Origin of the sequence: Bacillus sp. FSL K6-2819, from assembly GCF_038008305.1 — a bacterium.
Lineage (GTDB): Bacteria > Bacillota > Bacilli > Bacillales > Bacillaceae > Bacillus > Bacillus amyloliquefaciens.
Genome location: NZ_JBBOYV010000001.1, coordinates 95,172 through 210,514 on the forward strand (window position 1 = coordinate 95,172; position 115,343 = coordinate 210,514).

Annotated in this window: 105 protein-coding genes, 19 tRNA genes, 11 rRNA genes, 2 pseudogenes and 2 other annotated features (2 of these 139 cut by a window edge); of the genes and pseudogenes, 120 read left to right on the forward strand and 17 right to left on the reverse strand. The window is 45.5% G+C overall.

Features of this window, described 5'->3' with window-relative positions:
- From MHH91_RS00495 to MHH91_RS00925, 87 genes and pseudogenes are all read left to right on the forward strand, one after another.
- Positions 1-591, forward strand: a 23S ribosomal RNA gene (locus MHH91_RS00495); it begins 2,339 nt to the left of the window's first position.
- Between the two features lie 51 nt (positions 592-642).
- Positions 643-758, forward strand: a 5S ribosomal RNA gene (gene rrf, locus MHH91_RS00500).
- A gap of 23 nt (positions 759-781) precedes the next feature.
- Positions 782-857, forward strand: a tRNA-Val gene (locus tag MHH91_RS00505).
- A 5-nt stretch (positions 858-862) separates the two neighbouring features.
- Positions 863-938: transfer RNA gene (locus tag MHH91_RS00510), tRNA-Thr, on the forward strand.
- A gap of 37 nt (positions 939-975) precedes the next feature.
- A tRNA-Lys gene (locus MHH91_RS00515) sits at positions 976-1,051 on the forward strand.
- Between the two features lie 7 nt (positions 1,052-1,058).
- Positions 1,059-1,140: transfer RNA gene (locus MHH91_RS00520), tRNA-Leu, on the forward strand.
- 24 nt (positions 1,141-1,164) lie between these two features.
- Positions 1,165-1,239, forward strand: a tRNA-Gly gene (locus MHH91_RS00525).
- A gap of 14 nt (positions 1,240-1,253) precedes the next feature.
- Positions 1,254-1,339 (forward strand) — tRNA-Leu (locus MHH91_RS00530).
- An 11-nt stretch (positions 1,340-1,350) separates the two neighbouring features.
- A tRNA-Arg gene (locus MHH91_RS00535) sits at positions 1,351-1,427 on the forward strand.
- A gap of 16 nt (positions 1,428-1,443) precedes the next feature.
- A tRNA-Pro gene (locus MHH91_RS00540) sits at positions 1,444-1,520 on the forward strand.
- A gap of 4 nt (positions 1,521-1,524) precedes the next feature.
- Positions 1,525-1,600: transfer RNA gene (locus MHH91_RS00545), tRNA-Ala, on the forward strand.
- 166 nt (positions 1,601-1,766) lie between these two features.
- Positions 1,767-3,316, forward strand: a 16S ribosomal RNA gene (locus MHH91_RS00550).
- A gap of 174 nt (positions 3,317-3,490) precedes the next feature.
- Positions 3,491-6,420, forward strand: a 23S ribosomal RNA gene (locus tag MHH91_RS00555).
- A 51-nt stretch (positions 6,421-6,471) separates the two neighbouring features.
- Positions 6,472-6,587: ribosomal RNA gene (gene rrf / locus MHH91_RS00560) — 5S ribosomal RNA — on the forward strand.
- Together the 16S, 23S and 5S rRNA genes with 9 tRNA genes alongside form the textbook arrangement of a ribosomal RNA operon.
- A 227-nt stretch (positions 6,588-6,814) precedes the next feature.
- Positions 6,815-7,279 (forward strand): transcriptional regulator CtsR, encoded by a 465-nt coding sequence (gene ctsR, locus MHH91_RS00565; RefSeq protein ID WP_003156396.1) that lies wholly within the window; start codon positions 6,815-6,817, stop codon positions 7,277-7,279.
- Positions 7,280-7,292: 13 nt separating this feature from the next.
- Complete coding sequence (locus MHH91_RS00570) at positions 7,293-7,850, forward strand: UvrB/UvrC motif-containing protein (protein WP_013350789.1); 558 nt, start codon at positions 7,293-7,295, stop codon at positions 7,848-7,850.
- A complete protein-coding gene (locus MHH91_RS00575) occupies positions 7,850-8,941 on the forward strand; it encodes a protein arginine kinase (protein ID WP_013350790.1) in 1,092 nt (363 codons plus the stop codon). Before MHH91_RS00570 ends, MHH91_RS00575 begins: the two co-directional genes overlap by 1 nt.
- The gene (gene clpC, locus MHH91_RS00580) at positions 8,938-11,373 is read left to right on the forward strand and encodes an ATP-dependent protease ATP-binding subunit ClpC (RefSeq protein WP_013350791.1); all 2,436 of its coding nucleotides are present in this window, start codon (positions 8,938-8,940) and stop codon (positions 11,371-11,373) included. Before MHH91_RS00575 ends, clpC begins: the two co-directional genes overlap by 4 nt.
- A gap of 93 nt (positions 11,374-11,466) precedes the next feature.
- Entirely contained in the window at positions 11,467-12,846 is a 1,380-nt protein-coding gene (gene radA / locus MHH91_RS00585; protein ID WP_013350792.1) for a DNA repair protein RadA, read from the forward strand.
- A gap of 3 nt (positions 12,847-12,849) precedes the next feature.
- The gene (disA, locus tag MHH91_RS00590) at positions 12,850-13,932 is read left to right on the forward strand and encodes a DNA integrity scanning diadenylate cyclase DisA (RefSeq protein WP_014469611.1); all 1,083 of its coding nucleotides are present in this window, start codon (positions 12,850-12,852) and stop codon (positions 13,930-13,932) included.
- Between the two features lie 113 nt (positions 13,933-14,045).
- Positions 14,046-15,146 carry a PIN/TRAM domain-containing protein gene (locus MHH91_RS00595; RefSeq protein WP_013350794.1) on the forward strand — a complete coding sequence of 367 codons (1,101 nt, stop codon included), beginning with the start codon at positions 14,046-14,048 and terminating at the stop codon, positions 15,144-15,146.
- Between the two features lie 13 nt (positions 15,147-15,159).
- Entirely contained in the window at positions 15,160-15,858 is a 699-nt protein-coding gene (gene ispD, locus MHH91_RS00600) for a 2-C-methyl-D-erythritol 4-phosphate cytidylyltransferase (RefSeq protein ID WP_038463178.1), read from the forward strand.
- Positions 15,851-16,327: a 2-C-methyl-D-erythritol 2,4-cyclodiphosphate synthase gene (gene ispF, locus MHH91_RS00605; protein WP_013350796.1), complete on the forward strand. Its 477-nt coding sequence runs from the start codon at positions 15,851-15,853 to the stop codon at positions 16,325-16,327. The genes ispD and ispF overlap by 8 nt, the downstream gene beginning before the upstream one ends.
- A gap of 91 nt (positions 16,328-16,418) precedes the next feature.
- Positions 16,419-17,870 carry a glutamate--tRNA ligase gene (gene gltX / locus MHH91_RS00610; RefSeq protein ID WP_014469613.1) on the forward strand — a complete coding sequence of 484 codons (1,452 nt, stop codon included), beginning with the start codon at positions 16,419-16,421 and terminating at the stop codon, positions 17,868-17,870.
- Between the two features lie 2 nt (positions 17,871-17,872).
- Positions 17,873-18,106, forward strand: a binding site (T-box leader).
- Positions 18,107-18,180: 74 nt separating this feature from the next.
- Positions 18,181-18,834: a serine O-acetyltransferase gene (gene cysE, locus MHH91_RS00615; RefSeq protein WP_003156410.1), complete on the forward strand. Its 654-nt coding sequence runs from the start codon at positions 18,181-18,183 to the stop codon at positions 18,832-18,834.
- Entirely contained in the window at positions 18,831-20,231 is a 1,401-nt protein-coding gene (gene cysS, locus MHH91_RS00620; RefSeq protein ID WP_013350799.1) for a cysteine--tRNA ligase, read from the forward strand. Before cysE ends, cysS begins: the two co-directional genes overlap by 4 nt.
- 4 nt (positions 20,232-20,235) lie before the next feature.
- Complete coding sequence (locus tag MHH91_RS00625) at positions 20,236-20,667, forward strand: Mini-ribonuclease 3 (protein WP_013350800.1); 432 nt, start codon at positions 20,236-20,238, stop codon at positions 20,665-20,667.
- Positions 20,651-21,400 (forward strand): 23S rRNA (guanosine(2251)-2'-O)-methyltransferase RlmB, encoded by a 750-nt coding sequence (gene rlmB / locus MHH91_RS00630; RefSeq protein ID WP_013350801.1) that lies wholly within the window; start codon positions 20,651-20,653, stop codon positions 21,398-21,400. Before MHH91_RS00625 ends, rlmB begins: the two co-directional genes overlap by 17 nt.
- 6 nt (positions 21,401-21,406) lie before the next feature.
- Positions 21,407-21,919, forward strand: coding sequence for a ribosome-dependent mRNA decay endonuclease Rae1/YacP (gene rae1 / locus MHH91_RS00635; protein WP_013350802.1), 513 nt, complete (start codon positions 21,407-21,409; stop codon positions 21,917-21,919).
- A 62-nt stretch (positions 21,920-21,981) separates the two neighbouring features.
- Positions 21,982-22,638 carry an RNA polymerase sporulation sigma factor SigH gene (gene sigH / locus MHH91_RS00640; protein WP_014469614.1) on the forward strand — a complete coding sequence of 219 codons (657 nt, stop codon included), beginning with the start codon at positions 21,982-21,984 and terminating at the stop codon, positions 22,636-22,638.
- 89 nt (positions 22,639-22,727) lie between these two features.
- Positions 22,728-22,877, forward strand: a complete 150-nt coding sequence (gene rpmG, locus MHH91_RS00645) for a 50S ribosomal protein L33 (protein ID WP_003156421.1) — start codon at positions 22,728-22,730, stop codon at positions 22,875-22,877.
- 32 nt (positions 22,878-22,909) lie between these two features.
- The gene (secE, locus tag MHH91_RS00650; RefSeq protein ID WP_003156422.1) at positions 22,910-23,089 is read left to right on the forward strand and encodes a preprotein translocase subunit SecE; all 180 of its coding nucleotides are present in this window, start codon (positions 22,910-22,912) and stop codon (positions 23,087-23,089) included.
- Positions 23,090-23,253: 164 nt separating this feature from the next.
- A complete protein-coding gene (nusG, locus tag MHH91_RS00655) occupies positions 23,254-23,787 on the forward strand; it encodes a transcription termination/antitermination protein NusG (RefSeq protein WP_013350804.1) in 534 nt (177 codons plus the stop codon).
- Between the two features lie 167 nt (positions 23,788-23,954).
- On the forward strand, positions 23,955-24,380 hold the full coding sequence (gene rplK, locus MHH91_RS00660; RefSeq protein WP_003156430.1) for a 50S ribosomal protein L11: 426 nt from the start codon (positions 23,955-23,957) through the stop codon (positions 24,378-24,380).
- A gap of 94 nt (positions 24,381-24,474) precedes the next feature.
- The gene (gene rplA, locus MHH91_RS00665; RefSeq protein ID WP_013350805.1) at positions 24,475-25,173 is read left to right on the forward strand and encodes a 50S ribosomal protein L1; all 699 of its coding nucleotides are present in this window, start codon (positions 24,475-24,477) and stop codon (positions 25,171-25,173) included.
- Between the two features lie 48 nt (positions 25,174-25,221).
- Positions 25,222-25,364, forward strand: a sequence feature (ribosomal protein L10 leader region).
- Between the two features lie 63 nt (positions 25,365-25,427).
- Positions 25,428-25,928 carry a 50S ribosomal protein L10 gene (rplJ, locus tag MHH91_RS00670; RefSeq protein ID WP_013350806.1) on the forward strand — a complete coding sequence of 167 codons (501 nt, stop codon included), beginning with the start codon at positions 25,428-25,430 and terminating at the stop codon, positions 25,926-25,928.
- A gap of 41 nt (positions 25,929-25,969) precedes the next feature.
- Positions 25,970-26,341, forward strand: a complete 372-nt coding sequence (rplL, locus tag MHH91_RS00675) for a 50S ribosomal protein L7/L12 (RefSeq protein WP_003156436.1) — start codon at positions 25,970-25,972, stop codon at positions 26,339-26,341.
- A 91-nt stretch (positions 26,342-26,432) separates the two neighbouring features.
- Positions 26,433-27,038 (forward strand): class I SAM-dependent methyltransferase, encoded by a 606-nt coding sequence (locus tag MHH91_RS00680; RefSeq protein WP_013350807.1) that lies wholly within the window; start codon positions 26,433-26,435, stop codon positions 27,036-27,038.
- A 243-nt stretch (positions 27,039-27,281) separates the two neighbouring features.
- Complete coding sequence (rpoB, locus tag MHH91_RS00685) at positions 27,282-30,863, forward strand: DNA-directed RNA polymerase subunit beta (RefSeq protein WP_013350808.1); 3,582 nt, start codon at positions 27,282-27,284, stop codon at positions 30,861-30,863.
- A gap of 62 nt (positions 30,864-30,925) precedes the next feature.
- The gene (rpoC, locus tag MHH91_RS00690) at positions 30,926-34,525 is read left to right on the forward strand and encodes a DNA-directed RNA polymerase subunit beta' (RefSeq protein WP_014471357.1); all 3,600 of its coding nucleotides are present in this window, start codon (positions 30,926-30,928) and stop codon (positions 34,523-34,525) included.
- A 167-nt stretch (positions 34,526-34,692) separates the two neighbouring features.
- Positions 34,693-34,941 (forward strand): 50S ribosomal protein L7ae-like protein, encoded by a 249-nt coding sequence (locus tag MHH91_RS00695; RefSeq protein WP_013350810.1) that lies wholly within the window; start codon positions 34,693-34,695, stop codon positions 34,939-34,941.
- A gap of 115 nt (positions 34,942-35,056) precedes the next feature.
- A complete protein-coding gene (gene rpsL, locus MHH91_RS00700) occupies positions 35,057-35,473 on the forward strand; it encodes a 30S ribosomal protein S12 (RefSeq protein WP_003156445.1) in 417 nt (138 codons plus the stop codon).
- 39 nt (positions 35,474-35,512) lie between these two features.
- Positions 35,513-35,983 (forward strand): 30S ribosomal protein S7, encoded by a 471-nt coding sequence (gene rpsG, locus MHH91_RS00705; protein ID WP_003156447.1) that lies wholly within the window; start codon positions 35,513-35,515, stop codon positions 35,981-35,983.
- A 52-nt stretch (positions 35,984-36,035) separates the two neighbouring features.
- Entirely contained in the window at positions 36,036-38,114 is a 2,079-nt protein-coding gene (gene fusA, locus MHH91_RS00710) for an elongation factor G (RefSeq protein WP_007410399.1), read from the forward strand.
- A 119-nt stretch (positions 38,115-38,233) separates the two neighbouring features.
- Positions 38,234-39,424, forward strand: coding sequence for an elongation factor Tu (gene tuf / locus MHH91_RS00715; protein ID WP_003156451.1), 1,191 nt, complete (start codon positions 38,234-38,236; stop codon positions 39,422-39,424).
- 103 nt (positions 39,425-39,527) lie between these two features.
- Positions 39,528-40,490: an alpha/beta fold hydrolase gene (locus MHH91_RS00720; protein ID WP_340976689.1), complete on the forward strand. Its 963-nt coding sequence runs from the start codon at positions 39,528-39,530 to the stop codon at positions 40,488-40,490.
- Positions 40,491-40,738: 248 nt separating this feature from the next.
- Entirely contained in the window at positions 40,739-41,047 is a 309-nt protein-coding gene (rpsJ, locus tag MHH91_RS00725; protein WP_003156464.1) for a 30S ribosomal protein S10, read from the forward strand.
- A gap of 39 nt (positions 41,048-41,086) precedes the next feature.
- Positions 41,087-41,716: a 50S ribosomal protein L3 gene (rplC, locus tag MHH91_RS00730; protein ID WP_003156465.1), complete on the forward strand. Its 630-nt coding sequence runs from the start codon at positions 41,087-41,089 to the stop codon at positions 41,714-41,716.
- A 27-nt stretch (positions 41,717-41,743) separates the two neighbouring features.
- Positions 41,744-42,367, forward strand: a complete 624-nt coding sequence (gene rplD / locus MHH91_RS00735) for a 50S ribosomal protein L4 (RefSeq protein ID WP_007615239.1) — start codon at positions 41,744-41,746, stop codon at positions 42,365-42,367.
- Positions 42,367-42,654, forward strand: a complete 288-nt coding sequence (gene rplW, locus MHH91_RS00740) for a 50S ribosomal protein L23 (protein WP_003156467.1) — start codon at positions 42,367-42,369, stop codon at positions 42,652-42,654. Before rplD ends, rplW begins: the two co-directional genes overlap by 1 nt.
- A 31-nt stretch (positions 42,655-42,685) precedes the next feature.
- Positions 42,686-43,519: a 50S ribosomal protein L2 gene (rplB, locus tag MHH91_RS00745; RefSeq protein ID WP_003156470.1), complete on the forward strand. Its 834-nt coding sequence runs from the start codon at positions 42,686-42,688 to the stop codon at positions 43,517-43,519.
- 57 nt (positions 43,520-43,576) lie between these two features.
- The gene (gene rpsS, locus MHH91_RS00750) at positions 43,577-43,855 is read left to right on the forward strand and encodes a 30S ribosomal protein S19 (protein ID WP_003156472.1); all 279 of its coding nucleotides are present in this window, start codon (positions 43,577-43,579) and stop codon (positions 43,853-43,855) included.
- Positions 43,856-43,871: 16 nt separating this feature from the next.
- Entirely contained in the window at positions 43,872-44,213 is a 342-nt protein-coding gene (gene rplV / locus MHH91_RS00755; RefSeq protein WP_003156475.1) for a 50S ribosomal protein L22, read from the forward strand.
- 3 nt (positions 44,214-44,216) lie between these two features.
- Complete coding sequence (gene rpsC / locus MHH91_RS00760) at positions 44,217-44,873, forward strand: 30S ribosomal protein S3 (RefSeq protein WP_003156476.1); 657 nt, start codon at positions 44,217-44,219, stop codon at positions 44,871-44,873.
- Position 44,874: 1 nt separating this feature from the next.
- Positions 44,875-45,309: a 50S ribosomal protein L16 gene (gene rplP, locus MHH91_RS00765; protein ID WP_003156478.1), complete on the forward strand. Its 435-nt coding sequence runs from the start codon at positions 44,875-44,877 to the stop codon at positions 45,307-45,309.
- A complete protein-coding gene (rpmC, locus tag MHH91_RS00770) occupies positions 45,299-45,499 on the forward strand; it encodes a 50S ribosomal protein L29 (RefSeq protein ID WP_003156482.1) in 201 nt (66 codons plus the stop codon). The genes rplP and rpmC overlap by 11 nt, the downstream gene beginning before the upstream one ends.
- 22 nt (positions 45,500-45,521) lie before the next feature.
- Positions 45,522-45,785 carry a 30S ribosomal protein S17 gene (gene rpsQ / locus MHH91_RS00775; protein ID WP_013350812.1) on the forward strand — a complete coding sequence of 88 codons (264 nt, stop codon included), beginning with the start codon at positions 45,522-45,524 and terminating at the stop codon, positions 45,783-45,785.
- A 41-nt stretch (positions 45,786-45,826) separates the two neighbouring features.
- Positions 45,827-46,195 carry a 50S ribosomal protein L14 gene (gene rplN, locus MHH91_RS00780; RefSeq protein WP_003156485.1) on the forward strand — a complete coding sequence of 123 codons (369 nt, stop codon included), beginning with the start codon at positions 45,827-45,829 and terminating at the stop codon, positions 46,193-46,195.
- 36 nt (positions 46,196-46,231) lie between these two features.
- Positions 46,232-46,543 carry a 50S ribosomal protein L24 gene (gene rplX, locus MHH91_RS00785; RefSeq protein WP_013350813.1) on the forward strand — a complete coding sequence of 104 codons (312 nt, stop codon included), beginning with the start codon at positions 46,232-46,234 and terminating at the stop codon, positions 46,541-46,543.
- Positions 46,544-46,569: 26 nt separating this feature from the next.
- Positions 46,570-47,109, forward strand: a complete 540-nt coding sequence (gene rplE / locus MHH91_RS00790) for a 50S ribosomal protein L5 (protein WP_013350814.1) — start codon at positions 46,570-46,572, stop codon at positions 47,107-47,109.
- 22 nt (positions 47,110-47,131) lie between these two features.
- Positions 47,132-47,317, forward strand: a complete 186-nt coding sequence (rpsN, locus tag MHH91_RS00795) for a 30S ribosomal protein S14 (RefSeq protein ID WP_003156488.1) — start codon at positions 47,132-47,134, stop codon at positions 47,315-47,317.
- A gap of 31 nt (positions 47,318-47,348) precedes the next feature.
- Positions 47,349-47,747, forward strand: a complete 399-nt coding sequence (gene rpsH / locus MHH91_RS00800) for a 30S ribosomal protein S8 (RefSeq protein WP_003156489.1) — start codon at positions 47,349-47,351, stop codon at positions 47,745-47,747.
- Between the two features lie 31 nt (positions 47,748-47,778).
- Positions 47,779-48,318, forward strand: coding sequence for a 50S ribosomal protein L6 (gene rplF / locus MHH91_RS00805; RefSeq protein WP_014469621.1), 540 nt, complete (start codon positions 47,779-47,781; stop codon positions 48,316-48,318).
- A gap of 33 nt (positions 48,319-48,351) precedes the next feature.
- On the forward strand, positions 48,352-48,714 hold the full coding sequence (gene rplR, locus MHH91_RS00810; RefSeq protein WP_013350816.1) for a 50S ribosomal protein L18: 363 nt from the start codon (positions 48,352-48,354) through the stop codon (positions 48,712-48,714).
- 24 nt (positions 48,715-48,738) lie between these two features.
- Positions 48,739-49,239, forward strand: a complete 501-nt coding sequence (gene rpsE, locus MHH91_RS00815; RefSeq protein WP_003156493.1) for a 30S ribosomal protein S5 — start codon at positions 48,739-48,741, stop codon at positions 49,237-49,239.
- 13 nt (positions 49,240-49,252) lie between these two features.
- Complete coding sequence (rpmD, locus tag MHH91_RS00820; protein ID WP_003156497.1) at positions 49,253-49,432, forward strand: 50S ribosomal protein L30; 180 nt, start codon at positions 49,253-49,255, stop codon at positions 49,430-49,432.
- Between the two features lie 30 nt (positions 49,433-49,462).
- Positions 49,463-49,903: a 50S ribosomal protein L15 gene (gene rplO, locus MHH91_RS00825; RefSeq protein ID WP_003156499.1), complete on the forward strand. Its 441-nt coding sequence runs from the start codon at positions 49,463-49,465 to the stop codon at positions 49,901-49,903.
- A gap of 1 nt (position 49,904) precedes the next feature.
- Complete coding sequence (secY, locus tag MHH91_RS00830; protein WP_013350817.1) at positions 49,905-51,200, forward strand: preprotein translocase subunit SecY; 1,296 nt, start codon at positions 49,905-49,907, stop codon at positions 51,198-51,200.
- A gap of 51 nt (positions 51,201-51,251) precedes the next feature.
- On the forward strand, positions 51,252-51,905 hold the full coding sequence (locus tag MHH91_RS00835) for an adenylate kinase (RefSeq protein WP_014469622.1): 654 nt from the start codon (positions 51,252-51,254) through the stop codon (positions 51,903-51,905).
- Positions 51,902-52,648 carry a type I methionyl aminopeptidase gene (map, locus tag MHH91_RS00840; RefSeq protein ID WP_013350819.1) on the forward strand — a complete coding sequence of 249 codons (747 nt, stop codon included), beginning with the start codon at positions 51,902-51,904 and terminating at the stop codon, positions 52,646-52,648. Before MHH91_RS00835 ends, map begins: the two co-directional genes overlap by 4 nt.
- A 64-nt stretch (positions 52,649-52,712) precedes the next feature.
- Positions 52,713-52,995: pseudogene (locus MHH91_RS00845) on the forward strand (KOW domain-containing RNA-binding protein).
- On the forward strand, positions 52,973-53,191 hold the full coding sequence (gene infA, locus MHH91_RS00850; protein WP_003156508.1) for a translation initiation factor IF-1: 219 nt from the start codon (positions 52,973-52,975) through the stop codon (positions 53,189-53,191). The pseudogene MHH91_RS00845 and the gene infA overlap by 23 nt, the downstream one beginning before the upstream one ends.
- Positions 53,192-53,224: 33 nt before the next feature.
- Positions 53,225-53,338 (forward strand): 50S ribosomal protein L36, encoded by a 114-nt coding sequence (gene rpmJ, locus MHH91_RS00855; protein WP_003156543.1) that lies wholly within the window; start codon positions 53,225-53,227, stop codon positions 53,336-53,338.
- 22 nt (positions 53,339-53,360) lie between these two features.
- The gene (rpsM, locus tag MHH91_RS00860) at positions 53,361-53,726 is read left to right on the forward strand and encodes a 30S ribosomal protein S13 (RefSeq protein ID WP_003156545.1); all 366 of its coding nucleotides are present in this window, start codon (positions 53,361-53,363) and stop codon (positions 53,724-53,726) included.
- A gap of 20 nt (positions 53,727-53,746) precedes the next feature.
- Positions 53,747-54,142 (forward strand): 30S ribosomal protein S11, encoded by a 396-nt coding sequence (gene rpsK / locus MHH91_RS00865; protein ID WP_003156547.1) that lies wholly within the window; start codon positions 53,747-53,749, stop codon positions 54,140-54,142.
- A gap of 176 nt (positions 54,143-54,318) precedes the next feature.
- The gene (locus MHH91_RS00870; protein WP_003156549.1) at positions 54,319-55,263 is read left to right on the forward strand and encodes a DNA-directed RNA polymerase subunit alpha; all 945 of its coding nucleotides are present in this window, start codon (positions 54,319-54,321) and stop codon (positions 55,261-55,263) included.
- 77 nt (positions 55,264-55,340) lie between these two features.
- Positions 55,341-55,703, forward strand: a complete 363-nt coding sequence (gene rplQ / locus MHH91_RS00875) for a 50S ribosomal protein L17 (protein ID WP_003156550.1) — start codon at positions 55,341-55,343, stop codon at positions 55,701-55,703.
- Positions 55,704-55,834: 131 nt separating this feature from the next.
- On the forward strand, positions 55,835-56,680 hold the full coding sequence (locus MHH91_RS00880; protein ID WP_013350820.1) for an energy-coupling factor ABC transporter ATP-binding protein: 846 nt from the start codon (positions 55,835-55,837) through the stop codon (positions 56,678-56,680).
- Positions 56,656-57,525: an energy-coupling factor ABC transporter ATP-binding protein gene (locus MHH91_RS00885; RefSeq protein ID WP_013350821.1), complete on the forward strand. Its 870-nt coding sequence runs from the start codon at positions 56,656-56,658 to the stop codon at positions 57,523-57,525. Before MHH91_RS00880 ends, MHH91_RS00885 begins: the two co-directional genes overlap by 25 nt.
- On the forward strand, positions 57,522-58,319 hold the full coding sequence (locus MHH91_RS00890) for an energy-coupling factor transporter transmembrane component T family protein (protein ID WP_013350822.1): 798 nt from the start codon (positions 57,522-57,524) through the stop codon (positions 58,317-58,319). Before MHH91_RS00885 ends, MHH91_RS00890 begins: the two co-directional genes overlap by 4 nt.
- 12 nt (positions 58,320-58,331) lie before the next feature.
- A complete protein-coding gene (gene truA / locus MHH91_RS00895) occupies positions 58,332-59,075 on the forward strand; it encodes a tRNA pseudouridine(38-40) synthase TruA (RefSeq protein ID WP_013350823.1) in 744 nt (247 codons plus the stop codon).
- A 159-nt stretch (positions 59,076-59,234) separates the two neighbouring features.
- A complete protein-coding gene (gene rplM / locus MHH91_RS00900; protein ID WP_013350824.1) occupies positions 59,235-59,672 on the forward strand; it encodes a 50S ribosomal protein L13 in 438 nt (145 codons plus the stop codon).
- Between the two features lie 20 nt (positions 59,673-59,692).
- Positions 59,693-60,085, forward strand: coding sequence for a 30S ribosomal protein S9 (rpsI, locus tag MHH91_RS00905; RefSeq protein WP_003225846.1), 393 nt, complete (start codon positions 59,693-59,695; stop codon positions 60,083-60,085).
- Between the two features lie 137 nt (positions 60,086-60,222).
- Complete coding sequence (locus MHH91_RS00910; RefSeq protein ID WP_013350825.1) at positions 60,223-60,990, forward strand: class I SAM-dependent methyltransferase; 768 nt, start codon at positions 60,223-60,225, stop codon at positions 60,988-60,990.
- Between the two features lie 227 nt (positions 60,991-61,217).
- Positions 61,218-61,661 carry a DUF2521 family protein gene (locus MHH91_RS00915; RefSeq protein WP_014469623.1) on the forward strand — a complete coding sequence of 148 codons (444 nt, stop codon included), beginning with the start codon at positions 61,218-61,220 and terminating at the stop codon, positions 61,659-61,661.
- A gap of 60 nt (positions 61,662-61,721) precedes the next feature.
- Positions 61,722-62,435 (forward strand): N-acetylmuramoyl-L-alanine amidase CwlD, encoded by a 714-nt coding sequence (gene cwlD, locus MHH91_RS00920; protein WP_013350827.1) that lies wholly within the window; start codon positions 61,722-61,724, stop codon positions 62,433-62,435.
- 79 nt (positions 62,436-62,514) lie between these two features.
- A complete protein-coding gene (locus MHH91_RS00925) occupies positions 62,515-63,567 on the forward strand; it encodes an Mrp/NBP35 family ATP-binding protein (RefSeq protein WP_013350828.1) in 1,053 nt (350 codons plus the stop codon).
- A 32-nt stretch (positions 63,568-63,599) separates the two neighbouring features.
- On the opposite strand, the gene gerD is transcribed toward MHH91_RS00925, so the two are convergent.
- Positions 63,600-64,157: a spore germination lipoprotein GerD gene (gerD, locus tag MHH91_RS00930; RefSeq protein ID WP_013350829.1), complete on the reverse strand. Its 558-nt coding sequence runs from the start codon at positions 64,155-64,157 to the stop codon at positions 63,600-63,602.
- A gap of 107 nt (positions 64,158-64,264) precedes the next feature.
- Between gerD and kbaA the strand changes: the two genes are divergently transcribed.
- Positions 64,265-64,861: a KinB-signaling pathway activation protein gene (gene kbaA / locus MHH91_RS00935; protein WP_013350830.1), complete on the forward strand. Its 597-nt coding sequence runs from the start codon at positions 64,265-64,267 to the stop codon at positions 64,859-64,861.
- Here kbaA and pdaB read toward each other — a convergent pair whose 3' ends face one another.
- A complete protein-coding gene (gene pdaB / locus MHH91_RS00940) occupies positions 64,862-65,626 on the reverse strand; it encodes a polysaccharide deacetylase family sporulation protein PdaB (protein WP_013350831.1) in 765 nt (254 codons plus the stop codon).
- A 340-nt stretch (positions 65,627-65,966) separates the two neighbouring features.
- On the opposite strand from pdaB, the gene MHH91_RS00945 reads away from it, so the two are divergent.
- The 11 genes from MHH91_RS00945 (at position 65,967) to rrf (MHH91_RS00995) (ending at position 76,697) form a co-directional block, all read left to right on the forward strand.
- Positions 65,967-67,516, forward strand: a 16S ribosomal RNA gene (locus MHH91_RS00945).
- A gap of 174 nt (positions 67,517-67,690) precedes the next feature.
- Positions 67,691-70,620 (forward strand): 23S ribosomal RNA (locus MHH91_RS00950).
- A gap of 51 nt (positions 70,621-70,671) precedes the next feature.
- Positions 70,672-70,787 (forward strand): 5S ribosomal RNA (gene rrf / locus MHH91_RS00955).
- A gap of 45 nt (positions 70,788-70,832) precedes the next feature.
- Positions 70,833-70,907: transfer RNA gene (locus MHH91_RS00960), tRNA-Asn, on the forward strand.
- 2 nt (positions 70,908-70,909) lie between these two features.
- Positions 70,910-70,982 (forward strand) — tRNA-Thr (locus MHH91_RS00965).
- A 342-nt stretch (positions 70,983-71,324) separates the two neighbouring features.
- Positions 71,325-71,399, forward strand: a tRNA-Gly gene (locus MHH91_RS00970).
- Between the two features lie 10 nt (positions 71,400-71,409).
- Positions 71,410-71,486, forward strand: a tRNA-Arg gene (locus MHH91_RS00975).
- A 16-nt stretch (positions 71,487-71,502) separates the two neighbouring features.
- Positions 71,503-71,579 (forward strand) — tRNA-Pro (locus MHH91_RS00980).
- Positions 71,580-71,876: 297 nt separating this feature from the next.
- Positions 71,877-73,426, forward strand: a 16S ribosomal RNA gene (locus MHH91_RS00985).
- A gap of 174 nt (positions 73,427-73,600) precedes the next feature.
- A 23S ribosomal RNA gene (locus MHH91_RS00990) occupies positions 73,601-76,530 on the forward strand.
- Between the two features lie 51 nt (positions 76,531-76,581).
- A 5S ribosomal RNA gene (gene rrf / locus MHH91_RS00995) occupies positions 76,582-76,697 on the forward strand.
- A gap of 95 nt (positions 76,698-76,792) precedes the next feature.
- Here rrf (MHH91_RS00995) and MHH91_RS01000 read toward each other — a convergent pair.
- On the reverse strand, positions 76,793-78,004 hold the full coding sequence (locus MHH91_RS01000; protein ID WP_172800831.1) for an MFS transporter: 1,212 nt from the start codon (positions 78,002-78,004) through the stop codon (positions 76,793-76,795).
- A 227-nt stretch (positions 78,005-78,231) separates the two neighbouring features.
- Here MHH91_RS01000 and MHH91_RS01005 point away from each other — a divergent pair, with 227 nt between their 5' ends.
- The 5 genes from MHH91_RS01005 to MHH91_RS01025 all read left to right on the forward strand — a co-directional run bounded on the left by MHH91_RS01005 (position 78,232) and on the right by MHH91_RS01025 (position 84,227).
- On the forward strand, positions 78,232-79,500 hold the full coding sequence (locus tag MHH91_RS01005; protein WP_013350833.1) for an aspartate aminotransferase family protein: 1,269 nt from the start codon (positions 78,232-78,234) through the stop codon (positions 79,498-79,500).
- Entirely contained in the window at positions 79,497-80,447 is a 951-nt protein-coding gene (locus tag MHH91_RS01010; protein WP_013350834.1) for an inositol monophosphatase family protein, read from the forward strand. Before MHH91_RS01005 ends, MHH91_RS01010 begins: the two co-directional genes overlap by 4 nt.
- On the forward strand, positions 80,422-81,468 hold the full coding sequence (locus MHH91_RS01015) for a zinc-dependent alcohol dehydrogenase (protein ID WP_013350835.1): 1,047 nt from the start codon (positions 80,422-80,424) through the stop codon (positions 81,466-81,468). Before MHH91_RS01010 ends, MHH91_RS01015 begins: the two co-directional genes overlap by 26 nt.
- Before the next feature lie 194 nt (positions 81,469-81,662).
- The gene (locus MHH91_RS01020) at positions 81,663-83,135 is read left to right on the forward strand and encodes a SulP family inorganic anion transporter (RefSeq protein ID WP_044051890.1); all 1,473 of its coding nucleotides are present in this window, start codon (positions 81,663-81,665) and stop codon (positions 83,133-83,135) included.
- Between the two features lie 150 nt (positions 83,136-83,285).
- Positions 83,286-84,227, forward strand: a complete 942-nt coding sequence (locus MHH91_RS01025) for a bile acid:sodium symporter family protein (RefSeq protein ID WP_088030666.1) — start codon at positions 83,286-83,288, stop codon at positions 84,225-84,227.
- Here the strand turns inward: MHH91_RS01025 and MHH91_RS01030 are convergent.
- The 12 genes from MHH91_RS01030 to MHH91_RS01085 all read right to left on the reverse strand — a co-directional run bounded on the left by MHH91_RS01030 (position 84,216) and on the right by MHH91_RS01085 (position 97,787).
- Complete coding sequence (locus tag MHH91_RS01030; protein ID WP_013350838.1) at positions 84,216-84,968, reverse strand: alpha/beta hydrolase; 753 nt, start codon at positions 84,966-84,968, stop codon at positions 84,216-84,218. The genes MHH91_RS01025 and MHH91_RS01030 overlap by 12 nt on opposite strands.
- A complete protein-coding gene (gene feuC, locus MHH91_RS01035; protein ID WP_041915526.1) occupies positions 84,965-85,975 on the reverse strand; it encodes an iron ABC transporter permease FeuC in 1,011 nt (336 codons plus the stop codon). The genes MHH91_RS01030 and feuC overlap by 4 nt, the downstream gene beginning before the upstream one ends.
- A gap of 1 nt (position 85,976) precedes the next feature.
- Positions 85,977-86,984 (reverse strand): FecCD family ABC transporter permease, encoded by a 1,008-nt coding sequence (locus tag MHH91_RS01040; RefSeq protein WP_014469629.1) that lies wholly within the window; start codon positions 86,982-86,984, stop codon positions 85,977-85,979.
- A 19-nt stretch (positions 86,985-87,003) separates the two neighbouring features.
- Positions 87,004-87,960, reverse strand: coding sequence for an iron-hydroxamate ABC transporter substrate-binding protein (locus tag MHH91_RS01045; RefSeq protein ID WP_014469630.1), 957 nt, complete (start codon positions 87,958-87,960; stop codon positions 87,004-87,006).
- Positions 87,961-88,047: 87 nt separating this feature from the next.
- Positions 88,048-89,643, reverse strand: coding sequence for a bacillibactin transport transcriptional regulator Btr (gene btr / locus MHH91_RS01050; protein ID WP_013350842.1), 1,596 nt, complete (start codon positions 89,641-89,643; stop codon positions 88,048-88,050).
- A 138-nt stretch (positions 89,644-89,781) separates the two neighbouring features.
- Complete coding sequence (locus MHH91_RS01055; RefSeq protein WP_013350843.1) at positions 89,782-91,026, reverse strand: exo-beta-N-acetylmuramidase NamZ family protein; 1,245 nt, start codon at positions 91,024-91,026, stop codon at positions 89,782-89,784.
- Positions 91,027-91,041: 15 nt separating this feature from the next.
- Positions 91,042-92,952, reverse strand: a complete 1,911-nt coding sequence (locus MHH91_RS01060) for a glycoside hydrolase family 3 protein (protein ID WP_014471373.1) — start codon at positions 92,950-92,952, stop codon at positions 91,042-91,044.
- 46 nt (positions 92,953-92,998) lie between these two features.
- Positions 92,999-94,282 carry a penicillin binding protein PBP4B gene (pbp4b, locus tag MHH91_RS01065; RefSeq protein WP_013350845.1) on the reverse strand — a complete coding sequence of 428 codons (1,284 nt, stop codon included), beginning with the start codon at positions 94,280-94,282 and terminating at the stop codon, positions 92,999-93,001.
- Between the two features lie 17 nt (positions 94,283-94,299).
- Positions 94,300-95,667 carry a PTS transporter subunit EIIC gene (locus MHH91_RS01070; RefSeq protein WP_013350846.1) on the reverse strand — a complete coding sequence of 456 codons (1,368 nt, stop codon included), beginning with the start codon at positions 95,665-95,667 and terminating at the stop codon, positions 94,300-94,302.
- A gap of 143 nt (positions 95,668-95,810) precedes the next feature.
- Positions 95,811-96,740: an N-acetylmuramic acid 6-phosphate etherase gene (murQ, locus tag MHH91_RS01075; protein ID WP_013350847.1), complete on the reverse strand. Its 930-nt coding sequence runs from the start codon at positions 96,738-96,740 to the stop codon at positions 95,811-95,813.
- A 99-nt stretch (positions 96,741-96,839) separates the two neighbouring features.
- Entirely contained in the window at positions 96,840-97,316 is a 477-nt protein-coding gene (locus MHH91_RS01080) for a GNAT family N-acetyltransferase (RefSeq protein WP_014471374.1), read from the reverse strand.
- Between the two features lie 18 nt (positions 97,317-97,334).
- Positions 97,335-97,787 (reverse strand): DUF523 domain-containing protein, encoded by a 453-nt coding sequence (locus MHH91_RS01085; protein ID WP_014471375.1) that lies wholly within the window; start codon positions 97,785-97,787, stop codon positions 97,335-97,337.
- Between the two features lie 181 nt (positions 97,788-97,968).
- On the opposite strand from MHH91_RS01085, the gene MHH91_RS01090 reads away from it, so the two are divergent.
- From MHH91_RS01090 to MHH91_RS01165, 15 genes and pseudogenes are all read left to right on the forward strand, one after another.
- A tRNA-Glu gene (locus MHH91_RS01090) sits at positions 97,969-98,040 on the forward strand.
- A 3-nt stretch (positions 98,041-98,043) separates the two neighbouring features.
- Positions 98,044-98,119: transfer RNA gene (locus MHH91_RS01095), tRNA-Val, on the forward strand.
- Positions 98,120-98,124: 5 nt separating this feature from the next.
- Positions 98,125-98,197: transfer RNA gene (locus tag MHH91_RS01100), tRNA-Thr, on the forward strand.
- A gap of 19 nt (positions 98,198-98,216) precedes the next feature.
- Positions 98,217-98,301 (forward strand) — tRNA-Tyr (locus MHH91_RS01105).
- 4 nt (positions 98,302-98,305) lie between these two features.
- A tRNA-Gln gene (locus MHH91_RS01110) sits at positions 98,306-98,377 on the forward strand.
- 228 nt (positions 98,378-98,605) lie between these two features.
- The gene (gene sigW, locus MHH91_RS01115; RefSeq protein ID WP_003156766.1) at positions 98,606-99,169 is read left to right on the forward strand and encodes an RNA polymerase sigma factor SigW; all 564 of its coding nucleotides are present in this window, start codon (positions 98,606-98,608) and stop codon (positions 99,167-99,169) included.
- A gap of 13 nt (positions 99,170-99,182) precedes the next feature.
- Complete coding sequence (gene rsiW, locus MHH91_RS01120) at positions 99,183-99,809, forward strand: anti-sigma-W factor RsiW (RefSeq protein WP_014469641.1); 627 nt, start codon at positions 99,183-99,185, stop codon at positions 99,807-99,809.
- A 165-nt stretch (positions 99,810-99,974) separates the two neighbouring features.
- Positions 99,975-100,796, forward strand: a complete 822-nt coding sequence (gene cdaA / locus MHH91_RS01125) for a diadenylate cyclase CdaA (RefSeq protein WP_014471376.1) — start codon at positions 99,975-99,977, stop codon at positions 100,794-100,796.
- On the forward strand, positions 100,789-102,219 hold the full coding sequence (locus MHH91_RS01130; protein ID WP_013350852.1) for a CdaR family protein: 1,431 nt from the start codon (positions 100,789-100,791) through the stop codon (positions 102,217-102,219). The genes cdaA and MHH91_RS01130 overlap by 8 nt, the downstream gene beginning before the upstream one ends.
- Positions 102,220-102,236: 17 nt before the next feature.
- Positions 102,237-103,583 (forward strand): phosphoglucosamine mutase, encoded by a 1,347-nt coding sequence (gene glmM, locus MHH91_RS01135; RefSeq protein ID WP_013350853.1) that lies wholly within the window; start codon positions 102,237-102,239, stop codon positions 103,581-103,583.
- Positions 103,584-104,013: 430 nt separating this feature from the next.
- Complete coding sequence (gene glmS, locus MHH91_RS01140) at positions 104,014-105,816, forward strand: glutamine--fructose-6-phosphate transaminase (isomerizing) (protein WP_013350854.1); 1,803 nt, start codon at positions 104,014-104,016, stop codon at positions 105,814-105,816.
- A 144-nt stretch (positions 105,817-105,960) separates the two neighbouring features.
- Positions 105,961-106,791 (forward strand): hypothetical protein, encoded by an 831-nt coding sequence (locus MHH91_RS01145; RefSeq protein ID WP_014469644.1) that lies wholly within the window; start codon positions 105,961-105,963, stop codon positions 106,789-106,791.
- Positions 106,792-107,300: 509 nt separating this feature from the next.
- Entirely contained in the window at positions 107,301-108,482 is a 1,182-nt protein-coding gene (locus tag MHH91_RS01155) for a hypothetical protein (RefSeq protein ID WP_237701441.1), read from the forward strand.
- A 216-nt stretch (positions 108,483-108,698) separates the two neighbouring features.
- Positions 108,699-112,001: a hypothetical protein gene (locus MHH91_RS01160; RefSeq protein WP_237701442.1), complete on the forward strand. Its 3,303-nt coding sequence runs from the start codon at positions 108,699-108,701 to the stop codon at positions 111,999-112,001.
- Between the two features lie 99 nt (positions 112,002-112,100).
- Positions 112,101-112,568: pseudogene (locus tag MHH91_RS01165) on the forward strand (ABC-2 transporter permease); the annotation flags it as partial.
- A gap of 76 nt (positions 112,569-112,644) precedes the next feature.
- Here MHH91_RS01165 and MHH91_RS01170 read toward each other — a convergent pair.
- Complete coding sequence (locus MHH91_RS01170; protein ID WP_014471378.1) at positions 112,645-113,526, reverse strand: hypothetical protein; 882 nt, start codon at positions 113,524-113,526, stop codon at positions 112,645-112,647.
- Positions 113,527-113,660: 134 nt separating this feature from the next.
- On the opposite strand from MHH91_RS01170, the gene MHH91_RS01175 reads away from it, so the two are divergent.
- Positions 113,661-114,827, forward strand: a complete 1,167-nt coding sequence (locus tag MHH91_RS01175) for a DUF4885 family protein (protein ID WP_014471379.1) — start codon at positions 113,661-113,663, stop codon at positions 114,825-114,827.
- A gap of 50 nt (positions 114,828-114,877) precedes the next feature.
- Here MHH91_RS01175 and MHH91_RS01180 read toward each other — a convergent pair whose 3' ends face one another.
- A protein-coding gene (locus tag MHH91_RS01180; protein ID WP_014471380.1) for an aldo/keto reductase crosses the window boundary here: on the reverse strand, positions 114,878-115,343 show its 3' portion. 380 nt of this gene lie beyond the right edge of the window; 466 of the gene's 846 nt are visible here — the last part of the coding sequence; its start codon lies beyond the right edge, outside the window; the stop codon is at positions 114,878-114,880.

Here is a 115,343-nt window from a genome sequence, read left to right on the forward strand (position 1 = left end):
AAATCATTCGCAGAGTGTAAAGGCACAAGGGAGCTTGACTGCGAGACCTACAAGTCGAGCAGGGACGAAAGTCGGGCTTAGTGATCCGGTGGTTCCGCATGGAAGGGCCATCGCTCAACGGATAAAAGCTACCCCGGGGATAACAGGCTTATCTCCCCCAAGAGTCCACATCGACGGGGAGGTTTGGCACCTCGATGTCGGCTCATCGCATCCTGGGGCTGTAGTCGGTCCCAAGGGTTGGGCTGTTCGCCCATTAAAGCGGTACGCGAGCTGGGTTCAGAACGTCGTGAGACAGTTCGGTCCCTATCCGTCGCGGGCGCAGGAAATTTGAGAGGAGCTGTCCTTAGTACGAGAGGACCGGGATGGACGCACCGCTGGTGTACCAGTTGTTCTGCCAAGGGCATCGCTGGGTAGCTATGTGCGGACGGGATAAGTGCTGAAAGCATCTAAGCATGAAGCCCCCCTCAAGATGAGATTTCCCATTCCGCAAGGAAGTAAGATCCCTGAAAGATGATCAGGTTGATAGGTCTGAGGTGGAAGTGTGGCGACACATGGAGCTGACAGATACTAATCGATCGAGGACTTAACCAATTTTGAATGTATGCTTCCTGTTATCTAGTTTTGAGAGAACACTCTCAATGGTTTGGTGGCGATAGCGAAGAGGTCACACCCGTTCCCATGCCGAACACGGAAGTTAAGCTCTTCAGCGCCGATGGTAGTCGGGGGTTTCCCCCTGTGAGAGTAGGACGCCGCCAAGCTATTACACGTAAGTGTAATATACGGAGGATTAGCTCAGCTGGGAGAGCATCTGCCTTACAAGCAGAGGGTCGGCGGTTCGAGCCCGTCATCCTCCACCATATTTGCCGGCCTAGCTCAATTGGTAGAGCAACTGACTTGTAATCAGTAGGTTGGGGGTTCAAGTCCTCTGGCCGGCACCATTTTTGGACAAGATAATAATATAAGTCTTTTTAAAAAGAGCCATTAGCTCAGTTGGTAGAGCATCTGACTTTTAATCAGAGGGTCGAAGGTTCGAGTCCTTCATGGCTCACCATGTTTACGCGGGTGTGGCGGAATTGGCAGACGCGCTAGACTTAGGATCTAGTGTCTTATGACGTGGGGGTTCAAGTCCCTTCACCCGCATTATACAGGATAGTTGTCCTGTATGCGGAAGTAGTTCAGTGGTAGAACACCACCTTGCCAAGGTGGGGGTCGCGGGTTCGAATCCCGTCTTCCGCTCCAACTATACCATCCACGCCGGGGTGGTGGAATTGGCAGACACACAGGACTTAAAATCCTGCGGTAGGTGACTACCGTGCCGGTTCAAGTCCGGCCCTCGGCATTCATTATTATGCGCCCGTAGCTCAATTGGATAGAGCGTTTGACTACGGATCAAAAGGTTAGGGGTTCGACTCCTCTCGGGCGCGCCATAATAAAATATATAATCGGGAAGTAGCTCAGCTTGGTAGAGCACATGGTTTGGGACCATGGGGTCGCAGGTTCGAATCCTGTCTTCCCGACCACTTTGGGGCCTTAGCTCAGCTGGGAGAGCGCCTGCTTTGCACGCAGGAGGTCAGCGGTTCGATCCCGCTAGGCTCCACCATTTATAAAAAAATATGTTGACTTTAAAAGAAACTTATTATATACTTAAAAAGTTGCTTGGAAAAGTGAACAAAATGATCTTTGAAAACTAAACAAGACAAAACGTACCTGTTAATTCAAAGTTTTAAATAAATCGCACAGCGATGTGCGTAGTCAGTCAAACTACTTTATCGGAGAGTTTGATCCTGGCTCAGGACGAACGCTGGCGGCGTGCCTAATACATGCAAGTCGAGCGGACAGATGGGAGCTTGCTCCCTGATGTTAGCGGCGGACGGGTGAGTAACACGTGGGTAACCTGCCTGTAAGACTGGGATAACTCCGGGAAACCGGGGCTAATACCGGATGCTTGTTTGAACCGCATGGTTCAAACATAAAAGGTGGCTTCGGCTACCACTTACAGATGGACCCGCGGCGCATTAGCTAGTTGGTGAGGTAACGGCTCACCAAGGCGACGATGCGTAGCCGACCTGAGAGGGTGATCGGCCACACTGGGACTGAGACACGGCCCAGACTCCTACGGGAGGCAGCAGTAGGGAATCTTCCGCAATGGACGAAAGTCTGACGGAGCAACGCCGCGTGAGTGATGAAGGTTTTCGGATCGTAAAGCTCTGTTGTTAGGGAAGAACAAGTGCCGTTCAAATAGGGCGGCACCTTGACGGTACCTAACCAGAAAGCCACGGCTAACTACGTGCCAGCAGCCGCGGTAATACGTAGGTGGCAAGCGTTGTCCGGAATTATTGGGCGTAAAGGGCTCGCAGGCGGTTTCTTAAGTCTGATGTGAAAGCCCCCGGCTCAACCGGGGAGGGTCATTGGAAACTGGGGAACTTGAGTGCAGAAGAGGAGAGTGGAATTCCACGTGTAGCGGTGAAATGCGTAGAGATGTGGAGGAACACCAGTGGCGAAGGCGACTCTCTGGTCTGTAACTGACGCTGAGGAGCGAAAGCGTGGGGAGCGAACAGGATTAGATACCCTGGTAGTCCACGCCGTAAACGATGAGTGCTAAGTGTTAGGGGGTTTCCGCCCCTTAGTGCTGCAGCTAACGCATTAAGCACTCCGCCTGGGGAGTACGGTCGCAAGACTGAAACTCAAAGGAATTGACGGGGGCCCGCACAAGCGGTGGAGCATGTGGTTTAATTCGAAGCAACGCGAAGAACCTTACCAGGTCTTGACATCCTCTGACAATCCTAGAGATAGGACGTCCCCTTCGGGGGCAGAGTGACAGGTGGTGCATGGTTGTCGTCAGCTCGTGTCGTGAGATGTTGGGTTAAGTCCCGCAACGAGCGCAACCCTTGATCTTAGTTGCCAGCATTCAGTTGGGCACTCTAAGGTGACTGCCGGTGACAAACCGGAGGAAGGTGGGGATGACGTCAAATCATCATGCCCCTTATGACCTGGGCTACACACGTGCTACAATGGGCAGAACAAAGGGCAGCGAAACCGCGAGGTTAAGCCAATCCCACAAATCTGTTCTCAGTTCGGATCGCAGTCTGCAACTCGACTGCGTGAAGCTGGAATCGCTAGTAATCGCGGATCAGCATGCCGCGGTGAATACGTTCCCGGGCCTTGTACACACCGCCCGTCACACCACGAGAGTTTGTAACACCCGAAGTCGGTGAGGTAACCTTTTTGGAGCCAGCCGCCGAAGGTGGGACAGATGATTGGGGTGAAGTCGTAACAAGGTAGCCGTATCGGAAGGTGCGGCTGGATCACCTCCTTTCTAAGGATTTTAACGGAATATAAGACCTTGGGTCTTATAAACAGAACGTTCCCTGTCTTGTTTAGTTTTGAAGGATCATTCGATTCTTCGAGATGTTGTTCTTTGAAAACTAGATAACAGAAGTAATTCACATTCAATTGTAATGCAAGATATCACGTAGTGATTCTTTTTAACGGTTAAGTTAGAAAGGGCGCACGGTGGATGCCTTGGCACTAGGAGCCGATGAAGGACGGGACGAACACCGATATGCTTCGGGGAGCTGTAAGCAAGCTTTGATCCGGAGATTTCCGAATGGGGAAACCCACCACTCGTAATGGAGTGGTATCCATATCTGAATACATAGGATATGAGAAGGCAGACCCGGGGAACTGAAACATCTAAGTACCCGGAGGAAGAGAAAGCAAATGCGATTCCCTGAGTAGCGGCGAGCGAAACGGGACCAGCCCAAACCAAGAGGCTTGCCTCTTGGGGTTGTAGGACACTCTGTACGGAGTTACAAAGGAACGAGGTAGATGAAGAGGTCTGGAAAGGCCCGCCATAGGAGGTAACAGCCCTGTAGTCAAAACTTCGTTCTCTCCTGAGTGGATCCTGAGTACGGCGGAACACGTGAAATTCCGTCGGAATCCGGGAGGACCATCTCCCAAGGCTAAATACTCCCTAGTGACCGATAGTGAACCAGTACCGTGAGGGAAAGGTGAAAAGCACCCCGGAAGGGGAGTGAAAGAGATCCTGAAACCGTGTGCCTACAAGTAGTCAGAGCCCGTTAACGGGTGATGGCGTGCCTTTTGTAGAATGAACCGGCGAGTTACGATCCCGTGCAAGGTTAAGCAGAAGATGCGGAGCCGCAGCGAAAGCGAGTCTGAATAGGGCGAATTGAGTACGTGGTCGTAGACCCGAAACCAGGTGATCTACCCATGTCCAGGGTGAAGTTCAGGTAACACTGAATGGAGGCCCGAACCCACGCACGTTGAAAAGTGCGGGGATGAGGTGTGGGTAGGGGTGAAATGCCAATCGAACCTGGAGATAGCTGGTTCTCTCCGAAATAGCTTTAGGGCTAGCCTCAAGGTAAGAGTCTCGGAGGTAGAGCACTGATTGGACTAGGGGCCCCTACCGGGTTACCGAATTCAGTCAAACTCCGAATGCCGATGACTTATCCTTGGGAGTCAGACTGCGAGTGATAAGATCCGTAGTCGAAAGGGAAACAGCCCAGACCGCCAGCTAAGGTCCCAAAGTATACGTTAAGTGGAAAAGGATGTGGAGTTGCTTAGACAACCAGGATGTTGGCTTAGAAGCAGCCACCATTTAAAGAGTGCGTAATAGCTCACTGGTCGAGTGACTCTGCGCCGAAAATGTACCGGGGCTAAACGTATCACCGAAGCTGCGGACTGTTCTTCGAACAGTGGTAGGAGAGCGTTCTAAGGGCTGTGAAGCAAGACCGGAAGGACTTGTGGAGCGCTTAGAAGTGAGAATGCCGGTATGAGTAGCGAAAGAGGGGTGAGAATCCCCTCCACCGAATGCCTAAGGTTTCCTGAGGAAGGCTCGTCCGCTCAGGGTTAGTCGGGACCTAAGCCGAGGCCGAAAGGCGTAGGCGATGGATAACAGGTTGATATTCCTGTACCACCTCCTCACCATTTGAGCAATGGGGGGACGCAGGAGGATAGGGTAAGCGCGGTATTGGATATCCGCGTCCAAGCAGTTAGGCTGGGAAATAGGCAAATCCGTTTCCCGTGAAGGCTGAGCTGTGATGGCGAGCGAATTATAGTAGCGAAGTTCCTGATTCCACACTGCCAAGAAAAGCCTCTAGCGAGGTGAGAGGTGCCCGTACCGCAAACCGACACAGGTAGGCGAGGAGAGAATCCTAAGGTGATCGAGAGAACTCTCGTTAAGGAACTCGGCAAAATGACCCCGTAACTTCGGGAGAAGGGGTGCTCTGTTAGGGTGCAAGCCCGAGAGAGCCGCAGTGAATAGGCCCAGGCGACTGTTTAGCAAAAACACAGGTCTCTGCGAAGCCGTAAGGCGAAGTATAGGGGCTGACGCCTGCCCGGTGCTGGAAGGTTAAGAGGAGCGCTTAGCGTAAGCGAAGGTGCGAATTGAAGCCCCAGTAAACGGCGGCCGTAACTATAACGGTCCTAAGGTAGCGAAATTCCTTGTCGGGTAAGTTCCGACCCGCACGAAAGGCGCAACGATCTGGGCACTGTCTCAACGAGAGACTCGGTGAAATTATAGTACCTGTGAAGATGCAGGTTACCCGCGACAGGACGGAAAGACCCCGTGGAGCTTTACTGCAGCCTGATATTGAATGTTGGTACAGCTTGTACAGGATAGGTAGGAGCCTTGGAAACCGGAGCGCCAGCTTCGGTGGAGGCATCGGTGGGATACTACCCTGGCTGTATTGACCTTCTAACCCGCCGCCCTTATCGGGCGGGGAGACAGTGTCAGGTGGGCAGTTTGACTGGGGCGGTCGCCTCCTAAAAGGTAACGGAGGCGCCCAAAGGTTCCCTCAGAATGGTTGGAAATCATTCGCAGAGTGTAAAGGCACAAGGGAGCTTGACTGCGAGACCTACAAGTCGAGCAGGGACGAAAGTCGGGCTTAGTGATCCGGTGGTTCCGCATGGAAGGGCCATCGCTCAACGGATAAAAGCTACCCCGGGGATAACAGGCTTATCTCCCCCAAGAGTCCACATCGACGGGGAGGTTTGGCACCTCGATGTCGGCTCATCGCATCCTGGGGCTGTAGTCGGTCCCAAGGGTTGGGCTGTTCGCCCATTAAAGCGGTACGCGAGCTGGGTTCAGAACGTCGTGAGACAGTTCGGTCCCTATCCGTCGCGGGCGCAGGAAATTTGAGAGGAGCTGTCCTTAGTACGAGAGGACCGGGATGGACGCACCGCTGGTGTACCAGTTGTTCTGCCAAGGGCATCGCTGGGTAGCTATGTGCGGACGGGATAAGTGCTGAAAGCATCTAAGCATGAAGCCCCCCTCAAGATGAGATTTCCCATTCCGCAAGGAAGTAAGATCCCTGAAAGATGATCAGGTTGATAGGTCTGAGGTGGAAGTGTGGCGACACATGGAGCTGACAGATACTAATCGATCGAGGACTTAACCAATTTTGAATGTATGCTCACTGTTATCTAGTTTTGAGAGAACACTCTCAATGGTTTGGTGGCGATAGCGAAGAGGTCACACCCGTTCCCATGCCGAACACGGAAGTTAAGCTCTTCAGCGCCGATGGTAGTCGGGGGTTTCCCCCTGTGAGAGTAGGACGCCGCCAAGCTATCTTAACGGTAAAGGCAGCTCATCATGAGCTGCCTTTTTTGTGTTTTTCTGCATACGTTATATAATACGAGAAAAGTAACGATATGCCTTTTTGCAAAAGCAGGTTTTATGCTTGTGTAAAGTGGAAATAATAGAGATAGAGCGCTACAGTTGAAAAATTTTGCGAAACACCTTATAGTAAGATTAAAGTCAAATATAGTCAAAGTCAATAAAGGAGGGGGTTGAGTGGGACATAATATTTCTGACATCATTGAACAGTACTTAAAACAAGTATTAGATCAAAATGGCAAAGAAATTTTAGAGATCAAGCGCAGTGAAATTGCTGATAAATTTCAGTGTGTTCCTTCTCAAATAAATTATGTCATCAACACCAGATTCACAAGCGAAAGAGGATATATTGTTGAAAGTAAACGGGGAGGCGGCGGTTATATTCGTATTATCAAAATTAAAATGAATAACGAAGTCGTCCTTATCAATAATATTATTTCGCAAATTCATACCCACTTGTCTCAGGCAGCCTCTGATGATATTATTCTCAGACTGTTAGAGGACGGGGTTATTTCGGAAAGAGAAGCTAAAATGATGGTGAGTGTAATGGATCGCTCAGTTCTATATATTGATTTGCCCGAACGGGATGAGCTAAGAGCCAGAATGATGAAAGCAATGCTCACATCTTTAAAACTAAAGTAAGCGGGTGAAAAGATTGATTTGTCAAGAGTGCAATGAGAGACCGGCCACTTTTCACTTTACGAAAGTTGTTAATGGAGAAAAGCAAGAAGTTCATATATGTGAACAATGCGCAAAAGAAAACAGTGACTCATACGGTATAAGTGGAAACCAAGGGTTCTCGATTCATAATTTATTATCAGGGCTGCTGAATATGGAGTCTTCATTTCAAAACACGGGTTCTCAAATGTTCGGCTACCCAGAGCAAGGCACAGCTTGTAAGAAATGCGGCATGACGTTTCAGCAACTGAGGAAAACTGGGCGGTTCGGCTGTGCGGAGTGTTACGATACGTTCTATAGCCAAATTACGCCGATCTTGCGGAAAGTCCACAGCGGGAATACGGTGCACGCCGGGAAAATTCCAAAACGTATAGGCGGAAACCTGCATGTAAGGCGGCAAATGGAAATGTTAAAAAAGGAGCTAGAATCTTTAATACACCAGGAAGAGTTTGAAAAAGCAGCGCAGGTCAGGGATCAGATCCGATCGTTGGAGCAGGAATTAAAAAGCACAGACAGTGAGGAGGAACAAGGGTAATGTCGCTCAAGCATTTTATTCAGGACGCATTAAGCAATTGGATGAAGCAAGAGGGACCTGAAAGTGACATTGTACTCAGCAGCCGTATACGGTTGGCCCGTAACTTTGAAAATATAAAGTTTCCTGCCCGGTATACGAATGAAGAAGCCTCATCCATTATTCAGCAATTCGAAGATCATTTTTCAGGGAAAAAACTTCCTGATATCGGTCAATTTCATTTAATCAGAATGAGTGAAGCTCAGCCTCTGGAAAAACGGGTGCTGATGGAGAAACATCTGATCAGCCCGAATTTAACGGAATCGCCGTTTGGCGGCTGTCTGCTTTCTGAAAATGAGGAAGTCAGCATTATGTTAAATGAAGAAGATCATATCAGAATTCAATGCCTCTTCCCCGGCTTCCAGCTTCTCAATGCGATAAAAGCTGCAAACCAGGTTGATGACTGGATTGAGGAGAAAGTGGATTACGCCTTTGGTGAGAAGAGAGGGTACTTAACAAGCTGTCCTACAAATGTAGGGACGGGGCTAAGGGCTTCGGTCATGATGCATTTGCCGGGTCTCGTATTAACTAGGCAAATGAATCGAATTATACCGGCAATTAACCAATTAGGTCTGGTTGTTAGAGGAATTTACGGTGAAGGCAGCGAAGCATTAGGAAATATCTTTCAAATTTCAAATCAAATCACACTTGGAAAGTCAGAACAGGACATCGTCGATGATTTGAACAGTGTGGCTGCCCAGCTGATTGAGCAGGAACGCTCAGCCCGAGAAGCGCTTTATCAAACCTCGAAAATTGAATTAGAGGACCGGGTATTCAGATCTTACGGAGTTTTATCCAACTGCCGTATGATTGAATCGAAGGAAACGGCGAAATGCCTTTCTGACGTTCGGCTGGGGATAGACCTGGGGATCATTAAAGGGCTATCAAGCAATATACTTAATGAACTGATGATTTTGACACAGCCGGGTTTTCTCCAGCAATATTCGGGCGGTGCATTACGGCCGAACGAAAGAGACGTGAGAAGAGCGGCTCTTATCAGGGAAAGGCTGCATTTAGAAATGAGTGCAAATAGACAGGAGGATGATTCGATATGATGTTTGGAAGATTTACAGAGCGAGCTCAAAAGGTATTGGCACTGGCACAGGAAGAAGCACTGCGCTTAGGCCATACAAATATCGGAACTGAACATATATTATTGGGGTTAGTCCGTGAAGGTGAAGGGATAGCATTTAAAGCCTTAGAAGCGCTGGGCCTCAATTCAGATAAAATGCAAAAAGAAGTGGAAAGTTTGATTGGCCGAGGACAGGAAAGCACCACATCTGTCCCTCATTACACGCCTCGAGCAAAAAAGGTAATAGAACTCTCAATGGATGAAGCCAGAAAGCTGGGACATTCTTATGTAGGAACAGAACACATACTTCTCGGGCTGATTCGTGAAGGTGAGGGAGTCGCCGCGAGAGTTCTGAATAATCTGGGTGTCAGTCTCAATAAGGCGAGACAGCAGGTTCTTCAGCTTCTCGGAAGCAATGAAACAGGGACATCTGGAGCCGGAACAAATAGCAGCGCAAACACTCCGACGCTTGACAGTCTGGCGCGTGATTTAACCGCGATTGCGAGGGAAGACAGCCTTGATCCGGTTATCGGCCGAAGCAAAGAAATTCAGCGTGTTATTGAGGTATTAAGCCGCAGAACAAAGAATAACCCCGTTCTTATTGGAGAACCGGGTGTAGGTAAAACTGCGATTGCCGAAGGCCTCGCACAGCAGATCATCAACAATGAAGTGCCGGAAATTTTACGTGATAAACGCGTAATGACGTTAGATATGGGGACGGTTGTAGCCGGCACGAAATACCGCGGAGAATTTGAAGACCGCTTGAAAAAGGTAATGGATGAAATACGTCAGGCCGGCAATATCATTTTATTCATTGATGAACTGCACACACTGATCGGAGCGGGAGGAGCAGAAGGTGCGATTGACGCGTCGAATATTTTAAAACCTTCATTGGCGCGCGGAGAGCTTCAGTGCATCGGTGCGACAACGCTTGATGAATACCGCAAATATATCGAAAAAGACGCAGCCCTGGAGCGCCGTTTCCAGCCGATTCAGGTGGATGAGCCGTCAGTCGATGAAAGCATTCAAATTTTAAAAGGACTCCGTGACCGCTATGAAGCGCATCACCGCGTATCCATTACTGATGAAGCGATCGAAGCGGCAGTTAAATTGTCCGACCGTTATATATCTGACCGCTTCCTTCCGGATAAAGCGATCGATTTAATTGACGAAGCCGGTTCAAAAGTGCGTCTCCGTTCTTTCACAACGCCTCCGAACTTAAAAGAGCTTGAGCAGAAGCTTGATGAAGTTCGCAAGGAAAAAGACGCTGCCGTTCAAAGCCAGGAATTTGAAAAAGCGGCTTCTCTTCGTGATACGGAGCAGCGCCTGAGAGAACAGGTGGAAGATACGAAAAAAACGTGGAAAGAAAAACAAGGCCAAGAGAACTCCGAAGTTTCTGTAGAGGATATCGCGATGGTTGTATCCAGCTGGACCGGGGTGCCTGTATCTAAAATTGCGCAAACGGAAACAGATAAGCTTCTCAATATGGAAAGCATTCTGCACTCTCGTGTCATTGGCCAGGATGAAGCCGTTGTAGCCGTTGCAAAGGCTGTGAGACGTGCAAGAGCCGGTCTGAAGGATCCGAAACGTCCGATTGGTTCATTCATCTTCTTAGGTCCTACAGGCGTAGGGAAGACAGAGCTGGCAAGAGCACTGGCGGAATCCATTTTCGGTGATGAGGAAGCGATGATCAGAGTGGATATGTCCGAATACATGGAGAAACATTCGACTTCACGCCTTGTCGGTTCTCCTCCGGGATATGTCGGCTATGATGAAGGCGGCCAGCTGACAGAAAAAGTGAGAAGAAAACCTTACTCTGTCGTACTGCTTGATGAAATTGAAAAAGCGCATCCTGATGTGTTTAACATTCTCTTGCAAGTGCTTGAAGACGGACGCTTGACTGATTCAAAAGGACGCACTGTTGATTTCCGCAACACGATCCTGATTATGACGTCAAACGTCGGAGCGAGCGAGCTGAAACGCAACAAATATGTCGGCTTCAATGTTCAGGATGAATCACAAAACCATAAAGACATGAAAGACAAAGTGATGGGAGAGCTGAAGCGTGCCTTCAGGCCTGAGTTTATCAACCGGATTGACGAAATTATCGTCTTCCACTCCCTTGAGAAAAAACATCTTACAGACATCGTGTCGCTTATGTCTGACCAGTTAACAAAACGTCTGAAAGAACAAGATCTCTCTATAGAGCTGACAGAAGCTGCAAAAGCAAAAGTAGCAGACGAGGGCGTCGATTTGGAATACGGCGCACGTCCGTTAAGAAGAGCGATCCAAAAGCATGTGGAGGACCGTTTATCAGAAGAGCTCCTCAGAGGCAATATTGATAAAGGGCAGCACATCGTTCTTGATGTAGAGGACGGCGAATTTGTCGTAAAAACGACTGCTAAAACGAACTAATATAGTGACAAACATGAGGCATACGTAAGCAAGTGTATGCCTCACTTTGTTATATAGAGAAATATTCGATAAGGAAGAGGTCTTACAGCGTATATGGCTAAATCAAAAACAAAATTCATCTGCCACTCATGCGGTTATGAATCCGCAAAATGGATGGGAAAGTGCCCGGGCTGCGGGGCTTGGAATACAATGGTGGAAGAAACCATAAAAAAAGCGCCGGCGAATCGGCGGGCGGCTTTCTCCCATTCCGTTCAAACCGTCCAGAAACCATCACCCATTACATCAATTGAAACATCAGAAGAACCCCGCGTTCAAACCAAGCTCGAAGAATTCAACAGAGTGCTTGGCGGCGGAGTTGTGAAGGGCTCGTTAGTATTAATCGGCGGCGATCCCGGCATCGGTAAATCAACGCTCCTTCTTCAAGTATCCGCACAATTAGCAGACACGGCCGGCAGCGTGCTTTACATTTCTGGGGAAGAATCTGTGAAGCAAACGAAGCTGCGCGCCGACAGACTTGGAATCAACAGCCAATTGTTACATGTTTTATCTGAAACCGATATGGAGTATATTTCGTCTGCTATACAAGAGATGAAACCCGCATTTGTTGTGGTAGACTCCATTCAGACCGTTTACCAAAGTGATATCACCTCAGCTCCCGGCAGTGTATCACAAGTAAGAGAGTGTACGGCCGAATTGATGAAAATCGCGAAAACAAACGGCATACCTATTTTTATCGTCGGACACGTTACAAAAGAAGGATCGATCGCAGGACCGAGATTGCTTGAGCATATGGTCGATACCGTTCTATACTTTGAAGGAGAGCGGCACCATACATTCCGTATTTTGCGGGCTGTAAAAAACCGTTTCGGCTCAACAAATGAAATGGGCATCTTTGAAATGCGGGAAGAAGGGCTTACAGAAGTGCTGAACCCTTCTGAAATTTTCTTAGAAGAGCGTTCTGCCGGGGCTTCGGGTTCGAGTATCGTTGCGTCAATGGAAGGCACGAGACCGATCTTAGTTGAAATCCAGGCGCTCATATCACCGACCAGCTTCGGAAATCCGCGCCGCATGGCTACAGGAATTGACCACAACAGGGTGTCGTTAATCATGGCTGTGCTTGAGAAGCGGGTGGGGCTGTTGCTTCAAAATCAAGATGCGTATTTAAAAGTCGCCGGCGGGGTCAAACTGGATGAACCAGCGATTGATTTGGCAGTAGCCGTCAGCATTGCTTCAAGCTTCAGAGATACACCGCCAAATCCTGCAGATTGCTTTATCGGTGAAGTGGGTCTGACAGGAGAAGTCCGCAGGGTGTCAAGAATCGAACAGCGCGTAAAAGAAGCGGCGAAGCTCGGCTTCAAGCGTATGGTCATACCTGAGGCAAATTCAGACGGATGGACAATACCAAAAGGGATTGAGGTTGTCGGAGTAGCAAATGTTGCAGAAGCGCTTCGTACTTCATTAGGAGGATCATAATAGATGGAAAAAGAGAAAAAAGGGGCGAAACAAGAGCTTGACCTGTCTGCAATCCTGCAGTTCGTTGCACCGGGAACCCCGCTCAGAGCCGGGATAGAAAATGTACTTCGGGCAAATACAGGCGGCCTGATTGTTGTCGGATACAACGATAAGGTAAAACAAGTCGTGGATGGCGGTTTTCATATTAATACATCATTTGCGCCCGCTCACTTATACGAGCTGGCCAAAATGGACGGAGCCATTATTTTAAGTGATTCCGGCCAGAAAATTCTTTATGCGAATACGCAGCTTATGCCGGAGGCGACCATTTCTTCTTCAGAAACGGGAATGAGGCACCGTACAGCGGAACGGGTGGCAAAGCAGACCGGCTGTCTCGTCATAGCCATTTCTGAACGCAGAAATGTCATTACGTTATACCAGGACAGCATGAAGTACACACTAAAGGACATAGGCTTTATTTTAACAAAGGCTAACCAGGCCATTCAAACGCTTGAGAAGTATAAAACCATTCTAGACAAAACGATTACAGCTTTAAACGCCTTAGAATTTGAGGAGCTTGTGACATTCAGTGACGTGCTGTCCGTCATGCACCGGTATGAAATGGTGCTCCGTATAAAAAATGAAATCAACATGTATATTAAAGAACTCGGAACGGAAGGCCACTTAATCCGTCTGCAGGTGATTGAACTGATTACGGATATGGAAGAAGAAGCGGCTCTTTTCATCAAAGACTATGTAAAAGAAAAAATCAAAGATCCGTTCGTGCTGTTAAAAGAGCTTCAGGATATGTCCAGCTATGATCTGCTTGATGATTCCATTTTGTTTAAGCTGCTTGGATATCCCGCTTCTACCAATCTCGATGATTATGTTCTGCCGAGAGGATACAGGCTGCTGAACAAAATTCCGCGTCTGCCGATGCCGATTGTTGAAAATGTGGTTGAGGCATTCGGATTTTTGCCAAGCATAACGGAAGCGACAGCCGAAGAACTGGATGATGTTGAAGGTATCGGCGAGGTGCGCGCCCAAAAAATCAAAAAAGGCTTAAAACGCCTCCAAGAAAAACACTATATAGATAGACAGCTTTAAGTATCGCTTAAACCTGTGGGAATCCGGGTATATTATTGTTAGTTTTTGTTTATTCTGATATTTGTAGGCTTTGACAGTCTGCTGAAAAATGCTACTTAAAAGGAGGTGGGGGTATGTTAAAACGAATAGTTCAGGCGTTCTTCATTATTGTGGGTTGCGTTGTCGGTATCTTTTTAATACCTGAATTGTTTGTACTGTCAAATATACAGGACATACCTTTAATAACAAACGCATATACGTCTGCTGCAATTGGTGCTATTATCTTTTTTCTCATCAGTATATGGACGACAGAATATGTGATTAATTGGGTAAAATGGATTGAAGATTCTTTGCTGAGAGCCCCGGTGCCGGATCTGTTATTCGGAAGTCTCGGATTGGTTTTTGGACTTATCATCGCATATCTCATTGTAAACGTGATTCCGCTGGACAATATTCCGTACCGTATATTCAGCACCATCATCCCGGTCTTTCTGGCTTTCTTTCTCGGTTATCTCGGCTTTCAGGTCGGATTTAAGAAAAAGGATGAACTGATCAGCCTGTTCTCCATTTCTGCAAGAATGCAGAAGAAAAAGGGAAGCGGCGATGAGGAGCAGGAGGAACAGGAGAAAAGGCTGAAAATCTTGGATACAAGTGTTATTATTGATGGGAGAATTGCAGATATTTGTCAGACGGGCTTTTTAGAAGGAGTCATTGTAATTCCTCAATTTGTGCTGGAGGAATTACAGCATATCGCCGATTCTTCAGATGTTTTAAAACGTAACAGAGGACGCCGCGGACTGGATATCTTGAATCGCATTCAAAAGGAACTTGATATTACCGTTGAAATTTATGAAGGCGACTTTGAAGACATTCAGGAGGTTGACAGCAAGCTTGTCAAACTTGCGAAGCTGACATCCGGCGTCGTTGTGACGAATGATTTTAATTTAAATAAAGTATGTGAGCTTCAGAAGGTTGCGGTACTGAATATTAATGACCTTGCGAACGCCGTGAAGCCGGTTGTGCTTCCGGGTGAAGAGATGAATGTGCAGGTGATTAAGGACGGGAAAGAGCATAATCAAGGTGTGGCTTACTTGGATGACGGAACAATGATCGTTGTGGAAGAAGGCCGCAATTATATAGGGAAACATATTGATGTGCTTGTAACCAGCGTACTGCAGACAGCAGCGGGGCGAATGATTTTTGCCAAGCCTAAGCTGCTTGAGAAGGCTCTTTAAGAGGGAGTTAATGATGGAGTATGTCGTAGTCATTCCGGCTGCCGGACAAGGGAAACGGATGAAGGCCGGGAAAAATAAGCTGTTCATCAGCTTAAAGGGTGCGCCTGTTATTATACACACACTGCGGGTTTTTGAAAGCCACGGCCCGTGTAAAAAAATAATCCTCGTGATCAATGAAAGTGAACGGGAAGATTTTCGTCAGCTGCTCGCCCAATTTCCGATCCAAACGGAAGTTGAGCTTGTCACCGGCGGGGCGGAGCGTCAGCACAGTGTATACGAAGGATTGAAAGTGATTGATAAGGAGTCCGTCGTCCTTGTTCATGACGGGGCGCGCCCGTTTGTCACGCATCAGCATATCGATAAGCTCGTTGAAACAGCAGAGGAGGCGGGAGCGGCTGTCCTGGCTGTTCCTGTGAAAGATACGATAAAACGGGCGGAAGGCTCCCGGGTTGCGGAGACCTTTGACCGTTCAAGCTTGTGGGCCGTTCAAACGCCGCAGGCTTTTCGTCTTTCTTTATTGAAGAAGGCGCATATGGAGGCGGAAAATAAAGGCTTCTTAGGCACGGATGACGCCAGTCTCGTCGAGCGGCTTGACGGATATCAGGTGAGTATCGTTGAAGGCAGCTATACCAATATTAAGCTGACAACACCGGATGATCTGATAACAGCGGAAGCAATCATGAAAGCGGAAAGTGGGAATCATAATGTTTAGAATCGGACAAGGATTTGATGTGCATCAATTAACGGAAGGCCGTCCTCTCATCATCGGCGGAATTGAAATACCTTATGAAAAAGGGCTGCTCGGGCATTCTGATGCGGATGTATTGCTTCATACAGTCGCAGACGCGTGCCTTGGAGCGGTAGGTGAAGGAGATATCGGCAGGCATTTCCCGGATACTGATCCGGAATTCAAGGATGCGGATTCTTTTAAGCTGCTTCAGCATGTCTGGAATATTGTCAAAGAAAAAGGATATGTACTCGGAAATATAGACTGCACGATTATTGCGCAAAAGCCGAAAATGGCTCCGCATATTGATGCTATGAGAAAACGAATAGCGGAAGGTCTTGAGGCAGACGTCTCTCAAGTAAATGTAAAAGCGACAACGACAGAAAAGCTCGGGTTTACCGGAAGAGCCGAAGGAATTGCCGCTCAGGCGACCGTTCTGATCCAAAAAGCCTGATCATTGTTTTGATGCCCGGTCTATTTGGTGGTAGAATAGATACATATATTCGGCTAGAGGCTACAGACGAGATGAAAGGAAGTATTTGAACATGGGAAATGAAGTACGCGTTCGCTATGCACCGAGTCCGACCGGACATTTGCATATCGGTAACGCCAGAACGGCGCTTTTTAACTATTTATTTGCCCGCAGCCAAGGCGGAAAGTTTATTATCCGGATTGAGGACACGGACAAAAAGCGAAATATTGAAGGCGGAGAGCAAAGCCAGCTTAACTATTTGAAATGGCTCGGCATGGACTGGGATGAAAGTGTGGATGTCGGCGGAGAGTACGGCCCGTACCGCCAGTCTGAGCGTAACGACATTTACAAAGTATACTATGAAGAGCTTCTTGAAAAAGGGCTTGCTTATAAATGTTTCTGTACGGAAGAAGAACTTGAAAAAGAACGTGAAGAGCAGATCGCCCGCGGGGAAATGCCGCGCTATTCCGGCAAACACAGAAACCTGACTCAGGAAGAGCAGGAGCAGTTTTTAGCCGAAGGCAGACAGCCGAGCATCCGTTTCCGCGTGCCGGAAGGGAAAATCATCGCTTTTAACGATATCGTAAAGGGCGAGATTTCTTTTGAATCAGACGGTATCGGCGACTTTGTCATCGTCAAAAAAGACGGAACACCGACGTATAACTTTGCCGTCGCAATTGACGATTACTTAATGAAAATGACGCACGTGCTCCGCGGTGAAGACCATATTTCAAATACACCGAAACAGATCATGATTTTTCAGGCGTTCGGCTGGGATATTCCTGTATTCGGTCATATGACGCTTATCGTAAACGAAAGCCGCAAAAAATTAAGTAAGCGTGATGAATCAATTATCCAGTTTATTGAGCAGTATGAAGAGCTGGGTTACCTGCCTGAAGCGCTGTTTAACTTTATCGGACTTCTCGGCTGGTCTCCTGTCGGTGAAGAAGAGCTCTTCACAAGAGAGCAATTTATTGAAATTTTTGATGTGAATCGTTTATCTAAGTCACCGGCTCTGTTTGATATGCATAAACTGAAATGGGTCAACAACCAATACGTCAAAGCGCTGGATCTTGATCAAGTTGTTGAGCTGACTCTTCCTCACCTGCAAAAAGCAGGAAAAGTCGGCACTGAGCTTTCTGCCGAAGAGCAGGAATGGGTGCATAAGTTGATCTCTCTTTATCATGAGCAATTGAGCTACGGCGCTGAAATTGTCGAGCTGACTGATTTGTTCTTTAAGGATGAAATCGAGTATAATCAAGAGGCAAAAGCCGTTCTGGAAGAAGAACAGGTGCCTGAAGTGCTCAGCGCATTTGCTGCGAAGCTTGAAGAGCTTGAAGAATTTACGCCTGAGCAGATCAAAGCCTCAATTAAAGCTGTTCAGAAAGAAACAGGCCATAAAGGCAAAAAGCTGTTCATGCCGATTCGTGTAGCGGTTACCGGCCAGACACACGGTCCGGAGCTTCCGCAGGCTATTGAGCTGATCGGAAGAGAAACAGCCGTAAAACGCCTGAAAAGCATCTAAATATACGATTGTTGACAGGGAAGAGTATAAAACAATGACCATTACAGAAAGAATCTTCATCGGCTGAGAGAGATTCATGCGTCATGTTTTAGAAGTGCGCCCTTAAGACCTTTGAAGAACATTTCTGCGGAAATCAGTATTTAAAGGCGGCCGCCGCCGTTACCGGCTTTTAAGTTGGGAAAACAGCATTTTGTTTTTCAAACAGAGTGGAACCGCGCGGTAAAAGCGTCTCTGTCATGTTTACATGCAGAGGCGCTTTTTTTATAGGCGGAAAAATAGACTGGAGCGGGGAGAGAATGGGGGGAAGCATGTGTTTTTTAAAATGCTAAAAGAAGACATAGATACAGTGTTCGATCAAGATCCGGCAGCAAGAAGCTATTTCGAAGTTGTTTTAACTTATTCTGGTTTACATGCTATATGGGCGCATCGGATTGCACATGCTTTATATAAACGGAGGTTTTTCTTCCTTGCGCGGCTGATATCGCAGATTGCCCGTTTCTTTACCGGTATTGAAATCCATCCCGGCGCGACCATCGGGAGAAGATTTTTCATTGACCACGGTATGGGGGTCGTCATAGGGGAAACGTGTGAAATCGGCAATAACGTGACGGTTTTCCAAGGTGTCACTCTCGGGGGAACGGGAAAAGAAAAGGGAAAGCGGCATCCGACCATTAAAGATGATGCTTTAATTGCAACAGGGGCGAAGGTGCTCGGCTCTATAACAGTCGGGCAAGGTTCTAAAGTAGGGGCCGGCTCCGTTGTGCTGCGTGATGTTCCCGACTTTTCAACCGTTGTCGGCATACCGGGAAAAGTCGTCATTCAGAACGGAAGAAAAATCAAACGCGATCTCAATCACCAAGACTTGCCCGATCCGGTTGCTGACCGGTTTAGAGCATTGGAGCAGCAGATTTTTGAGCTGCAGGCTGAACTGGAAGATAAAAAAGAAAGGATCAACCAAAAATGACCATTACACTTTATAATACATTGACACGGAAAAAGGAAACATTCGTTCCTCTTGAGGAAGGAAAAGTAAAAATGTACGTGTGCGGACCGACTGTATACAACTATATTCATATCGGAAACGCCCGTCCGGCGATTGTGTATGACACCGTACGCAACTATTTGGAATATAAAGGGTACGACGTTCAATATGTATCGAATTTCACCGATGTTGACGACAAACTGATTAAAGCCGCCAACGAGCTCGGCGAGGACGTTCCGACCGTTTCTGAGCGGTTCATTAAAGCGTATTTTGAAGACGTGGGCGCCCTCGGATGCCGGAAAGCAGATCTTCACCCTCGGGTTATGGAGAACATGGACGCCATTATTGAATTTGTCAGCGAGCTGATTAAAAAAGGCTACGCTTATGAATCAGAAGGCGACGTCTATTTCAAAACAAGAGCCTTCGAAGGCTACGGCAAGCTATCTCAGCAATCAATTGATGAACTCAGATCTGGAGCGCGTATCCGTGTCGGTGAGAAGAAAGAGGATGCGCTGGACTTTGCTCTTTGGAAAGCCGCCAAAGACGGAGAAATCTCATGGGATAGCCCTTGGGGAAAAGGCCGCCCAGGCTGGCATATTGAATGCTCCGCAATGGTGAAAAAGTATTTGGGTGACGAGATCGATATTCATGCCGGCGGTCAGGACCTGACATTCCCGCACCATGAAAATGAAATCGCACAATCCGAAGCATTGACAGGCAAGACATTCGCAAAATACTGGCTTCACAACGGTTATATCAATATAGATAATGAGAAAATGTCAAAATCGCTCGGCAACTTTGTTTTGGTGCACGATATCATTAAGCAATATGACCCGCAGCTGCTGAGATTTTTCATGCTGTCCGTTCATTACCGCCACCCGATCAACTATTCGGAGGAGCTGCTTGAGAAAACAAAAAACGCGTTTAACCGCTTGAAGACGGCCTACAGTAATTTAAACCATCGTTTGATTAGCAGCACGAATCTGACTGACAATGATGATGAATGGCTCGCTAAAATCGAAGAGCACCGCACGGCATTTGAAGAAGCAATGGATGATGACTTTAATACGGCGAATGCGATTTCCGTATGGTTTGATTTAGCGAAGCTCGCCAATTACTACATGCAGGAGGACAATACGGCGGATCACGTCATTAAAGCCTTTATCAGCATGTTTGACAGAATCGGATCTGTTCTCGGACTTACGCTCGGTGAAGAAGAGCTTGTCGATGAAGAAATTGAAGAATTGATTGAGAAGAGAAATGAAGCCCGCCGTAATCGCGATTTTGCTTTATCCGACCAGATTCGCGATCAGCTGAAAAGCATGAATATCATTCTTGAGGATACGGCTCAGGGAACTCGCTGGAAGCGGGGAGAGTAAGCGGATGCTTCAATTTGAACAAATCAAAGATTCAAAGCAGTTAAACGGTCTTGCGCTCGCTTATATGGGTGATGCCATTTTTGAAATATATGTCCGGCATCACCTGCTTAAGCAGGGCCATACGAAACCGAATGACCTTCATAAGAAAGCAAGCCGGATTGTATCGGCAAAATCACAGGCAGACATTCTTTTCCGCCTTCAGGACGAATCCTTTTTCACGGAAGAAGAGGAAGCCGTGCTGAGAAGAGGAAGAAACGCGAAATCAGGGACGACACCTAAAAACACAGATGTACAGACGTACCGCCATAGTACAGCTTTTGAGGCTTTGCTCGGATATCTTTTTCTTGAGAAAAGAGAAGAAAGACTGGATCAGCTGATTACTGAGGCTTTACAAGTCGGGACGTCAGGGAGGAAAACAAATGAGTCAGCAACATGATTACGTCATAGGAAAAAACGCAGTGATTGAGACGTTAAAGTCTGATCGCAAGCTGTACAAGTTATGGATGGCGGAAAACACAGTAAAAGGACAGGCGCAGCAAGTTATTGAGCTTGCGAAAAAACAAGGCATCACTATCCAATTTGTACCGAGGAAAAAACTCGATCAGATGGTGGAGGGGCAGCATCAGGGAGTTGTCGCCCAGGTGGCGGCATATGAATATGCACAATTAGACGAATTATATAAAAGAGCGGAAGAGAGAAACGAACAGCCTTTCTTTCTCATATTGGACGAGCTGGAAGACCCTCATAACCTCGGATCTATCATGAGAACGGCTGATGCCGTCGGCGCACACGGCATCGTTATTCCGAAACGCAGAGCGGTCGGTCTGACTGCGACGGTCGCAAAAGCATCGACCGGTGCCATTGAACACATTCCCGTCGTGAAGGTGACCAACCTTGCCCGGACACTTGATGAAATGAAGGAGCGGGGCATTTGGGTTGTCGGAACGGATGCATCCGCCCGGGAAGACTACCGCTCTATGGACGGCAAGATGCCTTTGGCGCTTGTTATCGGAAGCGAAGGAAGAGGAATGGGCCGCCTTGTGAAAGAGAAATGTGATTTTCTCATTAAACTTCCGATGGCCGGAAAAGTCACGTCTCTGAATGCGTCAGTAGCGGCCGGCCTTCTGATGTATGAAGTCTACCGGAAACGCAATCCTTTAGGGGAATAAAGACCGATGGACATCCTATTAGTAGACGGATACAACATGATAGGAGCTTGGCCGCAGCTAAAGGATTTAAAAGCGAACAGTTTTGAAGAAGCGAGAGATGTGCTGATTCAGAAGATGGCGGAATATCAGTCATACACGGGAATCAAAGTCATTGTGGTGTTTGACGCACATCTGGTAAAAGGCATAGAGAAAAAACACACGAATCACAGAGTCGAAGTGATTTTTACACGGGAGAATGAAACGGCGGATGAGCGGATCGAGAAGCTTGCCCAGGCGCTGAATAATATCGCGACACAGATTCATGTCGCGACCTCTGATTATACGGAGCAGTGGGCGATTTTCGGACAAGGGGCTCTCCGCAAATCCGCCCGGGAGCTGCTGAGGGAAGTTGATGCGATAGAACGCCGGATTCAAAGACGGGTTTCAAAGATCACTTCCGAAAAACCCCCGGGTAAAATCGAGCTGTCCGAAGAGGTTTTGAAAACGTTTGAAAAGTGGCGTCGCGGCGGCCTGGATTAGGTTGACGCTTTTTCGCCCATTAATGTATAATATTTCTATCTACGTGCGCCGGGGGGATCGCAGTGAATCTACAGAACAACAAGGGAAAATTCAACAAAGTGCAGTTTTGCCAGTTGGAGGACGAGCAGGTCATTGAAAAGGTTCATGTTGGGGATAGTGATGCGTTAGATTACTTGATTACGAAGTACCGTAATTTTGTACGGGCGAAAGCCAGGTCTTATTTTTTAATAGGGGCTGACAGAGAAGATATTGTACAGGAAGGGATGATAGGCTTATATAAGTCTATCCGAGACTTTAGAGAGGACAAGCTCACTTCATTTAAAGCTTTTGCAGAATTATGCATTACCCGCCAGATTATTACCGCTATAAAGACAGCTACCCGTCAGAAACACATTCCTTTAAATTCCTATGTTTCTTTAGACAAGCCTATTTTTGATGAAGAATCAGACAGAACACTGCTTGATGTCATCTCAGGCGCTAAAACGTTAAATCCTGAAGAAATGATTATTAATCAGGAAGAATTTGATGATATTGAAATGAAAATGGGAGAACTGCTGAGCGATCTGGAGAGAAAGGTGCTTGTTTTGTACTTAGACGGAAGAAGTTACCAAGAAATTTCAGATGACTTAAACCGACACGTAAAATCAATCGATAATGCCTTGCAGCGTGTAAAGCGCAAGCTTGAGAAGTATTTAGAAATAAGAGAAATCAGCATGTAGCGGGTTTCTGTGTCATATTGACAGAATTTTTCTGACTGTGCTATTTTATTAAGATAAATGAATGTCTATTTAGGAAAAGGTGTAACGATATGAGAAAAAAGATTACGCTGGCATGCAAAACATGCGGAAATCGTAATTATACGACAATGAAAAGCTCTGCATCAGCGGCTGAGCGGTTAGAAGTTAAGAAGTACTGCAGCACTTGCAATTCACATACAGCTCATTTAGAAACAAAATAGTGTTCGCTTTTTAAATTGTGGAGGTCTTTTACATGCGCATGATGAGTTTCTTTAAAGATGTTGGGAAAGAAATGAAAAAGGTTAGCTGGCCAAAAGGCAAAGAGTTAACGCGCTATACGATCACGGTGATTTCAACGGTTATCTTTTTTGTTATCTTTTTTGCCCTCCTTGATACAGGAATTTCTCAATTAATTCGTTTAATAGTTGAATAATGATCAGCAATACGTGCTATAATAGATCATAATATCGTTTGCCAAAACCCGTTCAGCGGGTTTTTTATTGTGTTGAAAAAAGGATTCATAGGCTCTGCGCCTATTTTTTGTTTTACACTTCATTTTTAAATGCGGGGAGGGAAGGACTGCAGAGTCCTGATAGAATGGAAAAGAATTGGTATGTTGTTCATACGTATTCCGGTTATGAAAACAAAGTAAAAGCAAACCTTGAAAAACGTGTGGAATCAATGGGAATGCAGGATAAAATTTTCCGCGTGGTCGTTCCTGAAGAAGAAGAGACTGATATTAAGAACGGCAAGAAAAAAGTAGTCAAAAAGAAAGTATTCCCGGGATATGTGCTTGTTGAAATCGTCATGACTGATGATTCATGGTATGTGGTCCGCAACACGCCGGGCGTTACCGGATTCGTCGGATCAGCCGGTTCAGGCTCAAAACCGACTCCGCTTTTACCCGGCGAAGCGGAAGCCATCTTAAAACGGATGGGCATGGACGAGCGGAAAACAGACATTGATTTTGAATTGAATGAGACAGTCAAAGTCATAGACGGACCATTCGCCAACTTTACAGGATCAATTGAAGAGATTGATTATGATAAGAGCAAAGTGAAAGTATTCGTTAACATGTTCGGCCGTGAAACGCCTGTTGAACTGGAATTTACCCAGATCGACAAATTGTAATGTGAAAAAACTTGAAATTGCTATATATTAATGATAATATAGCAAAGGTACGTCTTGGACTAATCCAAGGCAGCTAGCTTGATATTTCGTCATTCATATAAAGAATGAAACCTTGAGTGGGAGGGTTTACCCTATTACCACATCACGGACTTAAGGAGGTGTGTCTCGTGGCTAAAAAAGTAGTAAAAGTTGTAAAATTGCAAATTCCTGCTGGAAAAGCTAACCCAGCGCCGCCAGTTGGACCTGCACTAGGTCAAGCCGGTGTAAATATCATGGGATTCTGTAAGGAGTTTAACGCTCGTACAGCTGACCAAGCTGGTTTAATCATTCCTGTTGAAATTTCGGTTTACGAAGACCGTTCATTTACATTTATTACAAAAACTCCGCCTGCTGCAGTATTGCTTAAAAAAGCAGCTGGAATTGAGTCTGGTTCTGGTGAACCAAACCGTAATAAAGTGGCAACCGTTAAGCGCGATAAGGTTCGCGAAATCGCTGAAACGAAAATGCCTGACTTAAACGCAGCAGACGTTGAAGCGGCAATGCGCATGGTTGAAGGTACTGCCCGCAGTATGGGTATCGTTATCGAGGATTAATTTGTTTCTTGTCGGGTTGCGAGTTTTCACAAGTTCGCAACCCTTATTCGTGGGAGGTTATTCCGCTATAACCACATAAGGAGGAAATTTTAAAATGGCTAAAAAAGGTAAAAAGTACGTTGAAGCTGCGAAGCTTGTAGACCGTGCAAAAGCTTACGACGTCGCTGAAGCAGTGGCGCTTACTAAAAAAACAAACACAGCTAAATTCGACGCTACAGTTGAAGTTGCTTTTCGTTTAGGGGTTGACCCTCGTAAAAACGATCAGCAAATCCGCGGTGCAGTCGTTCTTCCTAACGGAACTGGTAAAACTCAGCGTGTGCTTGTATTCGCTAAAGGCGAAAAAGCAAAAGAAGCTGAAGCTGCCGGTGCAGACTACGTAGGCGATTCTGATTACATCACGAAAATCCAGCAAGGCTGGTTCGATTTTGATGTAATCGTTGCGACTCCTGACATGATGGGTGAAGTCGGTAAAATCGGCCGTGTGCTTGGACCAAAAGGTCTTATGCCAAACCCTAAAACAGGAACTGTTACATTCGAAGTAGAAAAAGCAATCGGCGAAATCAAAGCTGGTAAAGTTGAATACCGCGTTGATAAAGCTGGTAACATCCATGTTCCAATCGGAAAAGTTTCTTTCGAGGATGAAAAACTTGTTGAGAACTTCACAACAATGTATGATACAATCCTGAAAGCAAAACCGGCTGCGGCTAAAGGTGTTTACGTGAAAAACGTTGCCGTTACTTCTACTATGGGCCCTGGTGTCAAAGTAGACGCTTCTACTTTCAACGTAAAATAATATTTGACTTTAGATCAGCATTCTGATATGATTCAAAATGTTGTAAAATATAATATGTCATTTATACCGTAGACAGCAGGGGCCGTTGTGGCTTAATATCCTGCCGAGGTGTATATATATCACAGCTATTACGTTACGTATGCTTGTATATACAGCCTCCATGTCCACATGGAGGCTTTTTATATGGAATCGTCGTCACAGTCGTGATCACCTAGCGGTATAAGTGTTACACAAAATCTACAGGAGGTGTAACCATGAGCAGCGCAATTGAAACAAAAAAAGTTGTTGTTGAAGAGATTGCTTCTAAACTGAAAGAAAGCAAATCAACGATCATCGTTGACTACCGCGGACTTAACGTTTCTGAAGTAACTGAACTCCGTAAACAGCTTCGCGAAGCTAACGTAGAGTTCAAAGTGTACAAAAACACAATGACTCGCCGTGCGGTTGAACAAGCTGAACTTGATGGTTTGAATGATGTCTTAACTGGACCGAATGCGATCGCATTCAGTACTGAAGATGTTGTCGCTCCGGCGAAAGTTCTTAACGAGTTCGCGAAAAACCACGAAGCTCTGGAAATCAAAGCGGGCGTTATCGAAGGTAAAGTATCTTCTGTTGAAGAAGTGAAAGCTCTTGCTGAACTTCCTTCACGCGATGGCTTACTTTCTATGTTGCTTAGCGTACTTCAAGCTCCAGTTCGCAACCTTGCACTTGCAGCTAAAGCAGTTGCAGATCAAAAGGAAGAACAAGGCGCTTAATCTGATTTTAACCTAAAATAAAACAAATGGAGGAATTTCAAATGGCTTTAAATATCGAAGAAATCATTGCTTCCGTTAAAGAAGCAACTGTACTTGAATTGAACGACCTAGTAAAAGCAATCGAAGAAGAATTTGGCGTAACTGCTGCTGCTCCTGTAGCTGTAGCTGGCGGAGCTGCTGCTGGCGGCGCTGCTGAAGAGCAAAGCGAATTCGACCTTATCCTTGCTGGTGCAGGTTCTCAGAAAATCAAAGTTATCAAAGTTGTTCGTGAAATCACTGGTCTTGGCTTGAAAGAAGCTAAAGAACTTGTTGACAACACTCCAAAACCACTTAAAGAAGGTATTGCGAAAGAAGAAGCTGAAGAGCTTAAAGCTAAACTTGAAGAAGTTGGCGCTTCTGTAGAAGTTAAGTAATCTTCACTTGCCTGTAGGGGAAGCTCGCTTTTATGAGGCGGGCTTTTTCTTTGCTTTTCTTTAAGTGCCATTAAAAAAGGAGGTTCTAATAATGAGTGAACACTATTATTCAGAAAAACCTTCAGTTAAAAGCGATAAACAGACATGGTCATTTACACTGCGGAACAGATCTTATACATTCACAAGTGACAGCGGCGTTTTCTCGAAAAAGGAAGTTGATTTCGGTTCACGTGTCTTAATTGAAGCGTTTGAAGAGCCTGAAATTGACGGTGACTTCTTGGATGCAGGCTGCGGCTACGGGCCGATCGGTCTGTCGCTTGCCGGTGAATTTACAGACCGGACCGTGCACATGATTGACGTGAATGAAAGAGCCGTAGAGCTGTCAAATGAAAATGCAGAAAAAAACGGAATAAAAAACGTTCGGATTTATCAGAGTGATTTATTTTCAAATATTGATTCTGCTCAAACATTTGCTTCGATTATTACAAACCCCCCAATCCGCGCCGGAAAAAAAGTTGTCCATGCCATTTTTGAAAAAAGCGCTGAGCATTTAAGGGCTTCAGGTGAATTGTGGATCGTTATACAGAAAAAACAGGGCGGGCCTTCTGCCGTTGAAAAACTGAAGGAACTTTTTGACGAAGTTTCTGTTGTTCAAAAAAAGAAAGGCTATTATATCATAAAAGCAAAAAAAGTTTGACTTGAATTTTCAGCTATGTTAATATTGTAAAATGCCAATGTATATATTTTGCATGATATGCTGAATAATCATAGTGCATGTATAAATTATACAAACATGGAAATGTTAATAAAATCGGTATTTGTTTTTGGATGTGGTTTTCTTAATTAGAAACCCTTTTTTCTTTTGTCTTGTAAAAGTATTTCTTCATTGTAAGGGATGCTTATTACACATATAATACGCATGATTTGAGGGGTGAATCAGTTGACAGGTCAACTAGTTCAGTATGGACGACACCGCCAGCGCAGAAGCTATGCTCGCATTAGCGAAGTGTTAGAATTACCAAATCTCATTGAAATTCAAACCTCTTCTTATCAGTGGTTTCTTGATGAGGGTCTTAGAGAGATGTTTCAAGACATATCACCAATTGAGGATTTCACTGGTAACCTCTCTCTTGAGTTCATTGACTACAGTTTAGGAGATCCTAAGTATCCCGTTGAAGAGTCAAAAGAACGTGATGTGACTTACTCAGCTCCGCTAAGAGTGAAGGTTCGTTTAATTAACAAAGAAACTGGAGAGGTAAAAGACCAGGATGTCTTCATGGGTGATTTCCCTATTATGACAGATACCGGTACTTTTATCATCAACGGTGCAGAACGTGTTATCGTATCTCAGCTTGTTCGGTCTCCAAGTGTATATTTCAGTGGTAAAGTAGACAAAAACGGTAAAAAAGGTTTTACCGCGACTGTCATTCCAAACCGTGGCGCATGGTTAGAATACGAAACTGATGCGAAAGATGTTGTGTATGTCCGCATTGATCGCACACGTAAGTTGCCGGTTACGGTTCTTTTGCGTGCTCTCGGCTTCGGTTCCGACCAAGAGATTCTCGATCTCATTGGAGAGAACGAATATCTCCGCAATACACTGGATAAGGACAACACTGAAAACAGTGACAAAGCGCTTCTTGAAATCTATGAGCGCCTTCGTCCCGGAGAGCCGCCTACAGTAGAAAACGCAAAGAGCTTGCTGGATTCCCGTTTCTTCGATCCGAAGCGATACGACCTTGCGAATGTAGGACGCTATAAAATTAATAAAAAGCTTCATATCAAGAACCGCCTGTTTAACCAGCGCCTTGCAGAGACACTGGTGGATCCTGAAACCGGTGAAATTCTCGCTGAAAAAGGGCAGATTCTTGACAGAAGAACACTTGATAAAGTACTGCCATACTTAGAAAATGGAATCGGCTTCAGAAAACTTTATCCTAACGGCGGCGTAGTCGAGGATGAAGTGATGCTTCAATCCATTAAAATCTATGCTCCTACTGATGCAGAAGGAGAGCAGACGATCAACGTGATCGGCAATGCTTACATTGAAGAGGCGATTAAAAACATTACGCCTGCTGATATTATTTCTTCTATCAGCTACTTCTTCAACCTCCTGCACGGAGTGGGCGACACTGATGATATCGACCATCTCGGAAACCGCCGTCTGCGTTCTGTAGGTGAACTCCTGCAAAACCAATTCCGTATCGGTTTAAGCCGGATGGAACGTGTCGTACGTGAAAGAATGTCAATTCAAGACACAAACACAATCACGCCGCAGCAGCTGATTAACATCAGACCTGTTATTGCGTCTATTAAAGAGTTCTTCGGAAGCTCACAGCTTTCTCAATTCATGGATCAGACGAACCCGCTTGCTGAATTGACGCATAAACGCCGTCTGTCAGCTCTCGGACCGGGCGGTTTGACGCGTGAGCGTGCAGGTATGGAAGTACGTGACGTTCACTACTCTCACTATGGACGTATGTGTCCGATTGAAACGCCTGAGGGCCCGAACATCGGTTTGATCAACTCATTGTCATCATTTGCGAAAGTAAACCGCTTTGGTTTCATTGAGACGCCATACCGCCGCGTTGATCCTGAAACAGGAAAAGTAACGCCTAGAATCGACTACCTGACTGCTGATGAAGAGGATAACTATGTCGTAGCCCAAGCGAACGCTAAGCTGAGCGATGACGGTTCTTTCTTGGATGACAGCATCGTAGCCCGTTTCAGAGGGGAAAACACCGTTGTAGCCCGCAACCGCGTGGATTACATGGACGTATCTCCTAAACAGGTTGTATCTGCTGCGACAGCATGTATTCCGTTCTTGGAAAACGATGACTCGAACCGCGCCCTCATGGGAGCGAACATGCAGCGTCAGGCTGTGCCTTTGATGCAGCCGGAAGCTCCGATCGTCGGAACGGGTATGGAATACGTATCCGGTAAAGACTCCGGTGCAGCCGTTATTTGTAAACACCCTGGTATCGTTGAACGGGTGGAAGCGAAAAACGTATGGGTGCGCCGCTATGAAGAAATTGACGGTCAAAAAGTAAAAGGCAACCTGGATAAGTACAGCTTGCTGAAATTTGTCCGCTCCAACCAAGGTACGTGCTACAACCAGCGTCCGATCGTCAGTGTCGGTGATGAAGTAGTCAAAGGAGAAATCCTTGCTGACGGCCCTTCAATGGAGCTGGGTGAGCTTGCTCTCGGCCGCAACGTAATGGTCGGCTTCATGACATGGGATGGTTATAACTATGAGGATGCCATCATCATGAGTGAACGTCTTGTGAAAGATGATGTATACACATCTATTCACATTGAAGAATATGAATCAGAAGCACGTGATACAAAGCTTGGACCGGAAGAGATCACCCGCGATATTCCAAACGTAGGGGAAGATGCGCTTCGCAACCTTGATGACCGCGGAATTATCCGTATCGGTGCGGAAGTCAACGACGGAGACCTTCTCGTAGGTAAAGTAACGCCTAAAGGTGTAACTGAGCTTACGGCTGAAGAGCGCCTTCTGCATGCAATCTTTGGAGAAAAAGCGCGTGAAGTCCGTGATACTTCTCTCCGTGTGCCTCATGGCGGCGGCGGAATTATCCACGACGTAAAAGTCTTCAACCGTGAAGACGGAGACGAACTTCCTCCGGGCGTGAACCAGCTTGTACGCGTATATATCGTTCAGAAACGTAAGATTTCTGAAGGGGATAAAATGGCCGGACGTCACGGAAACAAAGGGGTTATCTCGAAGATTCTTCCTGAAGAAGATATGCCTTACCTTCCTGACGGCACGCCGATCGATATCATGCTTAACCCGCTGGGTGTACCATCCCGTATGAATATCGGTCAGGTATTAGAACTTCACATGGGTATGGCTGCCCGCTACCTCGGCATTCACATCGCGTCACCTGTATTTGACGGCGCGCGTGAAGAAGACGTGTGGGAAACACTTGAAGAAGCAGGCATGTCAAGAGACGCCAAAACAGTTCTTTATGACGGCCGTACGGGAGAACCGTTCGACAACCGTGTATCTGTCGGAATCATGTACATGATCAAACTGGCACACATGGTTGATGATAAACTTCATGCCCGTTCTACAGGCCCTTACTCACTTGTTACGCAGCAGCCTCTCGGCGGTAAAGCCCAATTCGGCGGACAGCGTTTCGGTGAGATGGAGGTTTGGGCGCTTGAAGCTTACGGCGCAGCTTACACGCTTCAAGAAATCCTGACTGTGAAGTCTGATGACGTGGTCGGACGTGTGAAAACATATGAAGCCATCGTCAAAGGCGATAATGTTCCAGAGCCTGGTGTTCCGGAATCATTCAAAGTATTGATCAAAGAGCTTCAAAGCTTAGGTATGGATGTAAAAATCCTCTCAAGTGATGAAGAAGAAATAGAAATGAGAGATCTAGAAGACGAAGAAGATGCGAAACAAGCTGACGGCCTTGCATTATCAGGTGATGAAGCGCCGGAAGAAACAGCATCTCCAGACGTTGAACGTGACGCAGTAACTAAAGAATAGTCTCTGATTGATAAAGGCAAGTGACATCGGTTAATCCGAAGATAAAAAGGGAGGTAGGCCCCTTGCTAGATGTGAACAATTTTGAGTATATGAACATCGGTCTTGCTTCACCGGATAAAATCCGTTCATGGTCTTTTGGTGAAGTGAAAAAGCCTGAAACGATAAACTATCGTACGTTGAAACCTGAAAAGGACGGCCTGTTCTGCGAACGCATTTTCGGACCGACTAAGGACTGGGAATGTCATTGCGGCAAGTACAAGCGGGTTCGTTATAAAGGCGTAGTTTGTGACCGTTGCGGAGTTGAAGTAACGCGGGCTAAAGTCCGTCGTGAGAGAATGGGGCATATTGAACTGGCTGCCCCGGTTTCTCACATTTGGTATTTCAAAGGTATTCCGAGCCGTATGGGTCTTGTATTGGATATGTCACCGCGTGCGCTGGAAGAAGTCATTTACTTTGCTTCTTACGTCGTAACTGACCCGGCCAATACACCGCTCGAAAAGAAACAGCTTTTATCTGAAAAGGAATACCGTGCGTATCTGGATAAGTACGGAAACAAATTCCAAGCCTCTATGGGTGCGGAAGCCATTAATAAACTTCTGCAGGACATCGACCTCGTCAAAGAAGTTGATATGTTAAAAGAAGAGCTGAAAACCTCTCAAGGACAGCGCCGTACGCGTGCGATCAAACGCCTTGAAGTGCTTGAAGCCTTCCGTAATTCAGGAAACAAGCCGTCTTGGATGATCCTCGATGTGCTTCCGGTTATTCCGCCTGAGTTAAGACCGATGGTTCAGCTTGACGGCGGACGTTTCGCAACGTCTGACCTGAACGACCTTTACCGTCGTGTCATCAACCGTAACAACCGTTTAAAACGTCTGTTAGACCTCGGTGCTCCTAGCATCATCGTTCAGAACGAAAAACGTATGCTTCAGGAAGCAGTCGATGCTCTGATTGACAACGGACGCCGCGGCCGTCCGGTTACCGGACCGGGTAACCGTCCGCTCAAATCTCTTTCTCATATGCTGAAAGGGAAACAAGGGCGTTTCCGTCAGAACCTTCTCGGTAAACGTGTAGACTACTCAGGACGTTCCGTTATCGTCGTAGGTCCGCACCTGAAAATGTATCAGTGCGGATTGCCGAAGGAAATGGCGCTTGAGCTCTTCAAGCCATTCGTTATGAAAGAGCTTGTTGAAAAAGGTCTTGCTCACAATATCAAGAGCGCAAAACGCAAAATCGAACGCGTGCAGCCTGAAGTATGGGATGTACTTGAATCTGTCATTAAGGAGCATCCGGTCTTACTGAACCGTGCCCCTACGCTTCACAGATTAGGTATCCAGGCTTTCGAACCTACGCTTGTTGAAGGACGCGCCATCCGTCTTCACCCGTTAGTATGTACAGCTTATAACGCTGACTTTGACGGTGACCAAATGGCGGTTCACGTACCTTTATCAGCTGAGGCTCAAGCTGAGGCGCGCATTCTGATGCTTGCGGCTCAAAACATCTTGAACCCTAAAGATGGTAAACCGGTTGTTACGCCGTCTCAGGATATGGTATTAGGAAACTACTACCTGACGCTTGAGCGCGCCGGAGCAGTCGGCGAAGGCATGGTCTTCAAAAATACGGACGAAGCGCTTCTTGCTTATCAAAACGGATATGTTCACCTTCATACGAGAGTAGCCGTTGCGGCGAACTCCCTGAAGAATGTGACATTTACGGATGAGCAACGTTCAAAACTGTTAATTACAACAGTCGGTAAGCTGGTCTTCAATGAAATTCTTCCTGAGTCATTCCCTTACATGAATGAGCCGTCGAAGAGCAACATTGAAGAGAAAACACCTGACCGTTTCTTCTTAGATAAAGGTGCTGACGTAAAAGCTGTGATTGCAGAGCAGCCGATCAACGCACCGTTTAAAAAAGGTATTCTGGGTAAAATCATCGCGGAAATCTTTAAACGATTCCATATCACGGAAACGTCTAAAATGCTTGACCGCATGAAAAACCTCGGTTTCAGATATTCAACGAAAGCCGGCATCACAGTAGGGGTTTCTGATATCGTCGTTCTCGATGATAAGCAGGAAATTCTTGAAGAAGCACAGAGCAAAGTTGATAATATCATGAAACAGTTCAGACGCGGTTTAATCACTGAAGAAGAACGTTATGAAAGAGTTATTTCAATTTGGAGTTCAGCGAAGGACGTTATCCAAGGCAAACTGATGAAATCATTAGACGAAGTCAACCCGATTTACATGATGAGTGATTCAGGAGCCCGTGGTAACGCATCTAACTTTACGCAGCTTGCGGGTATGCGGGGTCTGATGGCCAACCCGGCTGGACGAATCATTGAATTGCCGATCAAATCAAGTTTCCGTGAAGGTCTGACAGTATTGGAGTACTTTATCTCCACTCACGGTGCGCGTAAAGGTCTTGCCGATACCGCCCTGAAAACAGCTGACTCAGGTTACCTGACACGCCGTCTTGTTGATGTTGCGCAGGATGTTATCATTCGTGAAACAGATTGCGGAACTGACCGCGGTATTCTTGCAAAACCGCTTAAAGAAGGTACGGAAATCATCGAGCGTCTGGAAGAGCGTCTGATCGGACGTTTCGCCAGAAAACAGATCAAACATCCTGAAACGGGTGCTGTGCTCATTAACGAAAACGAATTGATCGATGAAGATAAAGCGCTGGAAATCGTTGAAGCAGGAATCGAAGAAGTGTGGATCCGTTCTGCGTTTACATGTAACACTCCTCATGGTGTATGTAAACGATGCTACGGACGAAACCTTGCAACCGGAACCGACGTTGAAGTCGGCGAAGCAGTAGGCATTATCGCCGCCCAATCTATCGGTGAGCCTGGAACACAGTTAACAATGCGTACGTTCCACACAGGCGGGGTTGCCGGAGACGATATCACACAAGGTCTTCCGCGTATCCAAGAGCTTTTCGAAGCGCGTAATCCGAAAGGTCAAGCGACGATTTCTGAAATTGACGGTACAATTGCCGAAATCAATGAAGTCCGCGACAAACAGCAGGAAATTGTTGTTCAGGGCGCTGTTGAGACACGTTCATACACGGCACCTTACAACTCACGCCTGAAAGTGGCTGAGGGTGATCAGATTACCCGCGGCCAAGTCCTGACAGAAGGTTCTATCGATCCGAAAGAACTTCTTAAAGTCACTGACCTGACAACGGTTCAGGAATATCTTCTGCATGAGGTTCAGAAGGTTTACCGTATGCAGGGGGTTGAAATCGGCGATAAACACGTAGAAGTAATGGTTCGCCAGATGCTTCGCAAAGTCCGTGTGATCGATGCCGGAGATACTGATGTTCTTCCTGGCACATTGCTTGATATTCACCAATTCACAGAAGCGAACAAAAAAGTGCTGCTTGAAGGCAATCGACCTGCTACAGGCCGTCCTGTCCTTCTCGGTATCACGAAAGCTTCACTTGAGACAGATTCATTCTTGTCTGCCGCATCATTCCAAGAAACAACACGCGTTCTTACAGATGCTGCGATTAAAGGCAAGCGTGATGAACTTCTCGGCCTGAAAGAGAATGTTATCATCGGTAAACTGGTTCCGGCCGGTACCGGTATGATGAATTACAGAAAAGTAAAACCTGTTTCAAACGTTCAGCCTGCGGAAGATATGGTTCCGGCTGAATAACATAAACTGCTGCGGGAAGGCTGTTTCGACAGCCTTTCCTCAGTATTACATTTATTCTTGCGGCGGACTGCACTAAAAAATGTCATACGATGTTGACATCCGTTCCGCAGAGTGATAATATAACCAAGGTGCTCGAAATAAAACCTGTTACTTTGGAGGATATGTTTATGTCTTATGATAAAGTATCACAGGCCAAATCAATTATTATTGGTACGAAGCAAACAGTGAAAGCTCTGAAACGAGGTTCAGTGAAGGAAGTCGTCGTGGCAAAAGACGCGGATTCAGTTCTTACGGCTGGCGTTATCCAGCTTGCAAAGAACCAAAACATCGCTGTCTGTATGGTGGATTCCATGAAAAAGCTCGGCAAAGCCTGCGGAATTGAAGTGGGAGCAGCAGCTGTTGCCATTATGTTATAGCGTACTTTTTGTTTTTATATAAGATTTCAATCTTGTGTAAAGACATTGTTTTTTGCCTAATGATGAACCACCTGGGTATGTGGGTTATAAAACGTAATGAAGGGAGGAACACAACATGCCTACAATTAATCAGCTAATTCGCAAGGGACGCGTGAGCAAAGTTGAAAACTCTAAGTCACCTGCACTAAACAAAGGATACAACAGCTTTAAAAAAGAGCACACTAACGTATCTTCTCCACAAAAACGCGGGGTATGTACTCGTGTGGGTACAATGACACCGAAAAAACCGAACTCAGCACTTCGTAAATATGCTCGTGTTCGTTTGACTAACGGAATCGAGGTTACTGCCTACATTCCTGGTATCGGTCACAACCTGCAAGAGCACAGCGTTGTACTGATCCGCGGCGGACGTGTAAAAGACTTACCGGGGGTACGCTACCACATCGTTCGTGGTGCGCTTGATACTGCCGGAGTTGAAAACCGTGCGCAAGGCCGTTCTAAATACGGTACTAAACGCCCTAAAGCAAAGTAATCAAATAAATCATTAAAACTATGAAGGGAGGATATTCAGATGCCACGTAAAGGTCCTGTAGCAAAAAGAGACGTTTTACCTGATCCGCTTTACAACTCTAAGCTTGTATCCCGCCTGATCAACAAAATGATGATCGACGGTAAAAAAGGTAAATCTCAAACAATCCTATACAAGTCATTCGATATCATTAAAGAACGCACTGGCAATGATGCAATGGAGGTTTTCGAACAAGCATTGAAAAACATCATGCCTGTACTTGAAGTAAAAGCACGCCGTGTAGGTGGAGCTAACTACCAAGTGCCTGTAGAAGTTCGTCCTGAACGCCGTACAACTCTTGGTCTTCGCTGGTTGGTTAACTATGCGCGTCTTCGCGGAGAAAAAACAATGGAAGAGCGCCTGGCTAACGAAATTCTTGATGCAGCTAACAACACTGGTGCTGCCGTTAAGAAACGTGAAGACACTCACAAGATGGCAGAAGCGAACAAAGCATTCGCTCACTACCGCTGGTAGGATTTATATAATCAAAACTACAATTCCCTAATAAGGAAGGAGAAATTACCCAATGGCAAGAGAGTTCTCCTTAGAAAAAACTCGTAATATCGGGATCATGGCTCACATCGATGCCGGTAAAACGACTACTACAGAACGGATCTTGTTCTACACAGGCCGTATCCACAAAATTGGCGAAACTCACGAAGGTGCTTCGCAAATGGACTGGATGGAGCAGGAGCAAGAACGCGGAATCACAATCACTTCTGCAGCAACAACTGCACAGTGGAAAGGTTACCGTGTAAACATCATCGATACACCGGGACACGTAGACTTCACAGTTGAAGTTGAACGTTCACTTCGTGTACTTGATGGTGCGGTTGCCGTACTTGATGCTCAATCAGGTGTTGAGCCTCAAACAGAAACAGTATGGCGTCAAGCAACAACTTACGGAGTACCGCGTGTCGTATTTGTCAACAAAATGGACAAAATCGGCGCAGACTTCCTTTACTCTGTAGGCACTCTGAGAGACCGTCTTCAAGCTAACGCTCACGCAATTCAATTGCCGATCGGTGCTGAAGACAACTTCGAAGGTATCATCGACTTAGTAGAAAACGTTGCGTATTTCTATGAAGATGACCTTGGAACTCGTTCAGATGCAAAAGAAATCCCTGAAGAGTACAAAGAGCAAGCTGAAGAGCTTCGCAGCAGCCTGATTGAAGCTGTAGCTGAGCTTGATGAAGAGCTTATGGAAAAGTACCTTGAGGGTGAAGAAATCACTATTCCTGAACTGAAAGCTGCTATCCGTAAAGGTACACTGAATGTTGAATTCTACCCTGTACTTGTTGGATCTGCTTTCAAAAACAAAGGTGTTCAGCTTGTACTTGATGCTGTTCTTGACTACCTTCCTGCGCCAACTGATGTTGCTGCAATCAAAGGTGTACGTCCTGACACAGATGAAGAGATCGTTCGTCATTCTTCTGATGAAGAGCCATTCTCTGCACTTGCATTTAAAGTTATGACTGACCCTTATGTCGGTAAGCTGACATTCTTCCGCGTATATTCCGGTACACTTGATTCCGGTTCATATGTAAAGAACTCTACAAAAGGCAAGCGTGAGCGCGTAGGACGTATCCTTCAAATGCACGCTAACAGCCGTGAAGAGATCTCTACTGTTTACGCTGGAGACATCGCAGCTGCTGTAGGTCTAAAAGATACTTCTACTGGAGATACTCTATGTGATGAGAAGGATCTTGTAATCCTTGAATCAATGGAATTCCCAGAGCCTGTTATCGACGTAGCGATTGAGCCTAAATCAAAAGCTGACCAAGATAAAATGGGTATCGCTTTAGCGAAACTTGCTGAAGAAGATCCTACATTCCGTACACAAACAAACCCTGAAACGGGTCAAACAATCATCTCTGGTATGGGTGAGCTTCACCTTGATATCATTGTTGATCGTATGAAGCGTGAGTTCAAAGTTGAAGCTAACGTTGGTGCTCCTCAAGTTGCGTACCGTGAGACATTCCGTACCGGTGCAAAAGTTGAAGGTAAATTCGTACGTCAATCAGGCGGACGCGGTCAGTTCGGTCACGTTTGGATCGAATTTGAACCGAACGAAGAAGGCGCTGGCTTTGAATTCGAAAACGCAATCGTCGGTGGTGTTGTTCCTCGTGAATACATCCCAGCCGTACAAGCAGGTCTTGAAGACTCTCTTGAAAATGGTGTCCTAGCCGGATTCCCGCTAATCGACATCAAGGCGAAACTTTTTGATGGATCTTACCATGATGTTGACTCAAACGAAATGGCGTTTAAAGTCGCTGCTTCTATGGCATTGAAAAATGCAGTCAGCAAATGTAACCCAGTTCTTCTTGAACCAATCATGAAAGTTGAAGTTGTTATTCCTGAAGAATACATGGGAGACATCATGGGTGATGTTACTTCTCGTCGCGGACGCGTAGAAGGTATGGAAGCTCGCGGTAACGCTCAAGTTGTGCGTGCGATGGTACCTCTTGCTGAAATGTTCGGTTACGCTACTGCCCTTCGTTCTAACACGCAAGGACGCGGTACGTTCACAATGTTCATGGATCACTACGAAGAAGTGCCGAAGAGCATCGCTGAAGAAATTATCAAAAAAAATAAAGGCGAATAATTGATTTTGCCACTTAACTCAAGTATAACTACTATTGTAAGATGAGGAAGTGAGAGCTTGCTTTCACTTTCTATCACTCTATACATTACTAATTAAAAGCTCTTAAGGAGGATTTTAGAATGGCTAAAGAAAAATTCGACCGTTCCAAATCACATGCCAATATCGGTACAATTGGACACGTTGACCATGGTAAAACAACATTAACTGCTGCTATCTCAACAGTACTTCATAAGAAATCTGGTAAAGGTACAGCTATGGCGTACGATCAAATTGATGGTGCTCCAGAAGAACGTGAGCGCGGTATCACAATCTCTACTGCACACGTTGAGTACGAAACTGACACTCGTCACTATGCACACGTTGACTGCCCAGGACACGCTGACTATGTTAAAAACATGATCACTGGTGCTGCGCAAATGGACGGAGCTATCCTTGTAGTATCTGCTGCTGATGGCCCAATGCCACAAACTCGTGAGCACATCCTTCTTTCTAAAAACGTTGGTGTACCATACATCGTAGTATTCCTTAACAAATGCGACATGGTAGACGACGAAGAGCTTCTTGAGCTTGTTGAAATGGAAGTTCGCGATCTTCTTAGCGAATACGACTTCCCTGGTGATGATGTACCAGTTGTTAAGGGTTCTGCTCTTAAAGCTCTTGAAGGCGACGCTGAGTACGAAGAAAAAATTCTTGAACTTATGGCTGCAGTTGACGAGTACATCCCAACTCCAGAACGCGACACTGAAAAACCATTCATGATGCCAGTTGAGGACGTATTCTCAATCACTGGTCGTGGTACAGTTGCTACTGGCCGTGTAGAACGCGGACAAGTTAAAGTCGGTGACGAAGTTGAAATCATCGGTCTTCAAGAAGAAAACAGCAAAACAACTGTTACAGGTGTTGAAATGTTCCGTAAGCTTCTTGACTATGCTGAAGCTGGAGACAACATCGGTGCACTTCTTCGCGGTGTAGCTCGTGAAGACATCCAACGTGGTCAAGTACTTGCTAAACCAGGTACAATCACTCCACACAGCAAATTCAAAGCTGAAGTTTACGTTCTTTCTAAAGAAGAGGGTGGACGTCATACTCCATTCTTCTCTAACTACCGTCCTCAGTTCTACTTCCGTACAACTGACGTAACTGGTATCATCAATCTTCCAGAAGGCGTAGAAATGGTTATGCCTGGAGATAACACTGAAATGATCGTTGAACTTATCTCTACAATCGCTATCGAAGAAGGAACTCGTTTCTCTATTCGTGAAGGCGGACGTACAGTTGGTTCAGGCGTTGTTTCTACAATCACTGAGTAATCGACTCGTTCATTAATACGGGGTCCCATGCGGGGCCTCGTTTTTTTGTTTCCCGGCTGATTCAATGTATAATAGAAGTTATACAAAATTTAGGAGCAGAGCGATGATTGATAACTTCAAGACAAAACGGATTTCAATGCTTCAGCAACTGCTGATTAACGACAGTGAACAGACCATTATGATTAATGGTGATGACAAGAGCAATCCGCTGCTTTTGTTTTTGCACGGCGGGCCCGGCACGCCTCAAATCGGCTATGCGAGAAAGTACCAGAGCGAGCTGGAAAAGCATTTCACTGTTGTGAACTGGGATCAGAGAGGGGCGGGACTTTCATATTCAAATGAAATTCCGGGCTCGTCTATGACTTTGGATCAGCTGACAGCTGACACCATTCATTTGACCGAACGCTTATGCAAGCAATTCAACAGGCAAAAAATATATATCGCCGGCTATTCGTGGGGATCAGTGTTGGCGCTTCATGTTCTTCAAGAGAGACCTGATTTGTATGATGGGTATATCGGTATCAGTCAGGTTGTAAATATCCAAAAGGAAGAAACGGAAGCCTGCCGGCTGCTGACGGATTGGAGCGAGGAGCGCAAACACCGCCTGCTACAAAAGACGCTGCGCTTTATCGGTGCACCTCCATGGAACAGCCAGCTTCAGCGCTCATTGTTTCTGCTTTGTATCGAGATGAAGGGAGGAGGCTTTACCCATAATCCGATCGGCGCCCTTAAAGCAGGCGGACGAATGCTGTTTGGTGAACCGTACGGTGTGAGAGGGAGCTTCTTAGCCGCGCGGGGACAGATGTTCAGCCTGAAACATTTGTGGGAAGATCTCATTTTCTTTGATGCCGGGCAATCAGTTTCTTCTATTGAAATACCGTGCTGTTTTATGTCAGGAAGATTCGATTTGACGGTGCCGGGAACGATATCTTACGAATATTATCAGAAGGTTGAAGCTCCCTATAAAGAATGGCACTGGTTTGAAAACTCAGCCCATTCGCCTCACTTGGAAGAGCCGGATCGCTTTGCTGAAGTTGTCAGCCGATTCGCATCTTTCCATCTCTGAAAGAAAACAGGCATATCCTTGATTAATCATGGCATCACCTGTATAATAATCAAAGTGTGAAAACCACAAGGTTCTTTAAATAAACCTTGCAACATGCGTCTATTTTCTGTATAATAGTGTATGTTGGTCTTTGACTGCGATGAAGTGAGAGGTTGCTGACACACCCGGCCGCTTTGCCATGGCAAGGTGATCAGGTTTTTCTCACGGAGAACTGTCTAACGTGATGTAGGCGAAAAGGAGGGAAAATAATGGCAAAACAAAAAATTCGTATTCGTTTAAAAGCATATGATCATAGAATCCTTGATCAATCTGCAGAGAAGATTGTTGAAACGGCAAAACGTTCTGGTGCCAGCGTATCTGGTCCGATCCCGTTGCCAACTGAAAAATCAGTTTACACAATCCTTCGTGCGGTGCACAAATACAAAGATTCTCGTGAGCAATTTGAAATGCGTACACATAAACGTTTAATCGATATTGTGAACCCAACACCACAAACTGTTGATGCTCTCATGCGATTAGACTTACCATCTGGTGTCGATATCGAAATCAAACTTTAATTCTAAAATATAGAATGATCTTAATAGGAGGTGTGACGAATGACCAAAGGAATCTTAGGAAGAAAAATTGGTATGACGCAAGTATTCGCAGAAAACGGTGATCTTATCCCGGTAACTGTTATTGAAGCAGCTCCAAACGTTGTTCTTCAAAAGAAAACAGCTGAAAATGATGGCTATGAAGCGATCCAGCTTGGTTTTGACGATAAGCGTGAAAAGCTTTCAAACAAACCGGAAAAAGGACACGTTGCAAAAGCGGAAACTGCTCCTAAGCGCTTCGTTAAAGAATTACGCGGCGTGGATATGGATGCGTATGAAATTGGTCAGGAAGTCAAGGTTGAAATTTTCTCTGCAGGAGAAATCGTAGATGTAACAGGAGTATCTAAAGGTAAAGGTTTCCAAGGTGCAATCAAGCGCCACGGACAATCTCGCGGACCTATGTCTCACGGTTCACGCTACCACCGTCGTCCTGGTTCAATGGGACCTGTAGATCCTAACCGTGTATTCAAAGGTAAACTATTACCTGGACGCATGGGCGGAGATCAAATCACTGTCCAAAACCTTGAAGTCGTAAAAGTTGATGCTGAGCGCAATCTTCTTCTGATTAAAGGTAACGTACCTGGTGCGAGAAAAGCTTTAATCACTGTAAAAAGTGCTGTTAAATCTAAATAAGTCTCTTAGGAAAGGAGGAAATTGATCATGCCAAAAGTAGCATTATACAACCAAAACGGTTCTACTGCTGGTGATATCGAATTAAACGCTTCTGTATTTGGAATTGAGCCAAATGAGAGCGTAGTATTCGACGCTATTCTTATGCAAAGAGCTTCCTTACGTCAAGGATCTCACAAAGTAAAAAATCGTTCTGAAGTACGCGGCGGAGGTCGCAAACCATGGCGTCAAAAAGGTACAGGTCGTGCCCGTCAAGGTTCAATCCGTTCACCGCAATGGCGCGGAGGTGGTGTCGTATTCGGCCCAACACCACGCAGCTATTCTTACAAATTACCTAAAAAAGTTCGCCGCTTGGCAATCAAATCAGTATTGTCTTCTAAAGTGAACGACAACAACATTATTGTTCTTGAAGATCTTACTCTTGATACGGTTAAAACAAAAGAAATGGCAGCTATCCTTAAAGGATTATCTGTTGAGAAAAAAGCTTTAATCGTAACTGCGGATGCAAACGAAGCAGTATCTCTTTCTGCACGCAACATCCCTGGAGTTACAGTTGTTCAAGCTAACGGAATCAACGTGTTAGACGTTGTCAACCACGAGAAGCTTCTGATTACAAAAGCTGCGGTTGAAAAAGTAGAGGAGGTGCTTGCATAATGAAAGATCCTCGTGATGTTCTTAAGCGCCCCGTCATTACTGAACGTTCTGCTGATTTAATGACTGAAAAGAAATATACTTTTGAAGTTGATGTAAGAGCTAATAAAACAGAAGTGAAAGATGCAGTTGAAAGTATCTTTGGAGTGAAAGTTGACAAAGTCAACATCATGAACTACAAAGGGAAATCAAAACGTGTCGGCCGCTATACTGGTATGACTAGCCGTCGCAGAAAAGCGATCGTAAAACTTACTGCAGACAGCAAAGAAATCGAAATTTTTGAAGCTTAATTATCTGTAAAAAGAAGGAGGGAAATTCAAAATGGCGATTAAAAAGTATAAACCGACCTCTAACGGACGTCGTGGCATGACAACTTCAGATTTTGCTGAAATCACGACTGACCAGCCGGAAAAATCCTTGCTTGCGCCCCTTCACAAGAAAGGCGGACGTAACAACCAAGGTAAATTGACTGTACGTCACCAAGGTGGCGGACACAAACGCCAATACCGTGTTATCGACTTCAAACGCGATAAAGATGGTATACCTGGACGCGTTGCTACAGTTGAATACGATCCAAACCGTTCAGCTAACATCGCGCTAATCAACTATGTAGACGGAGAAAAACGTTACATTCTTGCACCAAAAGGAATTCAAGTAGGTACTGAAATCATGTCCGGCCCTGAAGCTGACATCAAAGTAGGTAACGCACTTCCGCTTATCAACATCCCTGTTGGTACAGTTGTGCATAACATTGAATTAAAACCTGGTAAAGGCGGACAGCTTGTACGTTCAGCTGGTACATCTGCTCAGGTTCTTGGTAAAGAAGGCAAATACGTTCTTGTACGTCTTAACTCTGGTGAAGTTCGCATGATCCTTTCTGCTTGCCGCGCTTCTATCGGTCAAGTAGGTAACGAGCAGCACGAACTTATCAACGTTGGTAAAGCAGGACGCTCTCGCTGGAAAGGCATCCGCCCTACAGTTCGTGGTTCTGTAATGAACCCTAACGATCACCCGCACGGTGGTGGTGAAGGTCGCGCGCCAATCGGACGTAAATCACCAATGTCTCCATGGGGCAAACCGACTCTTGGATTCAAAACACGTAAGAAAAAGAACAAATCTGATAAATTTATCGTACGTCGTCGTAAAAATAAATAACGGGGTTGTCTACGGTTCTTTTCGGACCGTAGTGCAATCACGAAGGGAGGTTCCAAAATGGCTCGCAGCTTGAAAAAAGGACCATTTGTCGATGGACACTTGATGACAAAAATCGAGAAATTAAATGAAACGGACAAGAAACAAGTTGTAAAAACTTGGTCTCGCCGTTCAACTATTTTCCCACAATTTATCGGTCACACAATCGCAGTCTATGACGGACGTAAACACGTGCCTGTATTCATTTCTGAAGACATGGTAGGCCACAAGTTGGGCGAATTCGCACCGACTCGTACTTACAAAGGCCACGCCAGTGACGATAAAAAAACAAGACGCTAAGAGAGGAGGCTTTTAAATGCAAGCTAAAGCTGTTGCAAGAACAGTCCGTATTGCTCCTCGTAAAGCACGTCTAGTAATGGACCTGATTCGAGGTAAGCAAGTAGGCGAAGCAGTATCTATCTTGAACCTAACTCCGAGAGCTGCTTCTCCAATCATCGAAAAAGTTTTAAAATCTGCTATCGCAAATGCTGAGCACAACTACGAGATGGACGCTAACAATCTGGTTATTTCTCAGGCATTTGTTGACGAAGGCCCAACGTTAAAAAGATTCCGCCCGCGTGCTATGGGACGTGCGAGCCAAATCAACAAACGTACGAGCCACATTACAATCGTTGTATCAGAAAAGAAGGAGGGATAAGTAGTGGGTCAAAAGGTAAATCCAGTCGGTCTTCGTATCGGAGTCATTCGTGATTGGGAATCTAAGTGGTACGCTGGTAAAGATTACGCTGACTTCCTGCACGAAGATTTAAAAATTCGTGAATTCATTAGCAAACGCCTTTCTGACGCTTCTGTTTCTAAAGTAGAAATCGAGCGCGCAGCAAACCGCGTTAACATTACGATCCACACTGCTAAGCCTGGTATGGTAATCGGTAAAGGCGGTTCTGAAGTTGAAGCACTTCGTAAAGCCCTTAACAGCCTTACTGGCAAGCGTGTACACATTAACATTCTTGAAATCAAAAGAGCAGATCTTGATGCTCAGCTTGTAGCTGATAACATCGCTCGTCAACTAGAAAACCGTATTTCTTTCCGCCGTGCGCAGAAACAACAAATCCAACGCACTATGCGTGCTGGAGCACAAGGTGTGAAAACAATGGTTTCCGGCCGTCTTGGCGGAGCTGACATCGCTCGTTCTGAATACTACAGTGAAGGAACTGTTCCATTGCACACTTTACGTGCTGACATCGACTATGCAACATCTGAAGCTGACACAACTTACGGTAAGCTTGGTGTAAAAGTCTGGATCTATCGTGGAGAGGTTCTTCCTACTAAGAAGAAAACTGAGGAAGGAGGAAAATAATATGTTATTACCAAAACGCGTTAAATATCGCAGAGAGCATCGCGGAAAAATGCGCGGTCGCGCTAAAGGCGGTACTGAAGTACATTTTGGTGAGTACGGTATCCAGGCTCTTGAAGCTTCTTGGATCACAAACCGCCAAATCGAAGCTGCACGTATTGCGATGACTCGTTACATGAAACGTGGCGGTAAAGTTTGGATTAAAATTTTCCCTTCAAAACCTTACACTGCTAAACCGCTTGAGGTACGGATGGGTTCCGGTAAAGGGGCTCCTGAAGGCTGGGTAGCTGTTGTAAAACCGGGCAAAGTTTTATTTGAAATTTCTGGTGTGTCTGAAGAGGTAGCTCGTGAAGCGCTTCGTCTTGCATCTCACAAATTGCCAATTAAAACGAAGTTCGTAAAACGTGAAGAAATTGGTGGTGAATCAAATGAAAGCTAATGAAATTCGTGACCTTACCACTGCTGAAATTGAACAAAAAGTAAAGTCTCTTAAAGAAGAACTTTTCAATCTTCGCTTTCAATTAGCGACAGGACAACTTGAAAATACTGCTCGCATTCGTGAAGTGCGCAAAGCTATCGCGCGCATGAAAACTGTGATTCGTGAAAGAGAAATTGCTGCTAACAAATAATCACTGAGGGGAGGTCGTGAGCATGAGCGAACGTAACCAGCGCAAAGTTTACCAAGGCCGTGTTGTTTCTGACAAAATGGATAAAACCATCACTGTTGTTGTTGAAACATACAAAAAGGATCCTATCTACGGTAAGCGCGTAAAATACTCAAAGAAATTAAAAGCACATGATGAGAATAACCAAGCTAAAATCGGAGACATCGTAAAGGTCATGGAAACTCGTCCATTATCTGCAACTAAGCGTTTTCGTCTAGTTGAAGTTGTCGAAGAAGCTGTTATTATCTAATAAAGTTCGGAATTCTTTTTTCCGAAGGGAGGTAACAAATAATGATTCAACAAGAGACTCGTTTAAAAGTTGCTGACAACTCCGGTGCGCGTGAGGTACTTACTATTAAAGTTCTTGGCGGTTCTGGACGTAAAACGGCTAACATTGGTGATGTAATTGTTTGCACGGTTAAACAAGCAACACCAGGAGGCGTTGTCAAAAAAGGTGAAGTCGTAAGAGCTGTTATCGTTCGTACAAAAAGCGGAGCACGCAGATCTGACGGATCATACATCAGCTTCGATGAGAATGCATGTGTTATCATCCGTGACGACAAGAGCCCGCGTGGAACTCGTATCTTCGGACCGGTTGCTCGTGAATTACGTGAAAACAACTTCATGAAAATTGTTTCTCTGGCTCCAGAAGTTATCTAATGAAATAAATGCCTTACTCAAGGAGGTGCGATCAGGATGCATGTGAAAAAAGGCGATAAAGTAATGGTTATCTCTGGTAAAGATAAAGGCAAACAAGGTACGATCCTTGCTGCTTTCCCTAAAAAGGACCGCGTTCTAGTTGAGGGCGTAAACATGGTGAAGAAACACTCTAAACCGACTCAAGCAAACCCTCAAGGCGGTATTTCTAATCAAGAGGCGCCAATTCATGTATCAAACGTTATGCCGCTCGATCCTAAAACAGGTGAAGTGACTCGCGTAGGATACAAAGTGGAAGATGGCAAAAAAGTTCGTATTGCTAAAAAATCTGGGCAAGTTTTAGATAAATAGTATTTAAAGGAAGGGAGGTCTATCTCATGAACCGCCTTAAAGAAAAGTACAATAAAGAAATTTCACCTGCTTTAATGACGAAGTTCAACTACGACTCTGTTATGCAGGTGCCGAAAATCGAAAAAATCGTAATCAACATGGGTGTTGGTGATGCTGTTCAAAACGCGAAAGCAATCGACAGTGCTGTTGAAGAATTAACGTTTATCGCAGGTCAAAAACCTGTCGTTACTCGTGCGAAGAAATCAATTGCTGGATTCCGTCTTCGTGAGGGAATGCCTATCGGTGCGAAAGTAACTCTTCGCGGAGAGCGCATGTATGATTTCCTTGATAAACTTATTTCTGTATCTTTACCGCGTGTACGTGACTTCCGCGGGATTTCTAAGAAATCTTTCGACGGTCGAGGAAACTACACTCTCGGTATCAAAGAACAGTTAATCTTCCCTGAAATTGACTACGATAAAGTAACAAAGGTTCGCGGAATGGACATCGTTATCGTAACGACTGCTAACTCTGACGAAGAGGCTCGTGAGCTATTAACTCTAGTAGGTATGCCGTTCCAGAAATAATCAATGAAAGGGAGGCGAAATCGTGGCTAAAAAGTCAATGATTGCGAAACAACAACGTACACCAAAGTTTAAAGTGCAAGAGTACACTCGCTGTGAACGCTGCGGACGTCCGCACTCAGTCATTCGTAAATTTAAACTTTGCCGTATTTGTTTCCGTGAGCTTGCATATAAAGGACAAATTCCTGGCGTGAAAAAAGCCAGCTGGTAATCCCCAAGAAAGGGAAGGAGGTAATTATATAATGGTTATGACAGATCCAATTGCAGATATGCTGACTCGTATTCGTAATGCAAACATGGTACGTCATGAGAAGCTTGAAATTCCTGCTTCTAAATTGAAAAGAGAAATTGCTGACATTTTAAAGCGTGAAGGTTTCATTCGTGACGTTGAGTTCGTAGAAGACAGCAAACAAGGTATCATCCGCGTTTTCTTGAAATACGGACAAAACAACGAGCGCGTTATCACTGGTCTTAAAAGAATCAGCAAACCAGGTTTGCGTGTATACGCTAAATCAAATGAAGTACCTCGCGTACTTAACGGTCTTGGAATCGCGATTATTTCTACATCACAAGGTGTTTTAACGGACAAAGAAGCCCGTGCAAAACAAGCTGGTGGAGAAGTTCTAGCATACGTTTGGTAAGAAGTTTAACAAAGAATGGAGGTGTTTTAGTATGTCTCGTGTAGGTAAGAAACTGCTTGAGATCCCTTCTGAAGTTACAGTAACGCTGAACGAAGGCAACACTGTAGCTGTGAAAGGACCAAAAGGAGAATTAACTCGTACTTTCCATCCTGATATGGAAATCAAAATTGAGGACAACGTGCTTACAGTCACTCGTCCTTCTGATCATAAAGAGCACCGTGCGTTGCATGGTACGACTCGCAGTCTGCTTGGAAACATGGTTGAAGGCGTATCTAAAGGATTTGAAAGAGGTTTGGAATTAGTCGGTGTCGGTTACCGTGCGTCTAAATCCGGAAACAAACTTGTTTTAAACGTTGGATACTCTCACCCTGTTGAAATCGTTCCTGAAGAGGGCATCGAAATTGAAGTTCCTTCTCAAACAAAAGTAGTTGTAAAAGGTACAGACAAAGAGCGTGTAGGAGCTATCGCTGCTAACATCCGCGCTGTACGTTCTCCAGAGCCTTACAAAGGTAAAGGAATTCGCTACGAAGGTGAAGTTGTTCGCCGTAAAGAAGGTAAATCTGCTAAGTAAGACCGCTTAAAGTGAAGAAAGGAGTGACCTAGGATGATTACGAAAACTAGCAAAAATGCTGCTCGTCAAAAAAGACATGCTCGTGTTCGTGCTAAACTTTCAGGCACAGCTGAAAGACCTCGTCTGAATGTGTTCCGTTCAAACAAACACATTTATGCTCAAATCATCGATGATGTAAATGGCGTTACACTTGTTAGTGCCTCTACTCTCGACAAAGATTTGAACGTGGAAAGCACTGGTGACAGCGCTGCTGCTGCTAAAGTCGGTGAACTCGTTGCGAAACGCGCTTCTGAGAAAGGTGTTTCTGACGTAGTATTTGACCGCGGCGGATACTTATACCATGGACGTGTAAAAGCTCTGGCCGATGCAGCTCGTGAAGCCGGACTGAAATTTTAATAAAAAAAGGAGGGACACATGATTATGCGTCGTATTGACCCAAGCAAATTAGAGTTAGAAGAACGCTTAGTTACGGTTAACCGCGTAGCGAAAGTTGTTAAAGGTGGTCGTCGTTTCCGTTTCGCAGCTCTAGTCGTTGTCGGTGACAAAAACGGTCACGTAGGTTTCGGTACTGGTAAAGCACAAGAAGTACCTGAAGCAATCCGCAAAGCTGTTGAAGATGCGAAAAAGAATTTGATTGAAGTACCAATGGTTGGAACTACGATTCCACACGAAATCATCGGACGTTTCGGTGCAGGCAATATCTTGTTGAAACCTGCTTCTGAAGGTACTGGAGTTATCGCTGGAGGCCCTGTACGTGCGGTACTTGAGCTTGCTGGCGTTGCTGATATCCTTTCTAAGTCTTTAGGTTCTAACACACCGATCAACATGATCCGTGCAACACTTCAAGGTTTAAGTGAGCTTAAACGTGCCGAAGAGGTTGCGAAGCTTCGTGGAAAATCTGTAGAAGAACTGTTAGGATAAGGAGGGAACATTAATGGCTAAATTAGAAATTACCCTCAAACGCAGTGTAATCGGTCGCCCGGAAGATCAGCGCGTTACTGTAAGAACACTTGGTTTAAAGAAAACGAACCAAACTGTCGTTCATGAAGATAACGCTGCGATCCGCGGTATGATTAATAAAGTATCTCATCTAGTTTCTGTTAAAGAACAATAAAAATAAACTATAGGCTAAGGAGGTGTCCTAATGAAACTTCATGAATTAAAGCCTTCAGAAGGTTCACGCAAAGTGCGCAATCGCGTAGGTCGTGGTATTGGTTCTGGTAACGGTAAAACAGCTGGTAAAGGTCACAAAGGTCAAAACGCTCGTTCTGGCGGCGGTGTACGCCCTGGATTCGAGGGGGGACAAATGCCTTTATTCCAACGTCTTCCTAAACGCGGTTTTACAAACATCAACCGTAAGGAATACGCGATTGTGAATGTAGACAAATTGAACGGTTTTGCGGAAGGAACGGAAGTCACTCCTGAACTTCTTCTTGAGACTGGTGTTATTAGCAAACTTAATGCAGGAGTAAAGATTCTTGGCAACGGTAAATTAGAGAAAAAATTAACTGTAAAAGCCAATAAATTCTCTGCTTCTGCGAAAGAAGCTGTTGAAGCTGCTGGCGGTACAGCTGAGGTGATCTAACTTGTTTAAGACAATCTCCAACTTTATGCGTGTGAGTGATATTCGGAATAAAATCATTTTTACATTACTCATGCTTATCGTCTTTCGCATAGGTGCGTTTATCCCTGTGCCATATGTTAATGCTCAGGCGTTACAGACACAAAGTTCGATGGGGGTTTTTGATCTCCTTAATACATTTGGCGGCGGTGCGCTTTATCAGTTCTCTATCTTCGCGATGGGAATTACGCCTTACATCACCGCTTCGATCATCATTCAGCTGCTTCAGATGGATGTTGTTCCGAAGTTTACTGAGTGGTCTAAGCAAGGTGAAGTCGGCCGCCGTAAATTAGCTCAGTTCACGAGATATTTTACGATTGTGCTTGGTTTTATCCAGGCGTTAGGTATGTCATACGGGTTTAACAACCTGGCAAACGGTATGCTGATTGAAAAATCCGGCATATCGACATATCTGATTATTGCTTTAGTACTCACTGGAGGAACTGCTTTTTTAATGTGGCTGGGAGAACAAATTACTTCCAATGGAGTAGGTAACGGAATTTCGATCATCATCTTCGCGGGGATTGTGGCTAGTATTCCGAAAACTGTTGGGCAGATTTATGAGACTCAATTTGTCGGCAGCAGCGATCAGCTGTTTATTCATATTGTAAAAATCGCCTTACTGGTGATTGCGATTTTAGCCGTTATTGTTGGTGTTATTTTCATTCAGCAGGCCGTACGCAAAATCGCGATTCAATATGCAAAAGGGCAAGGTCGTTCACCTGTTGGCGGAGGCCAGTCAACTCACCTTCCGCTTAAAGTGAATCCTGCAGGGGTTATTCCGGTAATCTTTGCTGTTGCGTTTCTTATTACGCCGCGTACGATCGCGTCATTTTTCGGAACAAACGATGTGACAAAGTGGATTCAAGCCAACTTTGACAATACACATCCGGTGGGCATGACGGTTTATGTCGCATTAATTATCGCCTTTACGTACTTCTATGCTTTTGTGCAGGTAAACCCTGAACAAATGGCTGATAACCTTAAAAAACAGGGTGGCTATATCCCGGGGGTTCGTCCAGGGAAAATGACTCAAGATAGAATTACGAGCATTTTGTATCGACTTACGTTTGTGGGTTCTATATTCTTAGCCGTGATTTCCATTCTTCCTATCTTTTTCATTCAATTCGCTGGATTGCCTCAAAGTGCACAGATTGGCGGAACATCTTTGTTAATTGTCGTCGGGGTAGCCTTGGAGACAATGAAGCAGCTGGAGAGCCAGTTAGTGAAACGTAATTACCGAGGATTTATGAAAAATTAGAGGACTGGTTTTAACCATTCCTCTAAATAAGAGAGGACGGGGGAAATCCGAATGAACTTAGTCTTAATGGGACTTCCTGGAGCCGGTAAAGGCACACAGGGAGAACGAATTGTTGAGGATTATGGGATACCTCATATCTCAACGGGAGATATGTTCCGTGCTGCTATGAAAGAAGAAACACCACTCGGACTCGAAGCAAAGTCTTATATTGATAAAGGCGAGCTCGTACCGGACGAAGTCACAATCGGCATTGTCAAAGAAAGACTCGGCAAAGATGATTGTGAAAGAGGTTTTCTTCTGGACGGATTTCCGCGAACAGTCGCTCAGGCTGAAGCTCTTGAAGACATTCTTGAGGAATACGGCAAGCCGATTGATTATGTCATTAACATTAAAGTAGACAAAGACTCTTTAATGGAACGTTTGACTGGACGCAGAATTTGCAGTGTTTGCGGCACAACCTATCATTTGGTTTTCAATCCGCCGAAAACGCCGGGTGTTTGTGATAAAGACGGAGGAGACCTTTATCAACGGGCAGATGATAATGAGGAAACCGTCTCAAAACGGCTTGAGGTCAACATGAAGCAGACTCAGCCTTTACTCGATTTTTATTCCGAGAAAGGATATCTTGTCAACGTCAATGGCCAGCAGGACATTAATGACGTGTACAAAGATGTGAAGGAGCTTCTTGGAGGATTGAGCAAATGATTATCTGTAAGACCCCTCGTGAGCTTAGCATCATGCGGGAAGCAGGGCGAATCGTGGCTTTGACTCATGAAGAGTTGAAAAAGCACATTAAACCAGGAATCTCGACAAAAGAATTGGATCAAATTGCCGAACGTTTTATTGAGAAGCAGGGTGCAATCCCATCTTTTAAGGGGTATAATGGGTTTCGCGGGAGCATCTGTGTATCAGTTAATGAAGAACTCGTTCACGGAATTCCCGGCAAAAGGGTTTTGCGCGACGGTGACATTATCAGCATTGATATCGGTGCTAAATTAAATGGTTATCATGGTGACTCTGCTTGGACATATCCGGTAGGAAACATCAGTGATGATGATAAACGACTGCTGGAAGTGACAGAGGAGTCTTTATATAAAGGCTTGAAGGAAGCAAAACCAGGTGAACGTTTGTCGAATATTTCCCACGCAATACAAACGTATGTCGAAAATGAGCAGTTTTCAGTTGTTAGGGAGTATGTCGGACATGGTGTTGGTCAAGACTTGCATGAGGATCCGCAAATTCCTCATTACGGTCCGCCAAACAAAGGACCTAGGCTGAAGCCTGGTATGGTTCTCGCTATAGAACCGATGGTTAACGCTGGCAGCCGGTATGTGAAAACATTGACTGATAACTGGACGGTTGTAACGGTAGATGGGAAAAAGTGTGCTCATTTTGAACATACGATTGCGATTACGGAAACGGGTTTTGATATACTGACAAAAGTCTAGATGATGAAATGAATTCCATGACACATGTTTTTCATTCCGCACCTGGGCAGATTGTAGAAGTACAATTGGTCGGAGGAAAAACCGGCTAGCTGCTGTCATCGGAATGAAGATTCTTCATCATGTACTAAAGCAGACGGAGAAAAGCGTACATTTCATTCTCCTTAGAAAAAGAATATCAATCATTTACCCTTTATGATTGCGTATCTCCGGAAGTTCAGAACAGTATAAACGAAACAGGGCGTGTGACAAACGGATAACTGAGATTTTCTCTTTTGAAATTTGTCAGAGAGCAAGTTACTGATTTGAAGAAGGGAGAACACTTGAATGGCGAAAGACGATGTAATTGAAGTGGAAGGTACGATAGTCGAAACACTGCCAAACGCGATGTTCAAAGTTGAACTCGAGAATGGCCATACGGTTTTGGCTCACGTATCTGGTAAAATCCGCATGCACTTCATTCGCATTTTACCTGGAGACAAAGTTACGGTAGAATTATCTCCATATGACTTAACTCGTGGCAGGATTACGTACCGTTACAAATAAAGCACTCCGGAAACTGAAGGAGGTTGGAAACACATGAAAGTGAGACCATCAGTTAAACCAATCTGCGAGAAATGTAAAGTTATCCGCAGAAAAGGAAAAGTAATGGTGATCTGTGAAAATCCAAAGCATAAACAAAAACAAGGATAATTAATAAGGAGGTGCCCAGAGAATGGCTCGTATTGCTGGTGTAGATATCCCACGTGACAAACGTGTTGTTATTTCTTTAACATATGTCTTCGGAATTGGCCGCACAACGGCTCAGCAAGTCTTGAAAGAGGCTGGTGTTTCTGAAGATACTCGTGTGCGTGATCTTACTGAAGAAGAACTTGGTAAAATCCGTGATGTTATTGACAAACTGAAAGTAGAAGGTGACCTTCGCCGTGAAGTTTCTCTTAACATCAAGCGTCTGATCGAAATCGGAAGCTACCGCGGAATCCGCCATCGCAGAGGTTTGCCTGTTCGCGGACAAAACTCTAAAAACAATGCGCGTACTCGTAAAGGTCCGCGTCGTACTGTAGCTAACAAGAAAAAATAAGTAAGGGAGGTACCTAAACAATGGCTGCTGCTCGTAAACAAAACACGCGTAAACGTCGCGTGAAAAAGAATATTGAGTCAGGAATCGCTCATATTCGTTCAACTTTCAACAACACGATCGTTACGATCACTGATACTCATGGTAATGCTATTTCTTGGTCAAGTGCCGGAGCTCTAGGATTCAGAGGTTCTCGTAAATCTACTCCTTTTGCTGCGCAAATGGCTGCTGAAACAGCTGCTAAAGGTTCAATCGAACACGGACTTAAAACTCTTGAAGTAACTGTTAAAGGACCAGGTTCTGGCCGTGAAGCTGCAATCCGTGCTTTACAAGCTGCCGGACTTGAAGTTACAGCTATCAGAGACGTAACTCCTGTTCCTCATAATGGATGCCGTCCACCAAAACGTCGCCGCGTGTAATTTGTTTGTATAGATTTTGTGTCCCTGTCAATAATGGGTTATGATACAGTTATTTATGAAACGAATGCACCGACTCGTTGCCTGAGCACATACGGGACTAAACAATGGGGAATTTCGGATGGAATCTCATATGATTCTATTCGAGGTTTCGACGTTTTGAAGGAGGGTTTTAAGTAATGATCGAGATTGAAAAACCAAAAATCGAAACGGTTGAAATCAGCGACGATGCCAAATTTGGTAAGTTTGTCGTAGAGCCGCTTGAGCGTGGATATGGTACAACTCTGGGTAACTCCTTACGTCGTATCCTCTTATCCTCACTCCCTGGTGCCGCTGTAACATCGATCCAGATAGATGGTGTACTGCACGAATTCTCGACAATCGAAGGCGTTGTGGAAGATGTTACAACGATAATCTTGCACATTAAAAAGCTTGCATTGAAAATCTACTCTGATGAAGAGAAGACGCTTGAAATTGATGTACAGGGTGAAGGAACTGTCACAGCAGCTGACATTACACACGACAGCGATGTTGAAATCCTTAATCCGGATCTTCATATCGCGACTCTTGGTGAGAATGCGAGTTTCCGAGTTCGCCTTACTGCACAAAGAGGACGTGGGTATACTCCTGCTGATTCGAACAAAAGAGACGATCAGCCAATCGGCGTGATTCCGATCGATTCAATCTTTACGCCAGTTTCCCGTTTATCTTATCAGGTGGAAAACACTCGTGTAGGCCAGGTTGCAAACTATGACAAACTTACACTTGATGTTTGGACTGACGGAAGCACTGGACCGAAGGAAGCAATTGCTCTTGGTTCAAAGATTTTAACTGAACACCTTAATATATTCGTTGGTTTAACTGACGAAGCTCAGCATGCTGAAATCATGGTTGAAAAAGAAGAGGATCAAAAAGAAAAAGTTCTTGAAATGACGATTGAGGAACTTGATCTTTCTGTCCGTTCTTACAACTGCTTGAAGCGTGCGGGCATTAACACGGTTCAAGAACTTGCGAACAAGACGGAAGAAGATATGATGAAAGTTCGCAACTTGGGACGCAAATCACTTGAAGAAGTGAAAGCGAAACTTGAAGAACTTGGACTCGGCCTTCGCAAAGACGATTGATCTAGTTTCCATGTGAACTAGGATTTTCGTGTGTTTTTTAATTAGAAACAGCATTCCATTAAAGGAGGGGACATCACATGTCATACAGAAAACTAGGACGTACGAGTTCACAGCGTAAAGCTATGCTTCGTGATCTTACAACAGATTTGATCATCAACGAAAGAATCGAAACAACTGAAACACGTGCGAAAGAACTTCGCTCTGTTGTTGAAAAGATGATCACTCTTGGTAAACGCGGTGACTTGCATGCTCGTCGTCAAGCTGCTGCATACATTCGCAACGAGGTTGCTAATGAAGAAAATAACCAAGATGCACTTCAAAAATTATTCTCTGACATTGCAACTCGTTACGAGGAGCGCCAAGGCGGATACACACGTATTATGAAGCTTGGTCCTCGCCGTGGTGACGGTGCACCAATGGCAATCATCGAATTGGTTTAATCACATATTTTTGTGTATCTAAAGAAGGGCGGGACAGTTTCTAACTGGATCTATGCCCTTTTTTTAGATACCAGAACTTTTTATCATGAGACAGAAAAGCAGAGCTATAGCTGAGAGGAGGTCAGGCGCCCGTGGATCAAAAACAGCTTATATCCGTAAAAGACATCTTATTCCGATACCGCAAAGATGCAGAAAGGCCGGCGCTGGACGGTGTAAGTCTGGAGGTATACGAAGGAGAATGGCTTGCTATCGTAGGTCACAACGGTTCAGGGAAGTCGACTTTGGCCAGAGCGCTGAACGGACTGATTTTGCCTGAGGCCGGAGATATTGAAGTCGGCGGCATGAAACTGACTGAAGATACTGTTTGGGATGTGCGAAAAAAAATAGGGATGGTCTTTCAGAATCCCGATAACCAATTTGTCGGAACAACGGTTCGCGATGATGTGGCTTTTGGTTTAGAAAACAATGGTGTTCCGCGCGAAGAAATGATTGAGAGAGTAGATTGGGCTGTCAAACAAGTCAATATGCAGGATTTTCTTGATCAAGAGCCGCACCATCTCTCCGGAGGTCAAAAACAAAGAGTGGCGATCGCAGGGATTATTGCTGCGCGTCCTGATATTATGATTTTGGATGAAGCGACATCCATGCTTGACCCGATCGGGAGAGAAGAAGTCCTTGATACTGTCAGACGCTTAAAAGATCAAGGCATGGCCACCGTCATTTCGATTACACATGACTTGGAAGAAGCCGCAAGGGCGGACAGGATCATTGTAATGAACGGCGGCAGGAAATATGCAGAGGGCCCGCCTGAAGAGATTTTTAAATTAAATGAAGACTTGGTTCGCATCGGTCTTGATTTGCCTTTCTCATTCCAGCTCAGCCTGCTTTTGAAAGAAAGCGGACTGGCGTTATCGAAAAACCATCTGACTCAGGAAGGGCTGGTGAATGAGCTGTGGACATTAAAATCAAAGATGTAGAACATCGTTATCAAATAAAGACACCGTTTGAACGGCTTGCTCTGTATGATATCAATGCCGTGATCAAAGAGGGCAGCTACGTTGCCGTCATCGGGCATACAGGATCGGGTAAATCGACGCTCCTGCAGCATTTGAACGGTTTGCTGAGGCCTACTAAAGGACAGCTGGAGCTCGGCAGCACGATTTTAGCAGCCGGTAAAAAGAATAAAGATCTTAAGGCTTTGCGGAAAAAAGTCGGAATCGTTTTCCAATTTCCCGAACATCAGCTGTTTGAGGAGACTGTACTGAAGGACATCGCATTCGGACCAATGAACTTCGGTGTGAAAAAAGAAGACGCTGAACGGAAGGCGAAAGAGATGCTGGAGCTTGTGGGTCTTCCGGAAGACATTTTGGAACGGTCGCCGTTTGAGCTCAGCGGCGGGCAGATGCGCAGAGTGGCGATCGCCGGTGTTCTTGCGATGGAGCCGGAAGTACTGGTTTTAGATGAACCGACGGCCGGGCTTGATCCAAGAGGGCGCCAGGACATTATGGACATGTTCTATGCGCTTCATCAGCGGGGAAACCTGACTACCGTTCTCGTCACGCACAGCATGGAGGACGCCGCCCGCTATGCCGACGAGATGATCGTCATGCACAAAGGAACGATTAAAGCGACGGGGAGTCCGAGTGATTTGTTTGCAAAAGGTGAAGAGATGGCCGAAATGGGCCTGGATCTTCCTGAATCGGTGAAGTTTCAGAGACGGCTTGAGGCGGTTCTCGGAGTCAAGTATGAGAAACCCATGCTCACCCTGCAGGATGCCGCCAGTGAAATTAAGGCTTTCTTTCAGGAGGATAAGGACCAATGATGGACAGCATGATTATCGGAAAGTATGTTCCCGGATCATCGCTTATTCACCGCTTAGACCCGCGAACAAAACTTGTCAGCATTTTTCTTTTTGTATGTATCGTTTTTTTGGCAAACAACGTACAGACGTACGCTTTGCTCGGTTTGTTTACATTCGGGGTGATCGCCTTGACGCGAGTGCCGGTCAGCTTTTTGCTGAAGGGGCTTAAGCCGATTATCTGGATTGTGGCATTTACGTTTTTACTGCACATCTTCATGACGCATGAGGGTGCTGTCATTTTTCGGCTTGGCTGGTTTAAAGTTTATGAGGGCGGACTTGTACAGGGGATTTTTATCTCTCTCCGTTTCGTTTACCTCATTTTTATGACGACGCTGCTGACGCTTACGACAACGCCGATTGAAATAACGGATGGAATGGAGCAGCTCCTGCATCCATTTAAAAAGGTGAAGCTGCCCGTACACGAGCTCGCATTGATGATGTCGATATCGCTGCGCTTTATTCCGACGCTGATGGAAGAGACGGATAAAATCATGAAGGCGCAAATGGCGAGGGGTGCAGACTTTACAAGCGGCCCGGTGAAAGACAGAATAAAAGCGGTCGTTCCGCTGCTTGTTCCCCTGTTTGTCAGCGCCTTTAAACGTGCGGAAGAGCTCGCGGTCGCCATGGAGGCGAGAGGCTACCAGGGCGGTGAGGGGAGAACGAAATACAGAAAGCTTGTCTGGACCGGCAAGGATACCGGAGCTATTCTGCTCATCATCGTATTAGCCGTATTATTGTTTTTCTTAAGAAGTTAGAGGTGCTGCCCAATGAGAATGAAATGTACCATTGCTTATGACGGGCATTTATTTAACGGATATCAGGTTCAGCCTGGAAAACGGACCGTTCAAAGTGAACTGGAAAAGGCGCTGGCCGTCATCCATAAAACCGACGGCAGAGTGCCTGTCTACTCATCCGGCCGCACTGACAGTGATGTTCATGCTGCCGGACAGGTCATTCATTTTGATACTCCGCTGTCCATTCCGGCTGAGAAATGGCCGTTTGCGCTCAATGCCCTGCTGCCTGATGACATTGCCGTCAAAACAGCAGAGATTGCGGATGATGGGTTCCATGCACGATTTAGCGCAGTCCAAAAGGAATATCGCTACTTTGTATACACGGAGAAACACCCGGACGTATTTAAACGACATTACGCTTACCATTTTGCATATCAGCTTAATGTGCAGAAAATGAGGGAAGCTTCAAGGCACCTCATCGGGACACATGATTTCACAAGCTTTTGTGCGGTTGATACCGCGGTTCAGGATAAAGTCAGAACGATTTACGAGCTGGAATGGACTGAGACCGGAGACGGCCTGCAAATGCGGATTACCGGAAACGGATTTCTCTATAATATGGTCAGAATCATTGCCGGAACGTTATTAGACACAGGGGCTGGAAAATTTTCTCCTGATGACGTAAAAGCAATGCTGGAAGCGAAGGATCGCGAAGCCGCGGGGCGCACCGCACCGGGGCACGGGCTGTATTTATGGAGCGTTTGCTATGACAACTAAACCAGGTGTAACATTTTCTTGACAGAGTCTGCATAAAGTTATAAGATATCATATGGTATGTATTTCAACCCCACGATAAGCCCCGGAACTTATTGTGTTGTGAAATAGAACGTAACAGAAGTTTATGAAAAAATGACAGATCATTTAGGAGGGAATTAAATGCGTACAACACCTATGGCTAACGCAAGTACTATTGAACGCAAGTGGTTAGTTGTTGATGCAGCAGGCAAGACTTTAGGACGTCTTTCTACAGAAGTTGCATCTATCCTTCGCGGAAAACACAAACCAACTTACACACCGCACGTTGATACTGGAGATCATGTGATCATCATCAACGCTGAAAAAATCGAGTTAACTGGTAAAAAGTTAACTGATAAAATCTACTACCGTCACACGATGCACCCAGGCGGTCTGAAATCAAGAACTGCTCTTGAAATGCGTACAAACTACCCTGAGAAAATGCTTGAGCTTGCTATCAAAGGCATGCTTCCTAAAGGTTCTCTAGGTCGTCAAATGTTCAAGAAATTGAACGTATACCGTGGTTCTGAGCATCCACACCAAGCACAACAGCCTGAAGTTTACGAACTTCGCGGTTAATTAAAAGGGAGGTTACCAATTTGGCACAGGTTCAATATTACGGTACTGGCCGTCGTAAAAGTTCTGTAGCGCGCGTGCGCTTAGTTCCAGGAGAAGGTCGTATCGTCGTTAATAATCGTGAAATCAGCGAGCACATTCCATCGCCAGCTCTAATCGAAGATATCAAACAACCATTAACTTTAACTGAAACAGCTGGTACTTATGATGTTTTAGTAAACGTACATGGAGGCGGCTTATCTGGTCAAGCTGGAGCAATCCGTCATGGTATCGCTCGTGCTTTGCTTGAAGCAGATCCAGAATACCGTGCAACACTTAAACGTGCTGGTCTTCTGACTCGTGACGCTCGTATGAAAGAACGTAAAAAATACGGTCTTAAAGGCGCTCGTCGTGCACCTCAATTCTCAAAACGTTAATCGTTTTGGATTGCAAAAACCACAACTTCTTGGTTGTGGTTTTTTTGTATTTTTTTCTCAAATCCAAGAGGTTATCCAATGTTTTTCTAGAATTGTTTGTTATACTCTATTCATTAACAATAAGGAGCGCAGTTATAATGAATAAGTTAGCCATACATAACAGCAAAGCATGGGATAAAAAAGTCGAAATTGGCAATGAGTGGACGGTTGCGGTTGATTCACATACGATTGGCAAAGCGAAAAAAGGCAGTTGGAGCATCAGAATGACTCCGGGAAAAGACGTACCGGCGGATTGGTTCCCGCCCATCGATGGTCTGAAGGTTCTTTGCCTCGCTTCAGGAGGGGGACAGCAAGGCCCGGTGCTGGCTGCTGCGGGAGCTGATGTCACCGTCTTTGACAATTCAGAAAAACAGCTTGCGCAAGACAGAATGGTTGCTGAGCGGGAAGATCTTACGCTCCGGACTGTCAAAGGCAGCATGAATGATCTGAGCTGTTTTGAGGATGAGTCATTTGATTTTATCGTGCATCCAGTATCGAATTGCTTTGTTGATACGGTGCTCCCGGTATGGAAAGAAGCCCACCGCGTATTAAAAAAAGGCGGATCTTTAGTCTCCGGTTTTGTAAATCCCGTCGTGTTTTTATTTGATATGGATTTAGAGCAGGAGGGCGTCCTAAAAGTAAAGTATTCCATTCCGTTTTCGGATGAAAAGGATCTCAGTAAGAAAAAAGTAAAGGAACTCATTGACAATAATGAAGCGCTGGAATTCGGCCATACGTTAGAGGATCAAATTAAGGGCCAGATTGACGCGGGCTTCATGGTCACCGGCTTTTATGAGGACAAGGGCGGCCTCGTCCTGGATGAATACATTAATACATACTCCGTAACAAGAAGCATTAAAATATAAAAACAGCATCCCGTCAGAGGTGCTGTTTTTTTGCGGGTCGCGCTTGTCTGTGATTCCGCTCAGCCTCTCATCAAGCACCTGCCGACTGTGCTGTAACAGCATTTTCACAACACCGCCTCTGCCCTTTAAACATGGAACCCCTTCATTTGGGAGGATTTCCACTATCAACAAAGCATGCTTTTCCCTTTTTCCTTTCAAAATAACAGTAAAAAGGAGCGTGAATGGCAATGGCAGAGGTATTATCTTTTTCAGACGTGAAACGGCAGAAGGATTTTGAACTTGAGAAGAATTTACTCAAGGAGCTGTCACTGACGCAGATCATTCAATCCGTAAAAGCATGTCTTTCCCCTTTGTTTCCCTTTCTCCAAGATGAAAACGGCATTCTAAGTGAAGGGTGCATAGATTTTGCAATAGAAGCGTATTTATTAGGCGGCCGGTTCGGCGTCTTTGGCTATTACGGTGAGTCTTTGCAAAGGGCAAACGCCCGTTCGTCCGAAGAGGAGGAAGAACTGACGGTCGATTTTTTTGAATATCTTTGCAGCTGGACGCATGAGCAATATTCTTCCGTTGAACAAAAAGAAATCTACGAAGCGTCATGCAGGTTTATCAACAGCTGGTGGACGGAAGGGTTTCTGCAACGGAAAAAACAATGTAAGCTCCGCATGAGGTAATCATAATTTCTTCCCATGTCCCATACTTATTAATAACGGGGACAAGCGGGAGGGAAAGGTATGAGAAATAAGCTGAAATGGCTCGGTTTTTTACTTGGCTTTATCATATTATTGTGTTTATTCCGGTTTCAATTCCATAATGATGATTCCTGGCGGCCGTGGAGTCTGCCGCTGAGCGGAAAAATCATCTATCTCGATCCGGGACACGGCGGGCCGGACGGCGGCGCCACGGGAAGCAATCACCTTGAAAAGGATATTACGCTCGAAGTGGCCTCCAGAGTCAGAGACTATTTGCAGGAGCAAGGGGCTTTGGTCATCATGACGCGGGAGACGGATACCGACTTAGCGCCTGAAGGGATGAAAGGCTACAGCAGACGCAAAGCGGAAGATCTTAGAAAGCGCGTGGAGATCATCAACCGTTCAGAAGCAGAGCTTTATATCAGCATTCACTTGAACGCCATACCGTCACCGAAATGGAGCGGCGCCCAAAGCTTTTACTATGGAAAATACGAAGAGAATGAAAAAGTGGCAAAATATATACAGGACGAATTGAGAATTAATTTGGAGAATACAACGAGAAAGGCGAAGCGGATACACGGCATTTACTTAATGCAGAATGTAACCAAACCGGGCGCACTGGTGGAGGTCGGATTTTTGTCCAACCCCGCGGAAGCGAAAAGGCTCAGCCAGCCTAAATATCAGGATAAAATCGCATCTTCCGTGTATAAGGGCGTATTGAGATACTTCACAGAGAAAGGAGACCCTCCCGAGTAAGGAGGGTTTTTCGCCGATTCTATGATTAATATATGGTATAATACCATTTGTAAACGAATACACAAAGGGTGAGGGTTCGATGATAAGAGAAGATGAAGTAAGAAATATAGTCGGAAAAATGCGCGAACCTTTTCTTCATAGACCGCTGGGAGAATTGGATGCCGTTAAGGAAGTAAAGGTCAAGCCGGAGAAACGGCATGTCAGTGTAAAAATTGCATTGGCAAAAACGGGGACGGCTGAACAAATGGGCATTCAGCAGGAAATTGTATCCGTCCTGAAAGAAGCGGGAGCGGAAACTGTCGGCCTTCGGTTTGAAGAGCTGCCGGAAGAGACATTGGCGAAATTCAGCCAGCCGGCGCCTGAAAGCGAAACCCTGCTGAATAGGAAAAATCCGCCGGTCTTTCTGGCGGTGGCAAGCGGAAAAGGCGGTGTCGGCAAATCAACGGTTTCCGTCAATCTGGCCATTTCTCTTGCGCGGCTCGGCAAAAAAGTCGGCCTGATCGATGCGGATATATACGGTTTCAGCGTGCCTGACATGATGGGTATTACTGTTCGTCCGACAGTAGAAGGAGAAAAACTGCTTCCTGTCGAAAGATTTGGAGTAAAGGTCATGTCTATGGGCTTTTTCGTGGAAGAAAACGCTCCGGTTGTTTGGAGAGGACCGATGCTTGGCAAGATGCTGAACAACTTCTTCCATGAAGTTGACTGGGGAGAGGTTGACTATATCGTTCTCGATCTGCCGCCGGGCACGGGTGATGTTGCGCTCGATGTACACACGATGCTTCCGAGCAGTAAAGAGATTATCGTAACAACGCCGCACCCTACAGCCGCATTTGTAGCAGCGAGAGCGGGTTCTATGGCAATTAAAACCGATCATGAAGTTGTAGGGGTCATTGAAAACATGGCTTACTATGAAAGTGCAAAAACCGGTGAAAAAGAATTTGTGTTCGGTCAAGGCGGAGGAGATAAGCTTGCGGAAGAATTGCAGGTGCCGCTGCTCGGCAGAATTCCTTTAAAGCAGCCTGATTGGGACAAAGACCAGTTTGCGCCTTCTGTCTACGACAGAAGCCATCCGATCGGAGAAATTTATATGGGCATCGCCCAAAAAGTCATTGAAAAAACGGCTGAATAAAAAAGGGGCCGGGATCAATACGGCCCGGCCTTTTATTGGCTTTCTTTTTCAGAGCTTGAAGCCGCTTTTTTCAGTTCATCTTCAAATTGCTTTTTGAAAAGCGGGCTGGAAAGTGTCTCTGTAATCACATCTTCTAGGTAACTGCGGAATTTTTGGCTTTTCACCAGCTCGTAGTATTTCTTATCCATGCCGGGGTCCTGCAAGATCTGCATAAAACTTTTCTGATAATCAGGGTCTTTCATCAGTTTTTTTATGATTTTTTCGTGCTCGGGCTGAAGTGTTTTTGCAAAGCTTTCGGCGAACTTTGAGTCTTCAAAGATCGTTTTCCAGAACTCCGCCCCTTTTTTAGAGGTGAGGGTTTTCTCTATCGTGCCTTTAATGGCGTTTTGATCAATCACCAATGCCTCATTCATCGCATCATCATTTAATATTTCCTTAATTGCTTTTTTTCCATCATCTGTCTTTAATATATCGACAACCATTTTTTTAGTCTGGTCATAATCCATATCCGCTGCTTGGTCTTTTGGAGCACAAGCTGTTACAGATAACACAACAAAACAGCTTATCAATAGCGTTTTGGCTTTTGACATACATAAGCTCCTTCCTTACTTGTTCTTACTTTTAATATGATTCATCGGAATGGATTTATACATAACAAAATATCGCTGAACGCGATTGTCAGGGGGATGAATAAGAGATGAAAAGCCGCGGGCTTGTTCGATTTTTCTTTTCGATTTTAGCTGTGGGCGCTCTTATTACAAGCGTCGTGGGATTTGCACTGAAGTGGGGGGAGTACAAGGGGTTCTTTCTGAATTTTGAGGCCGGACAGATTTTCTCCGTTCTGATCTGGTTTATCGGAGTAGGCATGATTTTCAGTGTGATCAGTCAAATGGGATTCTTCGTGTTTTTGACGGTGCACCGGTTTGCCCTTGAAATCCTCAGATCGAGTTCGCTTTGGAATCTGCTTCAGCTGTTTATCATTCTGTTTGTTGCTTTTGATTTAATGTACGTCAGATTTTTATTTTTCGGTGAGCGGGATGACTCGATTGCAGGGTTTGTCTGGCTGCCGCTGGCTTTGCTCGCCGTGGGCCTGTTGACGGCATATATAAAACAAAAGCAGTCCTCAAGAAATACGTTCATTTCATCATTATTTTTAATGGTCGTTATTACAGCGCTTGAATGGGTTCCTGCGTTAAGAGTGAATAATGAGGACTGGCTTTATTTGATGCTGATCCCGCTGATGGGCTGCAATGCGTTTCAGCTGTTAATGCTGCCAAAGTTTGCCCAGAGGTAGTTATTTCACCTCTGATGATTTGACGTCAGTATTTGCGATCAGATCACCGACAGTCACGTTTTTAAGCCCCTTTTGCTTTAAATTGTGAATGATGGCGGGGAGCGCTTCTTCCGTTTGTGTTGCTGAATCAGAGGCGTGCAGCAGGACAATGTCGCCGCCTTTTATATGACTGTTTACATTTTCAATGATTTTATCAGGGCCGGGATTTGTCCAATCGTGTGAGTTAATGCTGTAATGAACCACTGAATAGTGGTACTGCTGTGCAATGGTAAGAACCTTTTTATTAAATTGTCCGGTCGGCGGGCGGAGTAAATGAACATTCTTTACAGCCATTTTTTTAAATGCGTTCTGAGCCCGGAGGATATCCTTTTTAATGTCTTGGTCCTCTAGGTTGGTATAGTTCTTATACGCGTATCCCATGCTTCCGATTTGATGTCCGTCTTTAATCATTCGTTCCACTGTATCCGGGTGCCGCTCCGCCCAAGAAGCTGACAGAAAAAAAGTGGCGTTTTTTATGCCGTTTGCTTTTAGCGTGTTCAGAATCGGAACCGCTTTTTCATCGCCCCAGCTGATGTCAAATGTTAATGCGACTTCGTTTGCTTTCGTCTCCCCTTTAGAAATCGCCTTCGGACCGTTATCCGTTAAAAATACAGGAAGAGGGACGGCTCTCTGTATATAAAATAAGCTGGCTGCTGCAAATGCGGCAATGATAATAATAAGCAGCTGTTTTATCCTTTTGATGTGCCACACGTAGAAGTGGTTCACTGATGACGCCTCCTTATCTTGTCCATGCTTGATTACATCCTATGCCGCAGCGGATATGAATATAACGAATTATGTTTTTAAATAAAATGAAAAAAACACTTGCTATATTTAGCGAATGCATGGTATATTATTATTCGTCGCTGATGAACAGCAGACAACAAGAAAAAGCTTCGAAAACAACTTGAAAAAGTTGTTGACATAAAAGAAGCTGAGTGGTAAGATAATAAAGCTGCTTCAACAAGCAGTAATGATCTTTGAAAACTAAACAAGACAAAACGTACCTGTTAATTCAAAGTTTTAAATAAATCGCACAGCGATGTGCGTAGTCAGTCAAACTACTTTATCGGAGAGTTTGATCCTGGCTCAGGACGAACGCTGGCGGCGTGCCTAATACATGCAAGTCGAGCGGACAGATGGGAGCTTGCTCCCTGATGTTAGCGGCGGACGGGTGAGTAACACGTGGGTAACCTGCCTGTAAGACTGGGATAACTCCGGGAAACCGGGGCTAATACCGGATGCTTGTTTGAACCGCATGGTTCAAACATAAAAGGTGGCTTCGGCTACCACTTACAGATGGACCCGCGGCGCATTAGCTAGTTGGTGAGGTAACGGCTCACCAAGGCGACGATGCGTAGCCGACCTGAGAGGGTGATCGGCCACACTGGGACTGAGACACGGCCCAGACTCCTACGGGAGGCAGCAGTAGGGAATCTTCCGCAATGGACGAAAGTCTGACGGAGCAACGCCGCGTGAGTGATGAAGGTTTTCGGATCGTAAAGCTCTGTTGTTAGGGAAGAACAAGTGCCGTTCAAATAGGGCGGCACCTTGACGGTACCTAACCAGAAAGCCACGGCTAACTACGTGCCAGCAGCCGCGGTAATACGTAGGTGGCAAGCGTTGTCCGGAATTATTGGGCGTAAAGGGCTCGCAGGCGGTTTCTTAAGTCTGATGTGAAAGCCCCCGGCTCAACCGGGGAGGGTCATTGGAAACTGGGGAACTTGAGTGCAGAAGAGGAGAGTGGAATTCCACGTGTAGCGGTGAAATGCGTAGAGATGTGGAGGAACACCAGTGGCGAAGGCGACTCTCTGGTCTGTAACTGACGCTGAGGAGCGAAAGCGTGGGGAGCGAACAGGATTAGATACCCTGGTAGTCCACGCCGTAAACGATGAGTGCTAAGTGTTAGGGGGTTTCCGCCCCTTAGTGCTGCAGCTAACGCATTAAGCACTCCGCCTGGGGAGTACGGTCGCAAGACTGAAACTCAAAGGAATTGACGGGGGCCCGCACAAGCGGTGGAGCATGTGGTTTAATTCGAAGCAACGCGAAGAACCTTACCAGGTCTTGACATCCTCTGACAATCCTAGAGATAGGACGTCCCCTTCGGGGGCAGAGTGACAGGTGGTGCATGGTTGTCGTCAGCTCGTGTCGTGAGATGTTGGGTTAAGTCCCGCAACGAGCGCAACCCTTGATCTTAGTTGCCAGCATTCAGTTGGGCACTCTAAGGTGACTGCCGGTGACAAACCGGAGGAAGGTGGGGATGACGTCAAATCATCATGCCCCTTATGACCTGGGCTACACACGTGCTACAATGGGCAGAACAAAGGGCAGCGAAACCGCGAGGTTAAGCCAATCCCACAAATCTGTTCTCAGTTCGGATCGCAGTCTGCAACTCGACTGCGTGAAGCTGGAATCGCTAGTAATCGCGGATCAGCATGCCGCGGTGAATACGTTCCCGGGCCTTGTACACACCGCCCGTCACACCACGAGAGTTTGTAACACCCGAAGTCGGTGAGGTAACCTTTTTGGAGCCAGCCGCCGAAGGTGGGACAGATGATTGGGGTGAAGTCGTAACAAGGTAGCCGTATCGGAAGGTGCGGCTGGATCACCTCCTTTCTAAGGATTTTAACGGAATATAAGACCTTGGGTCTTATAAACAGAACGTTCCCTGTCTTGTTTAGTTTTGAAGGATCATTCGATTCTTCGAGATGTTGTTCTTTGAAAACTAGATAACAGAAGTAATTCACATTCAATTGTAATGCAAGATATCACGTAGTGATTCTTTTTAACGGTTAAGTTAGAAAGGGCGCACGGTGGATGCCTTGGCACTAGGAGCCGATGAAGGACGGGACGAACACCGATATGCTTCGGGGAGCTGTAAGCAAGCTTTGATCCGGAGATTTCCGAATGGGGAAACCCACCACTCGTAATGGAGTGGTATCCATATCTGAATACATAGGATATGAGAAGGCAGACCCGGGGAACTGAAACATCTAAGTACCCGGAGGAAGAGAAAGCAAATGCGATTCCCTGAGTAGCGGCGAGCGAAACGGGACCAGCCCAAACCAAGAGGCTTGCCTCTTGGGGTTGTAGGACACTCTGTACGGAGTTACAAAGGAACGAGGTAGATGAAGAGGTCTGGAAAGGCCCGCCATAGGAGGTAACAGCCCTGTAGTCAAAACTTCGTTCTCTCCTGAGTGGATCCTGAGTACGGCGGAACACGTGAAATTCCGTCGGAATCCGGGAGGACCATCTCCCAAGGCTAAATACTCCCTAGTGACCGATAGTGAACCAGTACCGTGAGGGAAAGGTGAAAAGCACCCCGGAAGGGGAGTGAAAGAGATCCTGAAACCGTGTGCCTACAAGTAGTCAGAGCCCGTTAACGGGTGATGGCGTGCCTTTTGTAGAATGAACCGGCGAGTTACGATCCCGTGCAAGGTTAAGCAGAAGATGCGGAGCCGCAGCGAAAGCGAGTCTGAATAGGGCGAATTGAGTACGTGGTCGTAGACCCGAAACCAGGTGATCTACCCATGTCCAGGGTGAAGTTCAGGTAACACTGAATGGAGGCCCGAACCCACGCACGTTGAAAAGTGCGGGGATGAGGTGTGGGTAGGGGTGAAATGCCAATCGAACCTGGAGATAGCTGGTTCTCTCCGAAATAGCTTTAGGGCTAGCCTCAAGGTAAGAGTCTCGGAGGTAGAGCACTGATTGGACTAGGGGCCCCTACCGGGTTACCGAATTCAGTCAAACTCCGAATGCCGATGACTTATCCTTGGGAGTCAGACTGCGAGTGATAAGATCCGTAGTCGAAAGGGAAACAGCCCAGACCGCCAGCTAAGGTCCCAAAGTATACGTTAAGTGGAAAAGGATGTGGAGTTGCTTAGACAACCAGGATGTTGGCTTAGAAGCAGCCACCATTTAAAGAGTGCGTAATAGCTCACTGGTCGAGTGACTCTGCGCCGAAAATGTACCGGGGCTAAACGTATCACCGAAGCTGCGGACTGTTCTTCGAACAGTGGTAGGAGAGCGTTCTAAGGGCTGTGAAGCAAGACCGGAAGGACTTGTGGAGCGCTTAGAAGTGAGAATGCCGGTATGAGTAGCGAAAGAGGGGTGAGAATCCCCTCCACCGAATGCCTAAGGTTTCCTGAGGAAGGCTCGTCCGCTCAGGGTTAGTCGGGACCTAAGCCGAGGCCGAAAGGCGTAGGCGATGGATAACAGGTTGATATTCCTGTACCACCTCCTCACCATTTGAGCAATGGGGGGACGCAGGAGGATAGGGTAAGCGCGGTATTGGATATCCGCGTCCAAGCAGTTAGGCTGGGAAATAGGCAAATCCGTTTCCCGTGAAGGCTGAGCTGTGATGGCGAGCGAATTATAGTAGCGAAGTTCCTGATTCCACACTGCCAAGAAAAGCCTCTAGCGAGGTGAGAGGTGCCCGTACCGCAAACCGACACAGGTAGGCGAGGAGAGAATCCTAAGGTGATCGAGAGAACTCTCGTTAAGGAACTCGGCAAAATGACCCCGTAACTTCGGGAGAAGGGGTGCTCTGTTAGGGTGCAAGCCCGAGAGAGCCGCAGTGAATAGGCCCAGGCGACTGTTTAGCAAAAACACAGGTCTCTGCGAAGCCGTAAGGCGAAGTATAGGGGCTGACGCCTGCCCGGTGCTGGAAGGTTAAGAGGAGCGCTTAGCGTAAGCGAAGGTGCGAATTGAAGCCCCAGTAAACGGCGGCCGTAACTATAACGGTCCTAAGGTAGCGAAATTCCTTGTCGGGTAAGTTCCGACCCGCACGAAAGGCGCAACGATCTGGGCACTGTCTCAACGAGAGACTCGGTGAAATTATAGTACCTGTGAAGATGCAGGTTACCCGCGACAGGACGGAAAGACCCCGTGGAGCTTTACTGCAGCCTGATATTGAATGTTGGTACAGCTTGTACAGGATAGGTAGGAGCCTTGGAAACCGGAGCGCCAGCTTCGGTGGAGGCATCGGTGGGATACTACCCTGGCTGTATTGACCTTCTAACCCGCCGCCCTTATCGGGCGGGGAGACAGTGTCAGGTGGGCAGTTTGACTGGGGCGGTCGCCTCCTAAAAGGTAACGGAGGCGCCCAAAGGTTCCCTCAGAATGGTTGGAAATCATTCGCAGAGTGTAAAGGCACAAGGGAGCTTGACTGCGAGACCTACAAGTCGAGCAGGGACGAAAGTCGGGCTTAGTGATCCGGTGGTTCCGCATGGAAGGGCCATCGCTCAACGGATAAAAGCTACCCCGGGGATAACAGGCTTATCTCCCCCAAGAGTCCACATCGACGGGGAGGTTTGGCACCTCGATGTCGGCTCATCGCATCCTGGGGCTGTAGTCGGTCCCAAGGGTTGGGCTGTTCGCCCATTAAAGCGGTACGCGAGCTGGGTTCAGAACGTCGTGAGACAGTTCGGTCCCTATCCGTCGCGGGCGCAGGAAATTTGAGAGGAGCTGTCCTTAGTACGAGAGGACCGGGATGGACGCACCGCTGGTGTACCAGTTGTTCTGCCAAGGGCATCGCTGGGTAGCTATGTGCGGACGGGATAAGTGCTGAAAGCATCTAAGCATGAAGCCCCCCTCAAGATGAGATTTCCCATTCCGCAAGGAAGTAAGATCCCTGAAAGATGATCAGGTTGATAGGTCTGAGGTGGAAGTGTGGCGACACATGGAGCTGACAGATACTAATCGATCGAGGACTTAACCAATTTTGAATGTATGCTTCCTGTTATCTAGTTTTGAGAGAACACTCTCAATGGTTTGGTGGCGATAGCGAAGAGGTCACACCCGTTCCCATGCCGAACACGGAAGTTAAGCTCTTCAGCGCCGATGGTAGTCGGGGGTTTCCCCCTGTGAGAGTAGGACGCCGCCAAGCTTTTTATTTTATCTACCATGTTTTTGTTTATGAAGCTTATAATATTCCGCAGTAGCTCAGTGGTAGAGCTATCGGCTGTTAACCGATCGGTCGTAGGTTCGAGTCCTACCTGCGGAGCCATTGCTTCCATAGCTCAGCAGGTAGAGCACTTCCATGGTAAGGAAGAGGTCAGCGGTTCGAGCCCGCTTGGAAGCTTATCTAAAATACGTTGATCTGAAGCAGTTTCCGTACGTTATGGAACTGTTATTTTTTGTTTAAAGCAGTAAAAACCTAGTGCTAATTGCAGCAGGTTTTCTGATGAAGTCTGTTTTCTTCGTTATAAATTAATTTTTAAATGGTATTGACTTTCATCAAAACCCTGATATAATTACTTTTGTCATAATGAACCGTATGAATTTTCGGTTTTTGGATAGGCTTTTACTTTAGATTAAGCAGAGAGTTACACCGTCTTAGCATTACTGAATAAATAACATGAGAGTTTTCTTTTTTGGTGCTGTTATTTTTATTTTATTTTGGCCATTCATTACTTATTTACTTGCGGAAGTAGTTCAGTGGTAGAACATCACCTTGCCAAGGTGGGGGTCGCGGGTTCGAATCCCGTCTTCCGCTCCATTATTTTATTGCGCCCGTAGCTCAATTGGATAGAGCGTTTGACTACGGATCAAAAGGTTAGGGGTTCGACTCCTCTCGGGCGCGCCATAATTTATTTGAAAATCGGGAAGTAGCTCAGCTTGGTAGAGCACATGGTTTGGGACCATGGGGTCGCAGGTTCGAATCCTGTCTTCCCGACCATTCTAAACACTAGAAATAATATACTGATTTTATTTTTACTCTTTTTAAAAAAGTACTTGATTTATAGAGAGATAACATGGTATATTATTATTCGTCGCTGATGAACAGCAGACAACAAGAAAAAGCTTCGAAAACAACTTGAAAAAGTTGTTGACATAAAAGAAGCTGAGTGGTAAGATAATAAAGCTGCTTCAACAAGCAGTAATGATCTTTGAAAACTAAACAAGACAAAACGTACCTGTTAATTCAAAGTTTTAAATAAATCGCACAGCGATGTGCGTAGTCAGTCAAACTACTTTATCGGAGAGTTTGATCCTGGCTCAGGACGAACGCTGGCGGCGTGCCTAATACATGCAAGTCGAGCGGACAGATGGGAGCTTGCTCCCTGATGTTAGCGGCGGACGGGTGAGTAACACGTGGGTAACCTGCCTGTAAGACTGGGATAACTCCGGGAAACCGGGGCTAATACCGGATGCTTGTTTGAACCGCATGGTTCAAACATAAAAGGTGGCTTCGGCTACCACTTACAGATGGACCCGCGGCGCATTAGCTAGTTGGTGAGGTAACGGCTCACCAAGGCGACGATGCGTAGCCGACCTGAGAGGGTGATCGGCCACACTGGGACTGAGACACGGCCCAGACTCCTACGGGAGGCAGCAGTAGGGAATCTTCCGCAATGGACGAAAGTCTGACGGAGCAACGCCGCGTGAGTGATGAAGGTTTTCGGATCGTAAAGCTCTGTTGTTAGGGAAGAACAAGTGCCGTTCAAATAGGGCGGCACCTTGACGGTACCTAACCAGAAAGCCACGGCTAACTACGTGCCAGCAGCCGCGGTAATACGTAGGTGGCAAGCGTTGTCCGGAATTATTGGGCGTAAAGGGCTCGCAGGCGGTTTCTTAAGTCTGATGTGAAAGCCCCCGGCTCAACCGGGGAGGGTCATTGGAAACTGGGGAACTTGAGTGCAGAAGAGGAGAGTGGAATTCCACGTGTAGCGGTGAAATGCGTAGAGATGTGGAGGAACACCAGTGGCGAAGGCGACTCTCTGGTCTGTAACTGACGCTGAGGAGCGAAAGCGTGGGGAGCGAACAGGATTAGATACCCTGGTAGTCCACGCCGTAAACGATGAGTGCTAAGTGTTAGGGGGTTTCCGCCCCTTAGTGCTGCAGCTAACGCATTAAGCACTCCGCCTGGGGAGTACGGTCGCAAGACTGAAACTCAAAGGAATTGACGGGGGCCCGCACAAGCGGTGGAGCATGTGGTTTAATTCGAAGCAACGCGAAGAACCTTACCAGGTCTTGACATCCTCTGACAATCCTAGAGATAGGACGTCCCCTTCGGGGGCAGAGTGACAGGTGGTGCATGGTTGTCGTCAGCTCGTGTCGTGAGATGTTGGGTTAAGTCCCGCAACGAGCGCAACCCTTGATCTTAGTTGCCAGCATTCAGTTGGGCACTCTAAGGTGACTGCCGGTGACAAACCGGAGGAAGGTGGGGATGACGTCAAATCATCATGCCCCTTATGACCTGGGCTACACACGTGCTACAATGGGCAGAACAAAGGGCAGCGAAACCGCGAGGTTAAGCCAATCCCACAAATCTGTTCTCAGTTCGGATCGCAGTCTGCAACTCGACTGCGTGAAGCTGGAATCGCTAGTAATCGCGGATCAGCATGCCGCGGTGAATACGTTCCCGGGCCTTGTACACACCGCCCGTCACACCACGAGAGTTTGTAACACCCGAAGTCGGTGAGGTAACCTTTTTGGAGCCAGCCGCCGAAGGTGGGACAGATGATTGGGGTGAAGTCGTAACAAGGTAGCCGTATCGGAAGGTGCGGCTGGATCACCTCCTTTCTAAGGATTTTAACGGAATATAAGACCTTGGGTCTTATAAACAGAACGTTCCCTGTCTTGTTTAGTTTTGAAGGATCATTCGATTCTTCGAGATGTTGTTCTTTGAAAACTAGATAACAGAAGTAATTCACATTCAATTGTAATGCAAGATATCACGTAGTGATTCTTTTTAACGGTTAAGTTAGAAAGGGCGCACGGTGGATGCCTTGGCACTAGGAGCCGATGAAGGACGGGACGAACACCGATATGCTTCGGGGAGCTGTAAGCAAGCTTTGATCCGGAGATTTCCGAATGGGGAAACCCACCACTCGTAATGGAGTGGTATCCATATCTGAATACATAGGATATGAGAAGGCAGACCCGGGGAACTGAAACATCTAAGTACCCGGAGGAAGAGAAAGCAAATGCGATTCCCTGAGTAGCGGCGAGCGAAACGGGACCAGCCCAAACCAAGAGGCTTGCCTCTTGGGGTTGTAGGACACTCTGTACGGAGTTACAAAGGAACGAGGTAGATGAAGAGGTCTGGAAAGGCCCGCCATAGGAGGTAACAGCCCTGTAGTCAAAACTTCGTTCTCTCCTGAGTGGATCCTGAGTACGGCGGAACACGTGAAATTCCGTCGGAATCCGGGAGGACCATCTCCCAAGGCTAAATACTCCCTAGTGACCGATAGTGAACCAGTACCGTGAGGGAAAGGTGAAAAGCACCCCGGAAGGGGAGTGAAAGAGATCCTGAAACCGTGTGCCTACAAGTAGTCAGAGCCCGTTAACGGGTGATGGCGTGCCTTTTGTAGAATGAACCGGCGAGTTACGATCCCGTGCAAGGTTAAGCAGAAGATGCGGAGCCGCAGCGAAAGCGAGTCTGAATAGGGCGAATTGAGTACGTGGTCGTAGACCCGAAACCAGGTGATCTACCCATGTCCAGGGTGAAGTTCAGGTAACACTGAATGGAGGCCCGAACCCACGCACGTTGAAAAGTGCGGGGATGAGGTGTGGGTAGGGGTGAAATGCCAATCGAACCTGGAGATAGCTGGTTCTCTCCGAAATAGCTTTAGGGCTAGCCTCAAGGTAAGAGTCTCGGAGGTAGAGCACTGATTGGACTAGGGGCCCCTACCGGGTTACCGAATTCAGTCAAACTCCGAATGCCGATGACTTATCCTTGGGAGTCAGACTGCGAGTGATAAGATCCGTAGTCGAAAGGGAAACAGCCCAGACCGCCAGCTAAGGTCCCAAAGTATACGTTAAGTGGAAAAGGATGTGGAGTTGCTTAGACAACCAGGATGTTGGCTTAGAAGCAGCCACCATTTAAAGAGTGCGTAATAGCTCACTGGTCGAGTGACTCTGCGCCGAAAATGTACCGGGGCTAAACGTATCACCGAAGCTGCGGACTGTTCTTCGAACAGTGGTAGGAGAGCGTTCTAAGGGCTGTGAAGCAAGACCGGAAGGACTTGTGGAGCGCTTAGAAGTGAGAATGCCGGTATGAGTAGCGAAAGAGGGGTGAGAATCCCCTCCACCGAATGCCTAAGGTTTCCTGAGGAAGGCTCGTCCGCTCAGGGTTAGTCGGGACCTAAGCCGAGGCCGAAAGGCGTAGGCGATGGATAACAGGTTGATATTCCTGTACCACCTCCTCACCATTTGAGCAATGGGGGGACGCAGGAGGATAGGGTAAGCGCGGTATTGGATATCCGCGTCCAAGCAGTTAGGCTGGGAAATAGGCAAATCCGTTTCCCGTGAAGGCTGAGCTGTGATGGCGAGCGAATTATAGTAGCGAAGTTCCTGATTCCACACTGCCAAGAAAAGCCTCTAGCGAGGTGAGAGGTGCCCGTACCGCAAACCGACACAGGTAGGCGAGGAGAGAATCCTAAGGTGATCGAGAGAACTCTCGTTAAGGAACTCGGCAAAATGACCCCGTAACTTCGGGAGAAGGGGTGCTCTGTTAGGGTGCAAGCCCGAGAGAGCCGCAGTGAATAGGCCCAGGCGACTGTTTAGCAAAAACACAGGTCTCTGCGAAGCCGTAAGGCGAAGTATAGGGGCTGACGCCTGCCCGGTGCTGGAAGGTTAAGAGGAGCGCTTAGCGTAAGCGAAGGTGCGAATTGAAGCCCCAGTAAACGGCGGCCGTAACTATAACGGTCCTAAGGTAGCGAAATTCCTTGTCGGGTAAGTTCCGACCCGCACGAAAGGCGCAACGATCTGGGCACTGTCTCAACGAGAGACTCGGTGAAATTATAGTACCTGTGAAGATGCAGGTTACCCGCGACAGGACGGAAAGACCCCGTGGAGCTTTACTGCAGCCTGATATTGAATGTTGGTACAGCTTGTACAGGATAGGTAGGAGCCTTGGAAACCGGAGCGCCAGCTTCGGTGGAGGCATCGGTGGGATACTACCCTGGCTGTATTGACCTTCTAACCCGCCGCCCTTATCGGGCGGGGAGACAGTGTCAGGTGGGCAGTTTGACTGGGGCGGTCGCCTCCTAAAAGGTAACGGAGGCGCCCAAAGGTTCCCTCAGAATGGTTGGAAATCATTCGCAGAGTGTAAAGGCACAAGGGAGCTTGACTGCGAGACCTACAAGTCGAGCAGGGACGAAAGTCGGGCTTAGTGATCCGGTGGTTCCGCATGGAAGGGCCATCGCTCAACGGATAAAAGCTACCCCGGGGATAACAGGCTTATCTCCCCCAAGAGTCCACATCGACGGGGAGGTTTGGCACCTCGATGTCGGCTCATCGCATCCTGGGGCTGTAGTCGGTCCCAAGGGTTGGGCTGTTCGCCCATTAAAGCGGTACGCGAGCTGGGTTCAGAACGTCGTGAGACAGTTCGGTCCCTATCCGTCGCGGGCGCAGGAAATTTGAGAGGAGCTGTCCTTAGTACGAGAGGACCGGGATGGACGCACCGCTGGTGTACCAGTTGTTCTGCCAAGGGCATCGCTGGGTAGCTATGTGCGGACGGGATAAGTGCTGAAAGCATCTAAGCATGAAGCCCCCCTCAAGATGAGATTTCCCATTCCGCAAGGAAGTAAGATCCCTGAAAGATGATCAGGTTGATAGGTCTGAGGTGGAAGTGTGGCGACACATGGAGCTGACAGATACTAATCGATCGAGGACTTAACCAATTTTGAATGTATGCTTCCTGTTATCTAGTTTTGAGAGAACACTCTCAATGGTTTGGTGGCGATAGCGAAGAGGTCACACCCGTTCCCATGCCGAACACGGAAGTTAAGCTCTTCAGCGCCGATGGTAGTCGGGGGTTTCCCCCTGTGAGAGTAGGACGCCGCCAAGCCATCTTGACCCAGTTCATGATGAACTGGGTTTTTTATATGAAAGATCTCACAGATATAAAGAGCTAATGCCTTTCAAAGGCATTAGCTTTTTTGTTTATATTGATTTTGCTTTGCTGCTGTGATTTTGAAGACTGTTTGATTTTATTGTCTCGAGCATTCTTAAACTGAACACAATCAGCAGCATCAGGAGCATCAGTGCAGTGAACAGCCAGAACGCGGTTTGTGCGGGATACTCATCCAAGCTCCAGCCGACGGCGATCGGAAGGAGTGAACCCCCTAATCCGTTTGAGGCAAGCAGAATACTGGTAGTTGTTTCTGTCTTTCCTGGGTAAAAATGATTGGTGATGATTAGGGCTATTGCAAACATGCCGGCCATGAACAGTCCTAAAAAGAAGCAAAGGGCAAAACCGAACCATACGCTTTTACTTAGTGCTAATACAGCAAGTGCAGCCAGGCCGCCAACGCTTATAATACGGAGATAACGGTGATATGTCAGCTTTTCAGATACCGGACCTGTTAATAACCTGCCGATAATCATCCCAGTCCAATACACGGTGACTGTTATCGTTGCTAAGGAGTTGGGGATATCCCATTTCTCAGCGAAGATGGAGGGGATAAAATGTACAATTGAAACTTCACTGCCTCCGTAAAAGAAGAAGTAAGCAGCCGCCAGGGCAATAAACAGCAATCCATGTGACCGATAGCCGGTGCTTTCTTTTTTAGTGCCGTCGGAAGAGACATCTTTGCGTATGAGAAGCTGATCAATGCTCCCAAAACTCATTTGCTTCCATGCGATTAAAAGTGCAAAACTGGATAACCCTAATACTAAAAAAGCAATTGTCCACATGTGGCTGTTGATAAGAAAGCCTGAAAGCAGAGGCATGAACAGCGCCCCTAATCCGTAAGCCACTTCCATCTTGCTCATAGCCACGGCTTGTCTTTCTTTAATAGCAGTGAGGATAATCGTGCCTACGCAGGATTCCACCAATCCAGCACCGAGTCCTGCTATACTGACGAGAAGAAAGAGCAGCGGCCAGGGCGGCAGGAAGGTGATGAAAACCTCACAGCTGATGAGTGCCAGGCCAAAGATAACGACGTTTTTGCGCCCGAACTTTTTCACCATGTAAGGCATTCCGATGACACCCACGAGGAAGCCCATGAACTGAGAAAATACTAGTACTCCGCCATTGCTGTAGGTTTGTGAATAATGTGTGAGTAACTCAGGGAGTACGGCTCCAAGAATAACAAGTGTAAAGGCAATCGATCCATAAGAAAAACAGCTTATCCACAGCAGACGAGTTTTCATCATTTTATCTCCTTATTGGTAAAATAATATTTCTCTCTACTCGTACGACATGATGTTTTTACAAAAAATCCAAGTATTGTTACTATATCACATAACCTTTTCACATACATCCCTTATGGTAACGTTAACAAATTGTTAACATTTTTTACAAGAAGATCGTTGACATTATTTTCAATTATTAATACGATAAAAAGCGAGTTTCTAATAATTTCATAGGGGTGGTATTTGTGGGAACGAAGGAAATCACGAATCCAGACAGCTTGTATTACAGTGTTGACGATGTAGTAATGGAGCGCGGAGAAGGGATTTACCTGTACGATCAAGAAGGTAATGAGTATATTGATTGTGCTTCTGCCACGTTTAACTTGAATTTAGGATACGGTAACAAAGAAGTCATTGATACGGTTAAAGATCAAGCCGATAAGCTGATCCATGTGACATCGTCCTTTCAAACAGACGCCGTAAATAAACTAGCAGAAAAACTAGTCGAAATCGCCCCCGATAATCTCACAAAAGTACACCCTAAAGTCAGCAGCGGTTCCGGTGCGAATGAAGGAGCTATTAAAATGGCTCAGTATTACTCCGGGAAAACCGACGTCATCTCCTTATTTCGAAGCCACCTCGGACAAACCTATATGACATCCGCTTTGTCCGGCAACTCATTCAGAAAAGAACCTTTCCCGCCGCAAATCTCTTTTGGCCTACAAGTACCTGATCCCTATTGCAGCCGCTGTTTTTATAATCAGAAACCTGATTCGTGCGGTATGCTGTGCGTAGAAAGAATTAATGATTTTATTGAGTATGCGAGCAATGGAAAAATTGCCGCCATGATTATTGAACCGATATCCGGAAACGGAGGAAACGTCGTTCCGCCTAAAGAGTATTTTAAACAGCTGAGAAAGCTATGTGATGAACATGATATCGCCCTGATCTTTGATGAAATTCAGACCGGGTTCGGACGGACGGGTAAAATGTTTGCCGCGGACCATTTCGATGTGAAACCCAATATGATGACCGTAGCAAAAGGGCTCGGGGGCACAGGCTTTCAAGTTGCCGCCACTCTGACGGAGGAGAAGTATACCGGACTTCCGGGATATACACATTCCTTTACGTACGGATCTAATGTGATGGCCGCTGCAGCCGCGTGTAAAACCATAGATATCATGCAGCGTCCAGGATTTTTGGAAAACGTAACGACGGTCGGAAATTATATTATGGACCGCTTAGAAACGATGAAAGAGGATTTTGCTTTTATTTCTGAAGTAAGAGGCGTCGGTCTGATGATCGGTGTTGAGATTGTCAAAGAGAACAATGAACCTGATGTGGAGCTGACCAATTATATTGCCAAACGGGCGATGGATTACGGACTGATTCTCCGGACATCCCGTTACGGATTCGGAAATGTATTTAAAATCCGTCCGCCTTTAACCATTACACTTAGTGAAGCTGAGGTGCTCTGCTACAGACTTCGCAAGCTATTGGAGGAAATCAAGTGAGAGACTATATCATTGAGCTTGGACAATATGTTTATCAAAAGGTGAAAAATCAAAAAGGCACGCTGAAAAATCGGCTCGTAAACGGATATTCCCCCGGAGGCGATGCTCAATTTAATATAGACGCCGCTGCTGAGGAGGCGGTGCTGGATTATATTCAAGAAAAGGGCCATCCGGTTGCTTTTTACACGGAGGATGGCGGCCTCAAGCTGATTGGAGAGAATCCGCAATATATTTTAATTGTAGATCCGATAGACGGAACGCGCCCGGCCGCCGCGGGACTTGAAATGTCATGTATTTCGATTGCGCTTGCTTCCTATAAGCCAAACGCAAGAATTAAGGATATCGAATTTGCTTTTTTACTTGAATTGAAATCAGGCGCTTATATGTACGGTGATATTTACAGCGATACCATTCAATTTGAAGGGTATCAGGGAGAATTGCCGAATTTGAGCGGAGTGCAGGATATTAAAAATATGTTTTGGAGCCTTGAGTTTAACGGGCATCCGGCGCAGCTGATGACGGACGCATACGGCCATTTGATTGACCAGTCGGCCAATAACGGCGGAGTCTTTGTTTTCAACAGCGCTTCTTATTCGATTTCACGAATTATTACGGGGCAGATGGATGCTTATGTGGATATCGGCAATCGTCTGCTGAAAGATGATCCGAAGCTGCTTTCAGATTTTCAGCAGGTCGGGAACGGACAGGTGCTGCACTTATTTCCTTATGATATTGCCGCGAGCGTCTTTTTGGCGAAGAAAGCGGGAGTGGTCATTACGGATGCGTACGGCCGGTCTTTAGACGACACACTTCTGACAGATTTAAGTTACCAGAATCAGCAATCATGTATCGCTGCATCAACGAAGGAGCTTCATCAGACATTATTAGACCAAATCCGCTGGGGCAGAAAGGAAGAGAGATATGAAGGCGTTGGTCTGGACTCCTAATGATAAGCTTGAATATCAAGAGGTGGACGAGCCTCAAATTCGAAAAGCCAATGATGTGAAGGTGAAAATTTTCGGCACCGGTATCTGCGGCACGGACTTAAATGTGCTGAAAGGAAAAATGAATGCAACCCATCATATGATTATGGGGCATGAATCGGTGGGAGCGGTCGTGGAAGTCGGGCCGGACGTGACAAATGTAAAAGTCGGAGACCGCGTCGTGATAGATCCCACACAGTTTTGCGGGAAATGCCATTATTGCCGGAGAGGGCTGACGTGTTATTGCGAAACCTTCGAGGAATGGCAGCTTGGAATCGGGGCGCATGGGACGTTTGCGGAATATTACGTGGGGGAAGATCGGTTCATGTACAAAATTCCGGATTCCATGGAATGGGAGCGAGCCACGTTGGTTGAACCTCTCTCCTGTGTGCTGAACGTTGTGGATAAGGCTTCGATTCAGCCGGAGGATTCGGTTTTGGTTTTGGGTTCCGGACCGATCGGACTGCTTGTGCAAATGATGGTGAAAAAACTGGCGCGTTTGACGGTCGCGACTGAAATAGGCAGCTTCCGGAGTGAGGCGGCAAGCCGGATATCGGATTATGTCTACCATCCTGAAGCGCTAACCGTGGATGAAGTGAAACGGATTAATCAAGGAAGAAAATTTGATGTGATTTTTGACGCGATCGGCAACCAGCTTGATTGGGCTTATCCTTTCATTGAAAAGGGAGGCAGAATTGTGCCGATGGGCTTTGATGATACGTATGAGATGACGGTAAGGCCGTACCAGCTGCTGTCAAACGGCGTGACGATTGTGGGCACAGGTGAAGCCCGGCAGATCATGGAGGCTGCGTTGGCATGTGCGTCCGACCTTCCGCAGCTCTATGATTTCATTACTGAAAAGACGGAACTGAAGAATTATGAAGAAGCCATTGATCATCTCATGGGCATCGACCCGGTGACAAAAGAGAGAAAGGATATCAGCGCGATAAAAACCATTCTCGTGTCTGATCCGGAACTTTTATAAAAATGGCGAAAACGGCTCAAATGAGAGCCGTTTTTCTTTCTTATTTATCCGGTCTTGCACATTTTTTAAAAATTTAATATGATACTCTTTGTTAACAATTCCTTTCCTCAACGACATTATACTCTGAGCGTGTCCTCTTTTGCTCCGTAAGCCGTCCTCATATTCCCCAGATAAAGTCAATGCTTCCAACTGATATGGTGCGGATTTTTATAGTAAAAAGGAGTCGTTATCATTTGAAAGATTATACATTACAGCAGCAATGGTTCGGAAATGTCCGTAAAGACATTCTGGCCGGTATTCTGGTTGCTCTTGCTCTGATTCCTGAGGCAATCGGATTTTCAATTATTGCAGGTGTCGATCCTATGGTCGGCCTTTACGCATCATTTTGCATCGCGATTATTATTTCGATCTTCGGCGGCAGACCGGGAATGATTTCAGCCGCTACAGGTTCGATGGCGGTAGTAATGGTGACTTTGGTGGCCGATTACGGACTGCAGTATTTGTTTGCGGCAACCATTTTGACAGGTATTATTCAATTTGTTCTCGGGGTCAGTAAGATAGCGAGATTAATGAAATTTATTCCGCGTTCGGTCATGATCGGATTTGTGAATGCTTTGGCGATCTTGATTTTTTCTGCGCAGCTGCCGCAGTTCAAAGGGGCATCCTGGGTGATGTACGCCATGCTCGCCGGATCACTGGCTATTATATATCTTTTGCCGAAGGTTACGACGGCCGTGCCGTCTCCGCTGGTGGCGATTATTGTCATGACGATTATTGCGGTGGTTTTCCATGCGGATGTCCGCACAGTCGGTGATATGGGCGGAATTACAAGTTCACTTCCGCATTTCTTGATACCGGATGTTCCGTGGACGTTTGAGACATTGCGGATTATTTTCCCGTATTCACTGGCGCTTGCATTCGTCGGATTGCTTGAGTCATTGCTGACGGCCCAGATCATTGACGAAATGACGGATACGGATAGTGATAAGAACAAAGAAAGCCGCGGACAAGGAATCGCTAATATTGTGAACGGATTTTTCGGAGGGATGGCCGGATGCGCCATGATCGGCCAGTCCGTCATTAATACGAAAGCCGGCGGACGCGGCCGGTTATCAGCTTTTACGGCCGGAGCGTTTTTGATGTTTTTAATTGCCGTATTAAGCGGTATCGTTGTGAAAATTCCGATGGCTGCGCTGGTGGCCGTGATGGTTATGGTGTCCATCGGCACTTTTGATTGGTCATCGATTAAAGGCTTGCGGAAAGCGCCTCTTACGGATTCAATCGTTATGGTTATTACCGTCTTGACGGTCGTCCTGACAAATGATTTATCGAAGGGTGTTTTCGTGGGTGTGTTATTAAGCGCAATCTTTTTCACGGCTAAAATTTCTAAGCTGAAGATTGTATCACATTCCGAACAGAAAGATGTCAGAACATATAAGGTAACGGGACAGATCTTTTTTGCTTCTGTATCTGAGCTGATGAATGCCATCGATTATGATGAAGGTGTGAAACGGATTGTCATTGATTTGACAGGTGCCCACGTATGGGATGATTCAGGAGCGGCGGCTCTTGAGAAAATTGTCGCCAAATGTAAAGAATACGGAATTGAGGCTGAATTAAAGGGATTAAATCAGAAAAGCCGAGATTTAATGAAGCAAATGGCATAGAATTTGTGAAGTCCGGATGAATATATCCGGGCTTTTTTTCGGTTAAATTTGCCGGAGTGCATTGTTATAATGAATGAGACTTGAAAACCGTATATAGGAGACTTGCATATGATGTGGCTTCAGAAGATGAACCAAGTGTTGGGGAGAATCATGCCGCTTTTGACTCCGTCAAGTGTGGCGGCGGGTGTGCTGTTATCTCAGCATATCAGCTGGATGGCCGGCGCTGTGCCGTGGATTTTTGCTTTTATTACATTTACGGGCAGTCTGAGTGCCAATTTTCAATCGCTGAAGCGAAGTATTGAGCAGCCGCTCCCGATGATCATGGCATTGTTTGTTCTGCATATTTTCATGCCTGTTTTTGCATGGGGAAGCGGTCATCTGATATTCAGCGGTGACCCTTTAACTGTGACGGGGCTGATAATGGGTGTGGTGATTCCGACCGGAATTACGAGTTTGATTTGGGCCGCGATGTATAAGGGGAATGTCGGATTGACGCTGTCTATAATCCTGGTTGATACCGTACTGTCTCCTTTTATCGTGCCGCTGAGCCTTTCTGTCCTGGCCGGGGCAAATGTCCAGATGGATGTGTGGGGAATGATGAAAGGGCTTTTGGAAATGGTGGTGCTTCCGTCTATCGCAGGGATGATGGTCAACCAGTTTTCCCCGCCGGTCAGGACTCAGGCGATAAGCCGGACGCTGTCTCCTTTTTCAAAACTCTGTCTGATGATAGTCATTGCCATTAACAGTTCGGAAATCGCGCCGTATGTTACGCACTTGGATATCAAATTTGCGGGCATTGCGGCCGTGGTATTTTTTATTGCCATGACGGGTTATGCTGTGGCTTGGCTGATCGGAAGGCTGTTGAAGCGGAGCCAGGATGAAATTGTCTCTCTGATTTATACGGGAGGCATGCGCAATATCAGTGCTGGGGCCGTTCTCGCCGTTTCGTTTTTTCCGTCGCAAGTGGCGGTTCCGGTCGTCATCGGGATGCTTTTTCAGCAAATCCTTGCCGCTTTATTCGGCTATTTGCTGAGGCGCTTTGAACTTAAGCCGGTCGTTATGAAGTATGAAAAAAACCGCTCAGCCACGTGAGCGGTTTTTTCCGTACAGCCAGCTTAGAGCTGAAATGAATTGTCTTTTGAACGCTTCTTGATGGTGCACGGCGCCCTCTTCAATCGTGAAACAGAGCTGAGAGTGAGAGAAGCCTTTTTGCCTCATGCTTTCATGCACGTCTCTATTTTGTCTGACCATAGTGTTTTGGATGTTGTTTTTATGCTCAGCTTCACGGCTGCCGACAGACATATAGATGCGCTGCCGTGTCTGCCGCAAAGGTGCGGAGCGGACATAGTCTGCCGATTTTTCATACCAGAAGGACCCGGAGATACAGCCGATTCTGCCGAATATCTCAGGCTTCTGTAACATCGCGTACATTGAAAACAATCCGCCTAATGACGCGCCGATCAGTCCTCTTGTTTCCGGGTCCGGAGACATGTGATGCATATCTTCAACCGTTGGGATGATGGTATTTGTCAGGTCTTCAAGAAAGAGGCTCCCTTTGCCGCCGAAATCATGAAACGCAGGGCTCAGGGAAGGCGCAGGCCATGGTGTGTACTCATCGAGCCTGTTATCCGGTTTGATGCCGGCGAAAATCAATTCAGGAAGTGTTCCGTTCGCAAATTGGAATTCAAGCTTCTCCATCTGCTCTAAAAACAAAACACCCCCATCAAGTACGTAAACCCAGGGTAAAGCCTTGGTTTGAACCGAATAGGAGGGAGGAAGATACACCGTGCATTCCTTTCCGTTTATCCGGTGTTCTGTGAGTGTGCCTCTCATGCGTCCAATCCCTTTTTTTGTTTAAACAGCAGAAAAAAGAAATAAGGAACGCCGAGAATCGCCAGAATAATGCCCGCCGGCACTTCTGATGGCTGAAAGAACAATTTGCCCGCAAAGTCGGCGGATATGACGAGAAGCATACCCACCAGTCCGCTGACCGGTAACGAATATCTGTGTTCAATTCCGGCAAGCCTGCGGGAAATATGAGGCGCGATCAGTCCGACAAACGCCATGCTGCCCGCTGCGGTCACACATGCGCTGATCAGAGCGATGCAGGCAACGAGTAAAATGGTTTTTTCTTTATTGGATGAAACACCGAGGCTTTTCACCGTGTCCTCATCGAAACGTATGGTATCCAACAATGACATTTTCGCCATCAGCAGAGGGATGAACACGATCAGCCACGGGAGTATCGCCGTAATGGTCATCCAGTTTGCTGACCAGATGCTGCCGTTCTTCCAGACCATCGCCATCTCATAGTCCTGCGGGTCCATTTTTAATGAAAGAAATAGAGACAGCGCGCTGAATCCGGAATTCATGGCGATTCCGACGAGAATAATTCTGCCGGATTCCAAATGGCCCCGGTGCCAGGCGAAAATATAAATCAGCACGGCCGCCATCAATCCTCCGATGAGGCCGAAGACAGGCATACCCATGGCTGATGCAAGCGCCGTCGCTTCAGATTGCCCCTGAAACAGAAGCATAAACGCAACGATTCCCGCTCCGGCTCCGGCATTGATGCCTAAAATCCCGGGATCGGCCAGTCCGTTTTTGGTAATGGCCTGAATAACGGTTCCGGCTATCCCCAAACCGAGTCCGATGGCAGCCGCCATGACAATGCGCGGCAGCCTCAGCTGAAACAGCAAAATTTCATATTGAGGATTCGGATGGATATGGAAAAGCGTACTGAGCAGTTCACCCGGCTTTGCGGAAAAAGAACCGCTGGTCATGCTGAAATTGCTTACGAGCAATATGAGAACAATCAGTATGATATAAATTCCGGCCATTTTACGCACCGCGCTGATCCCCTCCTTTTCTTTTAATCAAATAAAGAAAGAAAGGAACACCGATGATAGAAGTAACAACTTCAATAGGTGTCTCAAACGGATAATTGATCAATCGGCTGGCAAGATCGCAAAGGGTCAGGAAGACGCCGCCGATGATGCACGCGCAGGGAATCAGCCTGCTGTAGTCTGATCCGACGAGAAAGCGTGTGATGTGCGGAACGACCAAACCGACAAAGGCAATTTTTCCGGCGAGCGCCACCGAGCTTCCGGTCAATATGACAACGGCCGCCATCGCCATGAGTTTGATAGTTCTTTTCTGCTGTCCCAGACTTTTTGAAATGTCGTCTCCTAATGATACGGCTGTAACCTTTTTGCTGAGAATCATGGCCGTGATGATTCCGATAGCGAAAAACGGGACGGCCAGTTTCAAAAAATCAGGGTTCATTTGATGCAGTCTCGCACTGTACCAAAAACTGAGATCCTGCGAGATTTGAAAATAAATCGAAAGCGCAGCCGACAGACTGCTGAGAAGCATACTGGTCACCGTTCCGATAATGGCAAGCTGCACCGGGGTAAAACCGCCGGGAAGAATGGAGGCCAGCCCGAAAACAAGGGCGGCGCCGAAAGCGGAACCGATAAACGAGTATATGATCATTTCAATGGATGTCGATTGAGGGAGCAATACCATGCAAAGGGTAATGATAAAAGCGGAGCCGTCCGACACACCCATGATCGAAGGCGAGGCCAGATAGTTCCGTGTGATTCCCTGCATGAGCGCTCCGGAAACAGCAAGGGCGGCGCCGATAAACATCGCGCCGGCAGCCCTTGGGATTCTTGAATGCCATATGATCTGATGGTCGGTATTCTCCGGATTAAAGTGCAGCAATGCGGAGAACACGGTATGGACGTCAAGCTGCTTTGCGCCATATAAAACGGAAAGCAGCAGCGACAGAACAATGGCAATCGGTGAAGCGATGATAATAATGTGTGTCCGCCGTTTTGCATACATGTGAAAAACCTACTCTTTATTAGTCTTGAGTCAACTTATCAGCCGCAACCTGTAAGAAGCGGATTTTACTCCAAGCGGTTCCGCCTTGAGCTAATGGATCAATCGTATTGACGTATACATGGTCTTTTTTGACCGCCGTCAGGCTCTTCCAGATCGGATTTTTCTCTAAATCTTTCAACGCGTCCGGTTTATCCGCGTTTTCATCATCAGAGAATTGTACGAAGATATGGTCGGGATTCATTTCGCTTAATTTTTCAAGAGAAATCAGTTCCTGCGCTTTCGCCGCTTTGACTTCGGCCGGCGCCTTCAGACCTAAATCACCGTATAGCGTGGAGTTGAAATAAACTTGTTCAGGGTAAATATAAATATTGCCTTGTCTGATTCTGATAACCAGCGCGTTTGACTGTTTCGCTTTGCTGTTGATCTTTGTTTTTGTCTTTTTTAGATCCTGTTCGTAATCGGCAATGATTTCTTTCGCTTTTTTCTCTTTACCGGTAAGCTGGGCGAGCAGCATCATGTTTTCTTTCCAGTTTGATGAGATATGAGAGACAGGGATGGTCTCAGCGGTGCCGCTCAATTTTTTTAATGTTTTTTCCGGGAATTTGGTTGATGCCAGAATGACATCCGGCTGCAGCTCAAGAATTTTTTCCATATTCGGCTGCATTTTTTCACCGGTTGATACGGATTTATCTGTAATATCTTTAAACAGTTCCGGGAATTTGCCGGAGAATGAAATCGCTCCTGCCGGATGGACGTCGAGTAATTTGGCGTCTTCCATTGACTCTACGCTGCCTGTAATGGCGATTTTGTCAGTCGGCGCTTTGACTTCATATGTTTTTCCGAGATATTCGATTTTCTTTTTATCTGAAGAAGCGTCCTTTCCTTTACTTGCTGTATCAGATGTTTCTGAGCTTCCGCAAGCCGCGGCCGTGAAAGCCAAAAGCAAAATCATGAAAGCGAATGCCAATTTCTTCATCTATTGTTCCTCCTGTTCAATTGATAACTATTATCAATTGGAATTATAGAGAATGAACAGAGATAAGACCATGGACAATTTCCGGTATTACCATGGACGATCTTCGGAAAAAATGGAAATGCTTTGCTCAATGATCCGCTGATGGCCGCTTGGAGAATATTCAATCCACGGGTCGGATGAAATGGGAAACACGCGTTTATTGCTGACTGCTCTAAGGTTCTGCCATATCTCAGTCTGCTGAATGCGCTGAAAATAGCGAAGTGTTTCCGGTTCTTTGCAAGTAAAAAGCATGATGCAGTCAGCTTGGCAATCCGCCAGCATGTCCAATGAAATCTTTTCGTCGGGAGCAAAGGATTCCGGTTTTGCGGAGGCAAAGCCTAAATCGCCGAAGAAGACTTCCTCAATGCTGTTGTTATGGGCGATATACATATTTTCTTTATACACACGGACAAATAAGAAACGCTGATGACGCACGTTTTGAAGCGAATCCTTCGCTGATTGCGCAAGGCTTTGATAGGCTTCAAGCCAATGCTTTGCTTCCTGTTCTTCATTCAGGTAAGCGGCCGTGCGCAGAAACTGATCTCTCCAATTGTCTTGAGTCGGCAGGTAGAAAACTTCGGTGATATCATTCAGGCGCTGTTTTTCTTCTTCACTGACAGAATCCAGACTGAAAATGATGTCAGGCGCAGCTTGAGACAGCGTATGTAAATTCTCTTCCCAATCTGCGTTGTAGCGGTAAGCGCTCAGGTGAACGGGAATGTCGGAAGAGAATTGTTTGTAATAATAGGCCGTCCATTTCGGGTGAAGCGCCGCAGCGTAAGGCACGTGATGCAGCGGGATCAGATGCCCCATCATTTCTTTCCCGTACGCAGCCATTTTTGTGCGTCTTTTTTTCATATAGCTTGTAGGTGAGCTGCCGGTATGTTTTTTAAAGATGCGGCTGAAATAAAATTCGTCCTGGTAGCCGATTTGATGAGCGATTTCCCGCAGTTTGCAGCTGGCTTTGGCCATCAGTTTTTTTGCATTGGTCATGCGGATGTCTGTGATATATTCTGTTACGCTCTGCCCATATAGCTTTTTAAAGGATTCACTGTAATGCTTGGGGCTGATCCCCGCCATTTGCGCAAGCTGGGTGAGCGTGATTTTTGTGGCGAATTGTGCATGTATGAATTGTTTTGTCTGTTCGATCGCCGCTTTCGTATTGTTCTGATGACACACTTTTGCGGCATACAGGTCGTACATCAGCTGCTGAAAGTCGGCTGTTGATTTCATTTTCTGCAATGCGTCTGCTGATTGCACATTTTCGGAAAGTGACTGAAGCCGGCTTGTCAAATGTTCAACCGTCTGCAAATTCATTTGCTGGAGTCCGTGAAAGATGTCTCCCCCATTAACCGGAAGCATCGCTTCTTCGTCTGAGAAATAGGAAAAAACACGGAGTCTGACGATATACAAATGGATGCCGTCTGACGGCATAGGATCAATATTGAATGTCTCATCACGAGGACAGATGTAGAGTGTTTCCTTCTGGAGCGGGACGCTGTCTGTTCCGATATCAATTTTTCCCTCGCCTTTCACATGAAAGATCAGTACGGGGGAATCAGTGAGCTGATGCTCTGACAGAAGGTCGGCTGTTTTTTTTACGGAGATGATATCAATTGGGTGAAAGAATAATGTGTTTTTCATGAGAAACCACCTTTTAGGAAACATTCATTCAAATGATAACTGTTATCATTTGAATTGTACCAAATAAATGAATGTTTTCCTATAAAAAGGCGGAAATGCAAAACACGTCAAAATGTTACACGTGTAACACGAATCTTGTCAGTATATGAGGTATTGCTTTCTTACGGGCTCGAATTGATCAAGCCGGCGCTGATATGTGCTGATGATGTCTTGAATGGAAGCGCTTTGTTCTATTTTTTTGCGTACCCAGCCGTTGCCGATCAGCTTGTCAAAAGCTCCTGTCGGCAGGAATGAGAAGTCATTCGGATATAAGTCATGCATGGTTTTCAGAATGGAGAGCCCTGTTTTTACCGCTTCAAATGTGTTTCTGTTTGTTACGTAGACTTGTACGCCGTGGCATAGCTTGCCTTGATGCTTGGAGAAGCTGGGGATGAATGAAGCGGCTCTGAAGGTGACGCCGGGAAGCTTGAGGCTGTTAAGGCGTTCTTCAAGCTCTGTGCTCTTCATATAAGGCGCACCGATAAGTTCAAACGGCTTCGTCGTGCCTCTTCCTTCAGATACATTTGTGCCTTCAATTAAGCCTGTTGCCGAATATGCGAATATGCTGTCCGGGGTCGGGATGTTTGGCGAAGGGAGGACGAACGGCAGACCGGTATCTTCAATCGTCATCGTCCGCTTCCAGCGCTTCATCTTTACGACGGTGAGGTCGGCGCCAATATGAAACTCTTTATTGAATAAGAGAGCAAGCTCGCCGATGGTCATGCCGTGCTTCAGCGGGATTGGATAAAGTCCGACAAATGAAGCGTAATGAGGTTCAAGAACCGGGCCGTCCGGATTTCGTCCGCCTTGCGGATTCGGCCGGTCCAAGACATAGAAAGGAATGCCTTTTTCTTTGGCCGCTTCCATGGCATAGGCCATTGTATAAATGTAGGTGTAGTATCGCGTTCCGACATCCTGAATATCGAAAATCAGCACATCCGTATCTTTCAGCATGTCAGGCGTCGGTTTTCTCGTTTCTCCGTAAAGGCTGTAGACGGGAAGCCCTGTTTTTTCGTCTATATAGGATGTGACTTTGTCTCCGGCCTGAGCGTCCCCGCGAACACCGTGCTCCGGTCCGAATAATGCCGTCAAATGAATGTCTTGTGCCTCGTAAAGCACGTCAACGCTGCTTTTCAATGTTGAGTTCACACCGGTCGGATTGGTGATCAGCCCGATCCTTTTTCCCTTCAGTTCTTGTTTATAATCTTTCAGCAGGCGGTCGATGCCTGTTTCGATGCTTGGTTTCTTGGCAGTGTGTGAATTTCTGTCAGAAGCCGCCGAGACTGCCGTCATGGCACTGATGACGACTAATCCGGCGAGAAGCGCAGCCGTTTGTGTTTTCATGATCAGCCCTCCTGTTTAAAGCGGTTTTCCGTTTTTTAGATTAATTCCGAAGCCATAAGGGTACAGCGTCGTTCCCGGGTGAGTGACGGAAGGAATGTCAACGGGCAGCCTGCCTTTCGGTTTTGTCTGTCCGAATATCGCTTCAATGCCTGCCGGAATGTTTGGCTGAAGAAATTGTCCGTCTGCATATCCTTTAAAGCCGTAGACTGCAATAAGGGCTTCAGCTTCTTCAAAATTAGCGGCGTCGTAAGGATTACGAAGGCTCATCAGCACAAAGGGTTTATGGTTCGATTGTGCGGATTTCATGACGGCCCGCGGAAATGCGGTCGTCCACTTGCCGGGATCTGTGACAGAATCGTCAATGGTGCCGTCATTTACGACAGGGTCATTTTTCACGACATATGAGCCTGTAATGACGTAATCGGCGTCGGATACGAGCTTTTTATACTCATCATTAAATGTGCGCTCGGCGAAGTTCATTTTACTGATGGTTACCGGCCGGATCTCTTTCTTCTTGATGAGCTGCCGGATGGTTTGTTCCATGGATGCTGTTTGATCTTCATAAGGAGCGGCAATGAGAACGCGGCTGTTCTTTTTCGGTTTGAATGGAAGGGTACGGTTTTTGTTTTGTAAGACGGTGACGGATCTTTCCGCGATTTGTTTTTCAGCTTTCAGATGGTTTTTGCTTCCGACGGTTTGCTTTGCTTTTGCGACCTTCTTATTCAGACTTGTTTCTTTCGCGGGATATATACCTCTTTTTATTTTCAGGGAAATGATGCGTTCCGCCGATTTGTTAATTTGCTGAACCGGTATTTCCCCTTTCTGAACCGCCTTTTTTAAAGCGGCAAGAACTTGGGCAAAGCGGTTTTCCGTTTGCAGCGATGTCACTTGGGCCGGCATCAGAGCGATATCCACTCCTGCTTTTACGGCCATGACGACCGCCTCTTCCTGGCCGAAATGATCGGCAATGGCTTTCATATTTAATGCATCCGTGACAATGACGCCGTTAAATCCCATTTCCTCACGGAGAAGATGAGTCATCACTTTTTTCGAGAGTGTGGCGGGTACGAGGATGTCTGAACCGTCCAGTTTGCTTTTATAAGTTGTATCGTCAAAAGCGGGAAATTGCACATGGGCTGTCATGATCATATCGGCCCCGGCCTGAATGGCTTTCCGGAACGGATAAAGTTCAATCTGACGCAGCCTTTCTTGACTGTGGGTGACAAGCGGGAGGCCGTAGTGGCTGTCGACATCCGTATCGCCGTGTCCCGGGAAATGTTTGACGGCGGCAGCGACATCCTGTTTTTGCTGAGCCTTCATTGAGGCAAGGCCGAGTGATGCTGTCAGATCACGGTCTGAACTGAATGACCTGACGCCGATGACCGGATTTCCGGGATTATTATTGATATCGAGAACGGGAGCGAAATTCGTATTAATGCCAAGTGCCTTCAGTTCTTTCCCGATTATGGCGCCGGTCTGGGACGCGTAAGCTGTTTTTCTCGCGGCTCCGAGTGCCATATTGCCTGGGAAATGAGTGCCTTCACCAAGTCTTGTTACGATGCCGCCTTCTTGATCAATGCTTAATAAAAGTGGAATATCAGGGCTCGCCTTTTGAAAGGCATCTGTCAGGCGGACCGTTTGCTCAGTGCTTTTTACATTTTCTGCAAATAAGATAACGCCGCCGAACCGGTACTTTTGAATAAGCCCTGCGACTTCGTCATTCATTTGGGTAAGAGCCTGAGGGGATGACTGCCCCTTCTTTTGCCAATTTCGAAAATCAGGCATGAGCATCTGCCCCAGTTTTTCATCTAATGTCATGCGGGATACCGCTTGTTCCGCCTGTGACGGAATGTCCGGTTTTGTCGATGCATGATGTGTGCCGGAAACAATGAACAACAGTAATACAGCTGAGATGACAAGTTTCATAATGATGTCCTCCTGTCGTCATAGTGTAGACAAAAGACTTGGGGTGTCATTCAATGGCTTCGTAAATCGCCTTTACAACGCTGCCGTAGCTTCCGGTCGGGAAAAGATCCCCTTCGAAAACATTGGGGTTTTCACCGGGGCTGACGACGGGGGAATGCTTTTTGTTGGTCAAAAGTGCGATCCCCAGGTTATAAGCGGGGTCAATGATCGTGACGGTGCCGGTCCATCCGGTATGGCCGTAAGCCTGCCTGCTTGCATAAGGACCGAACATCCACTCCATATCAGGGCTGCCGTTTTTCCGCCAGCCGAGAGCGAAAGTCGGGTCAGATGAAGCCGTCGTTGTGAACAGATCAGCCGTTTGTTTATTGAAGAGAGAAACGTGTTTGTAAGTGCCGCCGTTCAGCATGACTTGAAGAAGGACGGCCATGTCATCAGCTCTGGAAAACAGTCCTGCATGGCCGGACACTCCTCCCATTGAGTAAAAAGCTTTTTCGTCGTGAACCTCCCCTTGCAGCGTATACGTCCTGATGTGAGGAAAATGGATGGCCCCGTCACGCGTGTTGCCTAAGCGTTCAGTGGCTGCGAATGCTTTTTCTTTGAAGCCTTTTTGCAGCGGATTGAACAGGGTATGCTTCAGTTTCAGCGGTTTATACAGTTCTTGCTCCGCATAAGCATTGAGGGTTTTTCCGGTTATGTTTTCAATGATGCATCCGAGAAGCATGTACCCGATATCACTGTATACGTGCTTTGTCCCCGGTTTGTATTCAAGCGGGATTTGGGTGAGAAAACGGATCGTTTTGTCCCGTTGTTGTGAATAAAAAGGGCCCGCCGTGTCAGGCTGATAGAAATAAAAACTTGCCGGAAGACCGGATTGATGCTGGAGCACATCAATGACGCGTATGCGGTCTTTCCCTTGAACCGGATCGCTTTTTCTGTCTTTGAAATCGGGAAGGTAAGCCGAGACTTTTTGATATACATCAAGCTTCCCCTGACTGACGAGGCGCTGTAATGCAAAATTCGCCGCGTACATTTTTGTATTGGAAGCTAAATCAAACATAGTTGATGTTTTCATTTTTTTCGGATGGGATAAAAGAACGTTTCCATCATATTTTTTGCTGTAGCCGTATGCTTTCTTTTTTATCACTCGTCCGTCCTTTACGACGACGAGGACGGCGCCCGGGAATCCTGCTGCAATGTCTTTTTCAATCATTTGATCAACCTTTCTGAGCTTTGCTGTATCGTATAATTTGGATTGGGCGAAGGCTTTGTGCTGCGGCAGAAAAGAAAAGCTGATGACCATTGTGAGTATGGCGGCTGCCAGTGTTTTCATATTCTGATTCCTCCCGGCTAATCAAATTCAGCAGCCATGTCATCCGTAAACCCGAAAGCATAAGTGAAGACAAAGCCCGCCGCGTAAGAGATGAAGAGACCGATGATATACAAAACGATCTGGGCCGGCTGTACGAGAAATGAGAGCGGAAGGCCGGAGACACCGATTGAAAAAGTGGCCACTTGAAAATGGGCTTGAAAGGCGCCGCCGATTCCCGCGCCCAAACACGCTGTTAAAAACGGCCGGCCGAGCGGGAGTGTGACGCCGAAGATGAGCGGCTCCCCGATTCCGAGCAGACCTGATGGAAGTCCGCCTCCAATCGCTCTTTTCAATGAGGCTTTTTTTGTTTTCATAAAGATGGCGAAGGCTGCGCCTACTTGACCTGCGCCTCCCATCGCGAGAATCGGGAGAAGCGGGTCATCTCCGATTGATCGGATTAATTCCAGATGCACGGGAGTCAAGCCCTGATGCAGCCCGGTGATGACAAGAGGCAGGAAGGCGGCCCCTAATACAAACCCCGACACTGCTCCCCCGACATTCAATAGCGACAATAAGCCTGATGTAATCAGATCAGAAATAAAACCGCCTACAGGGATAAAGACGACATATGTTACCAGCCCGGTGATAAGCAAAGACAATGTAGGCGTAACGATAATGTCGATGGATTGATGGACGTACTTTCTGATCAACCGCTCGGTATAAGCGATAAAAATCGCGGCGAAAAGCACGCCGATTAATCCTCCCCTGCCAGGGAGCAGATTCTCTCCGAACAAACTGATATTGGCGATCTCAGGGTTAAGGATCAATATCCCCGCAAGGCCGCCCATCGCGGGTGTCCCGCCGAATTCCTTCGCCGCATTGATGCCGACAAGGACGCCGAGGTAAGCAAATAAGCCTGAACCGATAACCGTTAATATAAGCGCGATTTGGGATTCTTTCGGGAGCCAGCCGGCCTGAATGACGGCTTTCGTAATGCCGGTGATTAAACCTGATGCAATGAGTGCGGGAATAAGAGGAATGAAGATGCTTGATAGCTTTCTGAGAAACAGGGTGATGGGTGTTGTGTTTTTTCTGTTGAGATCAGCTTTTTTCCGTGAGGCGGCTTCTTTTAAATCAATGTTTTTTCCGGGTGACATAAGGTTTGCGAAAGCGTCGGCGACATGATTGACGACACCCGCGCCGAGAATGATCTGCAGGGTTTCGGCCTCGACGACGCCTATTACTCCGTCAAGCCGTTTCAGCGCTTCAATATCCGTTTTGTCCTGATCAAAAGGTGTAATTCTTAAGCGTGTCATACAATGGGTAAAGCCTGAAATATTGGATGAACCGCCGCAATTGTCCAGAATATCTTTGGCCAGCGCATGATAAAATGCCTCTTTGCTCATGGAAACCCTCCTCTTTCAGTACAATTTTCCCGCGGAGCTTTGCCTGAAACGCGTCTTAAAAGCGCCTGCGCCGATCATGAAAACGGCGCGGGCTCGTAAAGCACTTTATGATCATTGACTGGGGCGTTCTGACCAAGGGATGATCAGCGGTTTTTTTCTCTTGAAATATGCTGTTCAATGGCTTTGTCAATGAAGCCTTCTGCTTCTTTGAGAAGTGCTTTTGCGTGTGTTTCGTCCGAATTCGTCTTCAGCATGACGATCGCCGTTTTGACATGGCTGCCTGAGGCCTCAAGCGTTTCCCTTGCCTTGTCGTACGGCACGCCCGTGATGCTTTGGATGGTGCCGATTGCCCGTTCTTTCAATTTTTCATTGCTGACATGAACGTCCACCATTAAATTTTCGTACACTTTGCCGCTTTTAATCATCACGGCGGTGGAAATCATGTTCAGAATCATTTTATGTGCCGTCGCCGCTTTCATTCGTGTTGACCCTGTAATCACTTCGGGGCCGACGACAACTTCGATGCTGTGATCGGCATACGTGCTGATCAATGAGTGCTTATTGCATGTGAGCGCGACGGTTTTGGCGCCGATTGTTTTTGCATATTTCAGCGCACCGGCCGCATACGGAGTGCGCCCGCTTGCCGCGATGGCGATCACGGTATCGTCTTCGGTAAGCCCGATTGTCTTGAGATCAAGAGCGCCGGTTTCCTCGCTGTCTTCGATTCCTTCAGCCGCTTGCAAAAAGGCGTCTGCCCCTCCGGCCATCAGTCCGATGACGGTGTCGGGACTTACGCTGTATGTAGGCGGGCATTCAACCGCATCCAGTACACCAAGTCTGCCGCTTGTGCCCGCTCCCGCATAAATCAGCCTGCCGTTTCGCCGCAATGACTGATGGGCAAATTGAACGGCAATTTCAATATCAGGCAGCACCTGCTGAACGGCGTCCGCCACTTTGAAATCCTCTCGGTTAATGATGCGGAGGATTTCCATCGTGTCTGCTTGATGGATTGAAGCGGTCTCTGGATTTCTTGTTTCTGTGGTCAATCTGTGAATGTTAAGCCGGTCTGTCATGAATGTACCCTCCCAAGTCGTTATTACTTGAAGTATATGGGCTTCTGAATATATGTTTCAAGAAAAATCGGCAGGGAAAAGATGAATAATGAAACGCTTTCACAAAAAATGATGCAGAATGTGCTGTTCGCCGATCGGGCCGATCCTGCGCCGCCCTTTATCAATAAAACCGGAAGACCGGTACAAGTTCTGTGCACGATGATTGCGATGATTCACTGCAAGCACGATTTCATCACACCAAGGGAAATAATTTGCGATAAAAGCGGGAAGCTGCAGCATCGCCTGTTTGGCATAACCTTTTCCCTGCTGTGACGCATGTAATGACAGCGCGCTCAGTAAAATGGCAGACACGTTGTTCGAATATGGGGCGATGGTTTCTTTTGAGGTATGTAAAATAAAAAAACCGACTGGGCTGTCTTCTTTTAAAATGACTGTGGGATAACGATCCCGGATGACAAGCGCCTGCGGCAGGACATCTTTCGGGAGAGCGGAGAACATTTTATCTTCTTCACTGAGTACAAACCCGTTCAGCCTGTCTGCATGCTCCGGTTTGTAAAAAGACAGGGTTACATCCATGATATCTTCTCTCCTTTTTTATAATTGATCCAGTTCATCTTCTGATAACACACGGCAGCCTGCCCGTTTTAAAAGAGCGGAAGTGATGCCGTCCCCGGTGATCTTTTTCCCTGAGAAAGTTCCGTCATAGATGAAGCTGCTTCCGCAGGATGGGCTGTTTTCTTTAAGGATGACCGTGCCGGCGCCTATTTCTTTTGCGTATGCCAGTGTTTTTTCCGCGCCGGCCATATATAAAGCGGTAACGTCTTCACCAGATGCCGTTACGATTTTCGCCGTTCCGTTCAGCACATCTTCGCCCGTGCCGCCGATGATTTCCGCCGGTTCGCGGGGAGTGGTGAAGCCGCCCAAAAGTTCAGGGCAGACCATAACAGCTTTCTTTTCATCCACGAGTCTGAGGATTTTTTCCGAAGCGGCGTGGGAGCCGTTATACCTGCATTCGATACCGCCGAGACAAGAGCTGACTAAGATCATCTGTGTCCATTCCCTTCAATATTTATGATACCTCCATCTTAAATGAAATAAGAAAGAAGGGATGAGTTTTTCAGTTAAAAAACGGGTAAAAAAGTTTGAAAATAAAAAAAATAATTTTTCTCTTTACAAATAGGGTACAACCTGTATATAATAACTTTTGTCAGCTCGACGCGGACACAACGGCCCGTTGGTCAAGCGGTTAAGACACCGCCCTTTCACGGCGGTAACACGGGTTCGAATCCCGTACGGGTCATATGGAGGATTAGCTCAGCTGGGAGAGCATCTGCCTTACAAGCAGAGGGTCGGCGGTTCGAGCCCGTCATCCTCCACCATATTTGCCGGCCTAGCTCAATTGGTAGAGCAACTGACTTGTAATCAGTAGGTTGGGGGTTCAAGTCCTCTGGCCGGCACTGTTTTTCTGAAAAATACGGAGGGGTAGCGAAGTGGCTAAACGCGGCGGACTGTAAATCCGCTCCCTCAGGGTTCGGCGGTTCGAATCCGTCCCCCTCCACCATTTTTGGGCTATAGCCAAGCGGTAAGGCAACGGACTTTGACTCCGTCATGCGTTGGTTCGAATCCAGCTAGCCCAGTCTCAGACACCTTTTGCATAAGGTGTCTTTTTTTATCGGTGCTTTACCTCGATTTCCAATTGTTCATCAGATATACTATTTTTAAGCTGCTGTTAAGGCAGTATATTCTGTATTTTCCATCTACACCCTGCCTGAAATTTGGTAAAATAAATGTAATAAAAAAATGAAACCTTTTAAAACAATCAACGTATAGATACAGACCGGTGAAGGGCAGAGGTAAGATAAAACATGGAAAACCTGATTAAAAAAAGAATTAAGCAAGTCAAAAAAGGCGATCAAAATGCGTTTGCGGAAATCGTTGACCTTTATAAAGATAAGATTTACCAGCTTTGCTACCGCATGCTCGGCAATGTCCACGAAGCGGAAGATATTGCGCAGGAGGCTTTTATCAGAGCGTATGTCAATATCGACAGTTTCGATATCAACAGAAAGTTTTCAACGTGGCTTTACAGAATTGCGACCAACCTGACCATTGACCGCATCCGCAAGAAAAAGCCTGATTACTATCTGGACGCAGAAGTGGCGGGAGCAGAAGGGCTGACGATGTATTCGCAGATCGCTGCGGATGGGGTTCTCCCTGAAGACGCCGTATTGTCATTGGAGCTGTCTGACACAATTCAGAAAAAGATTTTAAAGCTGCCTGACAAGTACAGAACGGTTATTGTATTAAAGTATATTGACGAACTCTCTTTAATTGAAATCGGGGAGATTCTGAATATCCCTGTCGGCACCGTCAAGACAAGGATTCACAGAGGCAGAGAGGCTCTTAGAAAACAATTGAGAGATCTTTAAGTGGGGTGATGAAATGAGCTGTCCTGAACAGATCGTGCAGCTTATGCATAAGCATCTTGATGGAGATATCCTTCCTGAAGATGAAAACGTATTAAAACAACATTTGCGGTCATGCGAGAATTGCAAGCGGCATTTCCATGAAATGGAGAAATCCGTAGCGCTCGTCCGAAGCACATCGCATGTCACAGCCCCTGCTGATTTTACTGCCAAAGTTATGGCGAATCTTCCAAAAGAGAAAAAGCGCGCTTCTGTTAAACGATGGATCAAAACTCATCCGATCATTGCAGCCGCAGCGGTTTTTGTGATTTTAATGGGCGGCGGTTTTTTCAACAGCTGGCATAACGACCACAATTTCAGTGTGTCCAAGCAGCCGAACCTTGTCGTACAGAATCACACGGTCACCGTCCCTGAAGGCGAGACCGTAAAGGGTGATGTCACAGTAAAAAACGGCAAGCTGGTCATTAAAGGTAAGGTCGACGGCAATGTGACCGTCGTCAACGGAGAAAAATACATGGCCTCAGCCGGACAAGTCACCGGGCAGATTGAAGAAATTAACCAATTGTTTGACTGGGTCTGGTACGAACTGAAATCGGCGGGTCAGGGCGTTGTGAGCGCTTTAGACCCGAATGAAGATGAGTAAAGCGTATAATCGCTTTACTCTTTTTTTACGGATTGCCACGCTGGCTCATTTCACTTGAGAAATCAAAATGTGGTATAATGAGCACGCTATATGATGTACATATTGCTCATGCAGCACAATTCATAACGGAAAAACGAAATGACTGAATTCTTGGAGGACGAGGAAATGGCTTTTGAGGACATCCCATTTTTGCAATACCTCGGCAATGCCGTTGATATTCTCCTTGTTTGGTATGTGATATATAAATTAATCATGGTCATACGCGGAACGAAGGCGGTTCAGCTTTTAAAAGGAATCGTCGTCATCGTATTGGTCCGGATGGCCAGTTCATATTTGGGACTCAGCACGCTTCAATGGCTGATGGACCAAGCGATAACATGGGGATTTTTAGCGATTATCATTATATTCCAGCCTGAGCTGAGGCGGGCGCTTGAACAGCTCGGACGGGGCCGGTTCTTTTCAAGGAGCGGCACCCCCGTGGAGGAAGCACAGCATAAGACAATTGAAGCGATTACAAAATCGATCAGCTACATGGCGAAACGCCGCATCGGCGCTCTCATCGCCATCGAGCGCGACACGGGAATGGGCGATTATATTGAGACGGGCATCCCGCTTAATGCGCAGGTCAGCTCGGAGCTTTTGATAAATATCTTCATTCCGAATACGCCGCTGCACGATGGAGCGGTCATTATGAAAAATAACGAGATTGCGGCTGCTGCCTGTTATCTGCCGCTTTCTGAAAGCCCGTTTATTTCAAAGGAGCTGGGGACGCGGCACAGAGCGGCTGTCGGCATCAGTGAAGTGACGGACAGCTTAACCATTATCGTATCCGAAGAGACGGGCGCCATCAGTGTGGCCAAAAACGGAGACCTTCACAGAGAATTGACGGAAGAAGCACTGAAAGAAATGCTTGAAGCCGAGTTTAAGAAAAACGCCAGAGATACTTCTTCTAACTGCTGGTACTGGAGGGGCAAGAAAAATGGATAAATTCTTAAACAACCGCTGGGCTGTAAAGATCATTGCATTGCTCTTTGCGCTCCTGCTTTATGTGGCGGTTAACAACAACCAGGCGCCGACTCCGAAAAAGCCGGGGGAATCCTTTTTTCCGACATCAACGACTGACGAGGCTACGCTTACTGATATTCCTGTAAAAGCGTACTATGATGAAGCGAATTACGTAGTCACCGGCGTGCCCCAGACCGTAAATGTCACGATTAAAGGCTCGACAAGCGCGGTGAAAAAGGCGAGACAGACGAAGAATTTTGAGATATACGCTGATATGAATAAGCTGAAGACCGGGACTCATAAGGTCGAATTGAAGGCGAAAAATGTATCGGACGGACTGACGATATCCATTAACCCGTCAGTCACGACGGTTACGATTCAGGAAAAAACGGCTGAAAGTTTTCCGGTTGAAGTTGAATACTACAATAAAAGCAAAATGAAAAAGGGATATACGCCCCAGCAGCCGATTATCAGCCCGAAAAACGTACAGATTACGGGTTCGAAAAATGTGATTGACAACATTTCGCTTGTCAAAGCATCCGTGAACCTTGAAAATGCAAATGAGACCATTGATAGGGAAGTGAAGGTGACCGTCTATGACAAAGACGGCAACGCACTTCCTGTTGATGTTGAACCGTCAGTCATTAAAGTGACGGTTCCCGTGGCCAGCCCGAGCAAAAAGCTCCCTTTCAAAATTGAAAGGAAGGGAAGTCTTCCTGACGGGGTGAGCATTGCGAGCATTGACTCGAATCCGAGTGAGGTGACGGTTTACGGCCCGCAGGATGTGCTGGATTCACTTGAATTTATCGACGGTGTATCTCTTGATTTAGACAAAATTGATAAAGATACGGATGTCGATGCCGACATCCCGCTTCCTAAGGGTGTCACAAAGGTGTCACCGGGGAAAATTACCCTTCATGTTAAGGTGGACAGTGAAGACAAAAAGGATTTTAGCAATGTCCCAATCAAGACGGTCGGACTGGGAGGCTCGCAGCGGATTGAGTTTCTCGACCCTGAATCGCGGGCGATCAATATTACGGCCAAAGGCTCTCCGTCCAACATTAAGGCGCTGAAAAAGTCGGACATTGAGCTGTATGCCAATGTCTCGGGCTTAGATGACGGAGAGCATTCTGTAAAGCTTGAAGTAAACGGGCCGCAAAATGTCACATGGTCCTTGTCAAAAGACACGGTTAAGATCAGGCTGACTTCTAAGAAAAACACAAGTTCAAATAAAAATGACGGCGGCTCCGCTGATTCCGGCAATAAAGACGGCACAAGCGGAGGCGCAGACAAAGACAAGAACCAGGAAGACACTGACAGCGATCAGAATAAAAGTCAAAACCAGGATCAAAATCAAGACCAGGATGAAGACGGATCAAGTGCTGATTCATCTTCAACAGAATGAAAAAGGAGCGATACAAAATGGGCAAGTATTTTGGAACAGATGGTGTAAGAGGTGTTGCCAACAGCGAGCTTACGCCAGAGCTGGCCTTTAAAGTGGGGCGTTTTGGCGGTTATGTCCTGACCAAAGATAAACAGCGCCCGAAAGTGCTGATCGGCCGCGATACACGTATCTCCGGACATATGCTGGAGGGAGCCCTTGTCGCCGGACTTTTATCGATCGGAGCTGAAGTGATGCGCCTCGGCGTTATTTCTACGCCGGGGGTATCCTATTTAACAAAAGCGATGGATGCTGAGGCGGGCGTCATGATTTCCGCTTCTCACAATCCCGTACAGGATAACGGAATTAAATTTTTCGGAGGAGACGGCTTTAAGCTTTCTGACGAGCAGGAGGCCGAGATTGAACGTCTCATGGATGAACCGGAAGACAAACTTCCGCGACCGACAGGCGCGGACCTCGGGCTTGTGAACGATTATTTTGAAGGCGTTCAAAAGTATCTGCAATTTTTAAAGCAGACGGCGGATGAGGATTTCACGGGCATTCACGTAGCGCTTGACTGCGCCCATGGTGCGACATCTTCCATTGCGACACACCTTTTTGCCGATCTTGATGCTGACGTGTCTACAATGGGAACGTCTCCGAACGGCTTAAATATTAATGACGGCGTCGGTTCTACACACCCGGAAGCGCTGAGTGCTTTCGTCAAAGAAAAAAATGCCGATATCGGCCTTGCGTTTGACGGAGACGGCGACCGCCTCATTGCCGTTGATGAAAAAGGAAACATCGTGGACGGCGATCAGATCATGTACATATGCGCGAAGTATTTGAAATCAGAAGGCCGTCTGAAGGATGATACAGTCGTATCAACCGTGATGAGCAACCTCGGTTTCTACAAAGCGCTTGAAAAAGAAGAAATCAAAAGCATCCAAACGGCAGTCGGTGACCGCTATGTCGTAGAAGCGATGAAAAAAGACGGCTATAATGTCGGCGGCGAGCAGTCAGGGCACCTTATTTTCCTTGATTACAACACTACCGGCGACGGGCTCTTATCGGCGATCATGCTTGTGAATACGCTGAAGGCATCGGGGAAAACCCTTTCAGAGCTTGCTGGTGAAATGAAAAAATTCCCGCAGCTTTTAGTAAACGTGAAAGTGACGGATAAATATAAGGTAGAAGAAAACGCTAAGGTGAAGGCCGTCATTTCTGAAGTGGAAAAAGAAATGAACGGAGACGGCCGGATTTTAGTGCGCCCGTCAGGCACCGAGCCGCTTGTCCGTGTAATGGCGGAAGCAAGAACAAAAGAGCTTTGTGACGAATATGTCACAAAAATCGTGGATGTCGTGCGGACAGAAATGGGAGCGGAATAGCGAAGTTTATAAACAGAGAGCGAACAAGACAAGTGCGATCAGCATAAAATGATAGTAACATGATGCCGGGACGGAAAAAAATAATTGACCGTCCTTGGCACATGTTGTAAAATCAAGCTTGTTCAGCCTTTGTTTTTCATTTATAGGAAAGGCGGCATTGTTTGCATCTTTCATAATTATAGCGCCCGAACTAAGCGCCCGAAAAACGGCTTAGTTGACGAGGATGGAGGTTATCGAATTTTCGGCGGATGCCTCCCGGCTGATTCATTTAGATCACAGCCGTAAGGATTTCTTTAAACCGGAGGGGCGACTCTCCGAACAAAGGGAAATCACATGATCTTCCAAAAAAACATGTGGGAGGGGACGATTGAAAGTCCCCTTGTAATCTGACTTTCTTCGTCTCCTTTTACACCTTTAGGAGGAAGAAAAAATGTGTGGAATTGTTGGTTATATCGGTCATCTTGATGCGAAAGAGATTTTGTTAAAAGGATTAGAGAAGCTTGAGTACCGCGGTTATGACTCTGCCGGTATCGCTGTGGCGAATGAGCAGGGCGTGCATGTGTACAAAGAAAAAGGCCGCATCGCCGACCTTCGTGAAGTGGTGGATCAAACGGTTGAATCTCAAGCGGGAATCGGCCATACACGCTGGGCGACTCACGGCGAACCAAGCTTCCTGAACGCTCACCCGCATCAAAGCGCACTTGGCCGCTTTACACTTGTTCATAACGGTGTGATCGAGAACTATGTTCAGCTGAAGCGTGAATACCTTGAAAACGTTGAACTGAAAAGCGACACGGACACTGAAGTAGTCGTTCAAATGATTGAGCAATTTGTGGCAGGAGGACTCAGTACAGAAGAAGCGTTCCGCAAAACACTGACTCTGTTAAAAGGCTCTTACGCAATTGCATTATTTGACGGCGAAAACACAGACACCATTTACGTTGCAAAAAACAAAAGCCCTCTGTTAATCGGCCTTGGAGATACTTTTAACGTCGTGGCATCTGACGCGATGGCTATGCTTCAAGTAACGAATGAATACGTTGAGCTTTTGGACAAAGAAATGGTGATCGTGACAAAAGACGAAGCCGTGATTAAAAACCTTGACGGTGAAGTCATGACACGTGCGTCTTATATCGCTGAGCTTGACGCCAGTGATATTGAAAAAGGCACATACCCTCACTACATGTTAAAAGAAACGGATGAGCAGCCGCTTGTTATGCGCAAAATCATCCAAACGTATCAGGACGAAAACGGCAGACTGGCTGTGGCTGGCGATGTCGCTGACGCCGTGGCGGAAGCGGACCGCATTTATATCGTGGCTTGCGGAACGAGCTACCATGCCGGTCTTGTCGGGAAACAATATATTGAAATGTGGGCAAACGTCCCGGTTGAAGTGCATGTAGCGAGTGAATTCTCTTACAACATGCCGCTTCTGTCTAAGAAACCGCTCTTTATTTTCCTTTCTCAAAGCGGAGAAACAGCGGACAGCCGCGCCGTGCTTGTTCAAGTCAAAGCGCTGGGTCACAAAGCGCTGACAATTACAAACGTTCCGGGTTCCACGCTGTCCCGTGAAGCGGATTACACATTGCTTCTGCACGCAGGCCCTGAGATCGCCGTTGCATCAACAAAAGCGTATACGGCTCAGATTGCCGTGCTTGCGATTCTTGCGTCCGTTGCAGCCGAACGCAATGGCGTTGATATCGGTTTTGATTTAGTCAAAGAATTGGGTATCGCGGCAAACGCCATGGAAGCCCTTTGCGACCAGAAGGACGAAATGGAAATGATCGCGCGTGAGTATCTGACTGTTTCAAGAAATGCTTTCTTCATCGGCCGCGGCCTTGACTACTTCGTATGTGTCGAAGGCGCCCTGAAGCTGAAAGAGATTTCTTACATCCAGGCGGAAGGCTTCGCCGGCGGTGAGCTGAAGCACGGAACAATCGCTCTGATTGAAGAAGGAACACCAGTCTTTGCGCTGGCGACACAAGAACACGTCAACCTGAGCATCCGCGGAAACGTGAAGGAAGTCGCAGCCCGCGGCGCCAACACTTGCATCATCTCGCTAAAAGGTTTAGAAGACGCAGACGACAGATTCGTCCTGCCGGAAGTCAACCCTGCGCTTGCTCCGCTGGTATCTGTTGTACCGTTGCAGCTGATTGCTTACTACGCTGCACTGCACCGCGGCTGTGACGTTGATAAACCGCGCAACCTTGCGAAGAGTGTGACTGTGGAGTAATATATTTAACCCCTTTGGTTATTATATTTGTAGTTTTATAAAAAAGATTGATCATTTATAATAAAGTTTGATTGAAAATAACCTCTTCGGTATGATATCCGTAAGAGGTTATTTTTTATTATTCAGATAAAAGGCGGAGTGAAAATGTTACCCAAATATAATCCCAATAATCCGAGTCTATTAGAATCGATAGTTTGTTTTACTGATATTTTAGGTTTTTCAAGTTTAATTATAAACACACCTAACCTACAGTCTGGAAATCACTTACTTAAAGATCTTCATAAAATTCTTACAAAACAATATGCGTTAATGAGAGAGATGAACCCATATGGTCATTTTAAAACATTTACTGACAATGTCATACTAGCATATCCAAGATTTGAAGATGGTGAAGGGCAATCAGGTAATTTGTTTATGTCATTTATTGATTACCAATTAGAGATGACATTAAATGGGTATTTCTTACGTGGCGGTATTGATTTAGGAGATTACTATGGTGATGATGATTTTGCTTATGGACCAGCGTTAATTGAAGCACATGATTTAGAAAGTAGTAAGGCAATTTATCCTAGAATTATTTTAAGTGATGAAATGATTAAAATGGTATCGCAACACCTGGGCTATTATGGTTCTGCATCATATGCTCCACAGAATTCACATTTATTAATAGATGAAGATGATAAAGTTTTTGTTAATTATTTGTATGGACTACATGAAATATATAACACGACTGAAGATATCATGGAATATATTCAAAAAATTCAAAGTCACAAAGATATTATTTTAACTAAATTGAACCACTTCAAAAGCGATAAAAAACTTTATTCTAAATACGAGTGGGTAGCTCAATATCATAATTATTACTGTGATGAGTATTTTGAAAAGAATGCAATTCAACAATTCAATTTGAAAATACCTAGTATACAGACACGTAATTTTTCTAGAATAGCTATAAGTGATTTAATACTTATTTAAATTTAGGAAGAAGCTAAAGATAGAATGTCCAAGCGAAAACGTTCGCCCTCTATTGGTAAGAAATATAAAGAAGGTTTCGGATAAGGTTAGGGGCTAATTATAAGCCGTGGGTGACAATTCAAGATGTACCTTCATTGGGTCACGTTACACGTACTTCTATTTGTTAGAATATTACGATTTGGTAATTGATATACGTGAACAATATCCACTGCTATCTGTTGAAGAAACAATCGTTATTGCAGATGAGAGTTTGAAGGAGTTTTCTGGTTTGTTTATTTGAGTGATGGTGTTACTGAAAGGAAGTATGTGATTGCTGAGTTCAAGCTATTTCCAAATAAGAAGTCAGCATGATTGAAGTAGAACGTGAAGACAGAGCATTTTTCAACTTTAATATGTTTCATTAATAACCAGCAGAATAAAAGCTATTGTTATCCTCAAATTTTAAGTGGATTAATTGATAGTCATAGAACTAAAGTAATAATCAGAAAAATTTACTAAGAGGTAATGTTATGTATAAAGATATAGCAATTAATTGGGATGTGTTTCAATATAAATTTACTGAGAAGACTAGAGATGTATTTGAATATTTAGCTTATATACTTTTTTGTCATGAGTTTAAAATCGAAACAGGAATATTTAGATACTTTAATCAGCCATATGTGGAAACTTTACCTGTAACAACTGAAGAAGGATGTATTGGATTTCAGGCGAAATATTACGATGCAGGCACTAGTATTGCTGATAAAAAAACAGAATTAAAAAATGCTATTAAGGGCGCAAAAACTAAATACCCTGAAATTGATAGATTTATAATTTATACGAATAAAGAATTGAGTGCAAGTAGTAAGAAAGATACTGTAAAGCCTGAATATCAAACAGAAATTGAAGAATATGGACTTGAGAGAGATATTCTTGTGGAATGGAGAGTCAAAAGTAATTTCGAGATAATGTTAATGAGACCCGAATTGGAACTTATTAGAGATTATTTTTTTAATCCAGATTCAGGAATTAAAGGGTACTTAGCTCAAGTTAAACTTCATAGTCAAAGTAAATTAGAGAATATAAAGTCAACTATAAGATATAGAGACCAAATCATTAAAATAAATAAAAATAATGATTTTGATATCCACTCTTTTTATGAGTCAGAAATTCCATGTTTAATTATTTATGGTGAGGGGGGATCAGGTAAGTCGGGCTTTGCAAAAGATTTATTAGAAAATGAAAATAGAGCTAATATCGCTTTTAAAGCGACAGATTTTGATGTTACTACTTTTGCAGAGTTCTCAAGGAGATTTGGAGAGTATACTTTTGAAGATTATTTAAAGCTTTTCCAAGACGATGAAAATAAGGTTTGTTTGATTGATTCCACGGAAAAAGTATTAGTGATGAATAACCGAGATATATTTAATGAGTTTGTGAACTTATCGATTAAGTATGGATGGAAAATTATTTTTACAGTAAGGACAGTACACAAGGATAATTTTATTAATACTTTTTTAAATGGGGTAAGATATCAAGAATTAAAGATAGAGACTTTGTCAAAACAAGAATTACAATATTTATTAAAGGATTCAGATTTTCCTCTTCCGAAAGAAGAATCCTATATTAATCTAATTTGTAATTTGTTTTATCTGAATTTATATATTGAGATAGCTTGTGAAAGCGATAGCGATATTTTAACAATTGAATAATTTATAGAAAGTATATGGACGTATAAAATTAAAAATACTAATCATTATAGAGAGTTAGATATTCGTAGAGAAAAGACTATTTGTAATATTGTCCTATCTTGTGCGAATAAGGGTGTATATTACTATGAATATCAACTATATGATGATTCAGAAGCAATTGCGGCACTCAGGGAAGATGAAATAATATTCTATGATGAAGTTATGAGAGGATATTCCTTGAGTCATGATATCTACGAAGAAATTGTATTAAAACATATATTTGAAAATTTATATATTAAGAAAGAAGACTGTAAAAGCTTTTTTGAAGAGATTGGTGACAGTTTAGTTGTGAGAAAAAATCTTCGTTTATGGCTTAAAGATAAGTTGGTACAAAAAACTGAAGGTATTAAAGATTTTATTATAGAAGTATTTTATACAAGTAAAATTTCTTCAATTTGGCAAGATGAGATTTTGATAACTTTAATGAGCATTGAAGATAATCAAATTTCAATAAACTTTATAAAATCCATGTTAACTAGAGATGAATACAAATTATTATTCAGGGCAATATTCTTATTAAATACTACGTGTAGAATTATAAATAATGACTTTTGGAATAAAATTTTAACTTCTGAAGAACAAAAATCTGCAAATCTTTATAGATCCACAAAGCCAACTGGAGCAGGATGGGGTTATATTTTTAATTTCATCTATGAAAATCTAACAGCAATAGAATGGAAACCTCAAAATATAATGTTAGTTATTGAATGTTTATATAGTTGGACTTCACATAATGTAAAAGGCATTGAAACCAAACATGCAGGTTTAATTGCATTATATTTATACAATAAAGTAAAAGCTGATAAATCATTAATCTATAAGTTAAATGATAAAAAAATCGAGAAAATAAATAATGTAATATTATCAAGTGCCTGGGAAATTGACAGTGAGTTATCTATCATTGTAGAAGAGGTAACAACAGATACAGATTTTAATCATCTGCATAAATATTATGATTTGTGTGTGCAGGGATTAACTAATGTATACAATTGTGGAAATTTAGTTGACTCGAATCCTAAATTAGTATTTGATTTAGCAAATAAATATTGGTTTTTTAAAGACAGTATGTTTTATAGTCCACGTGAAATTGAAGATGCTTTTAAACTAAATGACTCAACTTCTCATGATTATTATCCATCAAGTGCCTTTCAAACTCCTATATTTAGACTATTGCAGTCTAGCCCTTGGGAGACAATAGATTTTATTATAGAGTTATTCAATAAGATAACCATAGATTACTCCAATTCGGAATTGGTCGAGAAGTATGATGAACTCTTAACAATTAAAATTAATCTATCTAATGGAAAAGAAATAGAGCAAGTAGCGAGCGAACGTTTATGGCTGATGCACAGAGGTACATATCCAGCTCCTAATTTACTTGAAAGTATCCTGATGGCGTTAGAAAGATGGTTATTACTTGTTTTCGAAGAAATACCAGGTGTTATAGAAAAGATTTGTATAAAACTATTAAGTTCTCAATCGGCAGCTCTAACATCAGTAGTAGTAAGTTTAGTGGAGGCATACCCTCAAAAGTTATTTAACATCGCATGCATATTAATTTCTTCCAAAGAGGTTTTTATATTAGATAACATCCGAGCTGTTAAAGAATTTGGTTCAAATTTTTTGAAGGGTGTAGTTCCGGCTAACAAATTGTATGAAGACGAGAGAATAAGGACCAATAATCAAGCTTTTAGAAAGAAAAGGCTAGAAGATGTAATTCTTGAGTATCAATTAAATTTAGAAAAACTACCTATTGAAGTTTTAGAGAATAGAAATAAAATTTTATATAGTCAACTCGATAAAGTGTTTGAGAAAATAGAGCAATTTGAGGAAGAATATCAATTCGTATACTATAGAATGGATATCAGAAAATTAAAGCTTGATACTGATAATTTTTTCGAAAAGGATGGACACACATATGCCTCTTTGGTGACAGAACTACCTGCTTCTCTAGTTGAAATTCATAATAAAACGGAAGAGAAAAACAGAAAAATATTTAATAGAAATGATTTGTATATGTGGTCAATTGCACGTTTTGAGCATAAAAGGGATAGTGAAAAGTATATAGACTATGAAAATAATCCTTTAAAAGCCTTAGGGGAAGCTAGAGAAATTTGGGAGAGTGAAAATAATGAATATTTTTATCTTCAGAAGTATGCTCCGATATATGTTTTCGCTATATTAATAAGGGACTATAAAGAATTAATTTCAGAAGATGACTGTCACTACTGTAAAGATAGTATTTTAAATTTTATTGAATTGAACATTGAAAGTGGGAATGTTATTCAAACAGGAAGTGGTTTTGAAGCGGCAATTTATATTTTGCCACTAATAATTTCTAATGAAGATATGAGTGACATATCTCTAAAGAAATCTATTGAATTACTTTTAATATTAATACTAGATTCTAATAAACTAGTAATTCAAACTTTTTCAACCAAAATGTGGGAAACAAATTTTAAAATAGCATCAGGTATTTTCTGTGGTTATGTTGAATTAAAACCTCTATATGATTCAGAGGTTAGAATATATAATGGAATTTCATCGATTGAATTTATCAATAAAAATCAACATGTAATAAATAATATTATAAAAAATGTCTATGCTATTCCTAATGATTTTTCACATTTAAGTTATAATTCGTTACTTAATTTAAATATGCTTTTGGCACCAACTAATGAGATTACTGTAATGAAATCAATAGAAATCGGAAAAAATATTTGGGAAATCTTATTTGAAAAACGACATAAAAGAAGAGAAGATGTTGTAGCAAATATAGAAACCGAAATGGAGTATATTAAATGGTTGGCAAAATATTTGATGTGTATATCATTAGAGGAACAAAAGAAATTAATAAGAGCTTTTGAACCATTTATAAATAGTTGTGAAAGCTTTGAATGGCTTTTAAGAGATATTATTCTTAAACAAGATGAAATGGATAAGTATGATGAGTTTTGGAATATATGGAATAATATTCAACCTATTATAATATCTTTATGTAAAAAAACAGAAGAAAGGGATAGAACCGTTTCTTCAAGAGAATATCATGATGATATTCATCAAATAGTTATAACTTATTTATTTGCATTCCACTGGTGGAACGATAAGATAAAATCTTGGCATTCATTAAAGAAGGATGACCATTTATTTTTTAGATATATAAGTTATGAATTAGGTTATAAGCCAGGTGTTTTGTATGCGATTGGAAGAGTTTTAAATACTGTTGGATATAATAATTATCTTTCACAAGGGATTGATTGGTTATATGAAATAATTAACAATAATCCGCATCTTGAACAAAAAAAGTTAGAAGTGAATACGGAATATTATATAGAAGAGTATATGCAACGATATATTTTAGAAAATAGATTGAGTTTCAAGAAAAAACCCGCATTACGTAATAAAGTGATAGTTGTTTTGAATTTTTTGGTCAATAGAGGTTCTACAGTTAGTTATATGCTAAGGGAATCTATTGTGTAGTAAAAATAGTTGAATGCTAACTTAAGATTATTATCTTTAAAAATAAATATAAAATAGTAGGAGTGTATTTAATGGTGAAATGTAAAGAATGTCAAGGCGCATGACAAATATGTCCTGACTTTACCGGTCAGCAGAACAAATATTGTTCAAAGTCACTATTTCTTTTATCTTTTGGTTGTTGTGATCGGGGCTGTAATATCTTATGGTATTTTCTTTGTATACAGCCTGAGTGCTGAGGAACCTGTTGACGGCATTTTGAATATTGTCTCTTTCGGAACGTTCATCGTTCTCTTTGCCGGTGCAATCGTTTATCCTCTTCTCTACATTATGGGCCCGGAAAAGTCTGATGCGATTGTGATTGGAGGTGCAATGGGAGGGCTTTTTACTACCTTTGGATTGCAAAGTGTCGTTGGTTATGTAACAGAAAAATTACCACTGTCATTTTTGCACATAAATCCTTCTTTATATGTCCCTATTATATATATCATTATCGGCGTTATATTATATATCATTTCTTTTTTCATTGCCGCAGCTATCTATCGTAAAAAAGAATTTACAACAGGATAAGGCATGGCACGGGCTCATAAATTTACTTAAATTCCAAGCAGAAAGCCGCCCGCACAATGGGCGGCTGTTCTTCTAATTAAAACTGCGTTGTCACATCGTACTCATAATCAATCTTCAATTTTACATTTTTCATAGTCGATTTAGCTGTTGCGAGTGTGTTGTATTTAAAATTCCAGATGCTTGCCGCTGTGAGGTTATCATCCAGTGTAATACCGTAATTTCCTTGTGTGGAGCTGTTTGCAAGTGCACGGTGCCACACTTTATTTTCTTCCGACATGATGTAGTGGCTTGTATTTCCTTGGCTTGGTGTTTGGGTTGCGGTGGTGTTGATTCTTTTCACTGTGGCGTCTCTTGGAATGCTTGTCTGTTTGGTTAAGTCGAGTCTAAGAGCAGTTGAATCTGATCCATTCGGACTGAGGCTTGTATTTCCATTATTTTCAGCTGTGCCGCTGAATGAGAAAGTCTCACTGCCGGATTTGATTCGGTCGTAAATGGAGAGTGTAAAGTACATATCGTCAGTGTAGGAGCCGCGGGACACTTTCACGTAGAACGTCTCGTTATTTTCTTTCGCATCTGTATTCGCATAGATAAAAGGCAGTGCCGTATCAGGATTTATCACTTCTGTGCCTTTACTGATCAGTACTTTATTTTTATTATAAATTTCAATGTCCATTCCCTTGTATTCACTTCTTGTTGAACTCCTGACATAAAGTCTTTCTCCCTTATTTGCCGTGAAAGTGAAATACGAATCTTTTTCCCCTTTTGGCAATATGGCAGTATCAATATTTTTATATTTCCAGTAGCCTACTGGATTGGCAGTTTCAAATGAATGATTTCCTGTAATGGCGCTTATTTGTAACGAGTTCTTTTGAGACGCAGAGGCTGAAGGTGAAGATGCAAACAATGCGCCTGATAAAACGATGACACTGACAAATAGAATCAATATACACTTCTTCATGGAAAAATCCCCCTTTTTGACTACATCATACATAAAAACATTAGCTATGTAAACATTTGTTATTTAAGGTTAAAATCTACTGGAAGACAGCCGATAAAAACACTAGAACATCATCTCAAGCGGAGGTTAAAAACATGCGCCTAAACGCTCGATATATAAAAAATCAAGTAATGGCTCAGCAAGTGCTTCAGCGGTATTCTTCCAAAACAAATGTGAAAGATGCGGCAAAAGGAACGGACAGCTTATTGATTCAGGCAGGCGGGAGCCGCGATCTGAGCCAGGTGAATTATTCAAGGAGCGGTGTCACTGAGAAAGGGAGCAGCCTGTCCCGTTTATATCAATCCGCAAATCAGAAAACCGTTACGGATACTGGGAATGAGACGGTGATTCAAGCCAATAATCCGTATGAGTCTGAGAGTGATATTGCGAGCAAGATTCTTAATGAGAAATACAGCCGTATCAACGAAATCAATAAACGAAAGCCTGATCCTTTAGGTTATATTAAGGACAAATATCAGCGTGCCAATTCGCCTTATTTCAGGAGTGATTTATCGGAATCAGAGCGTCAGGCCGCTTATCATAATGAAACGGAATGGCTGTTTAAAGGGAAAGCCCAAAGCTATGATTTTCGTGATGCGGCATTTCGGGGTGAAACGCTCAGCGGAGAGATTGAGGGAGAAAATGAAAAGGTGTTTCAGCGCGGGCAGGTCAATCAGCAGATTGAGATGCTTTTCCATCGGAATCATATTCAGATTCCGGAGGGCGCGAACCTTACATTTACGATATCACCGATTGATTATCTGTTAAAAGTGAGCGGAACGGACGATGAAGAGCTCACTAAGCAGATTGAAGCCGTCTTAAACTCTGGGGAAAACAGCAAAGAGCTGTTTGCGCACATCATTCGGAGCCGGAGTGATGATTCCTCGCAGTTTACGGCAGAAGCGTATGAGAAATATCAAGTCGTTCGGGAAATGTATGAGGTGACCGGCTATCATCTGAAAGACTTGCAGATTGTGAACGGAAAGTACGTCACAGAAGACGGCCGCGACCTTTTAGACGTCTATAAAGAAGCGCTGCAGCAAGATCCTTTGCTGAGACATACGGCCGCAGAAGCAGCCGCCCATTACGGACAGGGGCTCACGAAGCTGGCGAGAACGGGGTATGATGCCATTCCTGATTTGGTGCTGTCAATTGATTATAGAGACGGGTCTCTGCGTGACGTCGGCCAACGCAAGCAATACGGATCAGGGGATACGGACTGGCTTTCTGAATGGAAGCGGCAGCTGGGCGTGCGTATATAAAATTAAAAAGCTGACGAAATCTCTTCGTCAGCTTTTCTATATTCGTCTTCTTAAAATTCCTCATACTCCGCCGGGTCTTGGCCATTTATGCGTCCGTCCGCGCGGGTAAGCGAATCGATGATCTTCATGTCATTTTCATCAAGGGAGAAATCAAAAACGGAGATGTTTTCAAGCTGGCGCTCGGGCGATGCTGATTTTGGAATCGGGATGGCGCCCAGCTGGATATGCCAGCGTAAAATGACTTGAGAAATGGTTTTGCCGTATTTGTCCGCAATCTGTCCGAGTTTTTGATCGTTCAATACTTCTCCGGCGCGGGATAACGGGCTCCATGATTCTGTCACGATGCCCTGTTCCTCATGCCATTGACGCTGCTGCTGCTGATTAAAAGCGGGATGTAATTCAATTTGGTTAATGCCTGGCTTTACGCCGGTTTCACGTTCGAGCCGTTCAATGTGTTCAGGCAGGAAATTGCAGACGCCGATGGAACGGATCAGGCCCCATTTTTTCGCATCAATC

Bases quoted from the DNA above. Each gene is read 5' to 3' on its own strand.
- MHH91_RS00575 (WP_013350790.1), top strand. From the start codon at position 7,850: ATGTCGCTCAAGCATTTTATTCAGGACGCATTAAGCAATTGGATGAAG.
- clpC (WP_013350791.1), top strand. From the start codon at position 8,938: ATGATGTTTGGAAGATTTACAGAGCGAGCTCAAAAGGTATTGGCACTG.
- radA (WP_013350792.1), top strand. From the start codon at position 11,467: ATGGCTAAATCAAAAACAAAATTCATCTGCCACTCATGCGGTTATGAA.
- disA (WP_014469611.1), top strand. From the start codon at position 12,850: ATGGAAAAAGAGAAAAAAGGGGCGAAACAAGAGCTTGACCTGTCTGCA.
- MHH91_RS00595 (WP_013350794.1), top strand. From the start codon at position 14,046: ATGTTAAAACGAATAGTTCAGGCGTTCTTCATTATTGTGGGTTGCGTT.
- ispD (WP_038463178.1), top strand. From the start codon at position 15,160: ATGGAGTATGTCGTAGTCATTCCGGCTGCCGGACAAGGGAAACGGATG.
- ispF (WP_013350796.1), top strand. From the start codon at position 15,851: ATGTTTAGAATCGGACAAGGATTTGATGTGCATCAATTAACGGAAGGC.
- gltX (WP_014469613.1), top strand. From the start codon at position 16,419: ATGGGAAATGAAGTACGCGTTCGCTATGCACCGAGTCCGACCGGACAT.
- cysS (WP_013350799.1), top strand. From the start codon at position 18,831: ATGACCATTACACTTTATAATACATTGACACGGAAAAAGGAAACATTC.
- MHH91_RS00625 (WP_013350800.1), top strand. From the start codon at position 20,236: ATGCTTCAATTTGAACAAATCAAAGATTCAAAGCAGTTAAACGGTCTT.
- rlmB (WP_013350801.1), top strand. From the start codon at position 20,651: ATGAGTCAGCAACATGATTACGTCATAGGAAAAAACGCAGTGATTGAG.
- rae1 (WP_013350802.1), top strand. From the start codon at position 21,407: ATGGACATCCTATTAGTAGACGGATACAACATGATAGGAGCTTGGCCG.
- rpmG (WP_003156421.1), top strand. From the start codon at position 22,728: ATGAGAAAAAAGATTACGCTGGCATGCAAAACATGCGGAAATCGTAAT.
- secE (WP_003156422.1), top strand. From the start codon at position 22,910: ATGCGCATGATGAGTTTCTTTAAAGATGTTGGGAAAGAAATGAAAAAG.
- nusG (WP_013350804.1), top strand. From the start codon at position 23,254: ATGGAAAAGAATTGGTATGTTGTTCATACGTATTCCGGTTATGAAAAC.
- rplA (WP_013350805.1), top strand. From the start codon at position 24,475: ATGGCTAAAAAAGGTAAAAAGTACGTTGAAGCTGCGAAGCTTGTAGAC.
- rplJ (WP_013350806.1), top strand. From the start codon at position 25,428: ATGAGCAGCGCAATTGAAACAAAAAAAGTTGTTGTTGAAGAGATTGCT.
- rplL (WP_003156436.1), top strand. From the start codon at position 25,970: ATGGCTTTAAATATCGAAGAAATCATTGCTTCCGTTAAAGAAGCAACT.
- MHH91_RS00680 (WP_013350807.1), top strand. From the start codon at position 26,433: ATGAGTGAACACTATTATTCAGAAAAACCTTCAGTTAAAAGCGATAAA.
- MHH91_RS00695 (WP_013350810.1), top strand. From the start codon at position 34,693: ATGTCTTATGATAAAGTATCACAGGCCAAATCAATTATTATTGGTACG.
- rpsL (WP_003156445.1), top strand. From the start codon at position 35,057: ATGCCTACAATTAATCAGCTAATTCGCAAGGGACGCGTGAGCAAAGTT.
- rpsG (WP_003156447.1), top strand. From the start codon at position 35,513: ATGCCACGTAAAGGTCCTGTAGCAAAAAGAGACGTTTTACCTGATCCG.
- fusA (WP_007410399.1), top strand. From the start codon at position 36,036: ATGGCAAGAGAGTTCTCCTTAGAAAAAACTCGTAATATCGGGATCATG.
- tuf (WP_003156451.1), top strand. From the start codon at position 38,234: ATGGCTAAAGAAAAATTCGACCGTTCCAAATCACATGCCAATATCGGT.
- MHH91_RS00720 (WP_340976689.1), top strand. From the start codon at position 39,528: ATGATTGATAACTTCAAGACAAAACGGATTTCAATGCTTCAGCAACTG.
- rpsJ (WP_003156464.1), top strand. From the start codon at position 40,739: ATGGCAAAACAAAAAATTCGTATTCGTTTAAAAGCATATGATCATAGA.
- rplC (WP_003156465.1), top strand. From the start codon at position 41,087: ATGACCAAAGGAATCTTAGGAAGAAAAATTGGTATGACGCAAGTATTC.
- rplD (WP_007615239.1), top strand. From the start codon at position 41,744: ATGCCAAAAGTAGCATTATACAACCAAAACGGTTCTACTGCTGGTGAT.
- rplW (WP_003156467.1), top strand. From the start codon at position 42,367: ATGAAAGATCCTCGTGATGTTCTTAAGCGCCCCGTCATTACTGAACGT.
- rplB (WP_003156470.1), top strand. From the start codon at position 42,686: ATGGCGATTAAAAAGTATAAACCGACCTCTAACGGACGTCGTGGCATG.
- rpsS (WP_003156472.1), top strand. From the start codon at position 43,577: ATGGCTCGCAGCTTGAAAAAAGGACCATTTGTCGATGGACACTTGATG.
- rplV (WP_003156475.1), top strand. From the start codon at position 43,872: ATGCAAGCTAAAGCTGTTGCAAGAACAGTCCGTATTGCTCCTCGTAAA.
- rplP (WP_003156478.1), top strand. From the start codon at position 44,875: ATGTTATTACCAAAACGCGTTAAATATCGCAGAGAGCATCGCGGAAAA.
- rpmC (WP_003156482.1), top strand. From the start codon at position 45,299: ATGAAAGCTAATGAAATTCGTGACCTTACCACTGCTGAAATTGAACAA.
- rpsQ (WP_013350812.1), top strand. From the start codon at position 45,522: ATGAGCGAACGTAACCAGCGCAAAGTTTACCAAGGCCGTGTTGTTTCT.
- rplN (WP_003156485.1), top strand. From the start codon at position 45,827: ATGATTCAACAAGAGACTCGTTTAAAAGTTGCTGACAACTCCGGTGCG.
- rplX (WP_013350813.1), top strand. From the start codon at position 46,232: ATGCATGTGAAAAAAGGCGATAAAGTAATGGTTATCTCTGGTAAAGAT.
- rplE (WP_013350814.1), top strand. From the start codon at position 46,570: ATGAACCGCCTTAAAGAAAAGTACAATAAAGAAATTTCACCTGCTTTA.
- rpsH (WP_003156489.1), top strand. From the start codon at position 47,349: ATGGTTATGACAGATCCAATTGCAGATATGCTGACTCGTATTCGTAAT.
- rplF (WP_014469621.1), top strand. From the start codon at position 47,779: ATGTCTCGTGTAGGTAAGAAACTGCTTGAGATCCCTTCTGAAGTTACA.
- rplR (WP_013350816.1), top strand. From the start codon at position 48,352: ATGATTACGAAAACTAGCAAAAATGCTGCTCGTCAAAAAAGACATGCT.
- rpsE (WP_003156493.1), top strand. From the start codon at position 48,739: ATGCGTCGTATTGACCCAAGCAAATTAGAGTTAGAAGAACGCTTAGTT.
- rpmD (WP_003156497.1), top strand. From the start codon at position 49,253: ATGGCTAAATTAGAAATTACCCTCAAACGCAGTGTAATCGGTCGCCCG.
- rplO (WP_003156499.1), top strand. From the start codon at position 49,463: ATGAAACTTCATGAATTAAAGCCTTCAGAAGGTTCACGCAAAGTGCGC.
- MHH91_RS00835 (WP_014469622.1), top strand. From the start codon at position 51,252: ATGAACTTAGTCTTAATGGGACTTCCTGGAGCCGGTAAAGGCACACAG.
- map (WP_013350819.1), top strand. From the start codon at position 51,902: ATGATTATCTGTAAGACCCCTCGTGAGCTTAGCATCATGCGGGAAGCA.
- infA (WP_003156508.1), top strand. From the start codon at position 52,973: ATGGCGAAAGACGATGTAATTGAAGTGGAAGGTACGATAGTCGAAACA.
- rpmJ (WP_003156543.1), top strand. From the start codon at position 53,225: ATGAAAGTGAGACCATCAGTTAAACCAATCTGCGAGAAATGTAAAGTT.
- rpsM (WP_003156545.1), top strand. From the start codon at position 53,361: ATGGCTCGTATTGCTGGTGTAGATATCCCACGTGACAAACGTGTTGTT.
- rpsK (WP_003156547.1), top strand. From the start codon at position 53,747: ATGGCTGCTGCTCGTAAACAAAACACGCGTAAACGTCGCGTGAAAAAG.
- MHH91_RS00870 (WP_003156549.1), top strand. From the start codon at position 54,319: ATGATCGAGATTGAAAAACCAAAAATCGAAACGGTTGAAATCAGCGAC.
- rplQ (WP_003156550.1), top strand. From the start codon at position 55,341: ATGTCATACAGAAAACTAGGACGTACGAGTTCACAGCGTAAAGCTATG.
- MHH91_RS00890 (WP_013350822.1), top strand. From the start codon at position 57,522: ATGATGGACAGCATGATTATCGGAAAGTATGTTCCCGGATCATCGCTT.
- truA (WP_013350823.1), top strand. From the start codon at position 58,332: ATGAGAATGAAATGTACCATTGCTTATGACGGGCATTTATTTAACGGA.
- rplM (WP_013350824.1), top strand. From the start codon at position 59,235: ATGCGTACAACACCTATGGCTAACGCAAGTACTATTGAACGCAAGTGG.
- MHH91_RS00910 (WP_013350825.1), top strand. From the start codon at position 60,223: ATGAATAAGTTAGCCATACATAACAGCAAAGCATGGGATAAAAAAGTC.
- MHH91_RS00915 (WP_014469623.1), top strand. From the start codon at position 61,218: ATGGCAGAGGTATTATCTTTTTCAGACGTGAAACGGCAGAAGGATTTT.
- cwlD (WP_013350827.1), top strand. From the start codon at position 61,722: ATGAGAAATAAGCTGAAATGGCTCGGTTTTTTACTTGGCTTTATCATA.
- MHH91_RS00925 (WP_013350828.1), top strand. From the start codon at position 62,515: ATGATAAGAGAAGATGAAGTAAGAAATATAGTCGGAAAAATGCGCGAA.
- gerD (WP_013350829.1), bottom strand. From the start codon at position 64,157: ATGTCAAAAGCCAAAACGCTATTGATAAGCTGTTTTGTTGTGTTATCT.
- kbaA (WP_013350830.1), top strand. From the start codon at position 64,265: ATGAAAAGCCGCGGGCTTGTTCGATTTTTCTTTTCGATTTTAGCTGTG.
- MHH91_RS01000 (WP_172800831.1), bottom strand. From the start codon at position 78,004: ATGAAAACTCGTCTGCTGTGGATAAGCTGTTTTTCTTATGGATCGATT.
- MHH91_RS01015 (WP_013350835.1), top strand. From the start codon at position 80,422: ATGAAGGCGTTGGTCTGGACTCCTAATGATAAGCTTGAATATCAAGAG.
- MHH91_RS01020 (WP_044051890.1), top strand. From the start codon at position 81,663: ATGGTGCGGATTTTTATAGTAAAAAGGAGTCGTTATCATTTGAAAGAT.
- MHH91_RS01025 (WP_088030666.1), top strand. From the start codon at position 83,286: ATGCCGCTTTTGACTCCGTCAAGTGTGGCGGCGGGTGTGCTGTTATCT.
- MHH91_RS01030 (WP_013350838.1), bottom strand. From the start codon at position 84,968: ATGAGAGGCACACTCACAGAACACCGGATAAACGGAAAGGAATGCACG.
- feuC (WP_041915526.1), bottom strand. From the start codon at position 85,975: ATGGCCGGAATTTATATCATACTGATTGTTCTCATATTGCTCGTAAGC.
- MHH91_RS01040 (WP_014469629.1), bottom strand. From the start codon at position 86,984: ATGTATGCAAAACGGCGGACACACATTATTATCATCGCTTCACCGATT.
- MHH91_RS01045 (WP_014469630.1), bottom strand. From the start codon at position 87,960: ATGAAGAAATTGGCATTCGCTTTCATGATTTTGCTTTTGGCTTTCACG.
- btr (WP_013350842.1), bottom strand. From the start codon at position 89,643: ATGAAAAACACATTATTCTTTCACCCAATTGATATCATCTCCGTAAAA.
- MHH91_RS01055 (WP_013350843.1), bottom strand. From the start codon at position 91,026: ATGAAAACACAAACGGCTGCGCTTCTCGCCGGATTAGTCGTCATCAGT.
- MHH91_RS01060 (WP_014471373.1), bottom strand. From the start codon at position 92,952: ATGAAACTTGTCATCTCAGCTGTATTACTGTTGTTCATTGTTTCCGGC.
- pbp4b (WP_013350845.1), bottom strand. From the start codon at position 94,282: ATGAAAACACTGGCAGCCGCCATACTCACAATGGTCATCAGCTTTTCT.
- MHH91_RS01070 (WP_013350846.1), bottom strand. From the start codon at position 95,667: ATGAGCAAAGAGGCATTTTATCATGCGCTGGCCAAAGATATTCTGGAC.
- murQ (WP_013350847.1), bottom strand. From the start codon at position 96,740: ATGACAGACCGGCTTAACATTCACAGATTGACCACAGAAACAAGAAAT.
- MHH91_RS01080 (WP_014471374.1), bottom strand. From the start codon at position 97,316: ATGGATGTAACCCTGTCTTTTTACAAACCGGAGCATGCAGACAGGCTG.
- MHH91_RS01085 (WP_014471375.1), bottom strand. From the start codon at position 97,787: ATGATCTTAGTCAGCTCTTGTCTCGGCGGTATCGAATGCAGGTATAAC.
- sigW (WP_003156766.1), top strand. From the start codon at position 98,606: ATGGAAAACCTGATTAAAAAAAGAATTAAGCAAGTCAAAAAAGGCGAT.
- rsiW (WP_014469641.1), top strand. From the start codon at position 99,183: ATGAGCTGTCCTGAACAGATCGTGCAGCTTATGCATAAGCATCTTGAT.
- cdaA (WP_014471376.1), top strand. From the start codon at position 99,975: ATGGCTTTTGAGGACATCCCATTTTTGCAATACCTCGGCAATGCCGTT.
- MHH91_RS01130 (WP_013350852.1), top strand. From the start codon at position 100,789: ATGGATAAATTCTTAAACAACCGCTGGGCTGTAAAGATCATTGCATTG.
- glmM (WP_013350853.1), top strand. From the start codon at position 102,237: ATGGGCAAGTATTTTGGAACAGATGGTGTAAGAGGTGTTGCCAACAGC.
- glmS (WP_013350854.1), top strand. From the start codon at position 104,014: ATGTGTGGAATTGTTGGTTATATCGGTCATCTTGATGCGAAAGAGATT.
- MHH91_RS01145 (WP_014469644.1), top strand. From the start codon at position 105,961: ATGTTACCCAAATATAATCCCAATAATCCGAGTCTATTAGAATCGATA.
- MHH91_RS01155 (WP_237701441.1), top strand. From the start codon at position 107,301: ATGTATAAAGATATAGCAATTAATTGGGATGTGTTTCAATATAAATTT.
- MHH91_RS01170 (WP_014471378.1), bottom strand. From the start codon at position 113,526: ATGAAGAAGTGTATATTGATTCTATTTGTCAGTGTCATCGTTTTATCA.
- MHH91_RS01175 (WP_014471379.1), top strand. From the start codon at position 113,661: ATGCGCCTAAACGCTCGATATATAAAAAATCAAGTAATGGCTCAGCAA.